Annotated in this window: 107 protein-coding genes (1 of these 107 only partly in view); 53 read left to right on the top strand and 54 right to left on the bottom strand. The window is 68.8% G+C overall.

From position 1 onward, the window contains the following. Together hemB and EJO66_RS26990 are read left to right on the top strand one after the other, a co-directional pair. Positions 1–504 carry the 3' portion of a porphobilinogen synthase gene (gene hemB, locus EJO66_RS26995; RefSeq protein WP_124961213.1) on the top strand. Its footprint begins 486 nt before the window's first position, so only the last 504 of its 990 coding nucleotides appear in the window; its start codon lies off the left edge, out of view; the stop codon is at positions 502–504. 3 nt (positions 505–507) lie between these two features. Continuing rightward, positions 508–1,668 (top strand): magnesium transporter CorA family protein, encoded by a 1,161-nt coding sequence (locus EJO66_RS26990; RefSeq protein ID WP_125966641.1) that lies wholly within the window; start codon positions 508–510, stop codon positions 1,666–1,668. 87 nt (positions 1,669–1,755) lie between these two features. Here the strand turns inward: EJO66_RS26990 and EJO66_RS26985 are convergent, their stop codons facing one another. Continuing rightward, entirely contained in the window at positions 1,756–2,124 is a 369-nt protein-coding gene (locus tag EJO66_RS26985) for a DUF4148 domain-containing protein (RefSeq protein ID WP_124961202.1), read from the bottom strand. Positions 2,125–2,383: 259 nt separating this feature from the next. On the opposite strand from EJO66_RS26985, the gene EJO66_RS26980 reads away from it, so the two are divergent. Next, positions 2,384–3,289, top strand: coding sequence for a LysR family transcriptional regulator (locus tag EJO66_RS26980; RefSeq protein ID WP_124961201.1), 906 nt, complete (start codon positions 2,384–2,386; stop codon positions 3,287–3,289). Between the two features lie 27 nt (positions 3,290–3,316). Here EJO66_RS26980 and EJO66_RS26975 read toward each other — a convergent pair whose 3' ends face one another. After that, positions 3,317–4,000: a dienelactone hydrolase family protein gene (locus EJO66_RS26975; RefSeq protein ID WP_125966640.1), complete on the bottom strand. Its 684-nt coding sequence runs from the start codon at positions 3,998–4,000 to the stop codon at positions 3,317–3,319. Positions 4,001–4,042: 42 nt separating this feature from the next. Continuing rightward, entirely contained in the window at positions 4,043–4,648 is a 606-nt protein-coding gene (locus EJO66_RS26970) for a 2-hydroxychromene-2-carboxylate isomerase (RefSeq protein ID WP_124961199.1), read from the bottom strand. A gap of 138 nt (positions 4,649–4,786) precedes the next feature. Here EJO66_RS26970 and EJO66_RS26965 point away from each other — a divergent pair, with 138 nt between their 5' ends. After that, positions 4,787–5,533, top strand: coding sequence for an SDR family oxidoreductase (locus EJO66_RS26965; RefSeq protein WP_125966639.1), 747 nt, complete (start codon positions 4,787–4,789; stop codon positions 5,531–5,533). A 2-nt stretch (positions 5,534–5,535) separates the two neighbouring features. Next, positions 5,536–6,189, top strand: coding sequence for a MarC family protein (locus tag EJO66_RS26960; protein ID WP_124961197.1), 654 nt, complete (start codon positions 5,536–5,538; stop codon positions 6,187–6,189). Between the two features lie 6 nt (positions 6,190–6,195). On the opposite strand, the gene EJO66_RS26955 is transcribed toward EJO66_RS26960, so the two are convergent. The 10 genes from EJO66_RS26955 to purT form a co-directional block, all read right to left on the bottom strand. Continuing rightward, positions 6,196–6,657, bottom strand: coding sequence for an EVE domain-containing protein (locus EJO66_RS26955; protein WP_124961196.1), 462 nt, complete (start codon positions 6,655–6,657; stop codon positions 6,196–6,198). Positions 6,658–6,722: 65 nt separating this feature from the next. Further along, a complete protein-coding gene (locus tag EJO66_RS26950; RefSeq protein ID WP_125966645.1) occupies positions 6,723–7,892 on the bottom strand; it encodes an ABC transporter substrate-binding protein in 1,170 nt (389 codons plus the stop codon). Between the two features lie 35 nt (positions 7,893–7,927). After that, entirely contained in the window at positions 7,928–9,808 is a 1,881-nt protein-coding gene (locus EJO66_RS26945; RefSeq protein ID WP_124961195.1) for an AMP-dependent synthetase/ligase, read from the bottom strand. A gap of 4 nt (positions 9,809–9,812) precedes the next feature. After that, on the bottom strand, positions 9,813–10,586 hold the full coding sequence (locus EJO66_RS26940; RefSeq protein WP_125966638.1) for an ABC transporter ATP-binding protein: 774 nt from the start codon (positions 10,584–10,586) through the stop codon (positions 9,813–9,815). Between the two features lie 262 nt (positions 10,587–10,848). After that, positions 10,849–11,670, bottom strand: coding sequence for an ABC transporter ATP-binding protein (locus EJO66_RS26935; protein ID WP_124961194.1), 822 nt, complete (start codon positions 11,668–11,670; stop codon positions 10,849–10,851). Beyond that, positions 11,667–12,743, bottom strand: coding sequence for a branched-chain amino acid ABC transporter permease (locus EJO66_RS26930; protein ID WP_124961193.1), 1,077 nt, complete (start codon positions 12,741–12,743; stop codon positions 11,667–11,669). Before EJO66_RS26930 ends, EJO66_RS26935 begins: the two co-directional genes overlap by 4 nt. 39 nt (positions 12,744–12,782) lie before the next feature. Continuing rightward, on the bottom strand, positions 12,783–13,658 hold the full coding sequence (locus tag EJO66_RS26925) for a branched-chain amino acid ABC transporter permease (protein WP_124961192.1): 876 nt from the start codon (positions 13,656–13,658) through the stop codon (positions 12,783–12,785). 16 nt (positions 13,659–13,674) lie between these two features. Next, complete coding sequence (locus EJO66_RS26920) at positions 13,675–14,505, bottom strand: helix-turn-helix domain-containing protein (RefSeq protein WP_125966637.1); 831 nt, start codon at positions 14,503–14,505, stop codon at positions 13,675–13,677. A gap of 120 nt (positions 14,506–14,625) precedes the next feature. Beyond that, on the bottom strand, positions 14,626–15,570 hold the full coding sequence (locus tag EJO66_RS26915; protein ID WP_125966636.1) for an alpha/beta hydrolase: 945 nt from the start codon (positions 15,568–15,570) through the stop codon (positions 14,626–14,628). Between the two features lie 63 nt (positions 15,571–15,633). Continuing rightward, the gene (gene purT, locus EJO66_RS26910; RefSeq protein ID WP_124961189.1) at positions 15,634–16,848 is read right to left on the bottom strand and encodes a formate-dependent phosphoribosylglycinamide formyltransferase; all 1,215 of its coding nucleotides are present in this window, start codon (positions 16,846–16,848) and stop codon (positions 15,634–15,636) included. Positions 16,849–17,028: 180 nt separating this feature from the next. Between purT and EJO66_RS26905 the strand changes: the two genes are divergently transcribed. From EJO66_RS26905 to EJO66_RS26895, 3 genes are read left to right on the top strand one after another with little or no spacing between them, the layout of a single operon-like run. Continuing rightward, a complete protein-coding gene (locus EJO66_RS26905; RefSeq protein WP_124961188.1) occupies positions 17,029–17,877 on the top strand; it encodes a 3-hydroxybutyryl-CoA dehydrogenase in 849 nt (282 codons plus the stop codon). A 46-nt stretch (positions 17,878–17,923) separates the two neighbouring features. Next, positions 17,924–18,739 carry a crotonase/enoyl-CoA hydratase family protein gene (locus tag EJO66_RS26900; protein ID WP_124961187.1) on the top strand — a complete coding sequence of 272 codons (816 nt, stop codon included), beginning with the start codon at positions 17,924–17,926 and terminating at the stop codon, positions 18,737–18,739. Between the two features lie 4 nt (positions 18,740–18,743). Then, on the top strand, positions 18,744–20,117 hold the full coding sequence (locus EJO66_RS26895; protein ID WP_125966635.1) for a serine hydrolase domain-containing protein: 1,374 nt from the start codon (positions 18,744–18,746) through the stop codon (positions 20,115–20,117). Here EJO66_RS26895 and EJO66_RS26890 read toward each other — a convergent pair. Next, on the bottom strand, positions 20,077–20,847 hold the full coding sequence (locus EJO66_RS26890) for a type III pantothenate kinase (protein ID WP_124961185.1): 771 nt from the start codon (positions 20,845–20,847) through the stop codon (positions 20,077–20,079). The two genes, EJO66_RS26895 and EJO66_RS26890, sit on opposite strands and share 41 nt — an antisense overlap. A gap of 134 nt (positions 20,848–20,981) precedes the next feature. Between EJO66_RS26890 and lysM the strand changes: the two genes are divergently transcribed. Beyond that, positions 20,982–21,443, top strand: coding sequence for a peptidoglycan-binding protein LysM (lysM, locus tag EJO66_RS26885; RefSeq protein ID WP_124961184.1), 462 nt, complete (start codon positions 20,982–20,984; stop codon positions 21,441–21,443). Positions 21,444–21,502: 59 nt separating this feature from the next. Here the strand turns inward: lysM and EJO66_RS26880 are convergent, their stop codons facing one another. Continuing rightward, complete coding sequence (locus EJO66_RS26880) at positions 21,503–21,916, bottom strand: rhodanese-like domain-containing protein (protein WP_124961183.1); 414 nt, start codon at positions 21,914–21,916, stop codon at positions 21,503–21,505. 219 nt (positions 21,917–22,135) lie between these two features. Here EJO66_RS26880 and EJO66_RS26875 point away from each other — a divergent pair, with 219 nt between their 5' ends. The 3 genes from EJO66_RS26875 (at position 22,136) to EJO66_RS26865 (ending at position 25,938) form a co-directional block, all read left to right on the top strand. Then, complete coding sequence (locus EJO66_RS26875; RefSeq protein ID WP_124961182.1) at positions 22,136–23,251, top strand: TRAP transporter substrate-binding protein; 1,116 nt, start codon at positions 22,136–22,138, stop codon at positions 23,249–23,251. Positions 23,252–23,341: 90 nt separating this feature from the next. Next, on the top strand, positions 23,342–23,962 hold the full coding sequence (locus EJO66_RS26870; RefSeq protein WP_124961181.1) for a TRAP transporter small permease subunit: 621 nt from the start codon (positions 23,342–23,344) through the stop codon (positions 23,960–23,962). Further along, positions 23,959–25,938, top strand: a complete 1,980-nt coding sequence (locus EJO66_RS26865) for a TRAP transporter large permease (RefSeq protein ID WP_124961180.1) — start codon at positions 23,959–23,961, stop codon at positions 25,936–25,938. The genes EJO66_RS26870 and EJO66_RS26865 overlap by 4 nt, the downstream gene beginning before the upstream one ends. Before the next feature lie 9 nt (positions 25,939–25,947). Here the strand turns inward: EJO66_RS26865 and EJO66_RS26860 are convergent, their stop codons facing one another. Continuing rightward, positions 25,948–28,011 carry a PEP/pyruvate-binding domain-containing protein gene (locus EJO66_RS26860; RefSeq protein ID WP_124961179.1) on the bottom strand — a complete coding sequence of 688 codons (2,064 nt, stop codon included), beginning with the start codon at positions 28,009–28,011 and terminating at the stop codon, positions 25,948–25,950. Between the two features lie 138 nt (positions 28,012–28,149). On the opposite strand from EJO66_RS26860, the gene EJO66_RS26855 reads away from it, so the two are divergent. Together EJO66_RS26855 and gorA are read left to right on the top strand one after the other, a co-directional pair. Continuing rightward, entirely contained in the window at positions 28,150–30,090 is a 1,941-nt protein-coding gene (locus EJO66_RS26855) for a DUF6600 domain-containing protein (protein WP_125966634.1), read from the top strand. A gap of 99 nt (positions 30,091–30,189) precedes the next feature. After that, positions 30,190–31,548, top strand: a complete 1,359-nt coding sequence (gene gorA / locus EJO66_RS26850; protein WP_124961177.1) for a glutathione-disulfide reductase — start codon at positions 30,190–30,192, stop codon at positions 31,546–31,548. Positions 31,549–31,655: 107 nt separating this feature from the next. On the opposite strand, the gene EJO66_RS26845 is transcribed toward gorA, so the two are convergent. Together EJO66_RS26845 and EJO66_RS26840 are read right to left on the bottom strand one after the other, a co-directional pair. Then, positions 31,656–32,558 carry a ketopantoate reductase family protein gene (locus EJO66_RS26845; protein ID WP_125966633.1) on the bottom strand — a complete coding sequence of 301 codons (903 nt, stop codon included), beginning with the start codon at positions 32,556–32,558 and terminating at the stop codon, positions 31,656–31,658. A 59-nt stretch (positions 32,559–32,617) separates the two neighbouring features. Further along, the gene (locus EJO66_RS26840) at positions 32,618–33,526 is read right to left on the bottom strand and encodes a LysR substrate-binding domain-containing protein (RefSeq protein WP_124961175.1); all 909 of its coding nucleotides are present in this window, start codon (positions 33,524–33,526) and stop codon (positions 32,618–32,620) included. A 187-nt stretch (positions 33,527–33,713) separates the two neighbouring features. Between EJO66_RS26840 and EJO66_RS26835 the strand changes: the two genes are divergently transcribed. The 7 genes from EJO66_RS26835 to EJO66_RS26805 all read left to right on the top strand — a co-directional run bounded on the left by EJO66_RS26835 (position 33,714) and on the right by EJO66_RS26805 (position 40,623). Then, a complete protein-coding gene (locus EJO66_RS26835; protein WP_124961174.1) occupies positions 33,714–34,481 on the top strand; it encodes an ABC transporter permease in 768 nt (255 codons plus the stop codon). After that, positions 34,478–35,506, top strand: coding sequence for an ABC transporter ATP-binding protein (locus tag EJO66_RS26830; RefSeq protein WP_124961173.1), 1,029 nt, complete (start codon positions 34,478–34,480; stop codon positions 35,504–35,506). Before EJO66_RS26835 ends, EJO66_RS26830 begins: the two co-directional genes overlap by 4 nt. A 24-nt stretch (positions 35,507–35,530) precedes the next feature. Beyond that, the gene (locus EJO66_RS26825) at positions 35,531–36,619 is read left to right on the top strand and encodes an extracellular solute-binding protein (protein WP_124961172.1); all 1,089 of its coding nucleotides are present in this window, start codon (positions 35,531–35,533) and stop codon (positions 36,617–36,619) included. A gap of 6 nt (positions 36,620–36,625) precedes the next feature. Continuing rightward, positions 36,626–37,447 carry an ABC transporter permease gene (locus EJO66_RS26820; protein ID WP_125966632.1) on the top strand — a complete coding sequence of 274 codons (822 nt, stop codon included), beginning with the start codon at positions 36,626–36,628 and terminating at the stop codon, positions 37,445–37,447. After that, a complete protein-coding gene (locus EJO66_RS26815) occupies positions 37,398–37,946 on the top strand; it encodes a TIGR00725 family protein (RefSeq protein ID WP_124961170.1) in 549 nt (182 codons plus the stop codon). The genes EJO66_RS26820 and EJO66_RS26815 overlap by 50 nt, the downstream gene beginning before the upstream one ends. Before the next feature lie 49 nt (positions 37,947–37,995). Next, positions 37,996–39,513, top strand: a complete 1,518-nt coding sequence (locus tag EJO66_RS26810; protein WP_015867707.1) for an AMP nucleosidase — start codon at positions 37,996–37,998, stop codon at positions 39,511–39,513. Positions 39,514–39,663: 150 nt separating this feature from the next. Continuing rightward, entirely contained in the window at positions 39,664–40,623 is a 960-nt protein-coding gene (locus EJO66_RS26805) for a Bug family tripartite tricarboxylate transporter substrate binding protein (RefSeq protein WP_124961211.1), read from the top strand. Positions 40,624–40,632: 9 nt separating this feature from the next. Here the strand turns inward: EJO66_RS26805 and EJO66_RS26800 are convergent, their stop codons facing one another. Beyond that, on the bottom strand, positions 40,633–41,343 hold the full coding sequence (locus EJO66_RS26800) for an ArsR/SmtB family transcription factor (RefSeq protein ID WP_124961169.1): 711 nt from the start codon (positions 41,341–41,343) through the stop codon (positions 40,633–40,635). Between the two features lie 83 nt (positions 41,344–41,426). Between EJO66_RS26800 and EJO66_RS26795 the strand changes: the two genes are divergently transcribed. Next, a complete protein-coding gene (locus EJO66_RS26795) occupies positions 41,427–42,605 on the top strand; it encodes a cytochrome P450 (protein ID WP_240648810.1) in 1,179 nt (392 codons plus the stop codon). 17 nt (positions 42,606–42,622) lie between these two features. On the opposite strand, the gene EJO66_RS26790 is transcribed toward EJO66_RS26795, so the two are convergent. Next, a complete protein-coding gene (locus EJO66_RS26790; RefSeq protein WP_125966631.1) occupies positions 42,623–43,579 on the bottom strand; it encodes a pyridoxamine 5'-phosphate oxidase family protein in 957 nt (318 codons plus the stop codon). Further along, the gene (locus EJO66_RS26785) at positions 43,576–44,226 is read right to left on the bottom strand and encodes a glutathione S-transferase family protein (protein WP_124961167.1); all 651 of its coding nucleotides are present in this window, start codon (positions 44,224–44,226) and stop codon (positions 43,576–43,578) included. Before EJO66_RS26785 ends, EJO66_RS26790 begins: the two co-directional genes overlap by 4 nt. Positions 44,227–44,349: 123 nt before the next feature. Between EJO66_RS26785 and EJO66_RS26780 the strand changes: the two genes are divergently transcribed. The 7 genes from EJO66_RS26780 to EJO66_RS26750 all read left to right on the top strand — a co-directional run bounded on the left by EJO66_RS26780 (position 44,350) and on the right by EJO66_RS26750 (position 50,621). After that, on the top strand, positions 44,350–45,240 hold the full coding sequence (locus tag EJO66_RS26780) for a LysR family transcriptional regulator (protein WP_124961166.1): 891 nt from the start codon (positions 44,350–44,352) through the stop codon (positions 45,238–45,240). Positions 45,241–45,296: 56 nt separating this feature from the next. Continuing rightward, positions 45,297–46,286 (top strand): ATP-binding cassette domain-containing protein, encoded by a 990-nt coding sequence (locus EJO66_RS26775; protein WP_124961165.1) that lies wholly within the window; start codon positions 45,297–45,299, stop codon positions 46,284–46,286. 12 nt (positions 46,287–46,298) lie between these two features. Beyond that, on the top strand, positions 46,299–47,141 hold the full coding sequence (locus EJO66_RS26770) for an ABC transporter permease (RefSeq protein ID WP_124961164.1): 843 nt from the start codon (positions 46,299–46,301) through the stop codon (positions 47,139–47,141). Positions 47,142–47,269: 128 nt separating this feature from the next. Next, positions 47,270–47,728 carry a MarR family winged helix-turn-helix transcriptional regulator gene (locus EJO66_RS26765; protein WP_124961163.1) on the top strand — a complete coding sequence of 153 codons (459 nt, stop codon included), beginning with the start codon at positions 47,270–47,272 and terminating at the stop codon, positions 47,726–47,728. Positions 47,729–47,810: 82 nt separating this feature from the next. Continuing rightward, on the top strand, positions 47,811–48,236 hold the full coding sequence (locus EJO66_RS26760; protein ID WP_124961162.1) for an organic hydroperoxide resistance protein: 426 nt from the start codon (positions 47,811–47,813) through the stop codon (positions 48,234–48,236). 198 nt (positions 48,237–48,434) lie between these two features. Further along, complete coding sequence (locus tag EJO66_RS26755) at positions 48,435–49,553, top strand: DUF2855 family protein (protein ID WP_164547919.1); 1,119 nt, start codon at positions 48,435–48,437, stop codon at positions 49,551–49,553. Between the two features lie 33 nt (positions 49,554–49,586). Next, a complete protein-coding gene (locus EJO66_RS26750) occupies positions 49,587–50,621 on the top strand; it encodes a serine/threonine protein kinase (protein WP_124961160.1) in 1,035 nt (344 codons plus the stop codon). On the opposite strand, the gene EJO66_RS26745 is transcribed toward EJO66_RS26750, so the two are convergent. Next, positions 50,612–51,514: a LysR family transcriptional regulator gene (locus EJO66_RS26745; protein ID WP_124961159.1), complete on the bottom strand. Its 903-nt coding sequence runs from the start codon at positions 51,512–51,514 to the stop codon at positions 50,612–50,614. The genes EJO66_RS26750 and EJO66_RS26745 overlap by 10 nt on opposite strands. A gap of 91 nt (positions 51,515–51,605) precedes the next feature. Between EJO66_RS26745 and EJO66_RS26740 the strand changes: the two genes are divergently transcribed. From EJO66_RS26740 to EJO66_RS26730, 3 genes are all read left to right on the top strand, one after another. After that, complete coding sequence (locus EJO66_RS26740) at positions 51,606–53,330, top strand: acyl-CoA dehydrogenase family protein (protein ID WP_124961158.1); 1,725 nt, start codon at positions 51,606–51,608, stop codon at positions 53,328–53,330. A 31-nt stretch (positions 53,331–53,361) separates the two neighbouring features. After that, complete coding sequence (locus tag EJO66_RS26735) at positions 53,362–54,348, top strand: Bug family tripartite tricarboxylate transporter substrate binding protein (protein WP_124961157.1); 987 nt, start codon at positions 53,362–53,364, stop codon at positions 54,346–54,348. Between the two features lie 135 nt (positions 54,349–54,483). Continuing rightward, the gene (locus EJO66_RS26730; RefSeq protein WP_124961156.1) at positions 54,484–55,629 is read left to right on the top strand and encodes a CaiB/BaiF CoA transferase family protein; all 1,146 of its coding nucleotides are present in this window, start codon (positions 54,484–54,486) and stop codon (positions 55,627–55,629) included. Here the strand turns inward: EJO66_RS26730 and EJO66_RS26725 are convergent. From EJO66_RS26725 to EJO66_RS26705, 5 genes are all read right to left on the bottom strand, one after another. Then, on the bottom strand, positions 55,624–56,529 hold the full coding sequence (locus EJO66_RS26725; RefSeq protein ID WP_124961155.1) for a LysR family transcriptional regulator: 906 nt from the start codon (positions 56,527–56,529) through the stop codon (positions 55,624–55,626). The genes EJO66_RS26730 and EJO66_RS26725 overlap by 6 nt on opposite strands. Before the next feature lie 37 nt (positions 56,530–56,566). Beyond that, complete coding sequence (locus EJO66_RS26720) at positions 56,567–57,154, bottom strand: hypothetical protein (protein ID WP_124961154.1); 588 nt, start codon at positions 57,152–57,154, stop codon at positions 56,567–56,569. Then, positions 57,151–59,196, bottom strand: coding sequence for a molecular chaperone HtpG (gene htpG, locus EJO66_RS26715; protein WP_125966630.1), 2,046 nt, complete (start codon positions 59,194–59,196; stop codon positions 57,151–57,153). The genes EJO66_RS26720 and htpG overlap by 4 nt, the downstream gene beginning before the upstream one ends. Positions 59,197–59,344: 148 nt before the next feature. Then, positions 59,345–60,388 carry an ABC transporter substrate-binding protein gene (locus tag EJO66_RS26710; protein WP_125966629.1) on the bottom strand — a complete coding sequence of 348 codons (1,044 nt, stop codon included), beginning with the start codon at positions 60,386–60,388 and terminating at the stop codon, positions 59,345–59,347. A 67-nt stretch (positions 60,389–60,455) separates the two neighbouring features. Next, positions 60,456–61,385 (bottom strand): LysR family transcriptional regulator, encoded by a 930-nt coding sequence (locus tag EJO66_RS26705; protein WP_125966628.1) that lies wholly within the window; start codon positions 61,383–61,385, stop codon positions 60,456–60,458. A gap of 100 nt (positions 61,386–61,485) precedes the next feature. On the opposite strand from EJO66_RS26705, the gene EJO66_RS26700 reads away from it, so the two are divergent. Continuing rightward, on the top strand, positions 61,486–62,496 hold the full coding sequence (locus EJO66_RS26700; RefSeq protein ID WP_125966627.1) for a zinc-dependent alcohol dehydrogenase family protein: 1,011 nt from the start codon (positions 61,486–61,488) through the stop codon (positions 62,494–62,496). 174 nt (positions 62,497–62,670) lie between these two features. Next, entirely contained in the window at positions 62,671–63,378 is a 708-nt protein-coding gene (gene aqpZ / locus EJO66_RS26695) for an aquaporin Z (RefSeq protein WP_124961149.1), read from the top strand. 4 nt (positions 63,379–63,382) lie between these two features. On the opposite strand, the gene EJO66_RS26690 is transcribed toward aqpZ, so the two are convergent. The 5 genes from EJO66_RS26690 to EJO66_RS26670 form a co-directional block, all read right to left on the bottom strand. Then, complete coding sequence (locus EJO66_RS26690; RefSeq protein ID WP_124961148.1) at positions 63,383–63,721, bottom strand: hypothetical protein; 339 nt, start codon at positions 63,719–63,721, stop codon at positions 63,383–63,385. 111 nt (positions 63,722–63,832) lie between these two features. Then, on the bottom strand, positions 63,833–65,254 hold the full coding sequence (locus tag EJO66_RS26685; protein ID WP_125966626.1) for a sensor histidine kinase: 1,422 nt from the start codon (positions 65,252–65,254) through the stop codon (positions 63,833–63,835). Beyond that, positions 65,251–65,907 (bottom strand): response regulator, encoded by a 657-nt coding sequence (locus EJO66_RS26680; RefSeq protein WP_124961146.1) that lies wholly within the window; start codon positions 65,905–65,907, stop codon positions 65,251–65,253. The genes EJO66_RS26685 and EJO66_RS26680 overlap by 4 nt, the downstream gene beginning before the upstream one ends. 121 nt (positions 65,908–66,028) lie before the next feature. Continuing rightward, the gene (locus EJO66_RS26675; protein WP_125966625.1) at positions 66,029–67,138 is read right to left on the bottom strand and encodes a winged helix DNA-binding domain-containing protein; all 1,110 of its coding nucleotides are present in this window, start codon (positions 67,136–67,138) and stop codon (positions 66,029–66,031) included. A gap of 10 nt (positions 67,139–67,148) precedes the next feature. Beyond that, positions 67,149–67,970, bottom strand: a complete 822-nt coding sequence (locus EJO66_RS26670; RefSeq protein ID WP_124961144.1) for a pseudouridine synthase — start codon at positions 67,968–67,970, stop codon at positions 67,149–67,151. A 143-nt stretch (positions 67,971–68,113) separates the two neighbouring features. Between EJO66_RS26670 and EJO66_RS26665 the strand changes: the two genes are divergently transcribed. The 4 genes from EJO66_RS26665 (at position 68,114) to EJO66_RS26650 (ending at position 71,546) form a co-directional block, all read left to right on the top strand. Continuing rightward, positions 68,114–69,253 carry an MGDG synthase family glycosyltransferase gene (locus tag EJO66_RS26665; RefSeq protein WP_124961143.1) on the top strand — a complete coding sequence of 380 codons (1,140 nt, stop codon included), beginning with the start codon at positions 68,114–68,116 and terminating at the stop codon, positions 69,251–69,253. Then, positions 69,250–69,741, top strand: coding sequence for a hypothetical protein (locus EJO66_RS26660; RefSeq protein ID WP_124961142.1), 492 nt, complete (start codon positions 69,250–69,252; stop codon positions 69,739–69,741). Before EJO66_RS26665 ends, EJO66_RS26660 begins: the two co-directional genes overlap by 4 nt. Continuing rightward, positions 69,738–70,316, top strand: a complete 579-nt coding sequence (locus EJO66_RS26655; RefSeq protein WP_125966623.1) for a dual specificity protein phosphatase family protein — start codon at positions 69,738–69,740, stop codon at positions 70,314–70,316. Before EJO66_RS26660 ends, EJO66_RS26655 begins: the two co-directional genes overlap by 4 nt. Positions 70,317–70,415: 99 nt before the next feature. Then, the gene (locus tag EJO66_RS26650; protein WP_124961140.1) at positions 70,416–71,546 is read left to right on the top strand and encodes a zinc-binding dehydrogenase; all 1,131 of its coding nucleotides are present in this window, start codon (positions 70,416–70,418) and stop codon (positions 71,544–71,546) included. Positions 71,547–71,575: 29 nt separating this feature from the next. On the opposite strand, the gene kdpE is transcribed toward EJO66_RS26650, so the two are convergent. The 8 genes from kdpE to EJO66_RS33245 are packed head-to-tail and all read right to left on the bottom strand — an operon-like array spanning position 71,576 to position 79,814. Beyond that, positions 71,576–72,268, bottom strand: a complete 693-nt coding sequence (gene kdpE, locus EJO66_RS26645; RefSeq protein WP_124961139.1) for a two-component system response regulator KdpE — start codon at positions 72,266–72,268, stop codon at positions 71,576–71,578. A 4-nt stretch (positions 72,269–72,272) separates the two neighbouring features. After that, positions 72,273–75,035 (bottom strand): DUF4118 domain-containing protein, encoded by a 2,763-nt coding sequence (locus tag EJO66_RS26640; RefSeq protein WP_125966622.1) that lies wholly within the window; start codon positions 75,033–75,035, stop codon positions 72,273–72,275. 17 nt (positions 75,036–75,052) lie between these two features. Beyond that, the gene (locus EJO66_RS33250) at positions 75,053–75,184 is read right to left on the bottom strand and encodes a hypothetical protein (RefSeq protein ID WP_262984533.1); all 132 of its coding nucleotides are present in this window, start codon (positions 75,182–75,184) and stop codon (positions 75,053–75,055) included. Beyond that, complete coding sequence (gene kdpC, locus EJO66_RS26635) at positions 75,174–75,743, bottom strand: potassium-transporting ATPase subunit KdpC (protein ID WP_124961137.1); 570 nt, start codon at positions 75,741–75,743, stop codon at positions 75,174–75,176. The genes EJO66_RS33250 and kdpC overlap by 11 nt, the downstream gene beginning before the upstream one ends. A 13-nt stretch (positions 75,744–75,756) precedes the next feature. Then, the gene (gene kdpB, locus EJO66_RS26630; RefSeq protein ID WP_124961136.1) at positions 75,757–77,853 is read right to left on the bottom strand and encodes a potassium-transporting ATPase subunit KdpB; all 2,097 of its coding nucleotides are present in this window, start codon (positions 77,851–77,853) and stop codon (positions 75,757–75,759) included. Positions 77,854–77,864: 11 nt separating this feature from the next. Further along, positions 77,865–79,592, bottom strand: a complete 1,728-nt coding sequence (kdpA, locus tag EJO66_RS26625; RefSeq protein WP_125966621.1) for a potassium-transporting ATPase subunit KdpA — start codon at positions 79,590–79,592, stop codon at positions 77,865–77,867. A 1-nt stretch (position 79,593) separates the two neighbouring features. Next, the gene (gene kdpF / locus EJO66_RS26620) at positions 79,594–79,692 is read right to left on the bottom strand and encodes a K(+)-transporting ATPase subunit F (RefSeq protein WP_018905139.1); all 99 of its coding nucleotides are present in this window, start codon (positions 79,690–79,692) and stop codon (positions 79,594–79,596) included. Continuing rightward, on the bottom strand, positions 79,689–79,814 hold the full coding sequence (locus tag EJO66_RS33245) for a hypothetical protein (protein WP_276311999.1): 126 nt from the start codon (positions 79,812–79,814) through the stop codon (positions 79,689–79,691). Before EJO66_RS33245 ends, kdpF begins: the two co-directional genes overlap by 4 nt. A gap of 177 nt (positions 79,815–79,991) precedes the next feature. Between EJO66_RS33245 and EJO66_RS26615 the strand changes: the two genes are divergently transcribed. Next, positions 79,992–80,660, top strand: a complete 669-nt coding sequence (locus EJO66_RS26615) for a helix-turn-helix transcriptional regulator (RefSeq protein ID WP_124961134.1) — start codon at positions 79,992–79,994, stop codon at positions 80,658–80,660. Positions 80,661–80,698: 38 nt separating this feature from the next. Next, the gene (locus tag EJO66_RS26610; RefSeq protein WP_125966620.1) at positions 80,699–81,280 is read left to right on the top strand and encodes a superoxide dismutase; all 582 of its coding nucleotides are present in this window, start codon (positions 80,699–80,701) and stop codon (positions 81,278–81,280) included. A gap of 28 nt (positions 81,281–81,308) precedes the next feature. On the opposite strand, the gene EJO66_RS26605 is transcribed toward EJO66_RS26610, so the two are convergent. Then, positions 81,309–81,686 (bottom strand): VOC family protein, encoded by a 378-nt coding sequence (locus tag EJO66_RS26605; protein ID WP_125966619.1) that lies wholly within the window; start codon positions 81,684–81,686, stop codon positions 81,309–81,311. Between the two features lie 257 nt (positions 81,687–81,943). Here EJO66_RS26605 and EJO66_RS26600 point away from each other — a divergent pair, with 257 nt between their 5' ends. Both EJO66_RS26600 and EJO66_RS26595 read left to right on the top strand, forming a co-directional pair. After that, a complete protein-coding gene (locus EJO66_RS26600) occupies positions 81,944–82,921 on the top strand; it encodes a Bug family tripartite tricarboxylate transporter substrate binding protein (protein WP_125966618.1) in 978 nt (325 codons plus the stop codon). A 60-nt stretch (positions 82,922–82,981) separates the two neighbouring features. After that, entirely contained in the window at positions 82,982–84,031 is a 1,050-nt protein-coding gene (locus EJO66_RS26595; protein WP_125966617.1) for an MBL fold metallo-hydrolase, read from the top strand. Positions 84,032–84,038: 7 nt separating this feature from the next. Here EJO66_RS26595 and EJO66_RS26590 read toward each other — a convergent pair whose 3' ends face one another. The 4 genes from EJO66_RS26590 to EJO66_RS26575 are packed head-to-tail and all read right to left on the bottom strand — an operon-like array spanning position 84,039 to position 86,385. Then, the gene (locus EJO66_RS26590; RefSeq protein ID WP_124958977.1) at positions 84,039–84,296 is read right to left on the bottom strand and encodes a hypothetical protein; all 258 of its coding nucleotides are present in this window, start codon (positions 84,294–84,296) and stop codon (positions 84,039–84,041) included. 22 nt (positions 84,297–84,318) lie between these two features. Continuing rightward, complete coding sequence (locus EJO66_RS26585; RefSeq protein ID WP_125966616.1) at positions 84,319–85,086, bottom strand: SDR family NAD(P)-dependent oxidoreductase; 768 nt, start codon at positions 85,084–85,086, stop codon at positions 84,319–84,321. A 58-nt stretch (positions 85,087–85,144) separates the two neighbouring features. After that, positions 85,145–85,615: a hypothetical protein gene (locus EJO66_RS26580; protein ID WP_124958979.1), complete on the bottom strand. Its 471-nt coding sequence runs from the start codon at positions 85,613–85,615 to the stop codon at positions 85,145–85,147. After that, positions 85,612–86,385 carry a Crp/Fnr family transcriptional regulator gene (locus EJO66_RS26575; protein ID WP_124958980.1) on the bottom strand — a complete coding sequence of 258 codons (774 nt, stop codon included), beginning with the start codon at positions 86,383–86,385 and terminating at the stop codon, positions 85,612–85,614. The genes EJO66_RS26580 and EJO66_RS26575 overlap by 4 nt, the downstream gene beginning before the upstream one ends. Positions 86,386–86,469: 84 nt before the next feature. Here EJO66_RS26575 and EJO66_RS26570 point away from each other — a divergent pair, with 84 nt between their 5' ends. From EJO66_RS26570 to EJO66_RS26540, 7 genes are all read left to right on the top strand, one after another. Beyond that, entirely contained in the window at positions 86,470–88,425 is a 1,956-nt protein-coding gene (locus EJO66_RS26570; RefSeq protein ID WP_124958981.1) for an AMP-dependent synthetase/ligase, read from the top strand. Beyond that, a complete protein-coding gene (locus tag EJO66_RS26565; RefSeq protein WP_125966615.1) occupies positions 88,422–89,210 on the top strand; it encodes an ABC transporter ATP-binding protein in 789 nt (262 codons plus the stop codon). Before EJO66_RS26570 ends, EJO66_RS26565 begins: the two co-directional genes overlap by 4 nt. Continuing rightward, positions 89,210–90,139 carry a branched-chain amino acid ABC transporter permease gene (locus EJO66_RS26560; protein ID WP_124958983.1) on the top strand — a complete coding sequence of 310 codons (930 nt, stop codon included), beginning with the start codon at positions 89,210–89,212 and terminating at the stop codon, positions 90,137–90,139. The genes EJO66_RS26565 and EJO66_RS26560 overlap by 1 nt, the downstream gene beginning before the upstream one ends. A gap of 2 nt (positions 90,140–90,141) precedes the next feature. Continuing rightward, positions 90,142–91,218 carry a branched-chain amino acid ABC transporter permease gene (locus EJO66_RS26555; protein ID WP_124958984.1) on the top strand — a complete coding sequence of 359 codons (1,077 nt, stop codon included), beginning with the start codon at positions 90,142–90,144 and terminating at the stop codon, positions 91,216–91,218. A 55-nt stretch (positions 91,219–91,273) separates the two neighbouring features. Then, positions 91,274–92,599, top strand: a complete 1,326-nt coding sequence (locus EJO66_RS26550) for an ABC transporter substrate-binding protein (protein ID WP_124958985.1) — start codon at positions 91,274–91,276, stop codon at positions 92,597–92,599. 35 nt (positions 92,600–92,634) lie between these two features. Then, the gene (locus EJO66_RS26545) at positions 92,635–93,447 is read left to right on the top strand and encodes an ABC transporter ATP-binding protein (protein WP_124958986.1); all 813 of its coding nucleotides are present in this window, start codon (positions 92,635–92,637) and stop codon (positions 93,445–93,447) included. A 147-nt stretch (positions 93,448–93,594) separates the two neighbouring features. Then, positions 93,595–94,845: a phenylacetate--CoA ligase family protein gene (locus EJO66_RS26540; RefSeq protein WP_124959244.1), complete on the top strand. Its 1,251-nt coding sequence runs from the start codon at positions 93,595–93,597 to the stop codon at positions 94,843–94,845. Here the strand turns inward: EJO66_RS26540 and EJO66_RS26535 are convergent. From EJO66_RS26535 to EJO66_RS33240, 3 genes are all read right to left on the bottom strand, one after another. Continuing rightward, positions 94,836–95,861: a hypothetical protein gene (locus tag EJO66_RS26535; RefSeq protein WP_125966614.1), complete on the bottom strand. Its 1,026-nt coding sequence runs from the start codon at positions 95,859–95,861 to the stop codon at positions 94,836–94,838. The two genes, EJO66_RS26540 and EJO66_RS26535, sit on opposite strands and share 10 nt — an antisense overlap. A 60-nt stretch (positions 95,862–95,921) precedes the next feature. Then, positions 95,922–96,491, bottom strand: coding sequence for a type 1 glutamine amidotransferase domain-containing protein (locus EJO66_RS26530; RefSeq protein ID WP_124958988.1), 570 nt, complete (start codon positions 96,489–96,491; stop codon positions 95,922–95,924). Between the two features lie 146 nt (positions 96,492–96,637). Next, positions 96,638–97,828 carry a M48 family metalloprotease gene (locus EJO66_RS33240; RefSeq protein WP_125966613.1) on the bottom strand — a complete coding sequence of 397 codons (1,191 nt, stop codon included), beginning with the start codon at positions 97,826–97,828 and terminating at the stop codon, positions 96,638–96,640. Between the two features lie 206 nt (positions 97,829–98,034). On the opposite strand from EJO66_RS33240, the gene EJO66_RS26520 reads away from it, so the two are divergent. Next, entirely contained in the window at positions 98,035–99,009 is a 975-nt protein-coding gene (locus tag EJO66_RS26520; protein ID WP_124958990.1) for a tripartite tricarboxylate transporter substrate-binding protein, read from the top strand. Positions 99,010–99,082: 73 nt separating this feature from the next. Here the strand turns inward: EJO66_RS26520 and EJO66_RS26515 are convergent, their stop codons facing one another. Next, positions 99,083–101,176, bottom strand: coding sequence for a PQQ-dependent dehydrogenase, methanol/ethanol family (locus EJO66_RS26515; RefSeq protein WP_124958991.1), 2,094 nt, complete (start codon positions 101,174–101,176; stop codon positions 99,083–99,085). 157 nt (positions 101,177–101,333) lie between these two features. On the opposite strand from EJO66_RS26515, the gene EJO66_RS26510 reads away from it, so the two are divergent. Then, positions 101,334–102,617 carry a helix-turn-helix domain-containing protein gene (locus EJO66_RS26510; RefSeq protein ID WP_124958992.1) on the top strand — a complete coding sequence of 428 codons (1,284 nt, stop codon included), beginning with the start codon at positions 101,334–101,336 and terminating at the stop codon, positions 102,615–102,617. A 4-nt stretch (positions 102,618–102,621) separates the two neighbouring features. Here the strand turns inward: EJO66_RS26510 and EJO66_RS26505 are convergent, their stop codons facing one another. From EJO66_RS26505 to xylF, 5 genes are all read right to left on the bottom strand, one after another. Beyond that, positions 102,622–105,057: a membrane-bound PQQ-dependent dehydrogenase, glucose/quinate/shikimate family gene (locus EJO66_RS26505; protein ID WP_125966612.1), complete on the bottom strand. Its 2,436-nt coding sequence runs from the start codon at positions 105,055–105,057 to the stop codon at positions 102,622–102,624. 115 nt (positions 105,058–105,172) lie between these two features. Continuing rightward, complete coding sequence (locus EJO66_RS26500) at positions 105,173–106,336, bottom strand: ROK family transcriptional regulator (protein ID WP_124958994.1); 1,164 nt, start codon at positions 106,334–106,336, stop codon at positions 105,173–105,175. 19 nt (positions 106,337–106,355) lie between these two features. Then, entirely contained in the window at positions 106,356–107,132 is a 777-nt protein-coding gene (locus EJO66_RS26495; RefSeq protein WP_124958995.1) for an ATP-binding cassette domain-containing protein, read from the bottom strand. 1 nt (position 107,133) lies between these two features. After that, positions 107,134–108,324, bottom strand: a complete 1,191-nt coding sequence (locus tag EJO66_RS26490; RefSeq protein ID WP_125966611.1) for a sugar ABC transporter permease — start codon at positions 108,322–108,324, stop codon at positions 107,134–107,136. A gap of 112 nt (positions 108,325–108,436) precedes the next feature. Beyond that, positions 108,437–109,459, bottom strand: coding sequence for a D-xylose ABC transporter substrate-binding protein (gene xylF, locus EJO66_RS26485; protein WP_124958997.1), 1,023 nt, complete (start codon positions 109,457–109,459; stop codon positions 108,437–108,439). Positions 109,460–109,711: 252 nt separating this feature from the next. On the opposite strand from xylF, the gene EJO66_RS26480 reads away from it, so the two are divergent. Both EJO66_RS26480 and EJO66_RS26475 read left to right on the top strand, forming a co-directional pair. After that, positions 109,712–110,143: a VOC family protein gene (locus tag EJO66_RS26480; RefSeq protein WP_124958998.1), complete on the top strand. Its 432-nt coding sequence runs from the start codon at positions 109,712–109,714 to the stop codon at positions 110,141–110,143. Between the two features lie 67 nt (positions 110,144–110,210). Then, positions 110,211–111,069, top strand: an 859-nt coding sequence (locus tag EJO66_RS26475; protein ID WP_125966610.1) for a LysR family transcriptional regulator, incomplete at its 3' end; no start/stop codon positions are given.

Raw genomic sequence — 111,069 nt, 5'->3', positions numbered from 1 at the left:
ATTGTGGCGCCGAGCGACATGATGGACGGGCGCATCGGCGCGATCCGCACCGCGCTGGAAGCCCGCGGCGACATCCATACCCGGATCATGGCGTACAGCGCCAAGTACGCGAGCGCCTTCTACGGGCCGTTTCGCGATGCCGTGGGCTCGGCCGCAACGCTCGGCAAGAGCAACAAGAAGGTCTACCAGATGGACCCCGGCAACAGCGACGAGGCGCTGCGCGAGGTCGGGCTCGACATTGCCGAGGGCGCCGACATGGTGATGGTCAAGCCCGGCATGCCGTACCTGGACATCGTGCGCCGCGTGAAGGACGAATTCCACGTGCCGACCTTCGCCTACCAGGTGAGCGGCGAATACGCGATGCTCAAGGCCGCCGCGCAGAACGGCTGGCTCGACCACGACGCGGTGGTGCTCGAAAGCCTGCTCGCCTTCAAGCGCGCCGGCGCCGACGGCGTGCTCACCTACTTTGCGCTTGACGCCGCGCGGTTGCTACAAAAACAATAGCGCATGCGCATCTTCGAAATCGACCGCTCGCGCGTGAGCGAGCATTTGGCGCTGGCTCCTCTCGCGCTGCCCGGGGCCTGCGCCGCGCAGGGCTATCTCTGGATTTCGCTCACGCGGGACGAATTCCGCGCCTCGCTGCCGGAGGTTCAGCGGATCCTGCAGTCGCTCTGCCTGACGCAGCTGGTCGACCTGCACGTGGCGGACCTGCTCAACGACCAGCTGCCGTCGCACTACGACTACACCTCTCAATACGACGTGCTGGTGTTCCGTCGCCTTTCGAGCGGCCCCGGCCAGGCGGCGCTGGGCAACGGCAAGGGCACCACGGGCGGCGAGCCGCCCCTTCCCGCACCCTTGCGCCGCGGCCCTCCGGTGCTGCGGCGGGTCGACACCCGCCCCGTGGGTTTCGCGCTGTTCGACCGCGTGCTGCTGTCGGTGCACCCCGAGGACGGCGCGGTGCGCGACGCCTTTGCCGCCCGGCTGCTCGCCGCCGGATCGCCGGGCGACCATGGCGCCCCCGCGCTCGACGTGCGCGCCACTTCGGCCCGCGTGCCGACCGGCACCGCCGACCTGATGCTGCGCGTCATCAACCAGATCGTCGACGGCTACCTGGACATGCGCCGCGAGCTCACGCGCCAGCTTGATCACTGGCAGACCGAGCTGATCGATCCGCGCAGCCGCTTCACCAACTGGGGCGCGCTGATGGAAGCCCGGCAGTCGCTGCACCATCTGGACGAGATCTGCGAAGACCAGCGCGCGGCCATCCAGGACTGGATCGATTCGCTCGAGACGCTGCCTCCGGCCAAGGGCGAGGCGGAGCAGCGCGAGCGGGAACTGGTCATGGTGCGAAGCCGCGACGTGCTCGAGCACATCGAACGCGTGGTGCACCACGTGCACCGGCTCGAGCAGAACGCGGAAACCGCGGTGCAGATGCATTTCAGCGTGCAGGGCCACCGCGCCAACGACATCATGCGGGTGCTCACCGTGCTGACCGCCATCTTCCTGCCGCTCAACCTCATTGCCGGCATCTTCGGCATGAACTTCGAGTTCATTCCGCTGGTGCACAAGGCGGACGGGTTCTGGATTGCCATGATGGCGATGCTGGTGATCGCGCTGCTGCTGGTGCTGGTGTTCTGGCGCAAGCGCTACCTGGCGCGCACGCGCTGAGGGCCCTGTCCTCGCTTCAAAGCAAAAAGGCCACGCAACTGCGTGGCCTTTTTGCTTGCCCGCGAGGGGCCAGCGGTTTCGCCGGTCTTACTTGGCGACGGCGCCCGAGCCTTGCTGGGCTTGAACGCGTGCGTCCATCGGGTGGACCATCGTCGAGATGACCTTGCTGTTGACGCGCGAGCCGCCGGTCACGTTCTGGTCCGGAGCGTAGGCGGTACGGACGGCTTCGGCTTCCACGAGCGCACGGTCCTTCGACACGGCGACCGTTTCCGGGCCGCGCGAGCCGCGGGTCACGTTCTGGTTCGGAGCCGACGCGGCGCGCACGGCTTCGGCGTTGACTTCGTCGCGGCTCTTGGTCGAGACGGCGGTGTTCACGCCTTCGTAGGTTTCGGCTTGAGCGCCGGTGGCGGCCAGCAGGGTCAGGGCAGCGGCGGCGAGGATGTGCGAGGTCTTCATTTTCAATTCCTTGTGTTCGTTGGATGGTTCGTCCACCAGGCTCGCTCGCTCATTCGTTCGTGCTCACCTGTGCGGCGAGTTTCCAACTGAACGGCCTGCATAAATCACGCGGAACAGAGACACGGTGTTTCCTCTATTGAAACAATGACGTGCCGGCGGCATGCACACGAGCCGAGCGCGCACCGGCACCTTCAAATGCCGGTCTTCCCGGAAAATCGCAGCAGGCTGGTCATCAAACGGAAACAATGGGCGCTTTGACATGGACAGTCTCGATCTGATCAGAACCTTCCGGGAAGTGGCCTCGCATGGCAGCTTCTCGCACGCAGCCAGGAAGCTCGACATGTCGAAGGCGACGGTCAGCAAGTACGTGGCGGAGCTCGAAACGCGCTTCGGCGTGCGCCTTCTCAACCGCTCCACGCGCTCCGTGAGCCTGACCGATGCCGGGCAGTTGCTGCTCGAGCGCAGCACCCCGGTGCTCGAAATGGTGGAGCTCACGCAGGCCGAGCTGCAGGAGCGCGCCAGGCAGCCCGGCGGCCGGCTGCGGATTTCGGCGCCGCACGGCATGGGCAACGGCGAGTTTCCGAGCCTGCTGGCCGACTTCATGCGCTACTACCCAGACGTGAGCATCAGCCTGCAGCTGACCAACCGCGCGGTCGATCTCGCGGAAGAAGGCATCGACGTCGACATCCGCAGTGGCCCGGTCGCGGACGCCAACCTGATCGTGCGCAAGCTGATGCTCATGGAGATGGTGGTCTGCGCATCGCCGGTGTACTGGAAGAAGCACGGCAAGCCCGGGCATCCGCGCGACCTCGCGGCGCACGAGGCGCTCACGCATTCGCTGCTGGGCGCCCAGCCGGTCTGGCGCTTCGACGATGGCGGCGAGCCGCTGGACGTGCCGGTGAAGAGCCGCATGGACTGCACCGAGGGCGCGCCGCTGATCCGGGTCGCGATGCACGGCTTCGGCGTGATCTACCTGCCCTCGATCCTCGTGCAGTCGCACATCGACCACGGCGAACTGGTGCCGGTGCTGCAGGGCTATGCGCGCAAGGACATGTGGCTCTCGGCCGCCTACCTGCAGCGGCGCCACAACAGCGCCGCGTTGCGCGCGCTGCTCGACTTTCTGCAGACCCGCATCGGCAAAGGGCCGGGCTCCCCCAAGAAATAGAAACGGTCCGCCCGGCCGGCAGGCCAATCAGCCGACGTGCTTGGCGAAGAACTCGAGCGTGCGCGAACGTGCCAGCTTGGCGGCCTCGGCGTTGTAGGAGCCGCGCTGGTCGCAATTGAAGCCGTGGCCCGATTCGTAGACGTGCACCTCCGCTTCGGGGTGCGCCTTCTTGAAGGCCTCGACGGTGTCCAGCGGGATCCAGTGGTCCTGGTTGCCGAAATGCGCGAGCACCGGCACCTTGGGCTGGCGCGCGGTTTCCTCCGGCGTGGTCATGCCGCCGCCGTAGTAGGGCGCTGCGGCGGCAATGCCGGGAACCAGGCTGGCGGCGCGCCAGACCAGGAGGCCGCCCCAGCAATAGCCCACGATGCCCACCTTGCCGGCCTTGGACGCATAGGCCACGGCGGCCTCGATGTCCTGCAGCACGCCGGGCGCGGGCAGCGCCTCGACCGCGGTCTTCAGCGCGAAGCCGGCCTTCATGTCCTCGTCGCTGTAGCCAAGCTCGACGCCGGGCTTCACGCGATGGAAGGTCGAGGGCGACACCGCCAGGTAGCCGTCCGCCGCGTAGCCGTCGGCCACCGAGCGGATGTGCGAATTGACGCCGAAGATCTCCGGCACCACGACGACCGCGCCGCGCGGCTTGCCGGCCGGTTCGGCCACGTAGGCGGGAAAGGTGAAGCCGTCCTTGGCTTTCAGATCGATGAATTGACCCATGATGTCTTGCTCCTTGATGGCAACTGAAAAAGGAAGGCCGGATTACGGGCGCAGCGCCCGCTCGACGAAGTCGAGGCGGTCCTGGCCCCAGAAAATTTCACCGTCGATCACGTAGCTCGGCGCGCCGAACACCTGGATGTCGATGGCCTCCTGCGTGTAGGCCTCGTAGCGCTCCTGCACCGCCTGGCTCTGCGACTGCTCCGCGCGCTTGGGCGACAGTCCGCATTCGACGACCAGCGAATCGAGCACCTTCGGATCGCCGATGTTGCGCTCCTGCACCCACACAGCCGCAAACACCGCCGCACACATGCGCATGGCAGCCTCGGTGCCGTCGTGCATGTCGACCGCGATGATGACCCGGGCGGCGTCGTCGCTGGCCACCGGAAAGAATTTCGGCTTGGTGTTCAGCGGCAGCCCGAGGTGGCGCGAACAGCGCGCGAGGTCGACCAGCCGGTACGCCTGGCGCTGCGGCGCGCGCTTGCCCAGCGGCAGCCCGCCCGACACCGGGAACACGCTGCCCAGGTCGATCGGCCGCACGCGCACCGCGGCGCCGGCGGCCGCGGCGATCGCGGCAAAGCGGGAATGCCCCAGATAGGTCCATGGGCTCTGTGGCGCAAAGTAATAGTCGATCGTCTTGCTGGTCTGCATTCGATAACCTCCGTGCTGCGCACTACGGTGCGAGCTTGCTTGGGGCGGCCCTGCGCGGCGCTCATACGCATGCCCCCGATGATGTAATCCAAGCCGACGGTTTTAACTGACACGCAGTTTCTCTGCAGGAGGTAGGTTTTGGACCAGGTGCTCTTGATCACGGGCGGCGGCCGCGGCATCGGCGCCGCCACCGCCCTGCTGGCGGCGCAGCGCGGCTACGCGGTGGCCGTCAACTACACGAACAACTCGCTCGCCGCCGACGAGGTGGTGCGCGCCATCCGCGCGGGCGGCGGCACCGCCATGGCCGTGCAGGCCGACGTGGGCGACGAGGCCCAGGTGCTGGCCATGTTCGAGAAGGTCGATGCCAGGCTCGGCCGGCTCACGGCGCTGGTCAACAACGCCGGCGTCGTCGACATGCAGGCCCGGGTCGACGAAATGAGCGTGGCGCGCCTGGAACGCATGTTCCGCATCAACGTGATCGGCAGCTTCATCTGCGCGCGCGAGGCGGTGCGGCGCATGAGCACCCGGCACGGCGGATCGGGCGGCGCCATTGTCAATGTCTCCAGCGGCGCCGCGCGGCTGGGCTCGCCCGGCCAGTACGTCGACTACGCGGCCAGCAAGGGCGCCATCGACACCTTCACCATCGGCCTGGCCAAGGAAGTGGCCGCCGAGGGCATCCGCGTCAACGCGGTGCGCCCGGGGCTGATCGACACCGAGATCCACGCCTCCGGCGGCATGCCCGGGCGCGCCTTCGAGCTCGCGCCCACCGTGCCGATGCAGCGCACCGGCAGCGCGGAAGAAATTGCCGGCGCCATCCTGTGGCTGCTGTCCGCCGAAGCCAGCTACACCACCATGGCGCTGCTCGACGTGACCGGGGGAAGATAACCATGAGCACTTCGATGGACCTGATCAAGCCGCTGGTCACGCTGGTGGCCATCGTCAACCCGCTGGCCATCGTGCCCTTCTTCATCCACTACACGCAGGGGTATTCCGATGCGCAGCGCCGGCACACGGTGCGCATGTCGGCCTTCAGCGCCTTCGTGGTGATTGCGGTCAGCGCGCTGCTCGGGCTGCAGCTGCTGGCGTTCTTCGGCATCTCGATTGCCAGCTTTCAGGTGGGCGGCGGCCTGCTGCTGCTCATGAGCTCGCTGTCGATGCTCAATGCGAAGCCGGCCGAGAGCAAGACCAACGTCGAGGAGCTGCGCGCCACCGAGGTCAAGGCCTCCATGGGCGCATCGATCGCGGTGGTGCCGCTCACCATTCCGCTGCTCACCGGGCCGGCCACGATCTCCACCGTGGTGATCTATGCCGACAAGACCCAGCACCTGTGGGAGCTCGGGCTGCTGGTGGGCTACGGCGTGGTGGTGGCGCTGGCCACCGCGCTGGCGTTTTCGCTCGCGCAGCCGATTGCGCGCGTGCTCGGCAAGACGGGCATCAACATCATGACGCGGCTCATGGGCCTGATCCTCGCGGCGCTCGCGGTCGAGGTCATGGCCGACGGCCTGGGCAAGCTGTTTCCGATCCTGCAGCGCGTGGGCTGACGCCCTTCAGCCCAGCATCTTCTCGATGACTCGCCAGTGCGCGGGCTCCACCGGCGTGATCGACAGCCGGTTGCCCTTGCGCAGCACGACCAGGTCGGCCAGCTCGGGGCTGGCGCGCAGTTCGGGCAGCGCGAGCAGCCGCGTCTTGCGCACGGCCTGCACGTCGACCAGCAGCCAGCGCGGGTCTTCCTTCTTCGAGGCCGGGTCGTAGTAAGGCGACTTCGGGTCGAACTGCGTCGGGTCGGGCTTGATGCCCGAGGCCACGCGCGCAATGCCCGCGATGCCGGGCTCGGGGCAGCTCGAGTGATAGAACAGCACGCCGTCGCCGACCTTCATGCCGTCGCGCATGAAGTTGCGTGCCTGATAGTTGCGCACGCCGGTCCACGCCACGGTGGCGCCGGGTGCGGCAAGCGCATCGTCGATCGAGACCTCGTCGGGCTCGGACTTCATCAACCAGTACTGGGGCATGGCAATCTCGCGAGGGAGTTTCGCGAGCGAATATAGCCGCCCTCCCCGGTACTGGCGAGCGCTGCTTACGGCGTCACGTAATCAGAGACCACGACCCACTTGCCGTCCTTGATCTGCGACAGCCGCGACTGGTCGTTGCCCAGGCGCTTGGTGGCGGTGTAGGTGCTCTTCGCGCTGCCGAACATGTCGGGCTCGAAGGTCATGCTGTCCATGGCCTTGATGAAGCTGTCGGTCGAGAGGTTCGGGCCGGCCTTCTGCGCCGCCTTGATGAACGAATCGATGATGACGTAGCCGTACACCGAGAACACCGTCGGGTCCTCGTTGAACTTGGTCTTGTACTTGTTGGCCCAGAAGCGCAGCGGCTGCGACTGCTCGTCGGTGTAGGGGTTCTGCACCGTCATGGTGGCGTAGATGCCGTCCATCGCCTTGCCGCCGAGCTTGTGGATCAGGTCGGTGTAGGCCGCGCTCGAGCCCAGGAAGGTCGGGTTGAAGCCGGTCTTGCGCGCCTCGCCCACGGTGCCGATGGTCTCGCGGATGATGGTGCCGAGCACCACGAGGTCGCAGTTGGCGGCCTTCATCCTGGCGACCTGCGAACTGAAGTCGGTGGCGCCGCGCTTGAACGACGTTTTCTCGGCCAACTCCAGGCCGGCGGTCTTCAGGCCGGCCTCGGCGCCGCGCTGCACCTCGAGCCCGAATTCATCGTCCTGGTAGATGGTGCAGACCTTCTTGGCGCCCTTCTCCTTGATCATCTTGGGCAGCGCCAGGCGGATCTGGTCGTAGTAGGTGGCCGCGAACGAATACTTGAGCCGGTGCAGCGGCTCGTACATTTCGCGCGCCGCGGTGATCGGCATGAAGTTGACGATGTTCTTCTCGAACTGCACCGGCATGGCCGCCATGTTCTGCGCCGTGCCGATGTGGCCGGCCATGATGAATATCTTTTCCTGGTTGACCAGCTTCTGCGCCGCGAGCACGGCCTTCTTCGGGTCGTAGCCCGAGTCCTCCACGAAGAGCTTGAGCTTGCGGCCGTGGATGTTGCCCTGCTCGTTGAGTTCGTCCACGCGCAGCTGCATGCCGTTGCGCGCCTGCTTGCCGAAGCCCGCGAGCGGGCCCGACAGGTCCTGGATGGTGCCGATGCGGATCTCGTCCTTGCTCACGCCCTGCTGCTGCTGCTGCGCGGACGCGAACGCTGCGGCCAGGCCCAGCACGGCCAGGGTCGTCACTGTCTTGAGCTTCATCATGGCGTTGTCTCCTCGGGTTGACGAAAAATGGATCAGCGGTACATGGCGTCGATGCGCTCGGCGTACTTGGCCTGGACCAGCTTGCGCTTGAGCTTCATCGTCGGCGTGAGCTCCTCGTCCTCGGCGGAGAGCTGCGTTTCGAGCAGGAAGAACTTCTTGATCTGCTCGACCCGCGCAAACTTCGCGTTGACGCGGTCGATCTCGCCCTGGATCAGATCGAGCACCTCCTGCGCGCGCGTCAGGCTCTCGTAGTTGCTGAACGGCACGTCGTGGTCCTGTGCAAACTTCTCGACGTTCTCCTGGTCGATCATGACGATCACCGTCAGGTAGGGTTTCTTGTCGCCGATCACCACTGCGTCGGTGATGTAGGGGCTGAACTTGAGCTCGTTCTCCAGCTCGCTCGGCGTGATGTTCTTCCCCCCTGCCGTGATGATGATGTCCTTCATGCGGTCGGTGATGCGGAAATACCCTTCCGCGTCGACGGTTCCCACGTCGCCGGTGTGCAGCCAGCCGTCGGCGTCGATGGTCTCGGCGGTCTTCTCCGGCAGGTTGAGGTACCCCATGAAGACATTGGGGCCGCGCACCAGGATCTCGCCGGTCTGCGGATCGAGGCGAACCTCGTTGTAGCTGGTGGCCGGCCCGATCGAGCCCGGCATGATGCGCGAGGGCGGCACGCCGGTGGAGGCGCCGCACGATTCCGTCATGCCCCAGACCTCGAGCATGGGCACGCCCAGCGCAAGGTACCAGCGCACGAGCTCGGGCGAGATCGGCGCCGCGCCGGTCACGAGGAAGCGCGCGCGGTGGATGCCGATGAGCTTGCGCACGTTGTCCAGCGCCAGCCAGCGCGCCAGGCGGAACTTCAAGCGCAGCCAGGCGCCCACCGGCCGGCCCTCGAGCACGCGCTCGGCGATCTGCCGGCCCACGCCGATGCTCCAGCCGTAGGCGGCCTGCTGCAGGCGGCTGGCTTCCTTGAGGGCGATCATCACGCCCGAATAGAACTTCTCCCACACGCGCGGCACGGCCGTGAACACCGTGGGCGAAATCTCGCGCACGTTTTCGGGCACCGTCTCCGGGTTCTCGACGAAGTTGAGGATCGAGCCGGTGTACATCGCGAAGTATTCGCCGCCCATGCGCTCGGCAATGTGGCACAGCGGCAGGAAGCACATGCGCTCGTCGCCCTCGCCCTGCGCCAGCAGCGTGTTGTAGCCGCGCATGGTGTAGACCAGCCCGCGGTGGCTGTGCATCGCGCCCTTGGGCTTGCCGGTGGTGCCGGAGGTGTAGACCAGGATCGCGAGGTCTTCGGGGCGGCAGGCGGCAATGCGCCGATCCAGCGTCTGCGGATGGGCCTGCAGGTAGTCGCGGCCGAGTGCGCGCAGTGCGTCCAGGCTGATGACGCCGGGGTCGTCCAGGTCGCGCAGGCCCTCCATGTCGAACACGACGACCTTGCGCAGCGTCGGCAGTTGCGCGCGCACCTCGAGCGCCTTGTCGAGCTGCTCGTCGTCCTCCACGAAGAGCACGGTGGTGCGCGAGTCCTCGCAGAGGTAGTGCACCTGGGAGGCCGCGTCGGTGGGATAGATGCCGTTGGACACGCCGCCGCAGCTGAGCACGGCCACGTCGCACAGCACCCATTCGATGACAGTGTTGGCAAGGATCGACGCGCACTCGCCCTGGCCAAAGCCCAGCGCCAGCAGGCCGCCCGCGATCTCGCGCACGGCCTCGGCGGTTTGCCGCCAGGTCCAGGCGCGCCAGATGCCGAATTCCTTCTGCCGCATCCAGACCTTGTCGGCGCGCAGTTCCGCAGCCTTCCAGAACACGGCCGGGATGGTGTCGCCCGGCACGGCGATGCCCGGACTCGGCTGCAGGTGTGCCAGGTCCCAAAGGCCCGCTGGAGCGCGCAAGGCAGTTGTGCTCATGCCGTCATCTCCAGGTCTTCTTCTTTTTCCAGCGCCGCTCGCCGCGCACGCCGTCGTCCTTGACGCCGAGGTAGAACTCCTTGATGTCCTCTTTTTCGCGCAGGCGTTCGCAGGTGTCTTCCATGACGATGCGCCCGTTCTCGAGCACGTAGCCATGGTCGGAGGCGTTGAGCGCCATGTTGGCGTTCTGCTCGACCAGCAGGATGGTGGTTCCGCGTTCGCGGTTGATGCGCACGACGATCTCGAAGATTTCCTTCGTCAGCTTGGGGCTCAAGCCGAGGCTGGGCTCGTCGAGCAGGATCAGGTGCGGCGCGGCCATGATGGCGCGCGAGATGGCGAGCATCTGCTGCTGGCCGCCCGAGAGCAGGCCCGCGTCCTGCATGGCGCGCTCGCGCAGGATCGGAAAGTAGGCATAGACGCTCTCCATGTCGCGCGCCACGCCGTCGCGGTCCTTGCGGGTGTAGGCGCCCATCAGCAGGTTGTCCTTCACCGAAAGCAGCGGGAACACCTCGCGGCCTTCAGGCACGTGGCTCAGGCCCTGCTGCACGATGTGGGCCGGGTCCTTGGCGGTGATGTCCTTGCCCTGGAATTCGATGCTGCCTTTTCTCGGGTCGATGATTCCCGAGATCGTTTTCAGGATGGTTGTTTTTCCTGCGCCATTCGAACCCAGGACAGTCACTATTTCGCCCTGCCTGACTTTCAGGCTCACGCCGCGGATGGCCTTGATCGGGCCGTAGGCGCTTTCGACGTTGAGCAGCTGGAGGACGACATCCGTCATGCGCGGGCTCCTTCGCCGGGGGAGCGGCGTTGGTTCCTCCACTCCCAAGCCCGGTGTGCGGTGCGGGGTGGGCGTCCCCTCTGTGCCGCTGAGGAGCGCAGCGTTTCGCGGATCAGGGCTCGCAGCTGTTTGAGCGAGGCGAGTTCTGCGAGACCCCGCGAAACGCGAGCACCGCAGGGGAGCCGCGAAGCGGCCGGCACAGTGGGGGCGACCGCGCCGCACCGCACACCGGGCGTCTCCAACGAAGCAGCGAACAGGACATTCACGCCGCCACCCTCCTCAAGCTGCTCACGTCATCCACAGTCCCAAGGTAGGCTTCGACAACCCGCGAATCCGCCTGCACCTCGCGCGGCGTACCGGTCGCCAGCACCTCGCCCATGTTCATGGCCAGCACCCGATCCGACACCTTCGACACCAGCGACATGTCGTGCTCCACCATCAGCACCGAGACGCCCAGCTCATGCTGGATATCCTGGATCCAGAACGCCATGTCCGCCGTCTCCTCGACGTTGAGCCCCGACGACGGCTCATCGAGCAGCAGCAGCTTCGGCTCGGTGCACAGCGCACGCGCGAGCTCCACCACCTTGCGCACGCCGTACGGCAGGCCGGCCACCATCGAATCGCGGTGGTGCTGCAGGTCCAGCAGGTCGATCACCTGCTCCGCCTTCTCGCGCGCCGCAATCTCCGCGCGCCGCGTCGCGGGCGTGAAGAACACCTCGCTCCAGAACCCCGTCTGCCGGTGCGTGTGGCGGCCGATCAGCAGGTTGTGCAGCACCGTCGCATGCTCGAACAGCTCGATGTTCTGGAAGGTGCGCGCAATGCCCAGCGCCGCAATCGCGTGCGGCGCCTGCTGCGTCAGCGCCAAAGGCCCCGCGGCCTCGCCATGCCACGTGATCTCGCCCATCGTCGGCGTGTAGATCCGGCTGATCAGGTTGAACACCGTGGTCTTGCCCGCGCCGTTCGGTCCGATCAGCGTGAACACCTCGCCGCGGCGCACGTCGAAGCTCACCTTGCTGACCGCGAGCACGCCGCCGAAGCGCACGCTCAGGTCCTTCGCGGAAAGAAGAACGTCGCTGCTGCTCATCTCAGGCGGTCCGACTTGGTGAACGACTTCTGCCGCTTGAACAATCCCTTGCGGTAGAACGGAAAGAGCTGCAGCCAGGTACGGATCTTGAGCCAGCGGCCATACAGCCCCAGCGGCTCGAACAGCACGAACGCAATCAGCACCACGCCGTACACCAGCCCCTGCAGCCCCGGCGCCTGGCCGATCACGGCCGGCAGCCAATCCTTGCCCATCGAGATCAGCTGCGGCATCGCAATCAGGAAGATCGCGCCCAGGAACGCGCCATGCACCGAGCCCAGGCCGCCGATCACCACCATCAGCAGCAGGTCGATCGACTGCAGGATGTTGAACTGGTCCGGCGAGATGAAGCTCAGCTTGTGCGCATACAGCGCGCCGCCCAGCCCGGCAAGCGCGGCCGAGATCGCGAACGACATCGTCTTGTAGCGCGCCAGATGGATGCCCATGCTCTGCGCCGATATTTCCGAATCGCGAATCGCGACGAAGGCACGGCCGGTCGGCGAACGCAGCAGGTTCAGGATGCCGAGCGTGCTGAGCACCGCCACCACCAGGCACAAGAAGTAGAAGCCGCTGCCCGACCCGAGCGACCAGCCGAAGAGCTGCGGCGACTTCACATGCAGCCCCGCGTTGCCACCCGTCACGCTCTCCCAGCGCGCGAACACTTCCTCCACGATGAAGCCGAACGACAGCGTCGCGATGCCCAGGTAGATGCCCTTCACGCGCAGGGCCGGCAGCGCCACCACCACGCCCACCGCCGCCGACAGCGCCGCGGCCGCGAGCAGCGCGATCGGGAACGGCACGCCCATGTTGGTCAGAACGCCTTGCGTGTAGGCACCCGCGCCGAGGAACGCCGCATGGCCGATGGAGAACTGCCCCGTGAAGCCGGCCAGCAGCATCAGGCCCAGGCCGACGATGCCGTAGATCAGCACGAAGGTCAGCTGCGCGAGCCAGTATTCGTCGATCGCCCATGGCGCGACGATGAGGAACGCGACGAGCAGGCCATACCAGAACACATGGCCGCCGTGCCGCGCGAGGCGGATGTCCTGGTCGTAGCTGGTCTTGAAGATGAAGCGCATGAATCAGGTCCGCCGAAGAGCGTGGGGGCGCATGTTTTCTCAGACCTTCTTGCGCAGCTTCTCGCCGAACAGGCCGTTGGGCTTGATCATCAGCATCAGCAGCACCACGATGTACGGCGCCGTGTCCTTGAAGCCGTCGGGCAGGTAGAAGCCCGCGAACGATTCGACGATGCCGATCACCAGCCCGCCGACGATCGCGCCCGGCAGGCTGCCGAAGCCGCCCACCACCGCGGCCGGAAAGGCCTTGAGCCCGATGAAGCCCATGTTCGCGTGCACGAAGGTGATGGGCGCGAGCAGCATGCCGGCAATGGCCGCGACCGCCGCCGCCAGCCCCCACACCAATCCGTTCAGGCGCTTCACCGGAATGCCCATGTAGTACGCCGCGAGCTGGTTCTGGGACGAGGCCTGCATCGCGATGCCGAGCTTGCTGTAGCGGAACATCGCGAACAGGAGGCCGCACAGGATGGCGGTGGCGATGATGATCGCGAGCTGTTCGAGGTTGACCACCAGCTCGCCCAGCTTCCAGATCTGGTCCTTGTAGGGCACGGGCAGCGTGTGGGTGTCGGTGCCGATGCCCGGCACCATGGTGATGAGCCCGCGCGCCACGTAGGCAATGCCGATGGTGAGCATCACGATCGAGAACTGCGGCTGGCCGAGGATCGGGCGGATCACCACCAGCTCGAGCAGCACGCCGAAGGCCGCCATCGCCACCACCGCGAGCAGGGCCGCGAGCCAGAACGGCAGACCGAACAGAGACATGCCGGCAAACGCACCGAAGGCGCCGAGCATCATCAAATCACCCTGCGCGAAGCTCACGGTTTCGGTGGCCTTGTAGATCAGCACGAAGCCCAGCGCGATCAGCCCGTAGATGCAGCCTTGCGCAATGCCCGACAGCAGGAGTTGGAGGATCTGCATGGGGCCTCTTTAACGCCTACTGCCTGAAGCCGCCGGCCGCGTCGTGCAGCGCGAGGCGGCGCGAGCCGGCCAGGATGTCGCTGGGCTTCAGGCCGTAGACCTGGCGGATCGAATGGCTGAAGTGCGTCGAATCGGGGTAGCCGGTGTCCAGCGCGATGTCGGTCAGCGTGCTGGCCTGGCGCACGTAGCGCAGCAGGCTGCGCGCGCGCTTCCAGGCGCGGAAGGCGCGAAACGCCATGCCGGTTTCCTGCTTGAACAGATGCAGGAAGCGCGAGAACGACAGGTGCACCGAGGCCGCGCAGTCTTCCGCCGAAGTGGGTGCGGCCGGGTCGGCGTTGATGGCGTCGATGACCTTGCGGATGCGCGCATCGAGCGCACGCGGTGCCAGCGGCTCGCCGAAGAACAGCGCATCGAAATCGAAGCCGTCGAAGTTGGTGCCGCGGCCCGACGCGGCGAGCAGGTGCGCATGGGCGTCGCGCATGCGCCGCACGAAGGCCGGCGCATCGACCGGACCGCAGTGCTGCATGAAAGCCGGCATGCGCGCGGGATCGACCGACTCCGATTCGATCAGCAGGTTGAAGATGAGCGGATGCGCGCTTTCCACGCGGTGCGGCACCTGCGGCGGCACCACCAGCAGTTCGCCGGTCTGCCAGGCGCCGCCGCCGATGCACAGGCGGTTCGGCGGCGCGCCCGCGGGCGACACGTACACGCCGTGTCCGCCCATCGTGCGCTCGGCTGCGGCCCCGAGCAGCCCGGCGTAGAACACGCGCTGGTGCGTGAGCCACATCAGGCGCTCCCCGCGCTGCGCGCCGCCGCTTCCGGGCGGCGCCGTCTTCGTTCGCTGCATGGTGTCTGTCTCCTGCATCGGGCCGCCGCCGGCCAGGGGCCGGCGTTGCGTTGGCTGGATCGTAGCGGCGGGGGCCGGCTGCGCGGCGTGCATTTGCGCGGGGACTTTCCCTAGGCCGATCTAGGCCGGCGCGAACGCGCGGCGCAGTGCAGCGCAGCACAGCGCGATGGCCGTATCGGCCTCGTCGAGCACCTTGCCCATGGTGATGAAGCCGTGGATCTGGCGCTCGAAGCAGACGTACGCGGCGCGGTTGCCGGCGGCGGTCAATGCCTCGGCGTAGGCCATGCCTTCATCGCGCAGCGGGTCGTAGCCGGCCGTGAGCACCAGCGCGGGCGGCAGGCCCGAGAGATCGGCGTGCAGCAGCGGCGACGCCCGCCAGTCGACGTCATGCCGGGCGTCGTCGATGTAGTGGTCGTGGAAGTAGGTCATCGTGTCGCGGGTCAGGAGGTAACCCTGGCCGTTGGCCTGGTGCGAGGGATGGCCGCGGCGCATGTCGGTGGCCGGATAGATCAGCAGCTGGAAGGCGATCGGCAGGTCGCCGGCATCGCGCGCCGCAATGGCCGCCACCGCCGCGAGGTTGCCGCCCGCGCTGTCGCCGCCCACCGCGAGGCGGCCGGCATCGAGACCGAGCGAGGCGGCTTCGCGGCGCACCCAGCGGGTGGCGGCCAGCACGTCGTCGACGGCCGCCGGGAAGCGATGCTCCGGGCCCATGCGGTAGTCGATCGAGGCGACCGCGCAGCCCGCGCCATTGGCGAGCGAGCGGCACAGCACGTCGTGCGTGTCGAGGTCGCCGATGACCCAGCCACCGCCGTGAAAGTACACGAGCACCGGCAGCGCGGCGCCGGGCGTGGACCCCAGCGGGCGATAAAGGCGCACCGGGATGGTGCCGTGCGGCCCGTCGGCGTTCAGCTCGCGGACTTCAGCGACCGGCGGGGCTTCGGGTTGCGTGGCGGCGCGCCGCTCGCGATAGAAGGCGCGCGCCTCGGCCGGCGAGAGCGTGTGGGTCGGCGGGATGCCGCGCGCCTCGATGAAGTCGAGCAAGGCGCGCGCCTGGGGATGCAGCATGGTGTCTCCGGTGGATCGGTCCGACCATGCCCGCGCCGCCCTGGCGCGGCTTGCGAAAACTGGCTATGCCTTGCGCGGCTTCACGCGCGAGGCGGCTTCCTTGGCGAGCCTGCGCGCGGTGCCGGTGTCGGCCGCATGCACCAGCGCCACGCCCATGCGGCGCTTGGCAAAGCTCTCGGGCTTGCCGAACAGGCGGATGTCGCTGCCGGGCACCTGCAGCGCCTCGGCCACGCCGTCGAAGGCAATGCCGGCGGCGTCGACGCCGCCGTAGATCACGGCGCTCGCGCCCGGACTCTTGAGCGAGGTGTCCACCGGCAGGCCGAGGATGGCGCGCGCATGCAGCTCGAACTCGTTCTGCCATTGCGTGGCCATGGTCACCATGCCGGTGTCGTGCGGACGCGGGCTCACTTCGCTGAACCAGACCTCGTCGCCCTTCACGAACAGCTCGACGCCGAACAGGCCCTGGCCCCCGAGGTCGGACGTGACAGCCTCCGCAATCTGCTGCGCCTTCTGCAGCGCGGCCGGCGCCATCGGGTGCGGCTGCCAGCTTTCGACGTAGTCGCCGCTCACCTGCACATGGCCGATGGGTTCACAGAACTGGGTCTGCACCGCGCCGGCCGCATCCCTGGCGCGCACGGTCAGCAGCGTGATCTCGTAGTCGAAGTCGATGAAGCCCTCGACGATCACGCGGCCGTGGCTCACGCGGCCGCCGGCCATGGCGTAGTCCCAGGCCTTCTGCACGTCGGCCGGGCCGTCGATCTTGCTCTGGCCCTTGCCTGAGCTGCTCATCACGGGCTTGACGATGCAGGGGTAGCCAATTCCTTTTCCATCCGCTGCATCGATGGCCGCCTGCAGCTCGGCCAGCGAGTCGCAGAACTTGTAGGGGCTGGTCGGCACGCCCAGCGTCTCGGCCGCCAGGCGGCGGATGCCTTCGCGGTCCATCGTGAGGCGGGCGGCACGGGCCGTGGGAATCACGCGCACCACGCCGGCGTCTTCGAGCTGCTGCAGCATCGGCGTGGCGATGGCCTCGATCTCGGGCACCACCAGCATGGGCTTCTCGCCCTCGACCAGCGCCTTGAGCTGCTCGGGGTCGCTCATGGTGATGGTGCGCGCGTGGTGGGCCACCTGCTGGCCGGGCGCGTTCTGGTAGCGGTCGACCGCGATGGTCTCCACGCCGAGGCGCTGCAGCGCGATCAGCACCTCCTTGCCGAGTTCGCCGGAGCCCAGCAGCATCACGCGGGTGGCCGAGGGGGAAAGAGGGGTGCCGAGGGTGGTCATGGTCGGAGTCGGAAAAGGGGGGAGGAAAAAGCAATCGCCGCACTGTAAGCCACCCGCGCACCACCCGTGTCACGCGCGGCAACGGCGCCCCGGCGGGGCTGCTTCACAATCGATCTCCTGCCGCGGTGGCGCGTCCACCCGCTCCCCCCTTTCCGCTTTTATTCTTCAAGGAGTTTTCTCATGACTATCCAGACCGTCGGCATCATCGGCGCCGGAACAATGGGCAACGGCATCGCGCAGGCCTGCGCGGTGTCCGGCGTCAATGTGGTGATGATCGATGTCGCCCAGGCGGCGGTCGACAAGGGCCTGGCCACGATCTCGGGCAGCCTCGACCGCCTGATCAAGAAGGAAAAGCTCACGGCCGACCAGAAGACCGCGGCACTCGCGCTGATCAAGGGCTCGACGAACTACGACGACCTGAAGGGCGCGCAGCTCGTGATCGAGGCCGCCACCGAGAACCACGCGCTCAAGCTCAAGATCCTGAAGCAGGTCGACGAGCTGCTGGCGCCCGAGGTGATCATCGCGTCGAACACCTCGTCGATCTCGATCACGCAGCTCGCGGCGGCCACCTCGCGCCCCGACCGCTTCATCGGCATGCACTTCTTCAACCCGGTGCCGATGATGGCGCTGGTGGAGCTGATCCGCGGCTACCTCACGAGCGACGCCACGCACGATGCCGTCAAGGCGCTGGCCGAGAAGCTGGGCAAGTCGCCCATCACGGTGAAGAACGCGCCGGGCTTCGTGGTCAACCGCATCCTGGTGCCGATGATCAACGAGGCCTTCTTCGTGCTGTCCGAAGGCATCGCCACGGCCGAGGACATCGACGCCGGCATGAAGCTGGGCTGCAACCAGCCGATCGGCCCGCTGGCGCTGGCCGACATGATCGGCCTGGATGTGTGCCTGGCCGTGATGGAGGTGTATCTCGAACAGTTCGGCGACTCCAAGTACCGCCCCTGCCCGCTGCTGAAGGAAATGGTGGCCGCCGGCCAGCTGGGCCGCAAGACCGGCCGTGGCGTCTACGCCTACTGAGCCGCGCAGCCACAACAACAACAACAACAACACGGAGACAAGACCGATGACTGCGACCCCCACCATCCCACCGGCAGAAGGCTGCATCGACACCCAGGTGCTCGGCCACGTGCTGCTGATCGGCATCAACCGCCCGGCCAAGCGCAACGGCTGGACGCCGCCGATGTTCAGGCAGCTGGCCGAGGCCTACACGCGGCTGGACGACGACCCCGCGCTGCGCGTGGGCGTGCTGCATGCCTTCGGCGACCACTTCACGGCCGGGCTCGACCTGCCGGCGGTCGCCGAGTACATGAAGCGCGGCGAGAAGGCCATTCCGGCCGGGCTGGTGGAGCCGCACGACTTCGGCCTGCCCGGCTACCGCCGCCGCACCAAGCCGATGGTGACGGCCGTCAAGGGCATCTGCTTCACGGTGGGCATCGAGCTGATGCTGGGCGCCGACATCGTGGTGGCCGCCGACAACTGCCGCTTCTCGCAGATGGAGGTGCAGCGCGGCATCATGGCCACGGGCGGCGCCACGCTGCGCATGGCCGAGCGCGCGGGCGTGGGCAACGCCATGCTGCACCTGCTGACGGCCGACGAGTTCGACAGCGCCGAAGCCTACCGCCTGAACTTCGTGCAGAAGGTGGTGCCGGCCGGGCAGGAGCTCGACGCGGCGCTGGCCATCGCGCAGCGCATCGCGGCGCAGGCGCCGCTGGCGGTGGTGGCCACGCGGCTGAACGTGATCAAGGCCGTCGAACAGGGGCCGCTCGCGGCCGTCTCGGAATTCATCGAGACGCAGAAGCGCCTGTCGAACAGCGAAGACGCGGCCGAAGGCGTGCGCTCCTTCGTCGAGCGCCGGCCCGCGCGCTTCAGCGGCCGCTGAGACGATGGCCACCCTCTTCCAACGCACGGCGCTCGCTGCCGTCTTCGCACTGCTCGCCGTGAACACCACCACCTCCCAGGCCCAGGCGCCCGCCTCCCCTCCCGATCCCGCGGCCACCTCGGTCGAGGCCATGGGCTGGATGAAGGGCTTTCCGCCCCCGCCCGACAGGCTGATCACCTTCGACGATCCGGCCGGCGGCGTGTTTCCGCGCACGCGCTGGAGCTTCTCGCACGTGCGCGAGACGGTGCCCACGGCCAACGTGTGGCGCGGCAGCGGCGCGCCGAGCCCCCTGCCGGCGGCGCCGCGCAGCGACCTCGAAGCCGTGGCCTTCAAGCCGCTGGGCAGCGAGGAGACGGTGAGCTTCGGCCAGATGATTCCGCGCACCTACACCGACGGCATCCTGGTGCTGCACCGCGGCCGCGTGGTCTACGAAAAGTACTTCGGCGCGCTCACGCCCGAGCGGCCGCACATCGCGATGTCGGTCACCAAGTCCTTCGTCGGCACGCTGGCGGCCATCCTCGCGGACGAGGGCAGGCTCGACCCGTCGGCGCCGGTCACCCGCTACCTGCCCGAGCTCAAGGACACGGCCTACGGCGACGCCACGGTGCGCCAGGTGATGGACATGACCATCGGCGTGCACTACTCGGAAAACTACGCCGACCCGAAGGCCGAGATCTGGGACTATGCGCGCGCCGGCGGCATGCTGGCGCAGGGGCCGAACTACGCGGGCCCCAAGTCTTTCTACGAATTCCTCGCGACGCTGAAAAAGGAAGGCGCACACGACGCCGCCTTCGCCTACAAGACGGTGAATGCCGAGGTGCTCGCCTGGATCCTGCGCCGCGCCAGCGGCCAGTCGCTCGCCGACCTGCTGAGCGAGAAGATCTGGCGCCGCATCGGTGCCGAACAGGACGCCTACTTCATGGTCGACCGCATCGGCACCGAGTCGGGCGGCGGCGGGCTGAACACCGTGCTGCGCGACCTGGCGCGCTTCGGCGAGACCATGCGCAACGGCGGGCGCGCGCCCAACGGGCAGCAGGCCATTCCGAAGGCGGTGGTCGATGACATCGCGCGCGGCGGCGACCCGGCCAGGTTCGCCAAGGCCGGCTATGCGCTGCTGCCTGGCTGGTCGTACCGCAACATGTGGTGGGTCACGCACAACCCGCATGGCGCCTACATGGCGCGCGGCATCCACGGCCAGAGCATCTATGTCGATCCGAAGGCGGAAATGGTGATCGTGCGCTATGCCGCGCACCCGGTGGCGGCCAGTGCGGGGAACGACCCGCTCACGCTGCCGGCCTTCCAGGCCGTGGCCGAGGCGCTGATGCGGCCCGGATGGGTCAGCCCCGTGCCTGGGCGATCACCAGCAGCCCGTCCATGATCAGGCTTTCGACCAGTTCGAAATCCCCGTTCATCACGGGCGCCATCTTCCAGCCCGCGCCGCCGGTCATGTAGCAGGCGGGCTCGGCGCCGCAGTGCGAGCGCACGTGCTGCACCATGCGCTCGACCGCGCCCGCGATGGCATAGGTACCCCCGCTGGTGAGCGCGTCGCTGGTGTTGGTGGGGAATTCGCGAACCTCGCCGGTCGGCACGTGCAGGCCCGCCGTGCCCGACTCCAGCGCGCGCAGCATGATGCCGTGGCCCGGCAGGATCAGCCCGCCCAGGAACTTGCCGCCGGCATCGATGGCCTCGACCGTCACCGCGGTGCCGATCATCACCACCACCATCGGCCGCGCCGGCCCCGCGTCCAGCATCCGGTGGCGCGCGCCGATCATCGCCACCCAGCGGTCGGCGCCCAGCCGCGTCGGATGGTCGTAGCCATTGACGATGCCGGCCTCGGCCGCACTCGACACCACCCAGCGCGGCGCGCAATCGAAGCGCTCGACGATCTGCTCCTCGGCGCGGCGGCGCACCGCGTCGCCGGCCACCACGCAGCCCAGCATGGCGCCGGGCGCGGGCAGGTCGGCCCAGGGGCCGTCGGCCAGCCGCTCGATGTGGTCGAGGAACTCCGCGCCATGCGCCTGCAGCGCGGCCCCCGGATGCGCCGCATCGTAGAGCGCCCATTTGAGGCGGGTATTGCCGATGTCGATCGCGAGGAAGGGGGATGCCATGGGCGGGATTATTGCGACTTTGTTGTTATCGATGCTGGCGCATCGTTGACACACGCGGCGCGGACCTACGCGCCCGCGCCCGGTTTCGCCGCTACATTCGCGATTCCCCTCAACCAAGGCGCAAGGAGAGAACCATGGGTTTGCTTAGTTTCATCAAGGAAGCCGGCGAGAAGCTGTTCGGCGGATCGTCGGCGCAGGCGGCCGAGCCGGACGCCAACACCAAGGCCGCGGCAGCCATCAAGACCTACATCGAGACGCAGAATCTCGGTCTCACGGGCCTGGAAGTGACCTACACCGCGAGCAGCGGCGTGGTGACCCTGGCCGGCCAGGCGCCTTCGCAGGAAGCCAGCGAAAAAGCCGCGCTTGCCGCGGGCAACGTGGCCAACGTGACGAGCGTCGACAACAACCTGGTCGCCCCGCCCGCCCCGCCGGCGCAGTACCACGACGTGGTGAAGGGCGACACGCTGTCGGCCATCTCCAAGAAGTACTACGGCGACGCCAACAAGTACAACGCGATCTTCGAGGCGAACAAGCCGATGCTGAGCCATCCGGACAAGATCTATCCGGGGCAGAAGCTGCGCATCCCGGTGCTGTGAGCTGATCCGCTCGCGGCTGCAACGAAAAGGCCCACTGGTTTCGGTGGGCTTTTTTTTGTTCAGTTCTGCTTCCAGGGCAGCCCGCGCTTGCGCCAGCCGCCGATCTGCCCGCGGTGGCCGCTCTCGTCGGCATCGCCCTCGAAGCCTTCGAGAATGTTGTAGGCCTTCAGCCCCAGTTCGGTGGCGCGCCGGGCGGCGGCGATGGAGCGCACGCCGCTGCGGCACAGCAGCACCACTTTCTTGTTGCCGTCCTCGCCCGCGGCGCGGATGCCGCCGTCGAAGGCCGGGTTGAGCGTCATGCCGGGCCATTGCTTCCAGGCCAGCGGCACGGCACCGGGCACGTAGCCGACCCATTCGCGCTCGGCGTCGGTGCGCACGTCGACCAGCACAGCCTCGCCGCTGGCCATCCACTGCGCGGCCTGCTCGGGCGTCACGTCGCCCGCATAGCCCTTTTCCCCAATGGGTTCAGTCATCTCTGTTCATTCCTTCCAATCGATAGGGTTACTTCACTGGCAATGGCCGTCTTTACGTTGTTCGGCGTCCTCGCCGGATGACGGAATTTTTCACCAGTTCGTGAAAACCCTGTTTGTCACATATTCCAGCGCGCCAAAGATGCGTGTGGGCCTGCCGAACATCACGCCAAGAAGGCGGGCAGGGTTTCTTCGGTCAGAAATTGTATGGAGAGAGACAAGATGACAGACAGCAAATCGCCCCGCCGCCGCAACCTCCTGAAGGGTGCCGCCGTGGCCGCTGGCGCCATGTCGGCGCCGATGGTCAGCATGGCCCAGACCACCTCGCTGCGCTTCCAGAGCACCTGGCCGGCCAAGGACATCTTCCACGAATATGCGCAGGACTTCGCGAAGAAGGTCAACGACATGGCGGGCAGCCGCCTGAAGATCGAGGTCTTGCCCGCGGGCTCGGTCGTGCCCGCGTTCCAGCTGCTCGACGCGGTTGCCAAGGGCACGCTCGATGGCGGCCATGGCGTGGTGGCCTACTGGTACGGCAAGAACTCGGCGCTTGCGCTCTGGGGCTCGGGGCCCGGCTTCGGCATGGACGCCAACATGGTGCTGGCCTGGCACAACTACGGCGGCGGCAAGGCGCTGATCGAGGAAATCTACAAGAGCCTGAACCTGGACGTGGTGTCCTACCTCTATGGCCCCATGCCCACGCAGCCGCTGGGCTGGTTCAAGAAGCCGGTGGCCCGCGTGGAAGACATGAAGGGCCTGAAGTTCCGCACCGTGGGCCTGGCGGTCGATGTGTTCACCGACATGGGTACGGCCGTGAACCCGCTGCCGGGCGGGGAGATCGTGCCGGCGCTGGACCGCGGGCTGATCGATGCGGCCGAGTTCAACAACGCCTCGAGCGACCGCGTGCTGGGCTTTCCCGACGTGGCCAAGAACTGCATGCTGCAGAGCTTCCACCAGTCGGGCGAACAGTTCGAGATTCTCTTCAACAAGGGCAAGCTTGCGGCGCTGCCGGCCGAGCTCAAGTCGATCATCGACTATGCGGTGCAGGCGGCCAGCGCCGACATGAGCTGGAAGGCCATCGAGCGCAATTCGCAGGACTACATCGAGCTCAAGAAGGCCGGCGTCAAGTTCTACAAGACGCCCGATCCCATCCTGCGCGCGCAGCTGGCATCGTGGGACAAGACCGTTGCCAAGAAGGCGGCCGAGAACCCGATGTTCAAGAAGGTGCTCGACTCCCAGCGGGCCTTCGCGGAACGCGCCGGCCAGTGGCACAACGACTACACGGTCGATTTCAAGATGGCCTACAACCACTATTTCGGTGCGAAGGCCAAGAAGTCCTGACGCCGACCCGGTGACCCGAGGGCACCCGGCCGGTGCCCTCTTTTCCTGCCAGTCTCGTGTTGCGCCGGCCGCAGCAAGGAGTTTCTCTCGATGCAATCTTTCCTGTTGGCCGTCGATCGTTTCTCGACCTGGATAGGCAAGACCTTTGCGTGGTGCGCGGTGTTGCTCACCCTGCTCATCAGCTGGGAGGTGTTCTCCCGGTATGTGCTGAACAGGCCCCATGCCTGGGTGCTCGATGCGCAGATCATGCTGTACGGCGCGATGTTCATGACGGCCGGCGCCTACACGCTCTCGAAGAACGGCCACGTGCGCGGCGACGTGCTCTACGGCTTCTTCCGGCCGCGCACGCAGGCCATCTTCGACCTCACGCTCTACATCGTCTTCTTCCTGCCCGGCATCGTTGCGCTGACCTGGGCCGGCTGGATCTACGCCGGCGAATCGCTCGCGATCCGCGAGCAGACCTTCTCGGCCGACCCGCTGCCGCTCTATCCATTCAAGTACGTGATTCCGCTCGCCGGCTTCACCCTGCTGGTGCAGGGCTTTGCCGAGATCGTGCGCTGCATCCAGTGCATCCAGACAGGCGCCTGGCCGCTGCGCGAGGAGGACGTCGAGGAAGTCGATGTCGGCAAGCTCAAGGAGATGGTCAACGTCAAGGACGCGGACATCGAGGCACTGGATGCCGTCGTGATCGCCAAGGAGGGCACGCGATGATCCGCCGCGAACTCTGGTTCGGCCTCTCCTTCATGGCGTTGGTCGTGATCACCGCCACGGTGCTGCTGCTGCGCGCCGACACCATCACCGACGGGCACCTGGGCCTGCTGATGCTGTCGCTGGTCGTGGTCGCGATCATGCTGGGCTTTCCCACTGCCTTCACGCTGATGGGCATGGGAATGATCTTCACCTGGTTCGCCTACAACCGCGACACCACGCGCACGCTCGACCTGATGGTCCAGTCGGCCTACAAGACCATGGCCAACGACGTGCTGATCGCGGTGCCGCTGTTCGTCTTCATGGGCTACCTGGTCGAGCGCGCCAACCTGATCGAGACGCTGTTCAAGAGCCTGCACCTCGCAATGGCGCGGCTGCCCGGTGCACTTGCGGTGGCCACGCTGGTCACCTGCACCATCTTCGCGACGGCCACGGGCATCGTCGGCGCGGTGGTGACGCTGATGGGCCTGCTGGCGCTGCCCGCGATGCTGCGCGCCGGCTACAGCGTCCCGATTGCTGCGGGCGCCATCACGGCCGGCGGCTGCCTCGGCATCCTGATCCCGCCCTCGGTGCTGCTGATCGTCTATGGCGCCACCGCGGGCGTCTCGGTGGTGCAGCTCTATGCGGGTGCGTTCTTTCCGGGCGTGATGCTGGCTTCCATGTACGTGCTCTACATCATCATCGTTGCGAAGCTCAAGCCGGCGTGGGCGCCACCGCTGTCCGCCGCCGACCGCGCGGTGACCCTGCCGCCGCTTACGCAGAAGCTGGCCACCGACTCGGCGTCCCACGCGCTGCCGAACCTGCTTGCCGCCCTGAAGGGCAAGCGCAATGCCGACGTGCCGACAGGCCACCTGCTGCGCCAGCTCGGCATCGTCGCCCTGCCCGGCCTGCTCTTCGTATTCCTGGCGCTGACGAGCTACCGCGCCGCGACCAACGTGGCGGCCGAGGAGGTCTACGACATCCAGGAGATCGGTGCGGCCACGCGCGCCGCACCCGGGGCCGGCGGCGGGCTCGCCGAGCCACCGTCCACCGGCGGCTTGCAGGAGCCGCCTGCCGAGCCATCGGGCCTGCAGGAACCGCCCACCGGCGACACGGCCTCCGAGCCGTCGTCGTCGGCAGGCGGCGGCGTCGCGGAGCCGCCCGGAGCCGAACCACCGCCGGCCCCTGCCGCAGAACCGTCCGCCGGCACGCCGGAAGCCGCCGCGACGGAAGGCGCCACCACGCGCGACGCGCCGACCTGGTGGTGGGTCTGCTTCGCGCTGTTCGGCGCGATCACCACGCTGTTCTACCTGTTCCTGAGCTTCGCGCGGCTCGAGATCTTCAAGATGCTGCTCGCATCCTTCTTTCCGCTGATGCTGCTGATCGTCTCGGTGCTCGGCTCCATCGTGCTCGGGCTTGCCACGCCCACCGAGGCCGCCGCGATGGGCGCGCTCGGCGGCTTCCTGCTGGCGGCCGCCTACCGGCGGCTGACCATGGACGTGCTGAAGGAGTCGGTGTTCCTCACCGCCAAGACCTCGGCCATGGTGTGCTGGCTGTTCGTGGGCTCGGCCATTTTCTCGGCTGCGTTCGCGCTGCTCGGCGGCCAGGCGCTGGTGGAGGAATGGGTGCTGAGCATGAACCTCAGCAAGGTCCAGTTCCTGGTGCTCAGCCAGGTCATCATCTTCATCCTGGGCTGGCCGCTGGAGTGGACCGAGATCATCGTGATCTTCATGCCGATCTTCATTCCGCTGCTCGACAACTTCGGCGTCGATCCGCTGTTCTTCGGCCTGCTGGTGGCAATGAATCTGCAGACCGCGTTCCTTTCGCCGCCGGTGGCCATGGCCGCGTTCTACCTGAAGGGCGTGAGCCCGCCGCACGTGACGCTGAACCAGATCTTCCTGGGCATGTTGCCCTTCATGGGCATCCAGGTGCTGGCCATCGTGCTGCTCTACATCTGGCCGCAGATCGGGCTGTGGCTGCCGCAGCTGCTCTACAAGTAGCCCGCGGATTCAGCGGCGCCGCTCCACATAGGGCCGCGCCTGCAGCAGCACGATGCGGTCGCCCACAGTGGCCCATTCGATGTCCTGGGCGACGCCGCCGAAAGCGCGCTTCACGGCAGCGCCAACGCCTGCAAGGCGCACCACCAGTTCGTCCGTCAGCACGTTGCGGCCGGCCTCCACCGGCACCTCCTTCACGCCGCCGTCCTTGTCCAGCTGCAGCGCCGTCTCTTCGGCCGAGCGGCTGAGCACCTGGATGGCCTTGGACCAGCTCGAATACATCACCTGCTCGGCCACGCGCCGCCCCTCCACCACGCGAATGCCGATGCCGCGCTTGGCCGAGATGTAGGTGACATGCGGGTGGCCGGCGTCGAAGGGGTCGCGCGTGATCATCACGCCGGCGTTGGTGGAATCGATGGCCGCCTGCACGAACACGCCCATCAGCACCGACTCGGCGCCGAAGCCCGCGGCACTGCGCGCCTCCCAGGCCTCGGGGTTGAACACCGAGGCCCAGACCTTCTTCACCGCGAGTTCGAGCGCGTCGCCGGTCTTGACGTTGGGCACCGTGGTGTAGAGGCCCGCGCCGCTGAAGCCCGGCAGGTCTTCGGAGTTGGACGAGCTGCGCACGAACACGCCGCCGCCGCCGAGCTGCGCCTGCCATGCGGCCCGCCACGCTGCCGCGCTGGCCGCATCGACGGGCCACTGCACGATCTCGCCCTGCAACTGCGCCAGCGCTTTCTGCCGGACCTGCGGATCGCCCGCGAAGCCGGGCTGCTGCCGCATGCTGGCGATGCGCTCGGCCAGGCCGTTCGCGCGCACGAAGCGGTCGTAGTGCGCGAAGGGAATGCAGAAGCCGTCGGGCACGGAGGTTCCCGGGATGCGCGCGGCCAGCACGGCGCCGAGGTTGGCGGCCTTGGCGCCGCATTGCGCGCTGTTCCGGGCACGCAATGACGCCAGCGGCAGCAGGCGCGTCTCGCGCAGGTCCGGCTTCGCGGCCTTGCCGCTGCCTGGCAGTGCGCCGGTGGCCGCCGCACGCACCGCGCGCGGCGGCAGCGCGGCGATCTCTTCCGCCGTGAGGCGGCGCACCTGGTAGCCCGACGCGGCCACCTTGAGCGCCACCCACTGCCCCGCGTACTCGCGCAGCACGGCCGCGGCATCGCGCACATAGGCGTTGGGAATGCCCCAGCCCTTGGCCAGCAGGTTGACGTGCGACAGCGCGGTGGACGGCCGCTCGGTCAGCACGCCGGCCACGGGCGGCAGGCTGATCGGCACCTGGCGCAGCACGGCGATGTCGCCGGGCAGCAGCGCGTTCAACGCATTCGCGCCGGCGGCCTCGTCCACGATGCGGACGCGGCCCGTGGCCGTGCCCAGATTCATCGGCATGTAGGGCTGCTCGCGGATCAACGCCTCCTGGCTGACGAAGTCGATGCCCGCCTCGGTCGCGCCGCGTTCGTGCAGCGTCGAGTTGGTCTTGAACTTCACGGGCGCGAAGAAACTGGCTTTCACCTGTGCATCGGCCTGGCGCAGCAGCGCGGGGGTGAGCCGGTCGCCTTCCCAGAACTCGTAGGTGAAGCTGCCGATGTTCTGCTGCCAGCTCAGCGTGCCGAACAGGAAGCGGCGATCGGGCACGAGGTAGTTGCGGTCGATCTCGCGCTTGCCAGCGCGCGGCGCGAGCCCGGTCTCGCGCACGAAGCGCACATGCAGCTGGTAGCGCGGCGTGTCGATGTAGTAGGTGCGCACGGGCCGGGCCCGGCGGTCGACGGCAAACAGCACATGGGCCAGCTGCATCGGCGTGCCGGCGTCGTAGACGCGGGCCAGGGCGTCGAAGTCGCCGCGGCTGCGCAGCATCGGCAGCGACGCGGGCGCCGCCGGACGCGCGGGAAGCTGCGCGCCTTCCGGGGCGGACGTGTTGCTGTTCTGCTGCTGGTAGTAGGAAGGCTTGCGCGCGAGCTGCGCGTCCGCGGGCGCGGCCGCCATGGCCATGGCGGCGCACACGAGCGCCGCGGCCCATCGCGCCGCGCTATGGTTCCGGTAGCGCAATTCGCCTGGTGCACAGGCGTTCTTGTTGTTTTTCATGCCGAGTCCTCGATTACAAGCGGTTGCCGAATGTGCGCGCGCTTCACCAAGCAGGGGACATGCGCTGACAGCGGCAACGGATTCTCGCGCGTTACATATCCACCGCTTCATGCGCCCCTGGGAACCGGAGACAAATCCATGAACCGCCCCGCCTTTCTCGATCTTCACCGGCCATTGCACCGATGGCTGTTCGGCCTCGTGCTGCTGTGCCTCGGTGCGGCGGCCAGCGCGCAGCAGGACCCGCCGGGACGCGTGGCGCGCCTGAACCTGCAGCAGGGCACGGTGAGCTTCGCGCCCGCCGGCGAAGACAGCTGGTACGACGCGCAGCCCAACCGCCCCATCACCTCCGGCGACCGGCTCTGGACCGACCGCAATGCGCGCGCCGAAGTCCACATCGGCTCGGCGGCGCTGCGCATGGACGGGCAGACGCATGTCGAATTCTCCGAACTCGACGACGACACCGTGCGCCTCACCGCGAACCAGGGCAACCTGCAGCTGCGCGTGCGCGACGACCTGGCGGGCCAGCGTGTCGAGGTGGACACCGGCAACCTCGCGGTCGTGATCGACGCGCCCGGCGAATACCGCGTGGCGGCCGACCCCGCCGCCGGCACCACCTGGATCGCGGTGGCTTCGGGCCGCGTCACGCTGCATGGCGAGAACGGCGAATCGCAATCGCTGGGCGCGCGGCAGCAGCTGACCGTATCGGGCCGCAACCTGGTCGCGGTGGGCGGCGCACCGGCGCAAAGCGGCAGCTTCGATGCCTGGGTGGCCGAGCGCAACCGCATCGAGGACCAGTCGATCTCCGCACGCTACGTGTCGCGCGAGGTCGTGGGCTACCAGCAGCTCGACGCCTACGGCGACTGGCAGAGCGACCCGACCTACGGCGATGTCTGGTTCCCGCGCAACGTGGACGCCGACTGGGCGCCCTACCGCGACGGCCAGTGGGTCAACATCGCGCCCTGGGGCCTGACCTGGGTCGATGCCGCGCCCTGGGGCTTTGCGCCCTTCCACTATGGCCGCTGGGCGCGCCTGGGGCCGCGCTGGGCCTGGGTGCCGGGACGGCCGGCCGCACGGCCCGTGTACTCGCCCGCGCTGGTCGGCTTCGTGGGCGGCAGCGGCGCCAATGCCGCCTTGCAGATCGGCGACGGCCGCAGCGGCGTGGGCTGGTTCCCGCTGGCCCCCGGCGAGGCATGGCGGCCCGGCTATCGCGCGAGCCAGCGCTACCTCGACCAGGTGAACCGCATGGCGGCCTACCGCAATCGCCAGGCCGAGCTGCGCAGCGGCTTCTATGCCAACCAGCAGATGGCGGGCGCCGTCACCGTGCTGCCGGCCGACCGCTTCGGCCGCGGCCCCTTCGGCCGGCGCGACCTGGTGCGGCTGCCGGACGACCGCTTCGCGCGCGTGCCGGTGGCGCCGGCGCCGGGCATCCCGATGCACGGCTTCGGCGGCGGCTTCGGCCGGCCGGCCGCGGCGGCGCCGCCGACGCAGCTGATGGCGCGCGAGCAGCAGGAACTGCGCTACGAGCAGGCGCGGCGGACCCGGCAGATGCAGCAGGCGCAGCAGGTCCAGGCGATGCAGCAACAACAGCAGCAGCAAATGGAATGGCAGCGCCAGCAGGGCTTGCGACAGCAGCAGCAGGAATGGCCGCAGCGCGGTGCGCAAGACCCGTGGCAACTGCAACGCCAGCAGCAGCAACAACAGCAATTGCAGGTCCAGCAACAACAGGCGCTGCGGCAACAGCAGGAGATGCAGCAGCGTGCAGCCCAGGCACAAGCCCTGCAGCAACAACAAATGCAGCAGCAACAGCGCGCGGCGCAGCAGCAGGCCTTGGCCCAGCAACAAATGCTGCGCCAGCAGCAGGAGATGCAGCAGCGCGCCGTGCAGGCGCAGCAGCAGGCCCAGGCGCAACAGCAGGCGCAGCAGAACGCGATGCGCCAGGCGCAGGAAGCGCAGGTGCGCGCCCTCCAGCAGCAGCGCGGCTTCGCGCCAGCGCCGCCACAGCAGCCGCCGCAGCTTCAGCCGGGCCAACGCGGCGGCGACGACCGGCGCAGGCTGATGACCTCTCCGGACCAGCGCTGAACCTCCGCGGGCTTGCGCGGTGCCATCGCACCGCGCAAGCCCCGCCGCAAGCGGCGCCTCCAGCCGGCGGCTAAAGTCGCCGCCAAGGAGAGTTTTTCCATGCCCACATTCGACTTCGATCTTTTCGTCATCGGCGGCGGCAGCGGCGGCGTGCGCGCGGCGCGCATGGCGGCCCAGCAGGGGGTGCGCGTGGGGCTGGCCGAGGCGGCCGAACTGGGCGGCACCTGCGTCAACGTGGGCTGCATTCCGAAGAAGCTCTACAGCTACGCGGCCGGCTATGCCGAATCCTTCGAGGAAGCCGCGGGCTACGGCTGGCAGCTTTCCCAGGCGCCGGGATTCGACTGGGCGCACCTCAAGGCGCAGCGTGCGAAGGAAATCAAGCGGCTCAACGGCGTGTATGCCTCGCTGCTGAAGAATTCCGGCGTGGTGCTGGTCACCGGCTGGGCGCAGCTGCTCGACGGCCACACGGTCGAGGTCGACGGCAAGCGCCACACCGCGCGCCATCTGCTGGTGGCCACCGGCGGTACGCCCTACGTACCCGACATTCCGGGCCGCGAGCACATCGCCATCTCCGACGAGATGTTCGACCTCGACCCGTTCCCCAAGCGCCTGCTGGTGGTGGGCGGCGGCTACATCGCCTGCGAGTTCGCATCGATCTTCAACGGCCTGGGCGCCCAGGTGACGCAGCTGCACCGCCGCGCGCACCTGCTCACGGGCTTCGACGACGACGTGCGGCAGTTCCTTGCCAACGAGATGGGCAAGGCGGGCGTCGACGTGCGGCTGAACTGCGAGGCCACCTCGATCACGCGCGGGGCGCAGGGGCTCACGGTCACGCTCGCGCGCGGCCAGCAGCTCGAAGCCGACACGGTGCTCTTTGCGACCGGCCGCGTGCCCAACACCCAGGGGCTCGGCCTCGAAGCGGCGGGCGTGAAGCTCGACGAGCGCGGCGCCATCGCGGTCGATGCGCACTACCGCAGCTCGGTGCCGTCGATCCACGCGGTGGGCGATGTGTCCACGCGCGTGCAGCTCACGCCGGTGGCGCTGGCCGAGGCGATGGTGGTGGTCGACCAGCTGTTCGGCAAGGGCCGGCGCCGGCTCGACTACGAGTTCATTCCGACGGCCGTGTTCACGCACCCCAACATCGGCACCTGCGGCTACACCGAGCTCGACGCGCGCGCGAAGTTCGGCGACGTGGCGGTGTTCTCGAGCGAATTCAAGTCGCTGCGCCACACGCTGTCGGGCCGCACCGAGCGCACCTTCATGAAGCTGGTGGTCGACAAGGCCAGCGACCGCGTGGTCGGCCTGCACATGGTGGGCGCCGATGCGGGCGAGGTGGTGCAGGGCTTTGCCGTGGCGATGCGCGCGGGCGCGACCAAGGCGCTGTTCGACAGCACCATCGGCATCCACCCGACCGCGGCCGAAGAGTTCGTGACGATGCGCGAACCGATGCCCGGATAAAAGCTCGCCCCCAGTCTTCGCGCACTTCGTGTCGCTTCGCCACCCCTACCGGGGGCAACACCAGCGGCCCGGCAAAGCCGGTTCCGCGGTGTTTCGCGAATGGCCACTCAACGAGGCTGCTGCTTGTTTTCGAGCAGTCGTACCATCACGAACAGCACGCGGTTGGCGGGCGTGGGCACGCCGAGCGCCTCGCCGCGGCGCACGACGAAGCCGTTGAGATGGTCGATCTCGCTGGGCTTGCCGCGTGCGAGGTCCTGCGCGGTCGATGAATACTGCGAGGGCATCGACTGCGCAATGCCGCGGATGGCTGCATCGATATCGCCCGGAATCTCGACGCCCTCGGCCTTTGCCACGGCCAGGCATTCGGCGACCACGTCGCGGATCACCTCGGCCACGCCCGCGCCCTTCACGAGTTCGCCGTAGGGCAGCTGCGACACGGCCGACAGCGCGTTGTAGGCGCAGTTCAGCACCAGCTTGGCCCAGAGCGAGCCGCGCACGTTGCCGGAAATCTGCGTGGGCACGTCGGCGGCCAGCAACTGCTGCGCCACCTGCTCGCTGCGGCGCGAAGGCGCGATCACCAGCTCGCCGCGGCCATGGTGCTTCACATGGCCGGGACCGGCCATCTCGGTGGCCACGTAGACCACGGCGGCCGCCACTTCGCTGGACGGCAGCACCGAGCGCACGCGCTCGTCGTTGTCGACGCCGTTCTGCAGCGTGAGCACCAGCGCATCGGGCGAGAGATGCGGCCGGATCTGCGCCGCGGCCGCTTCGGTGTCGGTGGACTTCACGCAGAACAGCACAAGGTCCGCGCCCTGTACCGCGCCCGGCTCGGTGCTTGCGCCGAGCGGCACCTGCTCGTCGAAGGTCCGGGTCTCCAGCCGCAGCCCGCGGGCGCGCACGGCCTCCACGTGCGAAGGCCGGCCGATCAGCACCACCTCGTGGCCCGCGCGCGCCAGCATGGCGCCGTAGTAGCAGCCGACTGCGCCGGCGCCCATGACTGCGACTTTCATCGATTCGATTCCTTGGTTGTCTGCCTGTTCGACCGTAGAGGGTAGCGGAGCCTGCCGCCTCATGCTTGCGTGCCGCGCGACTTCGCGCCCTCTTCCATCAGCCATTCGCGAAACGCCGCGAAGGCCGGCAGGTCGAGCCGGTCCGGCCGGTAGCAGAGGTAGTGGCCCTGGTCCACGCGCACCGGCGTGCCGCAGGGGCTCAGCAGCGAGCCCTCGGCCAGCTCCTCCTGCACCAGCAGCTTCGGCACCAGCCCGATTCCCAGCCCGTTGAGCGCCGCCTGAATCAGCGCCGAATACTGTGCGAAGCGCGGCCCGGCCACGGTCTGCACCTCGGGCACGCCGTGCTGCGCAGCCCACTCGCGCCAGGCGGTGGGCGCGCCCTCGTGATGCAGCAGCGTGTGGGCGACGACGTCGGCCGGCTGCGCGATGCGGTGGCGCTTTTCGACCAGCGCGCGCGCCGCGATCAGCACGAACTCGCGCCCCGCGATGTATTCGGACACCACGCCCGGCCAGCCGTCGGGGCCGTAGCGGATGGCGGCATCGACGCCGGCCGGGATGCCGTCGCTCGGCTCCAGGTGGCGGCTGAAGCTCAGCATCACATGGCGGCTCTTCTGGCTGAAGGCCGGCAGGCGCGGGATGAGCCACTTGGTGAGGAAGGTGGGCACGCTCGCGAGCGTGAGCAGGCCGGCGCCGGCATCGCCCGAGCGCGCCTCGAAGGTCGCGGTCTCGATGGCGCGCAGGCCGCCCGAGATCTTCTGCCAATACACGCGCCCCTGCGGCGTGAGCTGCACGCCGCGGCCGTTCTTCTGCAGCAGCTCGCGGCCCAGGAAGGCCTCGAGCCCGGCGATCTGCTTGCTGACCGCGCTCACGGTGATGCACAAGGCGCCGGCCGCGAGCGTGATGCTCTGGTGGCGCGCCACGGCGTCGAAGGCCAGCAGTTCCTGGATGGTGGGGCAGTCGCGCTTCATGCATGGCTCCGGTCGATGAAAACTCCGTGAAAAACACTTTCCGATTGCTCAAGCGTCGTCATCCAGCTTTCACCCATAAGTACGCATGTGCTTCCTAGAATTCGCTGGAGCACGGCAGCTGGCCGTGCGCAAAAGGTAGCGCACTCGGAAAGTATGCCGGCTGCGCAAGACATCGGGAGACATCATCTTGGTTCGCGGCATCTCGCTCATCTACGGCCTGTACCTGCTGCTGCCGATCGCCCTGCTGCTGGTCGGCAGCTTCGGCGGCAACTGGACCAACACGCTGCTGCCCACGGGCATCACCGGGCAGTGGTACCTCGACCTCTGGCTCGACCCCTCGTTCCGCAAGGCCTTCGCGAGCAGCCTGGTGGTGGCGCTGTCGGCCTGCGCGATCAACACCGTGCTGGCGCTGCCGCTGGCCTATGCGCTGTACCACGGCGCCGGGCGCGGCAGCAGCCTGGCGGCGCGCATCGTGAGCGCCATGCCGATCGCGGTGCCGACCATCACGCTGGCCTTCGGCTACATGATCGTGTTCAACACCGACCTCGCGCCATGGCTGGGCTCGATGCCGCTGCTGATCGCGGCGCACGCGATCCTCACGCTGCCCTATCTCACCAACACGCTGCTGAGCGACCTGCGCCACCTGGACCTCGGCCGGCTCGAACAGGCGGCCGCGACGCTCGGCGCCTCGGGCTGGCAGCAGTTCACCGGCATCGTGCTGCCCAGCCTGCGGCAGAGCCTGATCAGCGGGCTGGTGATGGTGGCCGCCATTTCGGTGGGCGAGTTCGGGCTGTCGAACCTGCTTACGAGCTTCCAGAACCGCACGTACCCGGTGGTGCTGCTGCAGGCCTTCTACGGCGCAACGGGCTTTGCCTGCGCGGCCACGGTGATCCTTCTGGTGCTGGCGAGCGCGTCGGCCCTTCTTTCGTCCTCCCTTGTGAAGCAACGCGCATGAGCCTCCTTCTGGATCAGGTCAGCTACAACTACCCGGGCAGCACGCACGGCCTGCACGATGTGTCGCTCGACGTGCGCACAGGCGAGCTGGTGGCGGTGATCGGGCCGAGCGGCTCGGGCAAGTCGACGCTGCTCAAGCTGGTGTCGGGCCTGGAGACGGGCCACAGCGGACGCATCGCGCTCGACGGCGAAGACATGTCGCGCACGCCGGTGCACCAGCGCCACATCGGCATGGTGTTCCAGAGCTATGCGCTGTTTCCGCACCTGAGCGTGCTCGATAACGTGGCCTACGGGCTCAAGCTGCGCAAGGTGGCCACGGCCGAACGGCGCCGCCGTGCGCAGGAGCTGCTCGACGTGGTGGCGCTCGGCGAGTATGCGCAGCGCGCCGTCGCGCAGCTCTCGGGCGGCCAGCAGCAGCGCGTGGCGCTGGCGCGCGCGCTCGCCATCGATCCGCGCGCGCTGCTGCTCGACGAGCCGCTCTCGGCCCTCGACGCCAGCGTGCGCGGCCACCTGCGCGACCAGATCCGCTCGATCCAGCAGCGCTTCAACGCGACCACGCTGCTGGTCACGCACGACCAGGAAGAGGCGCTCGTGATGGCCGACCGCGTGGCGATGCTCAAGGATGGCCGGCTGCTGCAGATCGCCACGCCGCGCGACATCTACGAGAACCCCGCGAGCCGGGCGGTGGCGGAGTTCGTCGGGCTCTCGACGATCCTGCCCGCGAAGGTCGGCGCGCGAGACCGGCTGGACCTCGGCTTTGCGGAGCTTGCCGCACCCACGGGCAGCCGCACCGCCGGCAGCGCGGTGCATGTGCTGGTGCGGCCCGAGCACATCCGGGCCGATCCGCCCGCCGGCAGCATCAACCGGCTTGCGGGCCGCACCGGCGCGCAGCGCTACCTGGGCGCGCTCACGCGCTACGACTTCGAGGTGGCGGGCGCCCCCCGGCCCTTCCTCGCCGAATCGGCCACACCTGCGGCCGAGGCGATTGCCATCGCGCCCGAACACCTCCGTTTGCTCGACCACTGATTTTTTCCTCCAAGGAGCCACTCCATGCAACGCAGACATCTGATCCAGGCCGCCGGCGCACTGCCCGCACTGTCATTGGCCACCCTCGCGGCCCGCACCGCCTTCGCCTTCGACGGCCCCGAGCTCTACGCGGGCGAAAAGGCGCTCTATGCCGAGGCGCAGAAGGAAGGCCTGTGCGTCTCCTTCGACACCGGCCCCGAATGGGCCAACTGGAAGTCGCTGTTCCGCGACTTCAAGAAGCGCTACCCCGAGATCGAACTGACCTACAACGACATCGGCTCGGCCGCCACCGTGGTCGCGCTGGAGAAGACCAGGCGCCGCCCGCAGGCCGACACCGCCTACTACTTCGCCGCCTCGGCCGTCGACGCCGCCAAGAAGGACGTGGTCGCGCCCTTCAGGCCCGTCAACTTCGACAAGCTGCCGCCCGTGTTCCGCGAGGCCGAGGGCCGCTGGTTCACCATCCATACGCTCAACATCGCCTTCCTGGTCAACAGGAAGCTGGTGAAGAACGTGCCCACCGGCTGGGCCGACCTGCTCAAGCCGGAGTTCAAGAGCACGGTGGTCTACCTCGACCCGCGCTCCACCGGGATCGGCCAGGTGCTGACCTTTGCGGCGGCCTACGCCAACGGCGGCAGCGTCGACAACGTGCAGCCCGGCACCGACTACCTGGGCAAGCTGCACTCGGCCGGCAACGTGCTGCGCGTGGAAGGCACCACGCCGTATGCCAAGTTCCTCAAGGGCGAGATCCCGGTCTGGATCAGCTACGAGAACGACGGCCTCAAGGCCAAGCACGTCGACGGCATGGGCGATGCGGTGGAAGTCGTGATCCCGAAGGAAGCGAGCGTGGCCGCGCCCTACGCGATCAGCCTGGTGAAGAACGGCCCCAACCCCAATGCCGGCAAGCTGTGGCTCAACTTCATCATGAGCGAGGCCGGCCAGTCGCTGTTCGCGCAGGGCTTCGTGCGCCCTGCCGTGCCGGGCACGCCGCTGAGTGCCGACGTAGCGGCGAAGATGCCGGCCGCGCCGCAGATCCGCCCGCTCGACGTGGTGAAGGCCTCGGAGCGCAAGGCCGAGATCGACAAGCTCTGGGCGCAGGCTGCGCTGGGCAAGTAAGCCGCCATGCGACGCTTTGGCGCCTGGCCCGCCTGGGCCTTCATGGCGCTGTTCTTCGCGGTGCCGCTGGCGGCGCTGCTGCCCGAAGCCTTCGGCGACGGCGGCAGCGCCTTCGGGCGGCTGTTCGGCAACCCGCTGTTCCTGGGCGCGCTGCGCAACACGCTGGGCCTCGGCCTCGCGGCGGGCGCGATCTCGGCGCTGGTGGGCACCTGCATCGCGATCGAGCTCGCGCGCCAGCCCGAGGGCCGGCGCCAATGGATGATGACCCTGCTGGGCCTGCCGCTGGCCTTCTCGGGCCTGGTGATCGCCTACGGCTTCATCCTGGCCTTCGGCCGCGCGGGCTTCGTGACGCAGCTGCTCGCGGGGCTGGGCGGCGACCCGGCGGCCATCGGCAGCTGGATCTACAGCGTCTCGGGCCTGGGCTTCGCCTATGCCTACTACCTGATCCCGCGCGTGGCGCTGTCGCTGTACCCGGTGTTCGCCAACCTCGACCTGCGCCCGGCGCAGGCGGCGCGCACGCTGGGCGCTTCGCGGGCCCGGGCCTTCCGGGACACGGTGCTGCCCGAGGTGATGCCCTCGGTGCTGTCGAACGCCTGCACGGTGGCCGCGATTGCGATGGGCACCTACGGCACGGCGCTGGCGCTGGTGGGCACGCAGCTCAACATCCTGCCGCTGATGCTGCTCGCGCAGGTGGGCGACGGCGGTTCGGATTTCGCGGTGGCAGCGGCCTTGTCGCTGGTGCTGATGGTGGTGTGTGTGATCGTGATGGGAGTGGGCGATGTCCTTACGCGAAGGCGCGAGCGCGGTGCTGCCGGCGCCGGTCATTGAGGCGCTGGCGCGCCTGGCGCAGAAGCAGCGGGGGCCGGCGCGCCACCGCCAGCCGGTGGCCATCCTCGGCCCCGGCGACGGCGGCCCGGCCGAATGCGAGGCGGCCTACGCCGTGGCGCACGCGCTGGCCGGCGCCGGCATGGCCGTGGTCTGCGGCGGACGCGGCGGCGTGATGGCCGCGGCCTCGCGCGGCGCCGCCGAGGCCGGCGGCATTGCCGTGGGCATCCTGCCCGAGGACGACGACCGCAACGCCAACGAATGGCTCAGCGTGGCCATTCCCACCGGCATGGGCGAGCTGCGCAACGGCATCATCGCGCGCAGCGGCGTGTGCCTGATCGCCATCGGCGGCAACATGGGCACGCTGTCGGAAATGGCGATGGGGCTCAAGTGGGGCAAGCCGGTGTTCGTGATGCATGGCGACGTCGAGCTGCCGGGCGCGGTGCAGGCCACGGGCGTCGACGACATGCTGACGAAAGTGCTCGCCTGCCTGCTGGCCTGACGCCGCCCCGGGAGCGGCGGACGGCGCGGCCGCATTGCACAATGCCGTCATGCCCTACATGCCCACTTTCGTCGCTCCCGCCCGCTTCAACGACGCCGCCGCCGCACTCGAACAGGTCAAGTCCATCTACCAGGGCGGCCTGGCGCATCTGCGCGAATCGATGCTGCGCTTCGTGGCCGGGGAGGCGCTGCCGGGCCGGGTGCGGGCCTGCTACCCGTTCGTGCGGGTGCACACGCACACCGTCTCGCGCCACACGCCGCCGGCCAACGCGGGCCTGAGCTACGGCTTCGTCGCCGGGCCGGGCCGCTACGAGACCACGCTGACGCGGCCCGACCTGTTCTCGCGCTACTACCTCGACCAGTTCCGCCTGCTGCTGGAGAACCACCAGGTCGAGATCGAGGTGGGCACCAGCACGCAGCCGATCCCCATCCACTTCTCCTTTGCCGAGAACGACCACATCGAAGGCACGATGAGCGAGGAGCGCCGCGCGCTGATGCGCGACGTGTTCGACCTGCCCGACCTGGGCGTGATGGACGACGGCATTGCCAACGGCACCTACGAGGCGCTGGCGGGCGAGGCGCAGCCGCTGTCGCTCTTCACGGCCGCGCGCGTGGACTACTCGCTGCACCGGCTGCGGCACTACACCGGCACCGCGCCCGAGTGGTTCCAGAACTTCGTGCTGTTCACCAACTACCAGTTCTACATCGACGAGTTCGTGCGCCTGGGCCACGAGGCCATGGCCGACGAGAAGAGCGAGTACGTCGCCTTCATCGAGCCCGGCAACGTGGTCACGCGCCGGCGCGGGCTGGCCGCGGGCGCCAGCACCAACTACGGCGGCCTGCTCGACGGCAGCCAGGGCACGGCGCCGCCGCGCCTGCCGCAGATGCCGGCCTACCACCTGGTGCGCGAGGACTGCAGCGGCATCAGCATGGTGAACATCGGCGTCGGCCCGGCCAATGCCAAGACCATCACCGACCACATCGCCGTGCTTCGCCCGCACGCCTGGATGATGCTGGGCCACTGCGCGGGCCTGCGCAACGCGCAGCAGCTCGGCGACTACGTGCTGGCGCATGCCTATGTGCGCGAGGACCACGTGCTCGACGAGGAACTGCCGCTGTGGGTGCCGATTCCGGCGCTCTCGGAGATCCAGCTCGCGCTGGAAAAGGCGGTGGCCGACGTCACGCGCTACACCGGCCCCGACCTCAAGAAGATCATGCGCACCGGCACGGTGGCGAGCACCGACAACCGCAACTGGGAACTGCTGCCGGGCAACCAGCCGCAGCGCCGCTTCAGCCAGAGCCGGGCCGTGGCGCTCGACATGGAAAGCGCCACCATCGCGGCCAACGGCTTCCGCTTTCGCGTGCCCTACGGCACTTTGTTGTGCGTGAGCGACAAACCGCTGCACGGCGAGATCAAGCTGCCGGGCATGGCCAACCACTTCTACCGCGAGCGCGTGGAGCAGCACCTGCGCATCGGCATGCGGGCCATCGACATTCTTCGCGAGCAGGGTTCGACCCGGCTGCACAGCCGCAAGCTGCGCAGCTTCGCGGAGGTCGCCTTCCAGTAACAGTTGGGCTTACCTAGGGTTTTCACCTACTCTTGAAGGTAGGTGGGCGACGCATTTCGCGAACATCATCCGGAAACCTTTCTCACAACTGGAAACAAAATGCCTCGTCCGTCGCCCGGGAAGCTTTCTCGCCGCAACTTCAATGCATGGATGGCGGGCGCGGCCGCCGCTGGCGGGGCCGGGCCTGCACTGCTGTGGCCCCGCCTGGCCGGCGCGGCCGAGCCGCAACTCGTGTCGAAGCTGCGCATCGTGATTCCGGCCAACGAAGGCGGCGGCTGGGACCAGACCGGCCGCGCGCTCGGCGCGGCGCTGCTGGCCTCGGGTGCGGCGGGCGAGGTGGTCTACGAGAACATCGGCGGCAAGGGCGGCACCATCGGCCTCGCAAAGTACGTCGAGAAATACGATGCCGACCCCGACACCCTGCTGATGAGCGGCATGGTCATGGTCGGCGCGGTGGCGCTGCAGAAGCCGGCCGTCACCATGGCCCAGGTGGCGCCGGTCGCGCGCCTCACCAGCGACTACGAGGTGGTGGCCGTGAAGGCCGATTCGCCCATCAAGACGCCCAAGGACCTGATCGCGCAGCTGCGCGCCGATGCGGCCAGGACCGTCATCGCCGGCGGCTCGGCCGGCGGCGTGGACCACATGTACGCCGGCATGCTGGCCCGCGTGGCCGGCAACACCGCGGGCCTGGTCTACCAGCCGTACCCGGGCGGCGCGCAGGTGGTGGAAGCGCTTGCCACCGGCAAGGCCGTGGCGGGGATCTCGGGTTTCAGCGAATTCAGCGCGGGCCTTTCCAACGGCACGCTGCGCGCCATCGGCGTGTCGTCGAAGCGGCCGTTCCTGGGCATTCCGTCGGTGCGCGAGCAGGGCGTGGACGCCGACCTGGCCAACTGGCGCGGCGTGCTCACCGGCAAGAAGGTGACGGCGGAGCGCCGGGCCGTGCTGCTCGAGGCCGTGCACCGCGCCACCATGGCCGACGTGTGGCAGAAGACCATCAAGCGCAACAACTGGGATGCGTACTGGATGGCGGGCAAGGATTTCGAGAGCTTCCTCGAGCTCGACCTGGCGATGGCCGGGCCGATGATCTACCTGCTCAAGCTAAAGGCCTGAGCGCGCGCTTCAGGCAAAGAGCTCGGGCATCTCGCGCTGCGCCTTCGGCGTGAGCGCCAGCGCGCGGCCGTCGAGCTCCTGGCGCACCCAGCCGCGGCGCAGCGACAGCTGGAGCCAGGCCGCGCCGAGCGCGCCGCCCAGGTGCGGGCGGCGCTCGCTCCAGTCGAGGCAGGCGCAGGCAAAGCGCCGGCGCGAGCGGCGCACCGCGTCCACCTCCACGCCCAGGCTCTCCAGCGCGATGGCGCCTTCGGGCGTGAGTTCGTACGAACCGCTCTGCAGGCCGCTGAGCCAGCCCTGCGCATGCAGCCGGTCGTGCAGCGCGACGCCGGCCGTGCCGGCCATGTGGTCGTAGCAGGTGCGCGCGGCGCGCAGGCGGCTCGGCGTGCTGGGCTTGAACTGCGCGGCGCGCGGCGCGCCGGCCACCACCATCAGGCTTTCGAGCGCGGCCGCCACGTTGTCCCCCGCCAGCCGGAAGTAGCGGTGCTTGCCCTGCACGAGCAGCTCGACCAGCCGCTCTTGCCTGAGGCGCGCGAGGTGCGCGCTTGCGGTGGAGGCGGCCACCTCGGCCACGGTGGCCAGCTCGGTCGCGGTGCGCGCGTGGCCGTCCATCAGGCAGCTCAGCATGCGCGCGCGCGCGGGCTCGGCGATGGCGCCGGCCAGGCGGGCCAGCTGCACGTCGACGTTGGAGGAAGAAGCCGGGGAAGAAGAACGCGTGTCCATGCGCCGATCCTAAGACGCCGCCGCATCCCACACTTCGTTCGCGGCCGAAGTGTGGCGGCGGCGGCAATTGCACACTGCGCGGCATGAACACAAGCCCGACGCCTTCCTCCTTCGATGGCATGCCGCTCGACCCCGTCGCGGCCGTCACGCATGCCGATCCGTATCCCTTCTATGCCGAACTGCGCGCGGGGCCGCCGCTCGCGTGGAACGAGGCGCTGCACCTGTGGGTCGCAAGCCGTGCGGAGGTCATCGAATCGCTGCTGCTCGCGCACGGCGCGCTGCGCGTGCGGCCGGCGGCCGAACCGGTGCCGCGCGCCATTGCGGGCAGCGCGGCGGGCGAGGTGTTCGGCCATCTCGTGCGCATGAACGACGGCGCGGCGCACCAGGCCCATCGGCCCGCGCTGCAGCGTGCGCTGGCCGGACTGGACCTGGGCGCGGTACGCACGGCGGCCTTGCGGGTGGCGCATGGCGTGCCGGCGCAGCCTGTGTCGGATGCGCTGTTCTCCATGCCGGTGCGAGCCGTCGCGCACCTGCTGGGCTTTGACGATGAGGCGCTGCCGCAGGTGGACCGATGGATGCGCGACTTCGTCGCCTGCCTGTCGCCGCTGTCCACGGCGCAGCAGCTGCAAGGCGCCAGCGCCGCCGCGGGCGAACTCATGACGCGCTTCGAGGCGCTGGCCGCGGGCGCAGCGCCACGCGACGGAACACTGCTCGCGGCCGTGCTCGCCGAGAGCGCCGCGAGCCCGCCGCTCGCGCGCGCGCTGCTCGCGAACCTCGTCGGCCTGCTCTCGCAGACCTGCGATGCGACGGCCGGCCTGCTGGGCAACAGCCTGATCGCGGTGATGCGCGAGCCGTCGCTGCAGCAGGCCGCGCAGACCCAGGGCGGGCTGCAGGCGATCGTGGAAGAGACGGCACGGCACGACCCCTCGGTGCACAACACGCGGCGCTTCGTGGCCGAGTCCGTCACCATGGCGGGCACGCCGCTGGCGGCAGGCGACGCAGTGCTGCTGGTGCTGGCCGCGGCCAACCGCGATCCGGCGCTCAACCCGGAGCCCGAGCGCTTCAACCTCGTACGCCCGCGGCGCCGCATGCTGGGGTTCGGCCACGGCATGCATGCCTGCCCGGGCCAGGCGCTGGCCTGCACGCTGGCCGCCGCGGGGCTGGAGGCCGTGCTGTATCGCACACCCGATCTGGCGGCGATGCAAGAACGCGGCTGGCACTACCGGCCTTCGGTCGCCGCGCGCATTCCCGTCTTTCATTGACGGAGCGCGAAGGCCGCTCAGGCGCGCGCCGCAGCCCAGCGCCCGGTGCCTTCGAGGTGCGGCGACAGCGCCGCGTCGCCCCAGCGCAGCGGCAGGGCGGCGGGCCGGCGCAGTGCGTGCTCCACATGCAGCCGCAGCAGCCGCTCGGCGCCTTCGAACTCGGCGATCTCGGGGCCGTCCAGCACCAGTTCCGCGGTGGCCGCCACGTGCAGGAGATCGCCGTTGTCGTAATCGATGAACAGCAGGCCCGCACGCGGATGGGCCACCAGGTTGCCCAGCGTGTTGAAGAAACGGTTGCCGTTGAAGTCGGGCACCGTGAGCACGCCGCCCGCATCAACGCGAACGAAGCCGGGCCGGCCGCCGCGGTGCGACACGTCGACACCGTGCGAGCGCGCATCGGCCGCATCGCCCGGGTACGCGGTGGCGATGAACAGCGTGTCGGCGCTGCCGATGAGGCGCTGTGCGTCGAGGTCGAGCGTGTCGAGCCGCTGCGCGGGCGCGCTGCCGTCGCGTGCGGCCACCAGTTCCGGCTCGCGCGCCTGGATGTAGCGCGGGCAGTTGCCGAAGCTCTGCTGCACCGCGACCATGAAGCCGCCCGCATCGAGCGACTCGACCGTGCCGTTCATGCGGTTGCGCCGCCGCGTGTGCGGCTCGATGCCCAGCAGGCCGAGCGTGGCGCCCTGCGCGAGCTGCCCGGCCAGCGGATCGCCACCGGCTGGCAGCGCATCGACGCGCAGGTGCGTGGCATCGGGCGAATGCGCGAAGCCCGCGGGCGCCGCGAGCACGCTGGCCCAGGGCTGCAGGTCGGCATCGAGGCTGCCGACCACGAGGAACGGCAGCTGCGCGAAGAATTCGCGGTGCTGGTCAGGCATGTAGTCGCGGATCACGCGCGGGCCCATGGCCTCCATGCGGTCGCGCCAGCCCGTCTGTACCTGCAGCGCGCGCTCGCCGGCGTGGAACGGTTCGGCAATCATGATGCCAGTCCGACCGGCGTGCGCACCATCGGCACGAAGCCGGGCAGGGCCTCCACGCGCGCGAGCCAGGCGCGCACCTGCGGGTAGGCGTCGAGCGACACGCGGCCTTCGGGCGCATGCGCCACGTAGGCGTAGTTCGCGATGTCGGCCAGCGTGGCCGCGGGCCCGGCCAGGAAGGGCTGCTGCCCGAGGTGGATCTCCATCACCGCAAGCAGCGCATGCGAGCGCGTCACCGTCTCGGTGGGATCGGCGGCCAGGCCGAACAGCGCCATGACGCGCGCGGCGGCCGGCCCGTAGGCGAGCGGCCCGGCGGCCACCGAGAACCAGCGCTGCACGCGCGCCGCGCCCACCGGGTCGCGCGGCATCCAGCGCGCCGGATCGGCCGAATAGCGCTCGTTGAGGTAGACCAGGATCGCGTTGGAATCGGCCAGCGTGGTTTCGCCATCCTCGATCACCGGCACCTGGCCGAAGGGGTTGCGCGCCAGGAACTCGGGCGTGCGGTGGGCGCGCTGCTTCAGGTCGAGCTCGATCACTTCGAAAGGCAGGCCGAGCATCGAGAGGAACAGCCGCACCCGGTGCACGTGGCCCGAGATGGCGCTGCCGTAGAGCTTGATGGGTTGGGCGGGAGGGGAAGCGATGGCGTTCACGGGAGGTCCTCTGGAATGTGGAGTGGGCGTGATCCGGATTCTTCTCTCTTGCGCTGAATGAAGGAATAGCCATTCTTGCATTTGACTGCTGCGTTATTCGGTTTAATCCGGTTTAATCAGGCCATGGATCGCTTCAAGGCCATGCAGACCTTCGTGCAGATTGCCGACCAGGGCAGCCTGACCCGCGCCGCCGAGGCGCTCGGCAACTCGCTGCCCGCGGTGGTGCGCGCGCTCGCCGCGCTCGAGGCGCACCTGGGCGTGCGCCTGTTCCACCGCACCACGCGCCGGCTCTCGCTCACCGAGGAAGGCCGCCACTACCTGCCGAGCGCGCGCGAGGTGCTGCTGGCGGCCGATGCCGCCGACCTCGCGCTCAAGGCCGAGGCGCGCGAGCCCGCGGGCCAGCTCACCATCACCGCGCCGGTGCTGTTCGGCCACATGTACGTGGCGCCCGCCATCACGCGCTTCATGCAGCGCCACGACAAGGTGCGCTGCACCGTGCTGCTGCACGACCGCACGGTGAACCTGCTGGAGGAAGGCATCGACGTGGGCATCCGCATCAGCCCGCTCGCGGATTCGTCGCTCGTGGCGCAGACGCTCGGCACCATCCGGCGCGTGGTGGCGGTGAGCCCCGGGTACCTCGCGCGCCACGGCACGCCGCGCCATCCGCGCGACCTCCAAGGCGCCCCCTGCGTGCGCGGCCGTGTCGACGCGCCGCCGCAGTGGGTGTTCCACGAACGCGGCAAGACCATCAGCGTGACGCCCAGCTGCCGGCTCGAATTCAACCACCTCGCCCCGGCCATCGAGGCCTGCGCCGCGGGCATGGGCTTCGGCACCTTCTTCTCCTACCAGGTGCTGCCGCATGTGGCGCAGGGCCGGTTGAAGCTGGTGCTCGAAGACTTCGAGCCGCCGCCGCGCCCGGTGAGCGTGATCTACCCGAACGCACGGCTGCTGCCGGCCCGCACGCGCGCCTTCATCGACTGGATGAAGACGGAGTTCAGCGGCCTGCGCATGTAGGCCGGCCGCGGCAGCAGTGGCTCCGAACTCGTGCGGCTTGTCCATCGGTTGAAGCGATGGCGGCAGGCTTCGTGGCCCTGCGTCAGAATGGCCGCGTGCCTTCCTCTTCTTCTTCCTCCTCCTGCGCCCCGCTCTTCCACGCCAGCCGCCTTTGCAAGCGCTACGGCGGCACCACGGTCGTGGACGACCTGTCGTTCGAGATCGCGCCCGGCGAATGCCTGGGCGTGATCGGCCCGAACGGCGCCGGCAAGACCACCACCATCCGCATGTGCCTGGGCCTCACCACGCCCGACGGCGGCGACATCTGCGCGCTGGGCCTGCAGATGCCGCGCGATGCGCTGGCCATCAAGGCGCAGCTCGGCGTGGTGTCGCAGTTCGACACGCTCGACCCCGACTTCAGCTGCGCCGAGAACCTCGTGGTGTACGGCCGCTACTTCGGCTTCAGCAAGGCGCAGGTGCGCGAGCGCGTGCCGCAGCTGCTGGAGTTTGCGGCGCTCTCGCACAAGGCCGATGCAAAGCCGGGCGAACTCTCGGGCGGCATGCGCCGGCGCCTTTCGCTGGCGCGCGCGCTGGTGAACGACCCCAAGCTTCTGCTGCTCGACGAGCCCACCACCGGGCTCGACCCGCAGGCGCGCCACCTGATGTGGGAGCGCCTGCAGGTGCTGCTGCAGCAGGGCAAGTCGATCCTGCTGACCACGCACTTCATGGACGAGGCCGAGCGCCTGTGCTCGCGCCTCCTGGTGCTCGACCACGGCCGCAAGATTGCCGAGGGCCGCCCGCGCGACCTGATCGCCGAGCACCTGGAGCCCGACGTGGTCGAGGTGTACGGCAACGGCGCGCTCTCGCTGGCCGAGTCGCCGGAACTGAAAGCGATGGCGGCGCGCGTGGAGGTGAGCGGGGAGACCGTGTTCTTCTACACGCAGGACGCACGGCGGCTGCTCGATGCGCTCACGCGGCACGGCCGCCTGCGCACCTTCCACCGGCCCGCGAACCTCGAAGACCTTTTTCTCAAGCTCACGGGCCGGCAGATCCGCGAAGACGGCTAGGCCACGACAATCATGAACACGACGACTGCAAGCTCTTCTTCTGCCGCGGCATCGCCGCCGGCCCGTTCCGTGTGGCGCGCGCCCGAGCTCTCGCTGCGCTGGTGGCCCGTGTTCCTGCGCAACCTGCTGGTGTGGCGCAAGCTCGCGATACCGAGCCTGATCGGCAACATCGCCGAGCCGCTGATCTGGCTCGTGGCCTTCGGCTACGGCATGGGTGCGCTGGTGGGACAGGTGGCGGTGGACGGCGTGAAGGTGCCCTACATCCTGTTCCTCGCGAGCGGCTCGATCTGCATGAGCGCGATGAACGCTGCGAGCTTCGAGGCGCTGTATTCGGCGTTCTCCCGCATGCAGGTGCAGAAGACCTGGGACGGCATCATGAACGCACCCGTGGGCCTGGACGACATCGTGCTGGCCGAGATGCTGTGGGCGGCGTTCAAGTCGATCTTCACCGTGACCGCGATTTTGTTCGTGATGCTCGGGCTGGGCATCAGCCACAGCCCCAAGCTGATCGTCGCGTGGATGGTGCTGATCGGCGCGGGGATCACCTTCTCGTCGATTGCGCTGATCTTCAATGCGCTTGCCAAGAGCTACGACTTCTTCACCTACTACTTCACGCTGTTCATGACGCCGATGATGTTCCTGAGCGGCGTGTTCTTTCCGCTGGAACAGCTGCCTTCCGCCGTGAGGGCCGTGGCGGCCTGGCTGCCGTTGACCAATGCGGTGGCGCTGGTGCGGCCGCTGTTCATGGATCAGTGGCCGACCGGCTGGTGGGTGCATGCGGGGGTGTTGGTGGTTTATGGGGTTGCGGCTTTCTGGGTGGCGTTGGCTTTGACTCGGAAGAGGTTTCGGGGGTGATGTTTTTTTGAGGACGGGGGCCGGGTCTCGCCCGCCGGGGCGAGACCCGGCTCCGGAACACAAACCAAAAACAAGAACCCAAAATAATTACATTGCACGCAATTCAATTGCGCGCTAAAATTCGAGCCATGCGCAGCAGTACCACCCAAGCCTCAGACGAAATGCTCAAGCTGGACAACCAGCTCTGCTTCGCCGTCTATTCCGCCTCGTTGGCCATGACCCGCCTCTACAAGCCGGTGCTGGAAAAGCTGCAGCTCACCTACCCCCAATACCTCGTCATGCTCGCCCTCTGGGAGCAAGACGGCCCCACGGTCTCCGAGCTCGGCGAACGCCTCTCGCTCGACTCCGGCACGCTCACGCCGCTGCTCAAGCGGCTCGAAGCCGTCGGCTATGTCACGCGGCTGCGCGACGTGGCCGACGAGCGCCGCGTCCACATCACGCTCACCAGCGCCGGCCGCAAGCTCAAGGCGCGCGCCGCCGGCGTGCCCGGCTGCCTCATGGCCGCGGCGCAATGCTCGGTGCCTGAACTCATCTCGCTTACCCAGCAGATCCAGACGCTGCGCGACCGCATCAGGAAAGCCGCCTGACACGCAAGCAATCCCGGTTTTCTCCCGCTTCTATCCAAGAAGCTCTTTTTCACCACCCTCACCAACCGAAGGAATCACCACCATGACCACCAAGCTCGACAAGGTTCTCTACACCGCTGAAGCCCACACCGTCGGCGGCCGCGACGGCGCAGGCAAGTCCAGCGACGGCGCCATCGACGTCAAGCTCAGCTCGCCCGGTTCGGGCAAGCCCGGCACCAATCCCGAGCAGCTGTTCGCAGTCGGCTACGCCGCCTGCTTCATCGGCGCGATGAAGGCCGTCGGCCCGAAGATCGGCGTGAAGGTGCCCGAGGACGTGGCCATCGACTCCAGCGTTTCCCTTGGCCCGACGAACGGCGGCGCTGCCTATGGCATCGCCGTGAAGCTGGCGATCACGCTGCCGGGCCTGGACGCCGAACAGAAGCAGAAGCTGGTCGACACGGCCCACCAGGTCTGCCCGTACTCGAACGCCACGCGCGGCAACATCGACGTCGAACTCTCGATCGCCTGATTCCGCCCCCTGCGCAGGGGCAAAGAAGAAGAGCGTCCCGGCCACAAGCCGGGGCGCCTTTTTTTTTATGGCCGGCGTTGTGTCCCGCGGGCGACGCGGAAAAGGGAAACGCGATAGCGCCTTTCATCAAGCCTGGCTAATGTGGCTGCAGCACGCGCCATCCCCGCAACCCACACCACCACCATGGAGATCGACACCATGAGCACCACCACCAGCCTCCTGATCCGCAAGGGCGAACTCGCCACCACGCGCCTGCACACCGCCGCCGACCAGCCGCTGGCCGACGGCCAGGTGCGCGTGCGCATCGACAGCTTTGCGCTCACCTCCAACAACATCACCTACGCCGCCTTCGGCGATGCGATGAGCTACTGGCAGTTCTTCCCGTCCACGGAAGAAGGCTGGGGCAGCATTCCGGTGTGGGGCTTCGCCAGCGTGGTGCAGTCGCTGCACCCGGGCGTGGCGGCGGGCGAGCGGCTCTACGGCTACTGGCCGATGTCGTCGGGCGCCGTGCTGATCCCCGACCGCCTCTCGCCCGGGCGCTTCACCGACGCCGCCGCGCACCGTGCCGAGCTGCCCACGGTCTACAACCAGTACTTCCGCTGCAACGCCGATCCGCTCTACACCGCGGACACCGAAGACGTGCAGGCGCTGCTGCGTCCGCTGTTCATCACCTCGTGGCTGATCGACGACTTCATGGCCGACAACGATTTCTTCGGCGCGAACACCATGCTGCTGTCGAGCGCGTCGAGCAAGACGGCCTACGGCACTGCCTTCCAGCTGCACCAGCGCGAAGGCATCGAGGTGATCGGCCTGACCTCGCCCGCCAACGTGGCCTTCTGCGAAAGCCTGGGCTGCTACCACCGCGTGCTGACCTACGACGCGCTCGACGGCATCGCGGCCGGCACGCCCTGCGTCTATGTGGACTTCGCGGGCAACGCCGGCCTGCGCAACGCGATCCACACGCGCTTCACCAACCTCAAGTACAGCTGCTCGATCGGCGGCACGCACGTGGAGCAGCTCGCGGCCAAGGGCGCGGGCAAGGACCTGGCCGGCCCGCGCGCCACGCTCTTCTTCGCGCCGGCGCAGATCAAGAAGCGCACCGCCGAATGGGGCGCCGACGAATTCGGCCGGCGCATGGTGGCCGCCTGGCACCACTTCCTGGCCACCGTGACCGACGCCGGGAACCCCTGGCTGCGCGCCGAGCACCACCACGGCGGCGAAGCGGTGCAGGCCGCCTATGCGCAGGTGCTGGCCGGCAAGGGCGACGCGCGCGTCGGCCATGTCCTTTCGCTTTACAAACAACCCGGCGGCCTCTGACATTCCGGGGGCCAGGGTAGCGACAATCGCCGCATGACCCTTTCCCCCGCAGCGCCCGCGAATACCCATCCCTACGAGAACCTCACGCCCGACGTGGTGCTGGACGCCCTGGCAACGCTCGGCCTGCACGGCGACGGCCGGCTCACGGGCCTCAACTCGTACGAGAACCGGGTCTACCAGGTGTTCCTGGAAGACCGCAGTGCAGTGGTGGTCAAGTTCTACCGCCCCGAGCGCTGGAGCGAAGCCGAGATCCTCGAGGAGCACGGCTTCTCGCTCGAACTGGCGGCCGCCGAAGTGCCCGCCGTGGCGCCGCTGGCCTTCGACGGCAGCACGCTGCACCGCCACGGCGGCTTCGCCTTCAGCGTGAGCCCCTACCGCGGCGGCCGGGCGCCGGAGCTGGACGATTTCGAAGTGCTCGAATGGGTCGGCCGCTTTCTCGCGCGCATCCACACCGTGGGCAGCGCCAGGCCTTTCGAGGCCCGGCCCGCGCTCGACCTGCAGACCTTCGGCATCGCCTCGCGCGACTGGCTGCTGGCCAACGATAAGGTGCCGCTCGACGTGCAGCGCGACTGGGAAAAGGCCTGCAACGAAGCACTGGACATGATTGCCGCCACGGCGCTGGCGGTGAACGCCCCGGCGTCCGATTTCAAGCCGCGCAAGCTGCGCCTGCACGGCGACGTGCATCCCGGCAACATCCTGTGGACACCCACCGACCGGCCCGGCGGCGGCCCGCACTTCGTCGACCTGGACGATGCGCGCACCGGCTTCGCGGTGCAGGACCTCTGGATGCTGCTGTCGGGCGAGCGCGCACAGCGCACCTCGCAGCTCTCGGGGCTGCTCGACGGCTACGAGCAGTTCCGCGAATTCGACCGCCGCGAACTCGCGCTGATCGAGCCGCTGCGCACCCTGCGGCTCATCCACTACAGCGCCTGGCTCGCGCGGCGCTGGGAAGATCCGATCTTCCCGATCAACTTTCCGTGGTTCGGCTCCAGCGACTACTGGAAGGGCCAGATCCTCGTGCTGCAGGAGCAGTGCGAGCAGATGGCGGAAGAGCCGCTCTACGCCTGAGAACGGGCCTCGGTAGCGAGGCTTTCCTCCACGCCCTGCAGCAGCCGTTCGGCCAGCACGTTCGGCGGCCCGCTGCGCCACACACCGTAGGCCTCCGACTGCGCCACGTCGCGGTCGAGCGGGCGGAACACCGCCCCGCGCAGGGCCGAATGCCGCATGGCCTGCGGCACCAGCGCCACGCCCATGCCCTGCGACACCAGCGAGACCACCGCGAGCCAGTGGCGCACCTCGTGCCGCACCTCGGGCAGGAAGCCGGCGTCCGCGCAGATCGACAGGATGCGCTCGTGGTAGTCGGGCGAGGCCTCGCGCGAGAACAGCACGAAGGGTTGGTTGCGCAGGTCGGCCGGCGCCAGCACGCGCTTGCGCGCGAGCGCGTGGCCCGAGGGCAGGCAGCACACGAAAGGCTCCGACAGCAGCAGCCGGTGCTGCAGCTCGGGCGGCATGCGGCTGGTATGCACGAAGCCCAGGTCGAGCCGGTCGTGCAGCAGCTCGGCGATCTGCACGCCTGAATTGAGTTCGGCGAGCGTGATGCGCACCGCCGGGTGCCTGGCCTGGAACGCACGCAGCGCCTGCGGCAGGCCGCGGTAGAGCATCGCGCCGACGAAGCCGATGCGCAGGCGCCCGGCCGAGCCGCTGGCCACGTCGCGCGCCTCCAGCGCTGCCTCTTCCGCCTGCAGGAGCAGCCGCCGCGCCGAGATGCGCAGCGCCTCGCCCGCATGCGTGAGGCGCACCTCCTTGCTGTTGCGCTCGAACAGCCGCGCGCCCACCGACTCCTCGAGCTGGCGGATGGCCACCGACAGCGGCGGCTGCGAGATCGACAGGCGCCGCGCGGCGCGCCCGAAGTGCAGCTCCTCGGCCAGCACGGAAAAGTAGCGCAGGTGTCGCAGTTCCATGAATAGGCAAATCGAATCGAACAAGACCAATTCGATATTAGACACGGATCGTCTGGAAACCAACAATGCGGCGAACCCAGGAGACAAACGCATGTCCGACAACGCCGCACACGCCGCGCCAGAAGCCGCGCACGCCCACCCCATTCCCGACCGCCACGGCCAGAACCTGTTCAGCACCGACACCGAGCTGCACACGCTGCTCGCGCTCTACCTGCCCGCCGACCTGCTGGCCCACATGCAGCCGCACTTCGAGCGCCTGGGCGGCCTCGCGGGCGGCCCGCTCGACGACCTGGCCGGCACCGCCGACCGCAACCCGCCCACGCTGAAGCAGCGCACCCGCACCGGCCTGGACGAGCAGAAGATCGTCAAGCACCCGGCCTACGTGGAGATGGAACGCCTCGCGCTCAGTGAATTCGGCCTGGCCGCGATGTCCCACCGCGACGAGACGCTGGGCTGGAAGGGCAGGATGCCGCCGCTGGTCAAGTACGTGCTGACCTATCTCTTCGTGCAGGCCGAGTTCGGCCTGTGCTGCCCGGTCTCGATGACCGACTCGCTCACGCGCACGCTCAAGAAGTTCGCGAGCCCCGAGCTGGTGGCGCGCTTCCTGCCGCGCCTGACTTCGCTCGACTTCGACGAGCTTGCGCAGGGTGCGATGTTCATGACCGAGCAGGCCGCGGGCTCCGACATCGCGGCCACCGCGACGATGGCGCGGCAGGAGACGGATGGCAGCTGGCGCCTCAGTGGCGACAAGTGGTTCTGCTCCAACCCCGATGCCGACTTCGCGATGGTGCTCGCGCGCGCCGAGAACGGCCTGCCTGGCATGAAGGGCGTGTCGCTGTTCCTGCTGCCGCGCCGGCTCGAGGACGGCAGCCTCAACCACTACCGCATCATTCGCCTGAAGGACAAGCTGGGTACGCGCTCCATGGCCAGCGGCGAGATCCGGCTCGAAGGCGCCGTCGCGTACCTGGTGGGCGAAGAAGGCCGCGGCTTCGTGCAGATGGCCGACATGGTCAACAACTCGCGCCTGTCGAACGGCGTGCGCGCCGCCGGCCTGATGCGCCGCGCGGTGGCCGAGGCCGAGTACATCGCCGCCGAGCGCCGCGCCTTCGGCCGCACGCTCGAGCAGATGCCGCTGATGCAGCGCCAGCTCGACAAGCTGCGCCTGCCGGCCGAACAGGCGCGCACCATGGTGTGCCAGACGGCGCTGGCGCTCGCGCGCTCCGACGCCGGCGAGCCCGATGCCTACGCACTGCTGCGCATCCTCACGCCGCTCATCAAGTTCCGCGCCTGCCGCGACGCGCGCAAGGTCACGGGCGATGCGATGGAAGTGCGCGGCGGCTGCGGCTACATCGAGGAATGGAGCGATCCGCGGCTCGTTCGCGATGCGCATCTGGGCTCGATCTGGGAGGGCACGAGCAACATCGTGGCGCTGGACGTGATCCGCGCGGTGAAGCGCGAAGGCTCGCTGCCGGTGCTGCGCACGCACTGCGAGCAGCTGCTGGCCGATGCGGAACTGCCACCGGCCTTTGCAAAGGCGCTGCGCGATGCACTGGCGCGCGCCGCCGCGCTGGCCGAGACCGCCGCGCGCGAAGGCGGCGACGTGCTGGCGCGCCAGGCTGCCTCGGCGCTCTACCACTGCACGAGCAGCATCGCGATGGCCTGGGAGGCCGCGCGCAGCGGTTCGGCCCCGCGCCTGCGCTGGGCCCGGCTGGTGCTGCTGCACCGCGTGCTGCCGCGCGACCCGCTCGCGCCCGACGCGATGCCCGCGGATTGGAACGGTCCGGCCACCACGCGCACCGCCAGGGCCACGGCCTGATTCACGACAACAGAAAAACGGAGACATCACCTTGCGACACCTCACCCCCTTCTTCGCGGCCCTCGCCGCCTGCGCCGCGCTGCTGGGCGCCGCTCCCGCCGCACAGGCCCAGGGACCCTTCCCTTCCAAGCCCCTGGTGCTGGTCGTGCCCTTCCCGCCCGGCGGCCCGACCGATGCCATGGCCCGCACGCTGGCCGCCGAGATGAAGGACCGCCTCGGCCAGCCCATGATCGTGGAGAACCGCGCGGGCGCGGGCGGCAACATCGGCGCCGACTACGTGGCGCGCGCCGAGGCCGACGGCCACACGCTGCTGTTCGGCACCTCGGGCCCGCTCGCCATCAACGCGAGCCTCTACCGCAAGATCAGCTACGACCCGGTCAAGAGCTTCGCGCCGGTGATCCAGGTCGGCTACCTGCCGAACATCCTGGTGGTGAACCCCGCGCTGCCGGTGAAGGACGTGAAGGAACTGGTCGCCTACGCCAAGGCCAACCCCGGCAAGCTCAGCTATGCGTCGTCGGGCAATGGCGCCTCGTCGCACCTGGCGGGCGTGCTGTTCAACTCGGTGGCCGGCACCGACCTGCAGCACATCCCCTACAAGGGCACCGGCCCCGCGCTCAACGACCTGCTCGGCAACCAGGTCAGCATGACCTTCACCGACATCCTCACCGCGCTGCCCTACGTGAAGGCCGGCAAGCTGCGCGCGCTGGGCGTGGCGACGCTCGCGCGCTCGCAGGCGCTGCCCGAGGTGCCGACGATTGCCGAGCAAGGCTACAAGGGCTACGACGTGAGCGTGTTCTTCGGCATCGTCGCGCCGGCCGGCACACCCGCGGACCGCGTGGCCAGGCTCAATCAAGCCTTCGGCGAAGTGCTGAACTCGCCCAAGGTGAAGCAGATGTTCGCGGCGCAGGGCCTCGAGGCCTCGGCGGACACCTCGCCGCAGAAGCTCGGGCAGTTCATCATGAGCGAGTCGGCCAAGTGGAAGGACGTCGTGAAGAAGTCGGGGGCGCAGCTGGATTGATTTCGCCTTGTTGTCCGGGGCGCGATCCCGCCGACGGGGGACATTCGCGGAGGGGAGTATCCGGTGGCCTGTGCACGCGCCCCGAACAACAGCGCCAAGAACATACCCCAACAGACAAAAGCACGGAACACCGAAATGACATCACCCCAAGGGGCCCTCGCCGGCATCCGCGTCCTCGATATCTCGCGCATCCTCGGTGGCCCCTATTGCGGCCAGATCCTCGGCGACCACGGCGCCGACGTGCTCAAGGTCGAGCCGCCGCAGGGCGACGACACGCGCACCTGGGGCCCACCCTTCAAGGACGGCGTGGCCTCGTACTACCACGGCCTGAACCGCAACAAGCGCGTGCAGCACCTGGACTTCTCCACGGAAGAAGGCCGTGAAGCACTGCTCGCGCTCGTGGCCGAGGCCGACGTGCTGATCGAGAACTTCAAGACCGGCACCATGGAGCGCTGGGGCATCGGCTACGAGGCGCTCTCGGCGCGCTTTCCGCGCCTCGTGTGGTGCCGCGTCTCGGGCTTCGGCGCCGATGGCCCGCTGGGCGCGCTGCCCGGCTACGACGCCGCGGTGCAGGCCATGACCGGCATCATGAGCATCAACGGCGAGGCCGACGGCGGCCCGCTGCGCGTGGGCCTGCCGGTGGTCGACATGGTGACCGGGCTCAATGCGGTGATCGGCGTGCTGCTCGCGCTGCAGGAGCGCAACCGCAGCGGGCGCGGCCAGTTCGTGGAAGCCGCGCTGTACGACAGCGGGCTCTCGCTGCTGCATCCGCATGCGGCCAACTGGTTCATGGATGGCACCGAGCCGCGCCGCACCGGCAACGCGCATCCCAACATCTATCCCTACGACGCGCTGGCCACCGGCACCGACCCGGTGTTCGTGGCGGTGGGCAACGACCGCCAGTTCGCGAGCCTGTGCCGCTGCATCGGCCTGCCCGCGCTGGCCGACGATCCGCTCTACCGCACGGCCGGCGCGCGTTCGGTGCACCGTGCGGGGCTCAAGCAGCAGCTGGAGGCGGCGATGGCGACGTTCGACGGCCGTGCGCTGGTCGAGCAGCTGATGGCCGCGGGCGTGCCCGCCGCGCCGGTGCTGCCGGTGGATGCGGCGCTCGAGCATCCGCACACCGCGCATCGCGAAATGGTGGTGGAAATGGAAGGCGGCTACCGCGGCATCGGCGCGCCGGTGAAGCTCAGCCGCACGCCGGCGAGCTACCGGCACGCGCCGCTCACGCCGGGCGAGCGCTTCCTGCCGGAGTCCGCGGCCGACGCCGGCGGCTCATGATCCGGGCCGCACGTCGGCGCCCGCCTTGGGCGCATGGAAAGCCTGCATGAACGCGCCCTGCAGCTCCGCCGGCAGGTCGGGCCGGTGGCACATCGCATAGCCGAGACTCGGCGGATCGTCAGACAGCGCAACGAAGCGGATGTCGGGCCGCGCGATGCAGGCGAGCGATTCCACCACCAGCCCGATGCCCGCACCGGCCGCCACCAGCCCCACGAGCGAGATCGAGGAGCTCGCGCACTGGTTGACCTGCGTGGTGATGCCGGCGCGCGCAAGGTAGGCGGCGATGCGGTCGAACACCACCGGCCCGATGTCGCGCCGCACCCCGACCAGCGTCTGCTGGCGCAGGTCCGCCGCCGCGATGCGCCCGGCGCCCGCGAGCGGATGGCCGGCCGGCATCACGGCCATGAAGCGGTCGCGGGCCACCTCGCGCACCACGAGGTCGTCGCGCGAGGACGGCGGATGCACCACCGCCAGGTCGAGCCTGCGGTGCGCCACGGCTTCCTCGAGTTCGTCCGACAGGCCTTCGGTGAGCGCCAGCACCACGCCCGGGTGCGCGGCCGAAAAGGCACGCATCGCGTCGGGAAAGAACGACAGCGCCGCAATGGGCGTGACGCCGATCTCCAGCCGGTCGAAGGCGCCGCGCCCGATGGCGCGCGCGGCCTCGTCGGTCTCGGCGGCGCGCGACAGCAGCCGCCGCGCGTGCGGCAGCAGGCGCGCGCCCTGCTCCGTCAGCCGGACGCCGCGCGCCTGCCGGTCGAACAGCGCAAAGCCCAGCGCTTCCTCGAGCCGCTGCACCCGCACGCTGAGCGCGGGCTGCGAGATGGCGAGCAGCGAGGCGGCGCGGCGGATGTTGCCGATCTCGGCGAGCGTGACGAAGCATCGCCATTGCTTGAGTTCCAAGGAGCGGTCTCCAGCGCAGCGCCGCGGGCAGCGGCGATCAGGGCGCGACGGGATTGCCCGGCGTGCCGAGGCTGCCGGCCGCAGCGGCGGCTGCATTGGCGGACGGGCGGTAGGACACGCGCGTCGTTGAAGGTTGCGGCGCGGGAGCGGCGACCGGCCTGGTCACACCGCCCTTGGTAACCGTGACCGGCGCAGCGGGCGGTGCACCCGGCGGGATCGGCGCCACGGGAGCGACAGGCACTCCTCCCGCAGCGGCCGCCGCGGTGACCGGCGCGGCACCTCCGGCAGGCGCATAGCCGGTTTTTCCCGCATTGGGATCGTGCAGCACCACGCTCTTGCCCACGCCCACGCCGGTGCCGATGGGCCCGATGCCGACGCCCACTCCCACGCCGGCCGTGCCGGCCACCACGCCGGTGTCGTTGACCACCACGCCCGCGCCGAGCGGGCCCCAGCCGGTGTTCAGGCCGACGGAGAAATTGCCGTCCCTGGTGGCGCCGAGCCCGAGCGAGAGCCCGGGCACCAGCGGAATGCCGATGTGATAGTGCGAACAGCCGCTCACCATTGCCAGCAGCAGCGCCGCCGCAAGGGCCGCGGCTGCACGGGCGGTGCGCGGCCGGGCGTTCACACCAGGAGCGCGTTGACGCGCCTCACGTAGGCCGCGGGATCGGCCGGCAGGCCGCCTTCGGCCAGCAGCGCCTGGTCGAAAAGAATGTTCGCAAGATCGTCGAAATGCTCGGAGCCGTCGAGCTTCTTCACGAGCGCGTGCTCGGCGTTCACTTCGAGCACGGGCTTGAGGTCGGGCGCGGGCTGGCCGGCCTGCTTGAGCATGCGCGCGAGCTGCGTGCTCATGCCGCCGTCCTGCACCACCAGGCAGGCTGGCGAATCGACCAGGCGCGTGGTCACGCGCACGTCGCCGGCCTTGTCCTTGAGCGCTTCCTTGAGCTTCTCGAGCAGCGGCTTGAAGGATTCGGCGGCTTCCTCGGCGGCCTTCTTCTCGGCCTCGTCCTGCAGCTTGCCCAGGTCGACCGCGCCCTTGGCCACGCTCTGCAGCGGCGTGCCGTCGAACTCGGTGAGGTAGTTGAGCGCCCACTCGTCGACGCGGTCGGTCATGAGCAGCACCTCGATGCCCTTCTTCTTGAAGACCTCGAGCTGCGGGCTGTTCTTGGCGGCGGCGAGCGTATCGGCCGTGATGTAGTAGATCGCGTCCTGGCCTTCCTTCATGCGCGCCTTGTAGTCGGCAAAGCTCACGCTCACCGCATCGCTCGTGGTGGAAGCGAAGCGCAGCAGCTTGGCGATGCGGTCGCGGTTGCCGAAGTCTTCGCCCAGGCCCTCCTTGAGCACGGCGCCGAACTCTGCATAGAACTTGGCGTACTTGCCGGACTCGTCGGCGTACTCGGCCGCTGCCTCGGCAGCCGGCGTGGCTTTCTTGTCGACCACGTCGGTGACGTCGGCCGCGCTTTCGGTGGGATCGGGTGCGGGCACCGATTCGCCGGAGCCCACGTCGATCTTGCCTTCGGCGCTTTCGGGCGCGGTCTTCTGCTTTTTCGCCAGGTCTTCGAGCATGCCGAGCACGCGCTTGGTGCTGCCTTCGCGGATGGCCTTCACGTCGCGGCTTTCCTGCAGCAGCTCGCGGCTCACGTTGAGCGGCAGGTCGGACGAGTCGATCACGCCCTTCACGAAGCGCAGGTAGCTGGGCAGCAGCGCCTCGGCATCGTCCATGATGAAGACGCGCTTCACGTAGAGCTTGACGCCCGCGCTCTTCTCGCGGTTCCACAGGTCGAACGGCGCCTTCGACGGGATGTAGAGCAGCTGCGTGTACTCGGTGCTGCCCTCCACGCGGTTGTGGCTCCAGGCGAGCGGGGCCTCGTAGTCGTGGCTGATGGTCTTGTAGAACTCTTCGTACTGCTCGGTCGTGATGTCCTTCTTGGGGCGGCTCCAGAGCGCGTTGGCCTTGTTGACCGTTTCCCATTCGCCGGTCTTGACCATGTCGCCGGGCTGGTCGTTCTCGCCTTCCTTCCACTCCTCCTTTTCCATGAGGATGGGCAGCGAGATGTGGTCGGAGTACTTGCCGACGATCTGCTTGAGCTTCCAGGCGTTGAGGTATTCGTCGGCGTCGTCGCGCAGGTGCAGCGTGATGCGGGTGCCGCGCTCGGGGCGCGTGATGTCGGCCACCTCGAAGTCGCCCGCGCCGCCGCTCGTCCAGCGCACGCCCTGCTCGGGCGGCAGGCCCGCGCGGCGCGATTCGACCGTGATCTTGTCGGCCACGATGAAGCCCGAATAGAAGCCCACGCCGAACTGGCCGATGAGCTGGGCGTCGGCCTTCTGGTCGCCGCTGAGCTTGCTCACGAAGTCTTTGGTACCACTTTTGGCGATGGTGCCGAGATTCTCGATGGCCTCCTGGCGCGACAGGCCGATGCCCTTGTCGGTGATGGTGATGGTGCGCGCGGCCTTGTCGAAGGAAAGCCGCACGTCCAGTTCGGTCTGGTCCTCGTACAGCTCGGGATGGTCGAGCGCCTCGAAGCGCAGCTTGTCGCAGGCGTCCGATGCGTTCGAGATCAGCTCTCGCAGGAAGATTTCCTTGTTCGAGTAGAGCGCATGCGTGACGAGGTGCAGCAGTTGCGCGACTTCGGCCTGGAACGGGAGTTTCGTATTGGAAGAATCAGCCATGGAAAGAGAAGAAATATCGAAGCCAAAAAATTCTAAGCCGGACAGCCGCCACCGGGCGCCCGGCTTACCAACTCCGCGAGTTGGGGCTTGCGCCCCGGAAAAACAATAGTCCCCGTTTCTTGCGGCGGCGTGAAGCCCCGGGCGGACCTTATCTGGCCTGGGACTCGACCTCGCGGGTCCAGCGGTCGATCAGCCGCTTGCGCTCGGCGGCCCTGCCGTATTTCTCGAAGTCGTACTTGATGAGCTTCACGTCGCTCATCGAGGGAATGCGCGCATCGGGCTTGAAGGTCTTGTTGGCGGGCGACTGGAGGCTGCCGACCTGCCCGCCGATCGCCTGGCCGACCGGGCTCATGAGCCAGTCGTAGTAGCGCTTCGCATTCTCCTTGTTGCGCGCGCCCTTGACCAGCGCGATGCCGCCCACCTCGTAGCCCGTGCCCTCGCAGGGCGCGGCCGTCTTGACCGGGAATTTGTCGTAGCGCCAGCGCTCGAAGCCGAAAATGAAGCTCACGCCCACCGCCACTTCGCCCTTGGCGACGTTGGGCGCCTGCGCCTGGCCGCTGCGCGTGTAGCTGGTGACGTTGCGGTGCAGCTTCTTCAAATAGTCGAAGGCGGCGTCCTCGCCCATCTGCTGCACCAGGCCCGCGATGATGGTGTAGGCCGTGCCGCTCGATGCCGGATGCGAGATCTCGATCTCGCCCCGGTATTCGGGCTTGACCAGGTCGGCCCAGCATTTGGGCTCGTGCAGCTTCTTGCGCTCGAGCAGATCGGTGTTGAAGCCGAAGCCGATGGCGCTGGTGTAGAAGCCGCCCACCATGTTCTGCGACATCGCGTACTGGCGCACCGACCAGTCGTGCAGGTCGTCGATGTAGGCCGGCCGGTAGGCTTCGAGCAAACCTTGCTCGGCGGCCTGCAGGAACGGGTCGCCGGTGCCGCCCCACCAGATGTCGGTCTTGGGGTTGGCGGCCTCGGCCCGCAGCTGGGCGCCGATCTCGCCGGTGCCCTTGTGCGCCTGCTGCACCCGGATGCCGGTCTCGCGCGTGAAGGCCGTGGCCGCGGCTTCGCACCAGCCCGCGTCGGTGCTGCACAGCGCATTCACCGTGCCTTGCGCCGCAGCGCCCGAGGAAAAAAGCAAGGCCATGGCGCCCGCGCATGCGGCAAGGGCCGCGATATTCCTCTGGGCAAAGTGGCGCATGCGTTCTCCGGTGAATGAGTGATGGCTGAATGATGAAAGGCGACGAGAGGATAGCGGGCAAAGCCGCTCAGCGGGCCGCGAGCAGCGGCGGCAGGTGCTCGGCCAGCCAGTCGACCACCACCCGTGTCTTGTGGGGCAGGTAGCGGCTGCGCGAGCGGATCACGTTGAGTTCGAAGCCGAAAGGCCGAGGCTCCTCGAACACGCGCACCAGCGTGCCGGCTGCCAGCGCATCGGCCGCAAGCCAGGCCGGCAGGCGCGCCAGCCCCATGCCGCCGATGGCGGCTTCGAGCAGCACCTCGGCGCTGTCGCAGCGCAACCGCGAGGGCAGCACCACTTCGACTGGCCGGCCTTCGGCGTCGTGGAAGCGCCAGGGCGAGATCTGCCCGTCGCGCGCATAGAGCACGGCCTCGTGCGAGGACGAGGTCGAGGACGATGCGCCCAGCTCGGCCACGCTGCCGGGGCGCCCGCGTTCGGCCAGGTAGGCCGGCGCGGCGCACAGCGCCATCCATTGCACGCCGACCGGCCGCGCGACCAGCTCGGCGCTGTCGGCCAGCTCGCCGCTGCGGATCGCCAGGTCCAGACCGTCCTCGACCAGGTCCACGCGCCGGTCGTTGAAGGAAAGCTCCAGCGACAGCCCCGGATGCCTGCGCGCCAGCGCCAGCAGCAGCGGCCCGACCTTCAGCCGCCCCAGCATGGCCGGCATGCTCAGGCGCACCAGTCCGGCCGCGGTGCTGCGCGCGGCATCGGCCATGGCTTCGGCGGCATCGAGCTCGGCCAGCACGCGCCGGCAGCGCTCGTAGTAGCCGTGGCCTTCCTCGGTGAGGCTCTGGCTGCGCGTGGTGCGCAGGAAGAGCCGCGTGCCCAGCCGCGCCTCGAGCCGCGCAATGCTCTTGGCCACCGCGGAACGCGTGACGTGCAGCCGCTCTGCCGCACGCGCAAAGCTGCCGGCCTCCACCGCGGCCACGAACTCTTCGATGCCCTGCAGGCGTGGACTCATTGGATACTTTCAGGCGCCATGAAGTTGAAAATTATCCGCCACTGGATAGATCAACTCGCCAATAGCATGAAGGCCTCTTTTTTTCGTGGAGGCTTTTTTCATGCAGGCAAGCAGAACGCTCAGGCGCTGGCAACTTTCTTCCTTCGGCCGCGAGCAGCTCGAACAGGTGGAGCTGCCGCTGCCCACGCCCGGTCCGGGCCAGATCCTCGTCGAGGTGGGCGCGGTGTCGCTCAACTACCGCGACCTGCTGATGATCCGCGACGGCATGGGCATGAAGTTCGACCTGCCCTTCACGCCCGGCTCCGACATGGCCGGCACGGTGGTGGCCGCGGGCCCTGGCGTGCAGCGCCTTGCCGTGGGCGACCGCGTGGTCAACACCTTCTGGGGCGGCTGGATCGACAGCCACTGGCCGGCCGAGGCCGTGCCGATGGGCGGCCCCGGCCCGGGCATGCTGGCCACGCACGTGCTGATCGACGCAGCCTGGGCCGTGGCCGCGCCGGCCACGCTCGATTTCGCGCAGGCCAGCACGCTGCCGTGCGCCGGCCTCACGGCCTGGTTCGCGCTGGCCGAGACCGGCGCGCTGCGGCCCGGCCAGACCGTGCTGGTCCATGGCACCGGCGGCGTGGCGCTGTTCGGCGTGCAGCTTGCGCGGCTGCATGGCACGCGCGCCATCGTGGTCTCGGGCAGCGAAGAGAAGCGCGCGCAGACGCTGGCGCTGGGCGCCGCCGAGGTGCTGATGCGAGGCGGCGACTGGCCGGCCGAAGTGCGCCGGCTCACGCAGGGGCGCGGCGCCGACCATGTGCTCGAACTCGCGAGCGGGCCGAACCTCGACCGCTCGCTGCAGGCGGTGGCGCAGGGCGGGCGCGTATCGATCATCGGCATGCTCGGCGGCGAGACGCTCAGCGCTTCGTACTACGCGATGGTGCTCGGCCGCGTCACGGTGCAGGGCATTGGCGTGGGCCATCGGCGCGCGCTCGAAGACCTGGTGCGCGCCGTCGACGCCAATGCGCTCGAGCCCGTGATCGCGGCGCGCTACGCCTTCGATGAGTTGCCCGATGCGCTCGACCACCTCGCGCGCGGCGCCTTCGGCAAGATCGTCGTCGTGCCCTGACAAAGCGCTTTAGCGGTTTGCGCAACGCGTGTCAGAAACAAAAGACTGCCGAACTGTGAACAGGTTCCGCCAGATGCAACAACATGCGTGACGCATGCTGTTTACGTTCCTAGAATCCGCCCGCGCATGGCCTGGGGGCCACGCAACTTTTCAACTTCTGAATGGATGGAGCAGATGGAACATAGCACCTACAAAAAGTGGTCGGCCGAGTTCATTGGTACTTTCTGGCTCACGCTGGGCGGCTGCGGAAGCGCGGTCCTGGCGGCGGCCTTTCCCAACAACCTGGGCATCGGCTTCCTGGGCGTCTCGCTGGCGTTCGGCCTGACGGTGGTGACCGGTGCCTATGCACTCGGCCCCATCTCCGGCGGCCACTTCAATCCTGCGGTGTCGATCGGCCTCGCGGCCGCGGGGCGCTTCAAGGCCTCGCAGCTCGCGGGCTACATCGTTTCGCAGGTGCTGGGTGCGATTGCCGCGGCCGGCGTGCTCTACCTGATTGCCACCGGCAAGCCCGGCGCCGACATCGGCGGCTTCGCCACCAACGGCTTCGGCGAGCACTCGCCCGGCAAGTACGGCATGACCGCCGCGCTGGTGTGCGAGGTGGTGATGACCGCGGTGTTCCTGATCGTGATCCTCGGCGCCACTGCCAAGCGCGCGGCCGGCGGCTTCGCGGGCCTGGCCATCGGCCTGTGCCTCACGCTGATCCACCTGATCTCCATTCCGGTCACCAACACCTCGGTGAACCCCGCGCGCAGCACGGGCCCGGCGCTGTTCGGCCCGTCGTACGCGGTGTCGGAGCTGTGGCTGTTCTGGGTCGCGCCCATCGCGGGCGCGATCATCGGCGCGGTGATCTACCGCGCGCTGCTCGCCAACAGCGACGACTGATTGATCAGCTGCCGCTGGCCGACTGCACGAGCGGCAGCGAGGTCGACTGCCCGATCGACTCGGTGCCCGTCGCATGCGAGGCCGCATAGGCACCGGCCTGCACGTCGGACACCGGCGTCGTCGAGTTCATGGCCGGCGCGCTGGTCGACTGGCCGATGGACTCGGTGCCGCTGGGCCGCGCGGCGGCCATCGCGCCCGCCTGCACGTCGGGGTTCTCGGGCGAATTCATCTGCAGCGGGTGGTAGTCGGAGCCGTCGGTCATCTCGGCCGCCGCATTCACGGCACCGAGCGCCGCGAACGCGGCGAAGGAGCCAAGGGCAAGAAGCTTGAAGGAAGTGCGCATGGTGTGTGCTCCTGGTGGTTTGTCTCCGGCCGCGTGCCGGCGCGCGAACTGCGCGCGGCAGGGCCTGCATGCACTCTAGGCAGCCCGTCTGAGCCGGGCGTGAGCAGGAAATTAGCCCGGCGTGAGCGGCGCCGGTGCCGCAAGCGCCGCCGGCGGCAGGTGCACCCGCGCCAGCAGGCCCGGCCCGCCGCCCTCTTCTGCTTCGTCGCGGTTGCGCAGCTCGATGCGCAGGCCATGCCGCTCGGCGGCGGTGCGTGCAATGGCCAGCCCGAGCCCGCTGCCGCCGGCCGGAGCGCCCGGCACGCGAAAGAAGCGGTCGAACACGCGGCCGATGGACGAGCCCGGAATGCCCGGGCCGTTGTCGAGCACGTCGACCACCGCGTGGCCATCGACCTCATGCAGCCGCACGTCGACCACGCCGCCTTCGGGCGCATAGCGCAGCGCGTTGTCGATCAGGTTGTCGAACACGCTGCGCAGCTCGGCGGCCGGCGCCTGCACCACGGGGGCGATCGAACCCTCGAAACCGATGTCCACGCGGCGCGCGTCGGCCAGCACCATCAGCTGGCTCACGCTCTCGCGCAGCAGGGTCTCGATGTCGACCGCCTCGCGCGAGGGCGCGAGCGGGCGACCTGGCGCATCCTGCCGCGAGAGGCTCAAGAGCTGCTCGATCAGGTGCTGCGCGCGCGTGACGCCGGCCTCCAGCTGGTTGAAGCGCTCGGTGGCTTCGCCCGCGGGCACGTGCGCGCGCAGGTTCTCGATCTGCAGGCCGATCGCGGCCATCGGCGTGCGCAGCTCGTGGGCCGCGTCCTGCACGAAGCGGCGCTGCGTGGCGAAGGCGCTGCGCACGCGCGACAGCAGTTGGTTGAAGGCCTGCACCAGCGGCGCGATCTCGTCCGGCACGCGCGCCAGCGACAGCTCGGTAGGGCGGCGCTCGTCCTGCGAGGCCACGTCGCGCGCCACCGCGCGCAGCGAGCGCGAAGCCGCCGACACGATGAGCCACAGGATCAGCAAGGCCAGCGGCAGCAGCAGCGCGATGGGCAGGCCTTCGAGCAACGCGCGGCGCAACGCCCGGCGCCGGCGGTAGTCCTCGTTCTGCAGCACCTGCACGCGCGGCTGGTCGGCGCGCGGCCCGGCCTCGGCCGTGAACACCCGCCAGCGCGAAGGCGCGGGCGCATCGGTGCGTGCATCGCCGAAGCCCGGCTGCGGCTGCAGTGGCACCACGGCCAGCGGCGGCCAGGAACTCGCGCGCAGCGTGCGGCCGTCGGCGCTCCAGATCTGCACCACGAAGGCGCCGCGGACAAGGGCGGCGTTGCCGTCGAGCGGACGCGGGCTGCGCGGCGGGTCGCCGCCCGCATAGGAATCGGCCACCAGCCGCATCTGCTCGTCCAGCGCGTTGTGCACCAGGTCGCCATAGGCCACGAAGGTGAACCACGCCGTGAGCGCCGCCGCCGCCAGGTGCAGCGTGACGAGCCAGAACAGGAGCTGCGTGCGCAGCGAGCGCGGGCGCCACCAGCGGCCCGGCGCCACGCTCATGCCACGACGCGCCAGCCGAGCCCGCGCACGTTGCGGATCGATTCGGCGCCGAGCTTGCGGCGCATGCCGTGGATCAGCACGTCGATGGCGTTGCTGGTCACTTCCTCGCCCCAGCCGTAGATGCGGTTCTCGAGTTGCTCGCGCGAGAGGATGGCACCGGGCCGCTCGAGCAGGGCGTGCAGCAGTGCGAACTCGCGCGCGGTGAGCGCCTCGCGCACGCCGCCAGTCACCACCTCGCGCGTGGTGAGGTCCAGCTGCATCGTGCTGCCGCCGATCAGCGAATGCGCGGCGCCGTCGCGCCGGCGCACCACGGCCCGCATGCGCGCGAGCAGTTCGCGGAATTCGAAGGGCTTGCGCAGATAGTCGTCGGCACCCAGGTCGAGGCTGTGGATGCGGTCGTCCAGGCCGTCGCGCGCGGTGAGCACCAGCACCGGCGTGGCGTCGCCGCGCTCGCGCGCGCGGCGCAGCACCTCGGTGCCGTCCTGCCGCGGCAGCCCCAGGTCGAGCAGCACGCAGGTGTAGCCGCCGTCGCCGAGCGCGCTTTGCGCCAGCTCGCCGTCGCGCACCCAGTCGGCCGACCAGCCCGCGCCCTCGAGCGCCTGCTTCAGGCTGCGCCCGATCATCTCGTCGTCTTCCACCAGCAGCACACGCATTGCGGCGACTCCTTGGGCGGCAAGGTAGCACGCGATCGGGATGACCGGTAGTGCCCTGCGCCGTGGCGCAGCGTAGGGGCGAAGTCTTAGGCGGGGCTTAGGCGCCGTGCAGGCGCAAGGGTCACAGCACGCGGACCTCGTGCCGCTCGTCCTCGCCATCCGCCGCAAAGGCCAGCAGGCGCAGGGCCTCTTCCTCCACGCCGAGCCGGCCGGCCTTCGGCCAGCGCGTGAAGGGCTCCAGCACCACCGCGGCCGCGTTGTTCTTCGCGCGCTCGATCTTCCAGACGCCCGCGACCAAACCGTCGAGCAGCACCGTGCCGCGCACGATGCCGTTGACGGTGAACACGCGCGCGCGGTGCGCCTCGCTCATCACGCGGCTGCGGTCGGCATGCGAGAGCAGCAGGTTGTCCCATTCGGCGACGAGGCGCGGCGGCGCGGGCGTGTCGGGGTCGGGTCGCGGTGCGCGCGGCAGGTCGAACAGCTCCTGTCCCTGCTCGCCGATGAAGGTGCGCAGCTGCGGCCGCAGGCGATCGGCCACGGCCTTCCAGCCGGTGAGGCCCGACCACGCGCCCGCATCGGCGAGCGTGGCGGGGCCGAAAGCCGCGAGGTAGCGCAGGAGCAGATCGTCCTGCGTGGCCGGTGGAACATCGGCGGCGGATTCGCCGAGCCATTGGGCGATGGGCTGCAGCCGTGCGCCCTGGTGCGAGTTCCAGCTGCCCGCGGGCGGCAGGTGCACCAGCGGCACGCTGTTGCGGATGAGGGCGGCGAGCGAAGCGGGCTCGCGGTCTTTCCAGCGCGCCGCAAGGGCCTGGCCGAGCTCGGAACCGGTGAGCGGGCCTGCGCGCAGCAGCGCGAGGCCCGCCTCCACCACGGCCGCGCGGTCGATGCCTTCGAGCGCCCGCGCGTGGCTGCTGCCCTTCAATCCTCGCAGATGCACGGGCTCGAGCAGCGGCCGCCAGGCCAGCGCATCGGATGCGGCCATCAGGTGCAGGGTCGCGCGCATCGTCGACATGCGCACGACGCGGCGCTGCTTCAGGCTTTCAGTCAGCTGCCCGCGGCGAAAGCCTTCGAGCCGGCTCCACAGGCCGATATAGGGCGGGTTCGGCGCCTGCGCCTGCAGCCCCGCGAGCTTTTCGATGGCCTGCGCGGGAGTCGCCTTGCGCCGCTCCAGCAGCATCTGCCGCGCCAGCGTGGCCCGGTTCAGTGCGCGCTGGCTCAGCACCACGGCCATCGGCAACGGCTCAGAACTTCTCGTGCGGACCGAGGTAGCGCCACTGCCCGACGGGCAGGTTGCCGAGCATCACCTTGCCGATGCGCACGCGCTTCAGGCCCACCACCTTCAGGCCGACCAGCTCGCACATGCGGCGGATCTGGCGCTTCTTGCCCTCGGTGAGCACAAAGCGCAGCTGCTCGGGGTTCTGCCATTCGACCCGCGCCGGCTTGAGCGGCTGGCCGTCGAGGCTCAGGCCGTGGCGCAGCCTGGCGAGCATCGCGGGCGGAAAGACCGCCTGCACATTGGTCGTGACCGGATCGTCGTCGTCCATGCGCACCAGCTGTCCGGTGGGTGCGGGCTGGCCCAGGCCGTGGTAGGCCACGCGCACCAGGTACTCCTTCTCCATCACCGAGTCTTCGCCGATCAGCTGGCGCGCGATGCGTCCGTCCTGCGTCATCACCAGCAGGCCGATGGAATCGATGTCGAGGCGGCCGCAGGGCGCCAGGCCGCGCAGCTGCTGCGGGCTGAAGAAGAAGCGCGCGTTGTCCTCGGCCCAGCGGTTCTGCGGCGTGAAGAGCGTCACCGCGGGCTCGTGGCCGTCCTCGGCCTGGCCGCTCACGTAGCCGATGGGCTTGTTGATCAGGATGGTGACCTGCGTCGCCTGCTGGCCCTTGGCGGCCTTGTCGACCTCGATGCGGTCGGAGGGCGTGACCTTCACGCCCATTTCGGCCGGCCTGCCGTTCACCTTCACCCAGCCGTGGGCGATCCATTCGTCGGCCTCGCGGCGCGAGCAGAGGCCGAGCTCGGCCATGCGTTTGTTGAGGCGGATCGGGGCGGGGGCGTCGGTCATGCAGGGGGCGCGGTCGGTTGGGGCGGGTCACGCCCGGTGAAGCGGTGCGCAGCCGCATTTTCGCCGATGGCGGTCGCCTGCGGGATGTGTCGCAATGCATGGGGATAATGCGCGCCAATGGCCCGCCGACGGCCCCCACCCGCATGACCAAAATCCTGATCCTCAGCGTGAGCGCCGGCAACGGCCACGTGCGCGCAGCGCAAGCCCTCGAAGCCGCGGTGCAATCGACCCCGCCGCACACGGCGGTCCACATCGATGCCATGGCCCACGTGGCCGGCGGTTTCCGCAAGGTCTACACCGACTGGTACATCCAGCTCGTGAACCGCGCGCCCGAGCTGTGGTCGTACCTGCACCAGCGCACCGATGCCACGCCGCACCATTCGACTTCGCAGCGCCTGCGCCGCGGCATCGAGCGGCTGAGCACGGGCGCCCTGGTGCGCGAGATCCGCCGCGAAAAGCCCGACGCCGTGATCTGCACCCACTTCCTGCCCGCCGAGCTGCTGATGCGCGAGCGCAACCGCGGCCGCATCGACTACCCGGTGTGGCTGCAGATCACCGACTACGACCTGCACAACATGTGGCTGGTGCCGGGCATGGCCGGCTACCTGGCCGCCACGGAAGAAGTGGCCTTCAGGCTGCGCGCGCGCGGCATTCCCGCCGAGCGCATCCACGTGACGGGCATTCCGGTGATGCCGGCCTTCTCGGAACCCGACGCGCCGGCGCTCGCGCGCAATGCCTGCGCCGCCGCGCTCGGCCTCGACCCCGCGCGGCCGGTGCTGCTGATGGCCTCGGGCGGCGCGGGCGTCGGCGACCTGGCGAGCATGGTCGAGCGCGTGCTCTCGCTCGGCGGCGACAGCGGCTTGCAGGTGATTGCCGTGGCCGGCCGCAACGCCGAGGCCCACGGCAAGCTGCAAACCCTGGCTGCCCGACATCCGGGGCGCGTGGTCGCCATCGGCTTCACCAACGAGATGCACAAGCTCATGGCCGCGGCCGACCTGGTCGTGACCAAGCCCGGCGGGCTCACGGTGTCGGAGTGCCTGGCGCTCGGCAAGCCGATGCTGCTGATCTCGCCGATTCCGGGCCAGGAAGAGCACAACGCCGGCTTCCTGATGGAAGAGGGCGCGGGCTGGCTCGCCTACGACGCCATCGGCCTCGACTACAAGGTGGCGCGCCTGATGGCCGACCCCGCCAAGCTCGCGGCCATGGCCGAACGCAGCCGCGCGCTCGGCAAGCCGCGCGCGGCGGCCGCGGTGCTGCGCCACGTGCTGGGCGAAGCCGCATGACGGGCGCCGTGGAAAAGACGGGTGTGGCCCGCACGCTCGGCTACCTCGCATGGGTGGTGGTGATGGCCTTCTTCTTTGCCAACGCCGAGATCCAGATCGAAGGCGGCGCCGGCTGGGCCACCTCGCTGCCCACCTGGCGCATCGAGAACAGCATCTGGCTCGACATCTTCTGGGGCGGGCGCGCGATGACGGGCTACCACGCCTGGGTCTTCACCTTCATGGTGCTGGTCTTCTTTGCGCCGCTGGCCTTCAACGGGCGCTGGACCTGGCGCGACGCGGGGCTGGCCGTGGCGGGCCTGATCGTGTTCTGGGTCTGCGAGGACTTTCTCTGGTTCATGATCAACCCGGCCTTCGGCTGGGCCCGCTTCAATGCGGTGGATGCCTTCTGGCACAAGCACTGGATCTGGGGCGCCCCGGTCGACTACTGGGGCGGCCTGGCGGTGGCCCTGCTGATCCTGGTGACGCGGCACTGGCGGCGCGCGAAATGAGCGCAAGGAAGCACAAGCGCAGGAACGGCAGCGGCGCCGCCGCGGCGCACGCCGCGCCGCGCCCCGGGCACTGGGCCGATCCGCTCGACACGCTCGGGGTCGAGAACCTGCACCGCATCACGCCCACGCTGTACCGCAGCGCGCAGCCGCGCATCGCCAACGTGGCGGCGCTGAAGGCGCTGGGCATCCGCACCATCGTGAGCCTGCGCTCCTTCAACGACGACAGGAAGGTGTTCGCGGGCAGCGGCGTCCGCCTGGTGCGCGTGCCGATCAACACCTGGTCGATCGACGACGCCAAGGTGCTGCGCGCGCTGGTGGCCATTCGCGAGGCCGAGAAGCAGGGGCCGGTGCTGATCCACTGCATGCACGGCGCCGACCGCACCGGCGTGGTCGCGGCGGCCTACCGCATGGCGGTGCAGGGCTGGGACAAGGAGAGCGCGCGCCAGGAGATGTTCCGCGGCGGCTACGGCTACCACACGCTGTGGCGCAACATTCCGCGCTACATCGAGCGCTTCGATGCAGGGAAGATGGGCCATGCGCTGGCCCATGCACCGGCGATTCCTGCGGTGTCCTGAAGGCGCCTGCAGCTTTCGCGCACCGCTCCTATACTGGCCGCCCCGTGGCCCCGGCCACCTTCGAACCTGCCTCTTTCACGAGGCACAAGGGGCTCATCCATGGCACTGCAACTGCGCTCCCTCATCCGCGCGAACGGCGAACTCGAACTCTCGCTGCACGACGAACCGATTCCCGAACCGCAGGCGCACGAAGTCGTGATCCGCGTCGAGGCGTCGCCGATGAACCCGTCGGACCTGGGCCTGCTGTTTGGCGCGGCCGACATGGGCACCGCCAAGGTTTCCGGCACGCCCGAGCGGCCCGTCGTGACGGCCACCGTGCCCGAGCGCGCCATGCCGGCCATGGCCGGGCGGCTGGACCAGTCGATGCCGGTCGGCAACGAAGGCGCCGGCGTGGTGGTCAAGGCCGGCTCGTCGCCCGCGGCGCAGGCGCTGCTGGGCAAGACGGTGGCCGCGATCGGCGGCGCGATGTATTCGCAGTACCGCGCGGTGGCGGCGGCCCAGTGCCTGGAACTGCCTGCGGGCACGGCGCCGGCCGAAGGCGCTTCGTGCTTCGTGAACCCGCTCACGTCGCTGGGCATGGTCGAGACGATGCGGCGCGAAGGCCACAAGGCGCTGGTGCACACGGCCGCCGCATCCAACCTGGGCCAGATGCTCAACAAGATCTGCCAGAAGGACGGCATCGCGCTGGTCAACATCGTGCGCAAGCCTGAGCAGGAGGCGCTGCTGCGCGGCATCGGCGCAAAGTACGTGTGCAACGCGAGCTCGCCCACCTTCCTCGAAGACCTGACGCAGGCCCTGGTCGAGACCGGCGCCACGCTGGCTTTCGACGCCACGGGCGGCGGCAAGCTCGCGGGACAGATCCTCGGCTGCATGGAGGCGGCGCTGAACCGCACCGCCAAGGAATACAGCCGCTACGGCTCGACCACGCACAAGCAGGTCTACATCTACGGCGGCCTCGACCGCTCGCCGACGGAGTTCGTGCGCAACTTCGGCATGGCGTGGGGCATGGGCGGGTGGCTGCTGTTTCCGTTTTTGCAGAAGCTCGGGGATGAAGGCGTGCAGCGGCTGAAGGCGCGCGTGGTGGCGGAGTTGAAGACCACGTTTGCGAGCCATTACACGCGGGAGGTTTCGTTGTTCGAGGCGCTGCAGCTCGATGCGATCGGGGTGTACGGGAAACAGGCGACGGGGGAGAAATTTCTGCTCAATCCCAACAAGGGCGTGGCGGCGTAAGTGCCCCGGCAAGGCGCGGCGTCCGCCAGCTAAACCACCAGCCGATACCCCACCGCAGTCTCCGTCAACAAATGCCGCGGCTGCGCCGGATCGGCTTCCAGCTTCTGCCGCAGGTGCCCCATGTAGATGCGCAGGTAGTGGCTCTGGTCCGTGTGCGACGGGCCCCATACCTCGCGCAGCAACTGGCGCTGCGTGAGCACGCGGCCGGCGTTGGCGACGAGCACTGACAGCAACCGGTACTCGGTCGGCGTGAGATGCACTTCGGCGCCGGCGCGGCGCACGATGCGCGCGGCGCGGTCCAGTTCGACCTCGCCGAAGCGGAACACCGCTTCTGCCGGATCGTCGCCGCCGGCCGCGCGCGGCCGGCGCAGGTTGGCGCGTACGCGCGCGAGCAGTTCGCCGGTGCCGAAGGGCTTGGTCAGGTAGTCGTCGGCGCCGGCATCGAGCGCGGCGATCTTGTCGGCCTCGTCGCTGCGCGCCGACAGCACGATGATCGGCACGGCCGACCAGCCGCGCACATCGCGGATCAGCGACACGCCATCACCGTCGGGCAGGCCGAGGTCGAGCACCAGCAGGTCGGGCTGGCGCGTGCCGGCCGCCGCCAGGCCATCGCGCAGCGTGCCGGCCTCGTGCACCAGCCAGCCTTCGGCCTCGAGCGCGCCGCGCACGAAGCGCCGGATCTGCGGCTCGTCCTCGATCACGATGGCGGTGGGCGATGGCATGGGTTCAGAGCTGGGCTTCTTCGGCCGGTTCCGGTGGTTCCCGGCGCGGCAGGGTGACCGTGAATTCTGCACCGCCGCCCTGCGCATTGGCCGCGGCAATCTCGCCGCCGTGCGCACTCACCACCGCGCGGCAGATCGCGAGGCCCAGGCCCACGCCCGGCGTGGCCGACTCGGTTTCGCCGCGGGTGAACTTGTCGAACAGCTTCTGCTCGCGGCCCAGCAGTGCGGCGGGCAGGCCCGGGCCGTGGTCGCGCACCGTGAGCATCAGCGTGCCGGGCTCGGCCCGCGCGCCGACCACGATGGGCGGCGCGCCGTACTTGGTGGCGTTCTCGATCAGGTTGACCAGCACGCGCTCGATCAGCACGGCATCGAACTCGACCAGCGCAAGCCCGGGCTCGAGCGCGGTCTGCACCACGGTATGGCCGAGCGCGGGGCGCGCCGCGCGGATGGCCGAGCCGACCACCTCTTCCACCGACTGCCAGTCGCGCCGCAGGTTCACCGCGCCGCCCGCAAGGCCGCTTTCGAGCCGCGCCATGTCGAGCAGGTTGTTGACCAGCGCGTGCAGTTCATGCGCCTGCGCGACGATGGCGCGCGCCGCCTCGGCGTGCGCCTCGGGCGGCAGCGTCTGCAGCGATTCGGCCAGCGCGATCAATGCGGTGAGCGGCGTGCGCACGTCGTGCGAGATGGCGCCGAGCAGCGCGTTGCGCAGGCGCTCCGATTCCATCTCGACCACCGCCTGCTGCGCCACTTCCACATAGTGCACGCGCTCCAGTGCAATCGCGATCTGCCGGGCCAGCGTGTCGAGCTGCTGCGCCTGCTCCGGAATCAGCAGCCAGCGCGGCTGCGCCGGCGAGAGCGCGAGCACGCCGCGCACGCGCATCGGCGCCTGCAGCGGCACGTAATGCCAGGGCTGCGCCGCCAGCGTGGCGGTGGCCAGGCCGGCGGGCTGGCCGTGGCGGAAGGCCCAGTCAGCCACCTGCGCATCGAAGCCCTCCGGCGGGCTTTTCGGCAGCACGAGCTGGTCGGCCGCATCGGTGACCAGCACCAGCGCATGGCCGCCGAAGTGGCCCCGCACCGCGGCGGCGCCCAGTGCCACCACCTGTGTGCTCTCCAGCGCGGCCGAGAGTTCGCGGGTGAGTTCGAACAGCGAGCGCGCGCGCCGCTCGCGGCTGGTCGACACGCCGGCCGCAAAGCGCAGCCCCGCCATCAGCTGGCCCACGAGCAGGCCCACGCCGAGCATGATCGCGAAGGTCAGCACATACTGCACGTCGCTCACCGCGAACGACAGCCGCGGCGGCACGAAGAAATAGTCGAACGCCGCCACGTTGAGCAGGGCCGCGAGCGCCGAAGGCCCGCGGCCGAAGCGCATGGCCACGCCGACCACGCCCAGCATGAACAGCATCACGATGTTGGACAGTTCCAGCACGGTGGCCAGCGGCGTGCAGACCAGCGTGAGCGCGACGCTCGCGGCCGTGGCCCAGGCATAGCCCGGCCAATGGACGGGCGCCTTCTCGTGGTCGTCGTCGTCGGCGCGGGTGCCGGCGATGGGCGCACGCGACAAGCGGCGCGAACTGTCGGCGCGGCCGACCTCCATGATGTCGAGCGCGGGCGCGCGCCGGGCCAGCGCGCGCGGCAGCGGCAGCGGCGTGGCGGGCCACCAGCGGCGCCAGCCGGTGGGCGGCTCCGGTCGCCCCAGCACCAGCGTGGCGCAGTTGAGCCGCCGCGCCTGCTCGGCCAGCTGCTCGGCCACGTCGGAACCGGTGAGCACCGCGGTGGCCGCGCCCAGTTCCTCGGCCAGCTTGAGCACCGCGAGGATGCGGTCGCGCTCCTCGGCGGCGAGCCGCTGCAGCCGCGGCGTCTCGACATAGGCCGCGTGCCAGCGCACATTGAGCTGGCCCGCAAGCCGCGCCGCGGTGCGCACCGTCTGCGCGGCGCCTTCGTGCGGCCCGACGCATGCGAGGATCGCGCCCGAGGTGTTCCAGGCCTGCAGTTCGCCGCCCTGCCCATTGCTTCCGTTGCGGCCGGCCGCGCCCGACTGCTCGACGCGCCAGCCGCGCACGTCGTCTTCCACATGCTCGGCGGTGCGGCGCAGCGCAATCTCGCGCAGTGCGATCAGGTTGCCCTTGCGGAAGAAGTTCTGCGCGGCACGCTCGGCCTGCTGGGGCAGGTAGACCTTGCCGGCAGCAAGCCGCGCCGCGAGCTCGTCGGGCGTGACGTCGACCAGCACCACCTCGTCGGCTTCGTCGAGCACGGTGTCGGGCACGGTCTCGTGCACCCGCACGCCGGTGATGGCGCCGACGGTGCCGTTGAGGCTTTCCAGATGCTGCACGTTGAGCGCCGACCACACCTCGATGCCCGCGGCCAGGAGCTCCTGCACGTCCTGCCAGCGCTTGGCATGGCGCGAGCCGGGCGCATTGGTGTGGGCCAGTTCGTCGACCAGCAGCACGGCGGGCCTGCGCGCGAGGGCGGCATCGAGATCGAACTCGGCCAGCGTGCGGCCGCGGTAGTCCACCTCGCGCGGCGGCAATAGCTCGAGCCCCGCGAGCAGCGCCGCGGTTTCGCTGCGGCCATGGGTCTCGGCCACGCCGACCAGCACGTCGCGCCCCGCGGCGTGCTCGCGCTGCGCGGCGCTGAGCATGGCCCAGGTCTTGCCGACGCCGGCGCTGGCGCCGAAATAGATGCGCAGCTTGCCGCGCAGCGCACGCGCCTCGTCGCTGCGCAATTGCGCAAGCAGGGCATCGGGATCGGGGCGGGCGTCAGGTGACATGGCGGTGGCTGCGCAGGTTAGCGCATCGGGCCGCCCTTGCGGCGCTTGGCATGCCGCCGCGCGGTGCGCGAAAGCGCCCACCAGGCAAAGACCAGCGGCGCGAAGAGCGCTGCGAACGCCAGCAGCAAGTGGAAGAGGTCAGTGGCCATCGAGCGCGAGATTCAATGCCAGCACATTGACGCGCGCTTCGCCCAGCAAACCCCAGAGCGGCGCCTGCGTGTGGCTGGCGACCAGCGCATTCACCTGCTCGGGCGGCAGGCCGCGCACGCGTGCCACGCGCGCCGCCTGGTAGTGCGCGGCGGCGGGGCTGATGTCGGGGTCGAGCCCGCTGGCCGAGGCCGTGACCAGGTCGACCGGCACGGCCGCGGTGTTGCCCGGGTCGGCGGCGCGCAGCGCCTCGATGCGCGCCTTGACCGCATCGGCCAGCGCCGGGTTGAGCGGCCCGAGGTTCGAGCCGCCCGAAGCGCTCGCGTTGTAGGGCTGCGGCGCGGTGGCCGAAGGCCGGCCCCAGAAGTGCTTCGGATCGCTGAAGTTCTGTCCGATGAGGCTGGAGCCCACGGCGGTGCCGCCCTGCACGACCAGGCTGCCGGCGGCCTGCGACGGAAACAGTGCCTTGGCGGCGCCGGTGACGGCCAGCGGATAGACCAGGCCGGTGAGCGCGCCCAGGAGTGCGAACAGCACGAGCGCGGGACGAATGACGTTGTTCATGGTGAAGAACTCCTCAGACCAGATGGACTGCGACCAGCAGCCAGTCGATCAGCTTGATGCCGACGAAGGGAACGAGCAGGCCGCCAAGGCCGTAGATGGCCAGGTTGCGGCGCAGCAGCGCGGCCGCGCCCACCGGCCGGTAGCGCACGCCCTTGAGCGCGAGCGGAATCAGGAACACGATGACCAGCGCATTGAAGACCACCGCCGACAGAATGGCCGACGACGGGCTCGCGAGCCGCATCACGTTGAGCGCGCCGAGCTGCGGATAGGTCGAGACGAAGATCGCCGGAATGATCGCGAAGTATTTCGCCACGTCGTTCGCGATCGAGAAAGTGGTGAGCGAGCCGCGCGTCATCAGGAGCGCCTTGCCGGTTTCCACCACCTCGAGCAGCTTGGTCGGATTCGAATCCAGGTCGACCATGTTGCCGGCCTCCTTCGCGGCCTGCGTGCCGCTGCCCATGGCCACCGCCACATCGGCCTGCGCGAGGGCCGGCGCGTCGTTGGTGCCGTCGCCGGTCATCGCGACCAGGCGGCCTTCGGACTGGTACTTGCGGATCAGCGCGAGCTTGTCCTCGGGCGTGGCTTCGGCCAGGAAGTCGTCGACGCCGGCCTCGGCCGCGATGGCCGCGGCGGTGAGCTTGTTGTCGCCGGTGATCATCACGGTCTTGATGCCCATGCGGCGCAGCTCGGCAAAGCGCTCCTTGATGCCGGTCTTGACGATGTCCTTGAGCTCGACCACGCCGAGCACGCGGTTGCCCTCGGCCACGGCCAGCGGCGTGCTGCCGCGGCGCGCCGTTTCCTCGGACGCGCGCAGCACCTCGGCCGGCACGCTGCCGCCCAGCGATTCGACATGCCGGCGGATCGCATCGACGGCGCCCTTGCGAAGCAGCACCGCGTCGGTGTCGAGGCTGTTGGATGCGGCCGGCAAGTCGACGCCGCTCATGCGGGTCTGCGCGGTGAAGGGCACGAAGCGCGCGCCTTCGACCGATGCGGCCTCCAGGCCGTCGCGGCGCGCAAGGTCGACGATGCTGCGCCCTTCGGGCGTTTCGTCAGCCAGCGACGCGAGCATCGCGGCGCGGGCGAGGCGGCCCTTCGGCACACCGGGCGCGGGCAGGAAGGCGCTGGCCTGGCGGTTGCCGTGCGTGATGGTGCCGGTCTTGTCGAGCAGCAGCACGTCGACGTCGCCGGCCGCCTCCACCGCGCGGCCCGAGGTGGCGATCACGTTGGCCTGCATCATGCGGCTCATGCCGGCCACGCCCACCGCCGAGAGCAGGCCGCCGATGGTGGTCGGGATCAGGCACACCAGCAGCGCCACCAGCGCGGTGAGCGACACCACGGTGCCCGCACCCGCGGCCTCGACGCTGAACGCCGAGAACGGCAGCAGCGTGACGGTGACCATCAGGAACACCAGCGTGAGCGCCACCAGGAGGATGGTGAGCGCGATCTCGTTGGGCGTCTTGTGGCGCTTGGCCGCCTCGACCATGCCGATCATGCGGTCGAGGAACGACTCGCCCGGGTTCACCGAGATGCGCACCACCAGCCAGTCGGACAGCACGCGCGTGCCGCCGGTCACGGCCGAGAAGTCGCCGCCCGACTCCCGCACCACGGGCGCCGATTCGCCGGTGATGGCGCTCTCGTCGACCGAGGCCACGCCTTCGATCACTTCGCCGTCGAGCGGAATGACGTCGCCGGTCTCGACCAGCACCACGTCGCCCTTGCGCAAGTTGGGCGCCTGCTCCGGCAGGAACGCCGCGCCGTGGTGCGGCTCCTTGAGCTTCTTGGCCCAGGTGTCCTTGCGCAGGCCGCGCAGCGAAGCGGCCTGCGCCTTGCTGCGGCCCTCGGCCAGGGCTTCGGCAAAGTTCGCGAACAGCACGGTGAACCACAGCCAGACGGTGATGGCCAGCACGAAGGCCGGCTTCATGCCGGTGTCGCCGGGGAAGCTCAGCGAATGCACCCAGAGCAGCGTCGTGAGGATGCTGCCGATGTAGACGATGAACATCACCGGATTGCGCCACTGCGTGCGCGGATTCAGCTTGGCGAAGGCGCCCCACAGCGCGGGCTTCACCAGCGCCGCGTCGAGCAGCGAGAGGGAGGTCTTTGAGTTGGTCATGGTGCGCTCCTTCATTTCCAGAGCACGAGGTGTTCGACCACCGGCCCCAGGGCCAGCGCCGGCACGTAGTTGAGCAAGCCGACCAGCAGCACGGTGCCGATCAGCAACGAGACGAACAGCGGCCCGTGCGTGGGCAGCGTGCCGCCGGTGACGGGCAGGCGCTGCTTGGCCGCGAGCGAACCGGCAATGGCCAGCACCGGCACGATCACCGCGAAGCGGCCGAGCCACATCGCAAGCCCGAGCAGGCCGTTGTAGAACGGCGTGTTGGCGGACAGGCCCGCAAAGGCGCTGCCGTTGTTGTTGGCAGCCGAACTCAGCGCGTAAAGAATTTCGGAGAAGCCATGCGCACCGGGGTTCGCGATGCCGGCCTTGCCCGCGCCGGCCATCACCGCCACCGCCGTGCCGGCCAGCACCAGCACGGGCGTGACCAGGATGGCGATGGAGATCAGCTTCATCTCGCGCACCTCGATCTTCTTGCCAAGGTACTCGGGCGTGCGGCCGATCATCAGCCCCGCGATGAACACCGCGAGCATCGCGAAGATCAGCATGCCGTACAGGCCGCTGCCCACGCCGCCGAACACCACCTCGCCGAGCTGCATCAGCACCATGGGCACCATGCCGCCGAGCGGCGTGAAGGAATCGTGCATCGAAATCACCGCGCCGCACGAGGCGGCCGTGGTGACGGCGGCAAACAGCGCCGAGGCATCGATGCCGAAGCGCACTTCCTTGCCTTCCATGTTGCCGCCGCCTTGCAGCGCGCCATGCAGCTGGTCGACGCCCAGCGCGCCAAGGAGCGGATTGCCGGCCTGCTCGGCGGGGGTGATGACCATCACCGCGGCCACGAACATCACCGTCATCGCCGCGAGCACCGCCCAGCCCTGGCGCAGGTCGCCCGCCACGCGCCCGAACGCGAAGCACAGGCCTGCCGGAATCAGGAAGATCGCGATCATCTGCAGCAGGTTGCTGAGCGCGGTCGGGTTCTCGTACGGATGCGCCGAGTTGGCGTTGAAGAAGCCGCCGCCGTTGGTGCCGAGCATCTTGATGGCTTCCTGCGAAGCCACCGGGCCCATGGCGAGCGTCTGCCCGCCCGCCGTCGTGGCCTCGACGGTCTGCACGGTCTTGTAGGCATCGAAGTTCTGGATCGTGCCCTGGCTCACGAAGAACACCGCGAGCACGAACGACAGCGGCACCAGCACCCAGAGCGTGATGCGCGTGAGGTCGGCCCAGAAGTTGCCGACCAGGCCCTTGGCCTTGCCGTCCCCGCGCCGCGCAAAGCCGCGTATCAGCGCGAAGGCCACCGCAATGCCCGTGGCGGCCGAGAAGAAGTTCTGCACCGCGAGCCCGAGCATCTGGGTGAGATAGCTCATGGTCGATTCGCCGCCATAGCCCTGCCAGTTGGTGTTGGAGACGAAGCTCACCGCGGTGTTGAAGGCCGAGTCGGGCGATACAGCGCCCATGCCCGCGGGGTTCAGCGGCAGCCAGCCCTGCAGGCGCTGCAGCGCATAGACGAAGACCGCGCCCACGGCGTTGAAGGCCAGCAGCGCGAGCGCATAGCGCAGCCAGTGCATCGACTGCTCCGGCTTGGTGCCGGCGATCTTGTAGAGCGGTGCCTCGACGCGCTGCATCCAGCGCGGCACGCGCTCGCTGCACAGCACGGCAAGGAACTTGCCGACAGGCCAGGCCAGCACCAGCAGTGCGGCAAGGAAAAGGGCCAGCAGGCCCCAGGCGGAGGCAGTCATTTCAGAATTCCTCTGCGCAGATCAGCGCGAACACGAGGTACGCGAACAGGACCACGGCCACCAGCGCGCCGAAGCCATAGAGCGCTTCGAGGCCGATCACGATGCGTCCCCTTGCGCCGATGCCGCCGCGTTCTTTGGCACGCCGAGCCGGTCCAGCCCCACGGCCATGGCCGCCACCACGGCCCACAGCGCCAGCAGGGCGCCCATCCAGACGAAGTCCATTCATCACTCCTCAAGCGAAAACAAGGACTCGAGTCTCGGCAGGCGCCCGTAAAAACAGGGAACAGAGTGGGCCGGGGCGCATAAAGAAACCGTAAAGGCGTCCCCTCCTTTTCAAAGTGCTCGACAACACCTCGGCCGCCGCTTGATAATCAAAGCAGCTTCTTTGAATAAAAAAGAATGACCACGCGCCCCCTCGACGCCAAGCCCGGCTGGATGCCGCACCAGCCGGCGGACCGCATCCTGTCCACGCTCAAGACCCGCGGCGCGCTCGGCATTCCCGACATCGCCAAGGTGCTCGACGTCACGGTGGAGGCCGTGCGCCAGCAGATGGCCAAGCTGCAGGCCGAGGGCCTGGTCGATGCCGAGAGCCGCCCCGCGGGCCGCGGCAGGCCCACGCAGATATGGCGCCTCACCGGCGCCGGCCACGCACGCTTTCCCGACACGCATGCCGAAATGACGGTGCAGATGATCAGCGCCGTCATCAGCGTGTTCGGCGAGAAGGGCATGGACCGGCTCATCGGCGCGCGCGAGGAGGCGATGCGTACCAGCTACCGCGAGGCCATGCGCGGCGCGCGCAGCCTCCGGAACAAGCTCGAGCGGCTGGCCGAGATCCGCAGCCGCGAGGGCTACATGGCCGAGCTGCGGCCCGAGGGCGAGGGCTTCCTCTTCATCGAGAACCATTGCCCCATCTGCACCGCGGCGCGCGCCTGCACGGGCTTTTGCCGCAGCGAGCTGCAGCTCTTCGACGAAGTGCTGGGCCCTGGCGTGAGCGTGAGCCGCGTCGAGCACGTGCTCGCGGGCGCGCGGCGCTGCGCCTACCAGGTGAGCCCGAAGAGCGCGCCTTGATTCGATTCGATTTCTAAACCCGAAAGGAAAAACCCACCATGGAACACACCCTGCCACCCCTGCCCTACGCCCTCGACGCGCTGGCACCCGAGTACTCGAAGGAAACCCTCGAGTACCACTACGGCAAGCACCACAACGCCTACGTGGTGAACCTCAACAACCTGCAAAAGGGCACCGAGTTCGAATCGATGCCCCTGGAGGACATCGTCAAGAAATCCAGCGGCGGCATCTACAACAACGCCGCCCAGATCTGGAACCACACCTTCTTCTGGAGCTGCATGAAGCCCCAGGGCGGCGGTGCTCCGAGCGGTGCGCTGGCCAAGGCCATCGATGCCAAGTGGGGCAGCTACGACGCCTTCAAGGAAGCGTTCGTGAAGTCGGCCGTGGGCAACTTCGGCTCGGGCTGGACCTGGCTGGTGAAGAAGGCCGATGGCTCGCTGGACATCGTGAACATGGGCGCCGCGGGCACGCCGCTGACCACCGGCGACACCCCGGTGCTGACGGTGGACGTCTGGGAGCACGCCTACTACATCGACTACCGCAACCTGCGCCCGAAGTTCGTCGAGACCTTCCTGGCCAAGCTGGTGAACTGGGACTTCGCGGCAAAGAACTTCGGCTGAGCCGGGTTCGGCCCGGGGGGCATCCTCATCACTCGTTGATGAGGTTGAGGATGTTGCCGTCCGGGTCCTTGAACCACGCGACCTTCATGTCGCCCATGACATGGATGTCGTCTTCAAGCTTGGCGCCGGGCATGTCGTAGTGCTCGAAGCGCACGCCCTTGGCCTTGAGCGCGGCCACGAGGCGCTCGATGTCGCCACCGACCGACCAGGTCACGGCCGTGGCCTGGTTGGTACCCGCGAAGGCCGAGCGGTATACGTTGATGCGGGAGTTGCCGCTGCGATAGACGACCACCTCGTCGCCCTCGGCATCGACCTGCGCCAGGCCCAGCGTGTCTTCATAGAAACGGCGCGCCACGGCGAGGTCCTTCACCGCGAGATTGGCCACCGCGTTGATATTTCCGAGCATGAGAGTCTCCTGTGAAGCCCATCGCGCAGTGGAAGCGCGGCGGGCGAGCCAAAAATACTCAACCATTTGGTGGAGTATTTGGCGTTGGCGGGCCGCTGTCAATCCATCGGAAAATACCCCGCCAGCCGATATGGGACCCATCGCGAATGAAGAATCCGCACGGTCCCGCTTCCGGCACACTGCACCCCTGGTGCAGTGTGCCGCCATCCACGGCTGCTGCAACCCCGAATCGCTCAGACAAAGAGACAAGCAAACCCATGATCCGCAGACACTTCGGCACGCTGGCCCTCGCGCTGGCACTTCCCCTGGCCTTCACCGTCCCCGCGCAGGCACAGCCCTACCCCGCCAAGCCCATTCGCATGGTCGTGCCCTTCCCGCCCGGCGGCGGCACCGACATCCTGGCGCGCCTGGTCGCGCAGAAGCTCACCGAGGCCAACCACTGGACCGTGGTGCCCGACAACCGCGGCGGCGCCGGTGGCACCATCGGCATTGCCGAGGCCGCGCGCGCCGCGCCCACGGGCTACGACATCGTGATGGGCCAGAAGGACAACATGGTTGTCGCACCCTGGCTCTACAAGAACCTGAGCTACAACCCGGTGAGAGACCTCACGGCCGTGGCCCACGTGGCCTACACGCCGGTGGTGATCGTCACGCAGGCCAGCTCGAAGTTCAAGACGCTCGACGACGTGGTGAAAGCCGCGCGCGCCGCGCCCGACACCGTCACCTACGGCTCGCCGGGCAACGGCACCACCATCCACCTGGCCGGCGAGATCTTCAACGGCGCCGCCCAGATCAAGATGCGCCACGTGCCCTACAAGGGTTCCAACGCGGCCATGATGGACGTGCTCGCGGGCAACGTCGACCTGATGGTGTCGTCGGTGCCTTCGGCGCTGGCGCAGATCAAGGCGGGCAAGCTGCGCCCGCTGGCCGTGACCTCGGCCAAGCGCAGCACCTCGCTGCCCGAGACACCCACCGTGGCCGAGCTCGGCTACAAGGGCTTCGACGTGTCGACCTGGTACGGCCTCTTCGTGCCGGCCAAGACGCCGAAGGACGTGATCGCCACGCTGAATACCGAGGTCAACAAGCTGCTGGCCACGCCCGAGATGAAGGCCGCCATCGTCGCGCAGGGCGCCGAGCCGCAGAGCATGACGCCCGAACAGTTCGAGACGCTGCTGAAGACGGACTACGAGAAGTGGAAGGGCATCGTGCAAGCCTCGGGCGCGACCATCGAATAAGCGCCGCGGCCGCAGAATGGCGTCTCCACCACAGGCCGCAGCGACGGCATGGAGACACCGATGGCAGCACAGCGCAAGAATCCGAAGAACGCCCTTCTGTTGAAGGCCGCCGCCCTGGCAGCGGTTGCCGCCCTGGTGCAGGGCTGCGCGCAGACGCCGGCCGGCACCACCGCAGGGCTGCCGGCCGCCCCGTCGGAGGCCAGCGTGGCGGCCCATGTGGCCACCGCCACGCGCGCGGCGGGCACCGACCTCCAGGCCCTGCTGACCCTGTGCAAGCCCGCCCCCGCCGCCCGGCCGCCGCAGGACGCGCTCGACAAGAGCCTCACCGGCTTCATCAACCGGCCCGCGCCGCCGCCGGGCCAGGCCTTCGACAACCTGTACTTCGTGGGTGCCGACTGGGTCAGCGCCTGGGCGATCAGGACCTCGCAGGGCATCATCCTGATCGATGCGCTCAACACGCAGGCCGAGGCCGCGTCGCTCATCGAAGGCGGCATGCGCAGGCTGGGACTCGACCCGGCGCAGATCAAGTACGTGATCGTGACGCATGGCCACGGCGACCACTACGGCGGCGCCGGCTACCTCGCGCAGAAGTACCGCGCGCGCGTGGTGATGAGCGAGGCCGACTGGACCATGACCGAGACCAGGCTCGAGTTCGCGACGCCGATCTGGGGTGCGCCGCCCAAGCGCGACATCTCGGCGAAGGACGGCGACCGCATCACGCTCGGCGACACCAGTGTCACGCTGTACCTCACGCCGGGCCACACCATGGGCACGATCTCGCCCGTGTTCGAGGTGAGCACGGGCGGTCGCAGGCACCGCGCGATGCTCTGGGGCGGCACCGGCTTCAATTTCGGCAAGGACGTGCCGCGGCTGGACGCCTACATCGGCGCCACGCAGCGCATGGGCGCGATCGCGCAGAGCCAGCGCATCGACGTGCTGCTGTCGAACCATTCGAACATCGACGGCTCGCAGGCCAAGCTCGCCGCGCTGCGGCAGCAGCCTGCGCCGGCCGCGAACCCCTTCGTTCTGGGCACACCGACGGTGGAGCGCGCGCTGGCCGTGATGGGCGGATGCGCGCAGGCGCAGCGCGACCGGTTCGCGATGCAGTAGCGCCGGATCAGTCCGGCGTGAACTTCTTGTTGAAGATGTCGACGTCCGACGCCAGCTCGAAGGTCGCCAGCTGGCCCATCTTGCCGTCGCTCAAGCGGCAGGCGGAGAACAGGCTGTAGCGGCCCTTGAAGTAGAACTCGTCCATCACGATCAGCGCGTACGGGTACGGCACGAAGACCTGGTGCTCGAAGATGACGCGGTGCACGTTCCTCGGCGACGGAAAGAGCTTGTAGTCGCCGGTGTCGATCGACTTTGCGGTGGCCATGGTGTGCTCGCTTTGCCGGCGCTCAGGCCGGGTCGCGCACGTCGGCCACGGGGTTGCGGCCGAAGTCCTCGCGCGCCAGGTACTTGAGCACCTTGGCCGCGGCGGTGGCCGGGCTGTCGAGCCGGCCTTCCTCCTTCATGCTCACGAAGCGCGTGCGGTCCGGAAACTTCTCGGCCGATGCGCCGCGCAGCTGCACCTGCATGTCGGTGTCGATGATGCCGGGCGCGAGCGAGACGATGCGCGCGCCGTTCGGTGCAGCGGCTTCCTCGAGCGCCACGGCGCGCGAGAAGTGGTCCATGCCGGCCTTGGCCGCGCAGTACGGCGCCTGGCTGCCCATGGCATTGCGCCCCAGGCCCGAGGAGATGTTCAGCACCTTGCGCGCGCCGCGCCATTCGCGGGTGGCGCCCAGGAAGGCGGCCGTCAGCAGCATCGGCGCCTCCAGGCCGATGCGCAGCGCCTGCGACAGTTCGGCGCCGACCGCGCTCGCGAGCGGTGCTGGGTTGCCGACGGTGCCGGCGTTGTTGATCAGGGTCACGCTGTCGAAGCGCTGGCCGTCGAGCGTCTTGAGCCAGGCCGAGAGTCGCGCCGATGCGGCGACTGGATCGGACAGGTCCTGCTCCCACTGGATGAGTTCGGCGCCGGCCTGTTGCGCCAGCTCCGCGAGTTGCGGCTCCTGCCTGCGCGAGATGCCGAGCACCATGTGGCCGGCTTGCAGCAGCTGTTCGGCCATGGCGCGGCCCAGGCCGCGCGAGGCGCCGGTGATCAGGGTGAGATGGGAAGAAGCGGTCATCGGGAAAGTCTTTCTGGAACGAAGGCGCGAGGTTAAGCGGTATCGGGAGGCCCCGGGCTCAGCCGGTGCGGAACTGGTTGCGCAGGAAGGCCCGATGCCGCGCGATGTGCTGCAGCTGCGCCGGCGCAATGGTGCCGCCGAGGTCGACCTCGTCGGCGCCGTTGAGCACCGCGTTGGCATGGGTCATCGCACGCGCCACGACTTCTTCCTCGCTCACGCCGAGCTGCGCCGCAAGGTCGAGCGCCACGCGGCGCATGGCACGCTGCGAGAGCATCCACATCGCGCCGAAGCGGTCCCAGGCCAGCGCGGCCTCGTCGGCCTTCTCGCGCTCGGCAAGGATCTCGGCGAGCGGCTTGGCGAGCACCGCGTCGAGGGCGTCGATCTTCTCGGCGAGCGCCTCGTTGCGCGCGAGGGCTTCCTCGAGCGTCGGGCCGGTGTCTTCGGCCTTGGCCCTGGGCGCCTCGGGCGGCGGAACGAAGGCGGCCTGCGCATCCGCGGGCACGATCTGTAGCTGGTCTTTGAGGGTCATGGATTTTCCGTTTCGGGTGAGCGGCTGTTTTTCTTGTTCGACATCGCGCTCGCGCGCAGGCCCGGCAGGTCGAGCACGCGCAGCCCACCGTACTCCACGCGGATCAACCCCTCTGCCGACAGGCCGTTGAGCGCCTCGTTCACACGCTGGCGCGACAGGCCGACCAGGTAGGCCAGCTCCTGCTGCGTGATGCGCAGGACCTCGCCCACGCCGGGGTAGAGCACCGGGTTGAACAGCGACACGAGGTTGCGCGCCACGCGTGCGTCGGGGTTGTTGAGCCGGTCGATCTCCAGCGCCGCGATGAACTGGCCGAGCCGCTCGTTGAGCTGGTTCATCACGAAGCGGTTGAAGCCGATGGAATGGTCCAGCAGCCAGTGGAAGCTCTCGATCGGCAGCCCCGCCACCACGCTGCGCCGCAGCGCCTGGATGTTGTAGCGGTAGGGCTCGCGCTTCATCACCGTGCCTTCGCCGAACCAGCCGCCGGGCGGCACGCCGGTGTAGGTGACGGAGCCGCCGTCGGCGTTGTCGTTGCTCATCTTGAGCAGGCCTTCGACCACGCCGAACCAGTAGGTGGGCGAGCGGCCGACGCGGCAGACCAGGTCGCCGACTTCGGCCTCGCCCACCACCAGCGCGGCTTCGGCGCGGCGGCGCTCGGCCGGCGTGAGCGTGGGCAGCCACGGAATGCCGTCAAGTTCGGCAGCGTTGGCGGGACGCGCGCGGTCCTTGATCGAACCGCCGGGCACGCCGTGTGGGGATTGGCCGCGAGGCATCGGGAAACTCCGGGGAGTAGTGTCCCTAGGATTGTCGTTGGAACGACAACCTGACGTCAAAGTGGGGCCTACGATCCGCCCACTGTGCAAACCACCGCCCCCACCTTTCCCCGTCTGCTGCTTGCGCATGCGCAAGCCCAGCCCCAGGCGCCCGCCATCCGCGAGAAGGATCTCGGCATCTGGCAAACATGGAGCTGGAGCGCCGTGGCGCAGGAAGTGCGCGAGATGGCCTGCGGCCTCGCGAGCCTGGGCTTCAAGCCCTTCGACAACCTGTCCATCGTGGGCGCCAACCGCCCGCACCTGTACATGGCGGTGCTCGCCGCGCAAAGCCTGCGCGGCGTGCCGGTGCCGCTCTACCAGGACGCGGTGGCCAGCGAGATGGTCTTCATGTTGCAGGACGCGGCCATCGACTTCGTGATCGTCGAGGACCAGGAGCAGGTCGACAAGCTGCTCGAGTGCCGCGAACTGCAGAAGGACCAGCAGCACGGCATCCGCCACATCATCTACGACGACCCCAAGGGCCTGCGCCACTACGACCAGCCCGGGCTCATGAGCTACGAGCAGCTGCGCGAACTGGGCCGCGAATTCGACAAGACCCACGTCGGCTACTACGACCGCGCGGTGGCCAGCGGCGAGGCCACCGACGTCGGCGTGATCCTCTACACCTCGGGCACCACCGGCCGGCCCAAGGGCGTGTGCCAGACGCACGCGAGCTTCATCGCGGCGGGCCGCGGCGGCGTGGAGACCGACAGGCTCGGCCCCGGCGACAACATCATGAGCTACCTGCCGATGGCCTGGGTCGGCGACCACCTGTTCTCTGTGGCGCAGTGGCTGGTGGGCGGCTTCACGCTCAACTGCCCCGAGTCGTCCGAGACGGTGATGAACGACATGCGCGAGATCGGACCGAGCTACTACTTCGGCCCGCCGCGCACCTTCGAGGGACTGCTCACGGCCGTGTCGATCCGCATGGAAGACGCGGCGGCTCCGAAGCGCTGGCTGTATGCGAAATTCATGGCGCTCGCGCAGCGCGTGGGCGCGGACATCCTCAACGGCGCGCCAGTGAGCATGGGCGACCGGCTGATGTATGGCCTTGGCAACCTGCTGATCTACGGACCGCTGCGCAACGTGCTGGGCATGAGCCGCATCCGCGTGGCCTACACGGCCGGCGCGGCCATCGGGCCCGACCTGTTCCGCTTCTACCGCTCGATCGGCGTCAACCTCAAGCAGTTCTACGGCCAGACCGAGACCTGCGCCTACGTCTGCCTGCAGCAGGACGGCAAGGTCAAGCTGCAGACCGTGGGCACGGCCGCGCCGGGCATCGAACTGAAGATCGCCGAAGACGGCGAAGTGCTGGTGCGCGGCGTGTCGGTGCTCAAGGAGTACTACAAGCGCCCCGACGCCACTGCCGAGGTGCTGGATGCCGAAGGCTACTTCCACACCGGCGATGCCGGCGTGCTCGACAGCGAGGGCCACCTGCGCATCATCGACCGCGCCAAGGACGTGGGCAAGCTCGCGAGCGGCGCGATCTTTGCGCCCAACTACATCGAGAACAAGCTCAAGTTCTTCCCGCAGATCAAGGAAGCCGTGTGCTTCGGCAACGGGCGGGACGAGGTCTGCGCGGCCATCAACATCGACTTCGAGGCGGTGGGCAACTGGGCCGAGCGCCGCGGGCTGGCCTACGGCGGCTACGTCGACCTGGCCGGCAAGCCCGAGGTGCTGGCGCTGGTGGGCGAATGCATTGCCAAGGTGAATGCCGACCTGGCGAGCGAGGATGGCATGGGCGAGACGCAGATCGCGCGCTTCCTGGTGCTGCACAAGGAGCTCGATCCCGACGACGACGAGCTCACCCGCACGCGCAAGGTGCGCCGCGGCTTCATCGCAGAGAAATACGCAGTGCTGGTCAGCGCGCTCTACGGCGGCAAGACCGAGCAGTACATCGAGACCCAGGTCAAGTTCGAGGACGGACGCACGGGCGTGGTGAATGCCACGCTGAAGATCGTCGAGGCCAGGACCTTCCCCATCGTGAAGGCGGCCGCATGAGCAGCAACAGAAAAGTCGGCGAGGTCATTCTCGACGTGCAGAACATCAGCTTGAGCTTCGGCGGCGTGAAGGCGCTCACGGACATCAGCTTCGACGTGCGCGAGCACGAGGTGCGGGCCATCATCGGGCCGAACGGCGCGGGCAAGAGCTCGATGCTCAACTGCATCAACGGGGTCTACTGGCCGCAGCAGGGCTCCATCACCTTCCGCGGCAAGACCTTCAAGCACATGAACTCGCGCCAGGTGGCCGAGATGGGCGTGGCGCGCACCTTCCAGAACCTCGCGCTCTTCAAGGGCATGAGCGTGCTCGACAACATCATGACGGGGCGCAACCTGCGCATGAAGTCCAACCTCTTCCAGCAGGCGATCCGCTGGGGCGCGGCCGAGCGCGAGGAAACGAAGCACCGCGAGTTCGTCGAGCAGATCATCGATTTCCTGGAGATCCAGGCGCACCGCAAGACGCCGGTCGGCCAGCTTCCCTACGGCCTGCAGAAGCGCGTCGACCTGGGCCGCGCGCTCGCCATGGAGCCGCAGGTGCTGCTGCTCGACGAGCCGATGGCCGGCATGAACGTGGAGGAGAAGCAGGACATGAGCCGCTTCATCCTCGACGTGAACGACGAATTCGGCAGCACCATCGTGCTGATCGAGCACGACATGGGGGTGGTGATGGACATCTCGGACCGCGTGGTGGTGCTCGACTACGGCAAGAAGATCGGCGACGGCACGCCGGACGAAGTGCGCAGCAACGAGAACGTGATCCGCGCCTACCTGGGGGTCGAACACTGATGGCCTTCTTTCTCGAAACCCTCTTCGGCGGCCTCATGGTGGGCATGCTGTATTCGCTGGTGGCGCTCGGCTTCGTGCTGATCTTCAAGGCCTCGGGCGTGTTCAATTTCGCGCAGGGCGCGATGGTGCTGTTCGCCGCGCTCGCGATGGCGCGCTTTGCCGAATGGATCCCGATGTGGACCGGCATCGAGAGCCGCTGGTTCGCCAACGGCGCGGCCTTCGTCGTGGCGGGCCTGGTGATGTTCGCGGTGGCGTGGCTGATCGAGCGGCTGGTGCTGCGCCACCTGGTCAACCAGGAAGGCGCGACGCTGCTGATGGCCACGCTCGGCATCGCCTACTTCCTGGACGGCGCGGGCCAGACGCTGTTCGGCAGCAACATCTACAAGATCGACATCGGCATGCCGAAGGACCCGATCTTCCTGCTCGACAAGGTGTTCGAGGGCGGCATCCTGATCAACAAGGAAGACCTGTACGCGGCCGCGATCGCGGCCGCGCTGGTGGCGCTGCTCTCGCTGTTCTTCCAGAAGACCGGCACCGGCCGCGCGCTGCGCGCGGTGGCCGACGACCACCAGGCCGCGCAGTCGATCGGCATTCCGCTCACGCGCATCTGGGTCATCGTGTGGTGCGTGGCCGGCGTGGTGGCGCTGGTGGCCGGAATGATCTGGGGCAGCAAGCTCGGCGTGCAGTTCTCGCTCACCACGGTGGCGCTGCGCGCGCTGCCGGTGGTGATCCTCGGGGGCCTCACCTCGGTGCCGGGCGCCATCATCGGCGGGCTGATCATCGGCGTGGGCGAGAAGCTCTCGGAGGTGTACCTGGGCCCGTACGTGGGCGGCGGCATCGAGATCTGGTTCGCCTATGTGCTGGCGCTGGTGTTCCTGCTGTTCCGGCCGCAGGGGTTGTTTGGCGAGAAGATCATCGATCGGGTCTGAACATGTTCTACAGAGAAAACGGCCAGTTCAAGACCAGCTACCGCGCCGACCAGCAGGTCTTCCCGATCCTGCAGGACCGCGTGGCGATCGGCCTGCTGCTGATCTTCGCGTTCGCGGTCGTGCCCTTCCTGGCCAGCGACTACCTGATGCGCGCGATCCTGATCCCGTTCGTGATCATCTCGCTGGCGGCGCTGGGCGTGAACGTGCTGGTGGGCTACTGCGGCCAGATCTCGCTGGGCTCGGGCGCCTTCATGGCGGTGGGCGCCTACGGGGCCTACAACTTCTTCGTGCGCTTCCCGGGGCTGCCGCTGATTCCCGCGCTGATCCTGGGCGGCCTGTGCGCCACGCTGTTCGGCATCCTGTTCGGGCTGCCCAGCCTGCGCGTGAAGGGCCTCTACCTCGCGGTGGCCACGCTGGCCGCGCAGTTCTTCAGCGACTGGATGTTCCTGCGCATCAAGTGGTTCACGCTCGACACGCCCTCGGGCTCGGTGTCGGTGTCGAACCTGCAGGTCTTCGGCTGGCCGATCGAGAGCGCCGCGAGCAAGTACCTGTTCTGCCTCGCGATGCTGGTGGTGATCGCCGTGCTGACCAAGAACCTGGTGCGCGGCGCCATCGGCCGCGAGTGGATGGCGATCCGCGACATGGACGTGGCGGCCGCGGTGATCGGCATCCGTCCGATGTACGCCAAGCTCAGCGCCTTCGCGGTCAGCTCGTTCATCATCGGCGTGGCCGGCGCGCTCTGGGCCTTCGTCTACCTGGGCGCCTGGGAGCCGGCGGCGTTCTCGGTCGACCAGTCGTTCCGGCTGCTCTTCATGGTGATCATCGGCGGGCTCGGCTCGATCACCGGGGCCTTCTTCGGCGCGGCCTTCATCACCGTGCTGCCGATCGTGCTGAACCAGGTGCTGCCGGTCATTGCCGGCTGGTTCGGCGCGCAGATCTCGACCGTCGGCATCGCGCATGCGGAGCTGATGATCTTCGGCGGGCTCATCGTGTGGTTCCTGATCGTCGAGCCGCACGGGCTGGCCAAGCTGTGGTCCACGGGCAAGCAGAAGCTGCGCCTGTGGCCCTTCCCTCATTGAAGACAGCAATGCTTTTTTCGAGCGTGACTTTCCCATACAAAACCAGGAGACAACCATGAAGCTGAAATCACTCGCACTCGCCGTGGCCGCCGCATCCGCGCTGGCAGGCGCGGCCCCTGCGTTCGCGCAGGCCAATGAGCAGTTCATTCCCGTGCTGTCGTACCGCACCGGCGCCTATGCGCCGAACGGAACGCCCTGGGCCAATGGCTATGTCGACTACCTCAAGCTGGTGAACGCGCGCGGCGGCATCAACGGGGTGAAGATCTCCTTCGAGGAATGCGAGACCGGCTACGACACGGCGCGCAGCGTGGAGTGCTACGAGCGCCTGAAGGGCAAGAACGGCGGCGCCTCGCTGGTGCAGCCGCTGTCCACCGGCGCCACCTTCGCCATCACCGAGAAGGCGCCGGTCGACAAGATCCCCGTGGTGACCGTGGGCTACGGTCGCAGCGAAAGCGCCGACGGCACGGTGTTCAAGTGGAACTTCCCGATCGCCGGCACCTACTGGGTGGCGGCCGACGCGATCATCCAGGCCGTTGCCAAGAAGGAAGGCGGGCTCGACAAGCTCAAGGGCAAGAAGATCGCGCTGATCTATCACGACAGCCCCTACGGCAAGGAGCCGATCCCGCTGCTGCAGGAGCGCGCGAAGATGCACGGCTTCGACCTGCAGCTGCTGCCGGTGACGGCGCCGGGCGTCGAGCAGAAGGCCACCTGGCTGCAGGTTCGCCAGGCACGGCCCGACTACGTGCTGCTGTGGGGCTGGGGCGTGATGAATTCCACCGCGCTCAAGGAAGCGCAGGCCACCGGCTTCGCGCGCGAGAAGATGTACGGCGTGTGGTGGGCCGGCGCCGAACCCGACGTGAAGGACGTGGGCGACGGCGCCAAGGGCTACAACGCCGTGACCATGCAGCACGGCGCCGAGCCGCAGTCCAAGCTCGTGAAGGACGTGGTCTCGATGCTGCACGACAAGAACCAGGGCACCGGTCCGAAGGAAGAAGTGGGGCAGGTGCTCTACATGCGCGGTGCCATGAGCGCGATGCTCGGCGTGGAAGGCATCCGCTCCGCGCAGGAGCGCTTCGGCAAGGGCAAGGTCATGACGGGCGAGCAGGTGCGCTGGGGCCTGGAGAACCTCAACCTCACGCAGGCCAAGCTCGACGGCCTGGGCTTCGCCGGCGTGATGCGCCCGATCAGCACCTCGTGCACCGACCACATGGGCGCGGCCTGGGCGCGCATCCATACCTGGGACGGCAAGGCATGGAAGTTCACGTCCGACTGGCTGCAGGCCGACGAGCAGATCATCAAGCCGCTCGTGAAGTCGACCGCTGCCAAGTACGCGGCCGAGAAGAAGCTCACGGCGCGTACGCCCGCCGACTGCCAGAGCTAAGCCCGCCCCAGCCTTCGCCAGTCCCTGGAAGCACCATGAGTTCACCCAGCATCGTCCTCAACGTCAACGGCATCGAGGTCATCTACAACCACGTGATCCTCGTGCTCAAGGGCGTCTCGCTCGTGGTGCCCGAGGGCGGCATCGTGGCGCTGCTGGGTGGCAACGGTGCCGGCAAGACGACCACCCTGCGCGCGGTGTCCAACCTGCTGGCCGGCGAGCGCGGCGCGGTGACCAAGGGCAGCATCGAGCTGCGCGGCGAGCGCATCGAGGCGCTGTCGCCCTCCGAGCTGGTCAAGCGCGGCCTGATCCAGGTGATGGAGGGCCGTCACTGCTTCGCCCACCTGACCATCGAGGACAACCTGATGACCGGCGCCTACACGCGCACCGACGGCAAGGCGGCAATTGCCGAGACGCTGGAGAAGGTGTATGCGTACTTCCCGCGCCTGAAGACGCGGCGCACTTCGCAGGCCGCCTACACCTCGGGCGGCGAGCAGCAGATGTGCGCGATCGGCCGCGCGCTGATGGCCAACCCGACCATGGTGCTGCTCGACGAGCCCTCGATGGGCCTCGCGCCGCAGATCGTGGAGGAGGTGTTCGAGATCGTGAAGGACCTCAACACCAAGGAGCGCGTGACCTTCCTGCTCGCCGAGCAGAACACCAACATGGCACTGCGCTACGCCGACTACGGCTACATCCTGGAGAACGGCCGCATCGTGATGGACGGCGAGGCCAGGAGCCTGCGCGAGAACGAGGACGTGAAGGAGTTCTACCTTGGCGTCGGCGGCGCGGACCGCAAGAGCTTCCGCGATGTCAAGAGCTACAAGCGCCGGAAAAGGTGGCTCGCATGACCCACCCCCGTTCCTCGCTCACTTCGTGTAGCTCGATTCCCCCCTCGAGGGGGCGCACCCGGCGGCCCGGCAAAGCCGGTTCCGCGGGTGCTCGCGAGCGGGCAGCGCTGCGCTCGTCGCCATCCCATGAAGAAGGGCATTGAATCCATGACCGACCACTACGACGCCCTCGAAATCCGCGACCCCGCCGAACGCGAGCGCGACCTGCTGGCTGCGCTGCCGAAGCACATCGCACAGGCCCAGACCGCCGCGCCCGCGTTTGCCAGGATCCTGGGCGGCGTGAAGCCCGCCGACGTCACCACGCGCGAAGCACTCGCCAAGCTGCCCGTCACGCGCAAGACCGAACTGCTCGAGCTGCAGAAGCAGCGCCGCGCCGACGACCCTTTCGGCGGCTTTTCCACCATCGGCCGCGGCACCCGCATGCCGCGCGTGTTCGCAAGCCCCGGCACCATCTACGAACCCGAAGGTGAAGCGCGCGACTACTGGCGCACGGCGCGCGCACTGCATGCCGCCGGATTTCGCCCCGGCGAGCTCATTCACAACAGCTTCAGCTATCACATGACGCCCGCCGGCTCCATCATGGAGAGCGGCGCGCGCGCCATGGGTTGCACCGTGTTCGCGGGCGGCACCGGCCAGACCGAGCAGCAGCTCGAAGCCATGGCCGACCTGAAGCCCGAGGGCTATGCGGGCACGCCGAGCTTCCTCAAGATCCTCTTGGAAAAAGCCGAGGAAAAAGGCCTGAAGCTGCCCTCGCTCACCAAGGCGCTGGTGTCGGGCGAAGCCTTTCCCCCGAGCCTGCACGACTGGATCGCCGCGCACGGCGTGCAGGGCACGCAGTGCTATGCCACCGCCGACCTGGGCCTGATCGCCTACGAGACCAGCGCGCGCGAAGGCCTGGTGCTCGATGAAGGCGTGCTGGTCGAAATCGTGCGCCCCGGCACCGGCGACCCGGTGCCCGACGGCGAGGTGGGCGAGATCGTCGTGACCACCTTCAACCCCGACTATCCGCTGGTGCGCTTTGGCACCGGCGACCTTTCCGCCGTGCTCGCGGGCACCTGCCCCACCGGCCGCACCAACAAGCGCATCAAGGGCTGGCTCGGCCGCGCCGACCAGACCACCAAGGTGCGCGGCATGTTCGTGCACCCCTCGCAGGTGGCGGAGATCGCGCGCCGCTTTCCGGAAGTGCAGCGCGCGCGCCTCGTGGTCTCGGGCGAGATGGGCGACGACCAGATGACCTTCAGGCTCGAATGCGCGGCAGGTGCACCGGCCGGGCTCGAGGCGCGCATTGCCGATGCGGTGCGCGAAGTGACCAAGCTGCGCGGCACCATCGAGCTGGTGGCGCCGGGCACGCTGCCGAACGACGGCAAGGTGATCGAGGACGCGCGCAGCTACAAGTAGCGGCGGTAGAGCCGGCGCGTGACCGTGCGCATCCCCAGCACCAGCAGCACGAGGTAGATCGCCGCCATCAGGGCGGCGAGCGCCGCGAGGCGGCCGCCGCTGCTCACGCCCGAGAAGCTCGCGCCCGCGATCCACAGCAGCCCGCCGAGCGCCAGCGCGGCGCAAACTGCCTGCAGCAGCACGAAGGCCGACACCGCGGCCGCCACGGCCCGGAACGGACGCGTGTGCACAGGCCCTGGCGCGGCGCCGAGCCAGCCGCCCCAGAACGCCAGCGCCCAGATCAGCAGCGGCACTGCGAACCAGCCGAGCAGAAGCGGCACCGCGTCCGAGTCCCTCGAGGTGTCGACCCAGCCGCTCGCCACATGGCCGGTCCACACCTGCAGCGAGACAAAAGTCGCGGCGGCCACGAGGCCCACCGCGCGGCGCGGCGGTGCCGCGCCCGCGCCGCCATCCGCCGCGCCCGGCGATGAACCCGCGGGCCCGCTGCCGCGCCCCCGCAGCGCGAAGCGGGCGGCCAGCCACACGCTCGCGACGAGCACGAGCATCTGGATGGCCGACTGGACGAGCATCGACACGGCCATGACCGGCCGCAGGCCGTACGTGCCGACGCGTTCATGCAGCGGCCCACCCGGCATGAAGAGCAGCTGCGCCTGGTAGAACAGCGGCGTCAGTGCAAGCATGTTGACGACCATCGCCGCAAGGAACACGGCGCCGAAGCGGCTGCCAGGGCCGCGAAGCTGCGCGATGCGGGCCGCGCCGCGCTCATCGAGCGCCTTGCGCGCATGGCACCACGCCAGCGTGGCCGCCAGCAGCCACACCGTCACGGCACGCGACAGCAGCGGCACCCATACGCCGGGTTGCGCATACACGCCGCGCATCTGCTCGCCGTGCGGCGAGAAAGGCAGCAGTTGCGCCGCCATGCCCAGCACGAACAGGGCCGCATCGACCGCCACCGCGATCCATGCGAAATTTCCGGGCAGGCGCTGCGCGCGCTCGAACGAAGAAGATGCCGCCATGGGATGGGAGCGTACCGGAACCCGCGGCCCCATCCGCGTGCGCGCTGCGCCGCCGCAGGCTCAGTGGATCGCCGCCTCGTGCGCGAGCTCGAACATCGTCGTCATCTCACGGATGAACGCGGGCAGGTCGCCGGGCTTGCGGCTCGTCACCAGGCCGCTGTCGACCACCACCTCCTTGTCGATCCACGTCGCGCCGGCGTTGTGCAGGTCGGCGCGCAGCGAAGGCCATGAGGTCATCCTGCGGCCCTTCACGCCGCCGGCATCGATGAGCGTCCATGGGCCATGGCAGATGGCCGCGATGGGCTTGCCCGACTCGACGAAGGCGCGCACGAAGGCCACGGCCTTCTGGTTGATGCGCAGCGCGTCGGGGTTGGCGACGCCGCCGGGCAGCAGCAGCGCGTCGAACTCGTCGGCATTGGCGTTCTTGAGCGGCACGTCGACCTCGAAGGTGTCGGCGGGCTCGAGCTGCTTCCAGGCGCGCACGCTGCCGTCGAGCGGCGAAACGATCTGGGTCTGCGCGCCGGCATGGTCGAGCGCCTTGCGCGGCTCGGTCATCTCGGCCTGCTCGAAGCCGTCCGCCACGAGGATGGCAACCTTCATTCCGTCCAGTGAAGAAGAGATGGTGGGCATGGGTGAGTCACTCCTTGAAGGTGGTTCTTTTGATGGCAATGACATTTCACCCTAGGGCCCACGCCCGCGGCGCGCATCGGCGCCCGCCGGGTCCGCCTGTCGGACGGTTCGACGGGCGGCAACCTTCTCTTACGACATGCCTGCCGCTATTTGCGGCAGCTGGCCGGCAGCGCCTTTTCGGACAGGTCGTCGCCGGCCACGCAGTTCCAGGCAATGCCGTCCTCGGTGGCCGAGGGCTCCATGCGCAGCGTGCCCTTGGCCTTTGGAAGCACCGCTTCGACCACCATGGTGTCGGGGTCGAGCGTCAGCTCCGAGCCGCCGGGCAGGGTTTCGGGTGCGCCGGCCGTGGCCAGGGAATCGGGAATCTCTTCCTTCTGCTTGTAGTAGTTGCCGAGCGCTTCGCGCACCGGTGCGGCTTCGGACCAGGCCTGCGAGACGGCCGCGCGCGACTCGTATTGCTGGTAGGCCGGCAGCGCCACCGCAGCCAGCACGCCGATGATGGCCGCCACCACCAGCAGCGCCAGCGCGCCGCCGCCGGCACGGCCGGTGTACGGCACGAAGACCGCGAGCAGGTAGGCCACCGGATTGCGGCTCGGCAGCTTCGCGCCCGGATCGATGGCGCGCGCGACGCGCTTGGTGAGCCAGGGATAGCCGGCGATCAGTTCATGGAACGAGGCCCAGAAGCCGCTGTTGCCCACCGACTGGTCGGCGTAGCGCTGCAGGTCGACGTGGCGCCATTGCTGCGCGCCGGCGGCCAGCGCCACCAGCGCGCGGGGCGCGGAGTCTGTCTGCTTGCAGCAGGCGGCGCCGTGCAGGTCGCAGGTGTATTCCTGGGCCCGCGAATAGGCGGCGCCGAGCAGCGGCAGCCACAGCACCGGGGCGCGCCAGATGTGGCCCGTGAGGTGGCCGCGCCGGATGTGGCCCAGCTCGTGGCCGATGTAGAAGTTGATGCCGTCGGGCTGGGCTTCCATGGCGTCGACCACGTCGGACAGCAGCACCACGAAGTTGCGGCCGAAAAAGCGCGTGGCAAAGGCATTGAAGATGCCGTCGCCGTGCAGCAGGTAGGCCTCGGGCGGGTTCTGGATGCCCAGATGGCCGCAGCAGGCCAGGAACCGTGCATGCAGCTCGGGCAGCTGGGTGGGCGAGAGCTTCACGGCCGTGCCCTTGATCCAGGCGATGACGGCCGACTGTGCGAACACGTAGGCGATGAAGCCGAGCAGCACATAGACGAGCGCGATGCCCAGGGTGCCCAGGACCAGCAGCACCCAGACCAGCAGCCCGAGCCAGAGCGTGATGTTGCCGAGCCAGCGCTCGCGCGGATAGACCCATGGATCCATTGGAATTTCCTCCTCGATGCGGCCCGAAGGCCTGCGGTGTTGTGGTTTTTCTTCGCGCCTCCCCAGGCGCGACTTGCGAGCGCGCATCATGCCCCAGGAAGGGGCGGATTTCGGCCCATGCCTAAGGGCTATTCGCTATTCGTCAGGTCATGGTCAGCCCTTATGATCGCGGCCGTTTTTGAATTTCACCAACCCGAGAGACACTCATGAAGAAACTGCTTGCATTCACGGCGTTCGCCGCTGCTGCCGCCGGCGCCTATGCCCAGGATTTCCCCGCAGGCAAGACCGTCACGCTGGTGGTGCCTTTCTCCGCCGGCGGCCCGACCGACCGGGTGGCCCGCGATCTGGCCGAAGCCCTGCAAAAGACCCTTGGCACGACGATCGTGGTGGACAACACCGCGGGCGCCGGCAGCTCCATCGGCACCGCCAAGGTGGCCCGCGCCGCGCCGGACGGCTACACGCTGCTGCTCAACCACATCGGCATGTCGACGATGCCGGCGCTCTACCGCAAGCTGCCGTTCAACGTCGAGAACGACTTCGAATACCTCGGCATGGTCAATGAAGTGCCGATGACGCTCATCGGCAAGCCCGGCCTGCCGGCCAACAACTACAAGGAACTGACGGCCTGGATCGCGGCCAACAAGGGCAAGATCAACCTCGGCAATGCCGGCCTGGGCGCCGCCTCGCACCTGTGCGGCCTGCTGTTCCAGAGCGCGCTCAAGGTCGAGATGACGCCGGTTCCCTACAAGGGCACCGCGCCGGCCATCGCCGACCTGCTGGGCGGCCAGATCGACCTCTTGTGCGACCAGACCACCAACACCACCTCGCAGATCGAGGCCAAGAAGGTCAAGGCCTATGCCGTGACCACGACCAAGCGCCTGACCACGCCCGCTCTCAAGGACCTGCCGACGCTCGCCGAATCGGGCCTGAAGGACTTCGAGGTCACGATCTGGCACGGCGTGTACGCGCCCAAGGGCACGCCGGCACCGGTGCTGAAGAAGCTCAACGAAGCCATCAAGGCCGCCATGAAGGACCCGGGCTTCATCAAGCGCCAGGAAGGCCTCGGCGCCGTGATCACCACCGACAAGCGCACCGAGCCGGCCGAGCACAAGAAGTTCGTCTCGGCCGAGATCGCCAAGTGGGGCCCGATCATCAAGGCCGCCGGCGTGTACGCCGACTGATTGCTGCCTTCCCGTTCAAAAGCCGCCGCACCCTTTCGGGCCGGCGGCTTTTTTCTTGGGGGAGCGCGCCTGCCTACTTCGGCCGGATCGCGTCGGCCGTGCCCTGGATGAAGGCCTTGATGCTCTCGATGTCGTCGCCCGAGAGCTTGCCCGTGAAGTCGGGCATGCCGCGCGCCATGGCCGGGCCCTTGAGGATGAACTTGTCGAGGTTCTCGATGTAGGCCGCATCCATGTAGCCGAGGTTCGGGATGTTGCCGCCGCGGTCCACGCCCGGCACGCCGTGGCAGAACACGCAGTTGCTCACATAGAGCATCGTGCCGGCCTGGACCTTGGCGGGGTCGTACTTCACGCCCTGCACCAGCTTGTCCATGCGGTACTGCACGAAGTCGGGCATCTTCGCGGTGCCGCCCACCGCAAAGGTGTAGACCGTGCCCGGACCCTGCCGCTCGGTGGCGCGCTGCGCGAGGCCGTACACGCCGCCCCAGCCCACCGCGACCGACACATACTGCTTGCCATCGACCATGTAGGTGGCGGGCGCGGCCACCACGCCGGTGCCGGTGGCCGTTTCCCAGAGCTTCTCGCCGGTCTTCGCGTTGTAGGCCACCAGGCGGCCGTCGGCCGTGCCCTGGAACACGAGGTTGCCGGCGGTGGTGAGCGTGCCGCCGTTCCAGGGCGAGACGTAGTCCACGCCCCAGGCCTCCTTCTGCGCCACCGGGTCCCAGGCGACGAGGCGGCCGAAGGGCTTGCTCTTGGGCGGCTCGGCGTTGATCGCCATCGCGGTGTTCCAGCCCAGCGCGGCGTGCGGGCGGCCGGGCGCGTTCTGGTCGAACTTCCAGTCCTTGTCGTCCATCAGGTTGACCGGAATGTTCTGCGCCGGCAGGTAGGCCAGGCCGGTCTGCGGGTTGAACGACATCGGGTGCCAGTTGTGCGCACCGAAGGGGCCGGGGATGCTGTCTCCGGGCTTGTCGTTCTGGCGCGCGGCGGCGATCTCGACGGGACGGCCGTTCTTGTCGTAGCCGGTGGCCCAGTTCACGTCGACGAAATTCTTCGCCGAGATGAACTTGCCGTTGGTGCGGTCGATGACGAAGAAGAAGCCGTTCTTCGGCGCATGCAGCAGCACCTTGCGCGCCTTGCCGCCGAGCGTGACGTTGGCCAGGATCATCGACTGGGTGGAGGTGTAGTCCCAGTTGTCGCCCGGCGTCTCCTGGTAGTGCCACACGTACTTGCCGGTGTCGGGGTTCAGGGCCACCACCGAGCCGAGGTAGAGGTTGTCGCCGCCCTTGGGGCTGCGCTTCCTGTGCGCCCAGGGCGAGCCGTTGCCGGTGCCCACGTACATCAGGTTGAGCTCGGGGTCGAAGGCGAAGCTGTCCCATGCTGTGCCGCCGCCGCCGGCTTCCCAGTATTTGCCGCTCGGGTCCCAGGTCTTGGCGGCGCGCGCCATCGATTCGTCCTCGAAGGGCTTGGCCGGGTCGCCCGGCACCACGAACCAGCGCCACTTCTGCTCGCCGGTCTTCGCGTCGTAGGCCGTGACGTAGCCGCGCACGCCGTACTCGGCACCGCCGTTGCCGATGATGACCTTGCCCTTGAAGACGCGCGGCGCACCGGTGATGGTGTAGGAGCCCTTCTGCCCCTCGATGGTGTTCTTCTCCCAGACCTTCTGCCCCGTGGCGGCGTCGAGTGCGATCAGGCGGCCGTCATAGGCGCCGACGTAGACCTTGCCCTCGTGCAGCGCCACGCCGCGGTTCACCACGTCGCAGCAGCCCCTGAAGCCCTTGGATTTATCCACCTGCGGATCGAAGCTCCAGAGCTTCTGCCCGGTGCGCGTATCGATGGCATGCACCACGCTCCACGACGCGGTGACGTACATGATGCCGTCCACCACCAGCGGCGTGGCCTCGACGCCGCGCGTGGACTCGAGGTTGTAGGACCAGGCCAGGCCCAGCTGCTTCACGTTGCCGGCGTTCACCTGGTCGAGCTTGCTGAAGCGCGACTCGGCGTAGTCCAGGCCGTAGCTCGGCCAGTCGGGGGTCTTCTTCTCAGCCGCATTGGCGCGGATGAAGTCGCCGTTCACCTGCCTGGCGGCCGAGGCCTGGGCCGCGGCGGGCGAGCTGCCCAGGCACAGCAATGCACCGGCGAGCACAAGCAAACCGGAGTGGATCTTTTTCATCGTGGGTCTCCTTTGTGCCGCAAGGATCGTTTTTGCCGCACTCGCGTTCACCTTCGGGATTTCCCCAGTCCGGCGCTGTTCCATTGCGGAACACATTCGACAGGGGCAGCGATCTCCCTTTCCTGATTCCCCCGATTTGCGAGGAGCGGCGAACAGCATGGCTTTCGAACGGCTGGGCACGGCAACCGCGCCGCGCCAACTTTTTTCCAGCACGCCGGCACAGCGCGTGGCGCTCGCGCGGCAGCAGTTCTTCGAGGAAGGCGTGCGGCCTTCGGGCCTGGTCGGCGAGGCGGTGATCCAGTCGTGGCTGCGCTGCACCCGCAACCACAGCGACCGGCAGCGCATCGTGCCTTTCGATGCGGTCACGCCGAGCCGCCTGCACGCCACGCTGGCGCGCAACCGCGAGCTGCTCGAGGTGGCGCGGCAGGAACTCGCGAGCATGGAAAGCGCGCTCGCAGGCACCGACTGCCGCGTGATCCTGACGGACGGCGAAGGCGTGGTGGTGCACGTCACGCACCAGCCGGCCGCCGCGCACCAGCCGGTGCTGCGCAAGACCGCGCGCGTGGGCGTGAACATCTCCGAGCGCATCGTCGGCACCACGGCGCCGGGCATCGTGGCAACCACCGGGCAGGCCTGCACGGTCGACGGCGCGGAGCACTATTTCGACGTGCTGTCGCAGATGCAGTGCGCCGCGGCGCCGATCCGCGACGTGGCGGGCCGGCTCGCGGGCGTGCTCGACATCACGATGGAGGCGCGGCGCTTCGGCTTCGATGCAGCCTCGATGGTGGGGCTCTACGCCACGACCATCGAGAACCGCCTGCTGCAGGCGCAGTCGCGCGACCACCTGATCCTGCGCTTCCAGGCCAGCCCCACCCTGCTGGGCACGCCCATGGAAGCGCTGGCCGGCGTGGCGCCCGACGGCACCATCGCCTGGCTCAACAGTGCCGGCGCGCGGCTGATCGGGCGCCTGCCCGAAGAGGCCTGCGAGCGCGATGTCGAATCGATGCTGGGCCACGACCTCGCGAGCCTGCTGCGGCTCGAAAGGCGCGAAGCCGCGCAGCCGCTGCGCCTGGCGAGCGGCCTGGGCGTGTGGGTGCAGGCGCGCCTGAAGGCCGCCGACGGCGTGGACTTCAGGCATGCGGTGGCGGTGCCCGGCGAAGCCGGCACGGCGCTGTCCGCCGAGCCTGCGGCGGCGGCCGAGCCGTTGGCGGCGCACGAGCGCACGCCAGCGATCGCCCCGCACCACGCACAGGCGGAAGCGCTGCCGGGCGAAACCCTGCGCGAGCACAGCCGCAAGCTGATCGAGGAAACGCTGGCGGCGCAGGACGGCAACGTGTCGCAGGCGGCGCGGCAGCTGGGCGTGTCGCGCGGCACGCTGTACCGGCGGCTGCGCGGCTGGCGCGAACAGGACAAGGGCACGCCGCCGCGCGCGCCGGGCTGAACGCTCAGCGCCTGGGCAGCGCGTAGGCGATCACGTGGTCGCCGGTGCGCGTGCCCAGCGAGCCGTGGCCGCCCGCGGCCACCACCACGTACTGGCGCCCGTCGCTGCCGCGGTAGCTCATCGGCGTGGCCTGCCCGCCCGCGGGCAGGCGGCTGCGCCAGAGCTCCTTGCCGTTGGCCACGTCGTAGGCGCGCAGGTAGTAGTCGAGCGTGCCCGAGAGAAAGGCCACGCCGCCGGCCGTCATCATCGGCCCGCCGAGGCTGGGCACGCCCATCGCAAAGGGCAGCGGCAGCGGCGAGCTGTCGCGCACGGTGCCGTTCTTGTGCTTCCACACCACCCGGCCGGTGCGCAGGTCGGCCCCCGCCACATGGCCCCAGGGCGGCGCCTGGCACGGCAGGCCGAACACCGAGGTGAAGGCGCGCAGCTGCACCGCGAACGGCGCGCCGAAGTTCTCGTTCAGCGCGGGCAGGCTGTCGTTGGGCCGGTCCTTGCCCTGCACGTGGAGCGAGGTGTCGTCGGTGCGCGGAATGAGCCTGGACACGAAGGCCAGCGAGGCCGGCGTGGTGAACGCCATCTGCCGCACCGGGTCGACCGCCACGCCGCCCCAGTTGAAGACGCCGAAGTTGCCGGGGTAGATCAGCGAGCCCTCGGTCGACGGCGGCGTGTAGCGGCCTTCGTAGCGCAGCCGGTGAAAGGCGATGCGGCAGGCCAGCTGGTCGAACACGGTGCCGCCCCACATGTCGGCCGGCGTGAGCGCGGGCGGATCGAAGGACAGCTCCGACACCGGCTGCGTGAGCGAGGTGTGGTCGCCCGCGGCGGGCCCCTGCGGCGCGGGCCGTTCATGGACCTTGGCCACGGGCTTGCCGTCGCGGCGGTCGAGCACGAACAGCTCTCCCTGCTTGGTCGGCTGCACGAGCGCGGGCACCGTCTCGCTGCCGATGCGCAGGTCGACGAGGCTGGGCTGCGAGGGCACGTCGTAGTCCCAGAGGTCGTGGTGCACGGTCTGGAAGCTCCAGCGCACGCGGCCGGTGGCCAGGTCGAGCGCCACCACCGAGGACGAATAGCGCTCGGCCCCTTCGGTGCGCTTTCCGCCCCACTGGTCGGGCGGCTGGTTGCCGGTGGGCACGTAGACCAGACCGAGCGCCTCGTCCACGCTGGAGATCGACCAGCTGTTCGGCGAGTTGGCCGTGTACGTTCGGTCGGCCGCAATGGGTGCGGTGTCGTCCGGGTTGCCCGAGTCCCAGTTCCACACCAGCGCGCCGGTGTCGATGTCGAAGGCCCGGATCACGCCGGAGGTCTCCTTGGTCGAGACGTTGTCCAGCACCGTGCCGCCCACGATGACGAGCGAACGCGTCACCACCACGGGCGAGGTCGAATAGTAGGCGCCGGGCTTCACGTTGGGCATGTTCTTCCAGAGGTCGATCTGGCCCGTGCCGCCGCCAAAGCGCATGCAGGGCCTGCCGCTTTCGGGGTCGAGCGCGATGACGCGGCCGTCGGCCGTGGGCATGAAGAGCTTGGCGTCGCAGTCGCCGCCCGCGGTGGGTGGCGATGAAGCAGCCGCGGCCGGCGCGGGCCGCACCGCGCTGCCCGGGTCGTAGGACAGGCCGCGGCAGGTCAGGTGCTGCAGGGCCAGCGGGCGCCGGATCTCGGGCGTGTAGCGCCAGAGCTGCTCGCCGGTGGTCGCGTTCAGTGCCACCACCGACTGGTGCGGCGTGCAAAGAAAAAGCCGCTCGCCGATCTTCAGCGGCGTGACCTCGAAGGTCGTCTCCTCGGGGTCGCCGCTCTGGCCGCGCACGTCGCCGGTGCGGAAGTGCCATGCCTCCTGCAGCTCGCCCACATTGGCCGGCGTGATCTGGTCGAGCGCCGAATAGCGCTGGCCCATGCCGTTGCCGCCGTAGGCCGTCCAGTCGTCCTTCGGCGGGGCGGGTGCGGCATTCGCCGATGCCGCGGCGGCTGCCGTCGGCGCCGGCATGGTGCCCTCCACGCGCGTCGCATCGCGCGTCCACGAGAACACCGCGGCGGCCAGGAAAGCCAGCAGCACCACGCCGAGGAAACCGCGCGCGGGCGCCACGCCCGCGGCGCTGCGGCGCCCGAGTGCACGCGCCACCCAGGGCGTGAGCAGGAACACGCCGAGCACGAAGAACACGTCGCCGCGCGCCGCCAGCGGCCACCAGTCGAATCCCACTTCCCACAAGGCCCAGACCAGCGTGAACGCCACCACGGCCGCATAGACCCAGAGTCCCGCGCCGCTGCCGCGCGGAAGCAGCACCGCAGCGACGATCAGCCCGAGCCCCGCCACGAGGTAGTACCACGAGCCGCCGAGCACGACGAGCCAGGCGCCTGCCGCCCCCAGCCCCAGGCCCGCAAGGCCGATGACAACAGCGGTGATGGTCAGCAGCGCGGAAGAAGGCGCACGAACGCGCGCGGCGGCATCGGGCATGGCTTGGGCTCCAGGTTTTTTCTCGAACCTAGGCCAGGGCCGCGGCGATGCGCGTAGGCGGTTTGCGCATGTCGCCGTGCATCACCGGAATCGCGGCCGCCAGCCGCCGATCTTTTTAGACAGAAGGTATTCGGTATTCGTTGCGCGCGGCGCGGGCCCGGCGCGTGCGCGCATCGGGCTGCAGCGGCCGGAGGTATTCGTGCAGCGCCAGCGCGGCGGCGCCCACGGCGGGTGCAAGCGCGCGATAGCGCGCGATGCGCAGATCGGGTGCGGGCATGCCGGCCGCATCGGCATGGCGCCCGACGCTCTCGAAGGCCGCCTGCGCAAGCCCGAGATGGCCGGTGCAGGACTTGCCGCCGAGCACGATGGCGCGCGGATCGAAGGTGACCCACAGGTTCTGCAGCAGCACGCCGAAGAAGGCCGCCGCATGCGCCATGCCGGGCGCTTCGCGCTCGAGCGCGCGCGAGCCGAAGAAGGCCTCGGCGCAGCCGCGGCGCCCGCACGAGCACAGCGGCCCATCGAGCTGCAGGATGGTGTGGCCGATCTCGCCCGCCATGCCTTGCGCGCCCGTGAAGAGACGGTCGTTCAGCACCACGCCGGCGCCCACGCCCACGTCGCAGCTCACGAAGATCAGCGGGTCCGCGCTCTCGCCGCCGGAGAACTCGTACTCGCCGAGCGCGGCGGCATCGGCGTCGTTCTGCAGCTGCACCGTGACGCCCGGGAGCCCCGCCGCGGCAAAGGCTTCTTCCAGCGCGGGCAGCAGGCTCACGTTGCGCCAGCCGAGGTTGGGCGCGAAGCGGACCATGCCGGTGCAGTCGTCCACCGCGCCGGGCACGCAGACGCCGATGCTCGACAGGCGCAGCCCCAGTGCGTTGAGCTGCCCGTGCGCTGCCGCGGCCATGCGCGCAACCTGCGCGCAGGCGCCGGCCGGTGCGCTGTCGGCCAGCGCCTGCGTGTCGGCATGCAGCACCTCGCCCTGCAGCGAGACGCAGACCAGGCGCACCGTCTCGACCGCGATCTCGACACCCATCAATGCGCGCACGCCGACGTTGATCTGCAGCGGCGTGGACGGCCGCCCCAGCCCATCGGCGACGGTGGTGCCCGCTTCGCTGAGCCAGCCCTCGTCAAGCAGTTCGCGCACCAGCAGGCTCACGGTCGACTTGGTGAGGCCGCTCTCGCTCGCAAGCCGTGCGCGCGACAGGCCCGGGCGCGCACGCAGGAGGCGCAGCAGCACGCTGCGGTTCATGCGCTTGAGCAGCTGCTGGTCGCCGATGGTCACGGGGCCACCCTGCCTTCGTTCACCTGTGAGCCTGCTCTTTTCCCTCGGGGCGCTTGCCGGCGATGATCATGCCGAGCACTTCGTCTTCGGTCACGTCCGCGGTGCGGTAGGTGCCCACGAGCTTGCCGTTCTTCATGACCGCGACGCGGTCGCTCAGCGAGAACACGTCGGGCATGTCGTGCGTGATCAGGAAGATGCCGACGCCGTCGGCCTTGAGCTGCTTCACGAGCCCGCCGACCATCGCGGTTTCTTCGGGGCCGAGCGCGGCGCAGGGCTCGTCCATGATCAGGATGCGCGCATTGAAGTACAGCGCGCGCGAGATCGCCACCACCTGCCGCTGCCCGCCCGAGAGCCTGCGCACCGGAATGCGGATGTTGGTGAAGTTCCTGTTCAGGCGCTGGAACACCTTGCGCGCCTGCACTTCCATGAAGTGGTCGTCGAGCGTGTTCCAGCGCGTCATCTTCTCGCGCCCGAGAAAGAGGTTGGACACGGAGTCGAGGTTGTCGGCCAGCGCGAGGGTCTGGTAGATGGTCTCGATGCCGAGCGCCTGCGCCTCGGCGGGCGTGCGGATGTGGACCTTCTCGCCTGCGATCAGCGTGTCGCCCGAATCGACCGGGTAGGCGCCCGCGAGCATCTTCATGAGCGTGGACTTGCCCGCGCCGTTGTGGCCGAGCACGGCCACCACTTCGCCGGGATGGAGGTTGATGCTCACGCCGTCCACGGCCTTCACGCCGCCGAAGGCCTTGCGGATGTCGCGCAGTTCGACGAGGGTTTTGGATGTGTCGATGGTGCTCATCTCAGTTCTCTCCAAAGCGCTTGCGATAGAGAACATCGAACACCACCGCCACGATCAGCACCTGCCCGATGATCACCATGCGCTTGCCGATCGGTACGTCGAGCAGCAGCATGCCGCTGTCGAGCGACTGCATGATCAGCGCGCCCAGCACCGAGCCGAAGATCGAACCGGTGCCGCCCGCGAGCGCCGTGCCGCCGATCACGGCCGCCGCGATCACGTACAGCTCCATGCCCGTGCCGAGAGAGTTGGTGCCCGCATTGAGCCGCGCGATCGACACGATGGCCGCCACCGTCACCAGCACCGCGAGCAGCGCGAACAGCATCAGCGTGACGCGCTTGACCGGAATGCCCACCAGCGCCGCCGCATCGGGGTTGCCGCCCATCGCGAACACGTAGCGGCCGAAGCGCGTGCGGTGCACGATGAACGACAGCACGATCGCCACCACGGCCCAGATCAGCACCGGGATCGGCAGGCCCTGCGGCGCGTCCTTCGAGGCGATCTGATAGTTGTTCATGACCGCCGCGAAGACGAAGACCACGGCCGCGGGCACCGCCGTGAGCAGCAGCTCCAGCCACAGCGGCTCGTTGGGCATTTCGTGGTGCGCGCGCGCGCGGCGCTTCTGCAGCATGCGCGCGAACAGCACCAGCGCCACGAAGCCCGCGAGGATCCACGTCGCGGTGGTGCCGATGCCGCCGTCGTAGCCGCCGCCCAGGCGCTGGAAGAACTCGTCGTTCACGGGCTGCGTCTTGCCGTCGGCCACCAGGAAGGCCGCGCCTCGGAACGACATCAGCCCGCCGAGCGTGACCACGAACGAGGGCACGCCCAGCATCGCCGTGAGCCAGCCCTGGTAGATCGACACCAGCAGCGCCACCGCAAGGCCCGCGAGGCAGGCCGCGGGCCACGACCAGCCCGAGGTGTACTGCAGGTAGGCGATCAGCACGCCCACGAAGCCCATGACCGAGCCGACCGACAGGTCGATGTGGCGCGCCACGATCACCAGCACCATCACCGTCGACACGATGCCCACCACCGCCGTCTGCTGCGCCACGTTGTAGAGGTTCTCGGGCGACAGGAACACGCCGCCCGACATCACGTTGAAGACCACCCCCATGGCGATCAGCAGCACGCTCATCAGCAGGAGCCGCAGGTCGACGCCCGTGCGCCGCCACCAGCCTGGCGTTGGATTGCTCATTTTTCAGATCCTCTCGAAGGAACAACAGGTGTGCGGCAGCGCTCCGGGCGGGCTCATGGGCCGGCCGGACGCGGCAGTGCGGCGCGGATTGGCGGCGCTGCTCGCGGCTGTGCTACTTGCAGGCCGCGGGTGCGCTGGCCGCCGGGACGCCCTTGCAGAGCTCGTCCTTCTTGATCCAGCCGGCCTTCACGACCACGTCGAGGTTGTCGCGCGTGATCGGCACCGGCGTGAGCAGGCGCGACGACAGCGAGATCTTCTTCGGCCCGGAATTCCAGGGCGCGGCCTTCTCGACCGGCTTGCCCTGCGACAGCGCGATGGCGGCGCTGGCGGCTTCGCGGCCGAGTTCGCGCGAGTCCTTGAAGATGGTGGCGGTCTGCGTGCCCAGCGCAATGCGGTTGAGCGCCGCGAAGTCGGCGTCCTGCCCCGACACCGGAATGCCGCGCAGGCCCTTGGCCGTGAGCGCGGCCACCGCGCCGCCGGCCGTGCCGTCGTTAGCAGCCACCACCGCGTCGACCTTGTTGGCGTTCTTGGTGAGGATCTGCTCCATGTTCTTCTGCGCCACCTCGGGCTTCCAGCCTTCGGTGTATTCGTCGCCGACGATCTTGATGTCGCCCTTCTTGATGGCCGCGTCCAGCACCTCCTGCTGGCCCGCGCGCAGGAAGTCGGCGTTCGGGTCGCTCGGCGAGCCCTTGATGATCACGTAGTTGCCCTTGGGCTTGACCTTGAAGACCTCGCGCGCCTCCATGCGGCCGACCTCGACGTTGTCGAAGGTGATGTAGAAGACACCGGGCGCCTCGATCAGCCGGTCGTAGGCCACCACGGGCACCTTCTGGCGCGTGGCCTTGGTGACGGCGGGCAGGATCGCGTCCTTGTCCATGGCCAGCACGATGAGCGCCTTGGCGCCCTTCGACATCAGCCCCTCGATGTCGCCCAGCTGCTTCTCGGGCGAGCCGCCCGCGTCGGCGCTGATGTACTTGGCGCCGAGCTTCTCGAGCTGCGCCTTGATCGCGGCCTCGTCGGTCTTCCAGCGCTCTTCCTGGAAGTTGGACCAGCTCACGCCGACCACGGTCTGGGCCACTGCGCCCACGGCAGAAAGGCCGAAGGCCATGGCGGCCAGGGTGTGCTTGAGTTGCATGGATGTCTCTCCTTGGAAGGGTGTGCCCGGCGAAGAACGCCGTGTAAGAAATTAGTTAGTTTGAAGGGCGAACTAACTATCCCATCGCGGCCACGCGCTGGACACCCGGGAATTCCCGGGGGAACGCGCCCGCTCGCCGGACGGATCGAGCATCAAAAAAATCGATGCTCAGCAAGAAAATATATCGTTTTCGATTATGAGATTCGCTGCTTAAAGTCCCGCCCATCCTGAACTCACAGACCGATGGCCGCCATGAATGCATCCCCCACGAGAATTCCGTTCCACCTGGCTTTCCCCGTTCGCGACATTGCCGAAGCCCGCGCCTTCTACGGCGACCTGCTCGGATGCCCCGAGGGCCGCAGCGCGCCCGAGTGGGTCGACTTCGACTTTTACGGCCACCAGATCGTGGCGCACCTGGCGCCGGGTGAATGCGGCCACAAGGCCAGCAGCGCGGTCGACGGACACGAGGTGCCGGTGCGCCACTTCGGCGCCATCCTCCCGATGGACCAATGGCAGGCGCTGGCCGACAAATTGGTGGCGCGCCAGACCCGGTTCGTGATCGAGCCCTACATCCGCTTCAAGGGCGAGCCGGGCGAACAGGCGACGATGTTCTTCCTCGATCCGTCGGGCAATGCCATCGAGATGAAGTCGTTCGCGAATCTCGATTCGCTGTTCGCCGTCTGAAGGCGCCAACGACAGTCCATCGTGATGAATCATTGAACCATGCATCGATTCTTGAGATGCTCGGTTCATGATCAACGAACTCAGAACCTTCATCGCCGTCTGCCGCCACGGCACCTTCGCCGCCGCGGGGGAGCGGATCGGCCTGACGCAGTCGGCAGTCAGCAGCCAGGTCAAGCGGCTCGAGGAAGCCCTGGGGTTCGAGCTGTTCGAGCGGACCGGCCGCTCCGCCACCTTGAATGCGGCCGGCCAGACGACGCTGGCGCGCGCGGAGGAGATCTGCGCGCTCTACGCCAAGCTCGGCGAGCTTCCCGATGACGCCGCGAGCGGCGGGCTGCTGCGCATCGGCGCCATTGCCTCGGCGCAGTCGACGCTCGTGGCGCGGGCGCTTGCACGGCTGCGCAAGCAGCAGCCGCAGCTGCGCGTCCATGTGTCGCCCGGCGTCTCGATGCGGCTGATGGACGAGCTCGACGCCGGCACGATCGATGCGGCGGTGATCATCCGGCCGCCGTTCGGCATTCTTCCGGAGCTGGCGTGGCAGCCGCTGGTACAGGAACCATACGTGCTCATCGCGCCAAAAAAACTGCCGGGCAAGGACTGGCGCGCCCTCCTCCAGGAGCAGCCCTTCCTGCGCTACGACCGCGCGTCCTTCGGCGGCCGCATGGTGGAGAGATTCCTCCGGCGCGAAGGCATTGCGGTCAACGATTCGATCGAACTGGACGAGATCGCTGGGCTCATCCACATGACGTCCAAGGGGCTGGGCGTTGCGCTCGTTCCGCTGGTCGAGGCGCACCTTCCGCTGCCCGCGGGTGTTCGCATGCTCTCGCTCGGCGAGCTCACGTTCCACCGCGAGGTGGGTCTCCTGCAACGCAAGCCACGCGCCAGCCCGCCTGCCGCCGCGCAGTTTGCGCAGTGCCTGCGGGAAGCCG

It is taken from the genome of Variovorax beijingensis (assembly GCF_003951285.1).
GTDB classification, from domain to species: Bacteria; Pseudomonadota; Gammaproteobacteria; order Burkholderiales; family Burkholderiaceae_C; genus Variovorax; species Variovorax beijingensis.
Note: the sequence above shows the minus strand (reverse complement) of the source record. Positions and strands in the feature narration are given on the sequence as shown.

Excerpts from the sequence above, each read along its gene's own strand:
- EJO66_RS26990 (WP_125966641.1), top strand. The coding sequence starts at position 508 with ATGCGCATCTTCGAAATCGACCGCTCGCGCGTGAGCGAGCATTTGGCG.
- EJO66_RS26985 (WP_124961202.1), bottom strand. The coding sequence starts at position 2,124 with ATGAAGACCTCGCACATCCTCGCCGCCGCTGCCCTGACCCTGCTGGCC.
- EJO66_RS26980 (WP_124961201.1), top strand. The coding sequence starts at position 2,384 with ATGGACAGTCTCGATCTGATCAGAACCTTCCGGGAAGTGGCCTCGCAT.
- EJO66_RS26975 (WP_125966640.1), bottom strand. The coding sequence starts at position 4,000 with ATGGGTCAATTCATCGATCTGAAAGCCAAGGACGGCTTCACCTTTCCC.
- EJO66_RS26970 (WP_124961199.1), bottom strand. The coding sequence starts at position 4,648 with ATGCAGACCAGCAAGACGATCGACTATTACTTTGCGCCACAGAGCCCA.
- EJO66_RS26960 (WP_124961197.1), top strand. The coding sequence starts at position 5,536 with ATGAGCACTTCGATGGACCTGATCAAGCCGCTGGTCACGCTGGTGGCC.
- EJO66_RS26955 (WP_124961196.1), bottom strand. The coding sequence starts at position 6,657 with ATGCCCCAGTACTGGTTGATGAAGTCCGAGCCCGACGAGGTCTCGATC.
- EJO66_RS26950 (WP_125966645.1), bottom strand. The coding sequence starts at position 7,892 with ATGAAGCTCAAGACAGTGACGACCCTGGCCGTGCTGGGCCTGGCCGCA.
- EJO66_RS26945 (WP_124961195.1), bottom strand. The coding sequence starts at position 9,808 with ATGAGCACAACTGCCTTGCGCGCTCCAGCGGGCCTTTGGGACCTGGCA.
- EJO66_RS26940 (WP_125966638.1), bottom strand. The coding sequence starts at position 10,586 with ATGACGGATGTCGTCCTCCAGCTGCTCAACGTCGAAAGCGCCTACGGC.
- EJO66_RS26935 (WP_124961194.1), bottom strand. The coding sequence starts at position 11,670 with ATGAGCAGCAGCGACGTTCTTCTTTCCGCGAAGGACCTGAGCGTGCGC.
- EJO66_RS26930 (WP_124961193.1), bottom strand. The coding sequence starts at position 12,743 with ATGCGCTTCATCTTCAAGACCAGCTACGACCAGGACATCCGCCTCGCG.
- EJO66_RS26925 (WP_124961192.1), bottom strand. The coding sequence starts at position 13,658 with ATGCAGATCCTCCAACTCCTGCTGTCGGGCATTGCGCAAGGCTGCATC.
- EJO66_RS26920 (WP_125966637.1), bottom strand. The coding sequence starts at position 14,505 with ATGCAGCGAACGAAGACGGCGCCGCCCGGAAGCGGCGGCGCGCAGCGC.
- EJO66_RS26915 (WP_125966636.1), bottom strand. The coding sequence starts at position 15,570 with ATGCTGCATCCCCAGGCGCGCGCCTTGCTCGACTTCATCGAGGCGCGC.
- purT (WP_124961189.1), bottom strand. The coding sequence starts at position 16,848 with ATGACCACCCTCGGCACCCCTCTTTCCCCCTCGGCCACCCGCGTGATG.
- EJO66_RS26905 (WP_124961188.1), top strand. The coding sequence starts at position 17,029 with ATGACTATCCAGACCGTCGGCATCATCGGCGCCGGAACAATGGGCAAC.
- EJO66_RS26900 (WP_124961187.1), top strand. The coding sequence starts at position 17,924 with ATGACTGCGACCCCCACCATCCCACCGGCAGAAGGCTGCATCGACACC.
- EJO66_RS26895 (WP_125966635.1), top strand. The coding sequence starts at position 18,744 with ATGGCCACCCTCTTCCAACGCACGGCGCTCGCTGCCGTCTTCGCACTG.
- EJO66_RS26890 (WP_124961185.1), bottom strand. The coding sequence starts at position 20,847 with ATGGCATCCCCCTTCCTCGCGATCGACATCGGCAATACCCGCCTCAAA.
- lysM (WP_124961184.1), top strand. The coding sequence starts at position 20,982 with ATGGGTTTGCTTAGTTTCATCAAGGAAGCCGGCGAGAAGCTGTTCGGC.
- EJO66_RS26880 (WP_124961183.1), bottom strand. The coding sequence starts at position 21,916 with ATGACTGAACCCATTGGGGAAAAGGGCTATGCGGGCGACGTGACGCCC.
- EJO66_RS26875 (WP_124961182.1), top strand. The coding sequence starts at position 22,136 with ATGACAGACAGCAAATCGCCCCGCCGCCGCAACCTCCTGAAGGGTGCC.
- EJO66_RS26870 (WP_124961181.1), top strand. The coding sequence starts at position 23,342 with ATGCAATCTTTCCTGTTGGCCGTCGATCGTTTCTCGACCTGGATAGGC.
- EJO66_RS26865 (WP_124961180.1), top strand. The coding sequence starts at position 23,959 with ATGATCCGCCGCGAACTCTGGTTCGGCCTCTCCTTCATGGCGTTGGTC.
- EJO66_RS26860 (WP_124961179.1), bottom strand. The coding sequence starts at position 28,011 with ATGAAAAACAACAAGAACGCCTGTGCACCAGGCGAATTGCGCTACCGG.
- EJO66_RS26855 (WP_125966634.1), top strand. The coding sequence starts at position 28,150 with ATGAACCGCCCCGCCTTTCTCGATCTTCACCGGCCATTGCACCGATGG.
- gorA (WP_124961177.1), top strand. The coding sequence starts at position 30,190 with ATGCCCACATTCGACTTCGATCTTTTCGTCATCGGCGGCGGCAGCGGC.
- EJO66_RS26845 (WP_125966633.1), bottom strand. The coding sequence starts at position 32,558 with ATGAAAGTCGCAGTCATGGGCGCCGGCGCAGTCGGCTGCTACTACGGC.
- EJO66_RS26840 (WP_124961175.1), bottom strand. The coding sequence starts at position 33,526 with ATGAAGCGCGACTGCCCCACCATCCAGGAACTGCTGGCCTTCGACGCC.
- EJO66_RS26830 (WP_124961173.1), top strand. The coding sequence starts at position 34,478 with ATGAGCCTCCTTCTGGATCAGGTCAGCTACAACTACCCGGGCAGCACG.
- EJO66_RS26825 (WP_124961172.1), top strand. The coding sequence starts at position 35,531 with ATGCAACGCAGACATCTGATCCAGGCCGCCGGCGCACTGCCCGCACTG.
- EJO66_RS26820 (WP_125966632.1), top strand. The coding sequence starts at position 36,626 with ATGCGACGCTTTGGCGCCTGGCCCGCCTGGGCCTTCATGGCGCTGTTC.
- EJO66_RS26815 (WP_124961170.1), top strand. The coding sequence starts at position 37,398 with ATGTCCTTACGCGAAGGCGCGAGCGCGGTGCTGCCGGCGCCGGTCATT.
- EJO66_RS26810 (WP_015867707.1), top strand. The coding sequence starts at position 37,996 with ATGCCCTACATGCCCACTTTCGTCGCTCCCGCCCGCTTCAACGACGCC.
- EJO66_RS26805 (WP_124961211.1), top strand. The coding sequence starts at position 39,664 with ATGGCGGGCGCGGCCGCCGCTGGCGGGGCCGGGCCTGCACTGCTGTGG.
- EJO66_RS26800 (WP_124961169.1), bottom strand. The coding sequence starts at position 41,343 with ATGGACACGCGTTCTTCTTCCCCGGCTTCTTCCTCCAACGTCGACGTG.
- EJO66_RS26795 (WP_240648810.1), top strand. The coding sequence starts at position 41,427 with ATGAACACAAGCCCGACGCCTTCCTCCTTCGATGGCATGCCGCTCGAC.
- EJO66_RS26790 (WP_125966631.1), bottom strand. The coding sequence starts at position 43,579 with ATGATTGCCGAACCGTTCCACGCCGGCGAGCGCGCGCTGCAGGTACAG.
- EJO66_RS26780 (WP_124961166.1), top strand. The coding sequence starts at position 44,350 with ATGGATCGCTTCAAGGCCATGCAGACCTTCGTGCAGATTGCCGACCAG.
- EJO66_RS26775 (WP_124961165.1), top strand. The coding sequence starts at position 45,297 with ATGGCGGCAGGCTTCGTGGCCCTGCGTCAGAATGGCCGCGTGCCTTCC.
- EJO66_RS26770 (WP_124961164.1), top strand. The coding sequence starts at position 46,299 with ATGAACACGACGACTGCAAGCTCTTCTTCTGCCGCGGCATCGCCGCCG.
- EJO66_RS26765 (WP_124961163.1), top strand. The coding sequence starts at position 47,270 with ATGCGCAGCAGTACCACCCAAGCCTCAGACGAAATGCTCAAGCTGGAC.
- EJO66_RS26760 (WP_124961162.1), top strand. The coding sequence starts at position 47,811 with ATGACCACCAAGCTCGACAAGGTTCTCTACACCGCTGAAGCCCACACC.
- EJO66_RS26755 (WP_164547919.1), top strand. The coding sequence starts at position 48,435 with ATGAGCACCACCACCAGCCTCCTGATCCGCAAGGGCGAACTCGCCACC.
- EJO66_RS26750 (WP_124961160.1), top strand. The coding sequence starts at position 49,587 with ATGACCCTTTCCCCCGCAGCGCCCGCGAATACCCATCCCTACGAGAAC.
- EJO66_RS26745 (WP_124961159.1), bottom strand. The coding sequence starts at position 51,514 with ATGGAACTGCGACACCTGCGCTACTTTTCCGTGCTGGCCGAGGAGCTG.
- EJO66_RS26740 (WP_124961158.1), top strand. The coding sequence starts at position 51,606 with ATGTCCGACAACGCCGCACACGCCGCGCCAGAAGCCGCGCACGCCCAC.
- EJO66_RS26730 (WP_124961156.1), top strand. The coding sequence starts at position 54,484 with ATGACATCACCCCAAGGGGCCCTCGCCGGCATCCGCGTCCTCGATATC.
- htpG (WP_125966630.1), bottom strand. The coding sequence starts at position 59,196 with ATGGCTGATTCTTCCAATACGAAACTCCCGTTCCAGGCCGAAGTCGCG.
- EJO66_RS26710 (WP_125966629.1), bottom strand. The coding sequence starts at position 60,388 with ATGCGCCACTTTGCCCAGAGGAATATCGCGGCCCTTGCCGCATGCGCG.
- EJO66_RS26705 (WP_125966628.1), bottom strand. The coding sequence starts at position 61,385 with ATGAGTCCACGCCTGCAGGGCATCGAAGAGTTCGTGGCCGCGGTGGAG.
- EJO66_RS26700 (WP_125966627.1), top strand. The coding sequence starts at position 61,486 with ATGCAGGCAAGCAGAACGCTCAGGCGCTGGCAACTTTCTTCCTTCGGC.
- aqpZ (WP_124961149.1), top strand. The coding sequence starts at position 62,671 with ATGGAACATAGCACCTACAAAAAGTGGTCGGCCGAGTTCATTGGTACT.
- EJO66_RS26690 (WP_124961148.1), bottom strand. The coding sequence starts at position 63,721 with ATGCGCACTTCCTTCAAGCTTCTTGCCCTTGGCTCCTTCGCCGCGTTC.
- EJO66_RS26685 (WP_125966626.1), bottom strand. The coding sequence starts at position 65,254 with ATGAGCGTGGCGCCGGGCCGCTGGTGGCGCCCGCGCTCGCTGCGCACG.
- EJO66_RS26680 (WP_124961146.1), bottom strand. The coding sequence starts at position 65,907 with ATGCGTGTGCTGCTGGTGGAAGACGACGAGATGATCGGGCGCAGCCTG.
- EJO66_RS26675 (WP_125966625.1), bottom strand. The coding sequence starts at position 67,138 with ATGGCCGTGGTGCTGAGCCAGCGCGCACTGAACCGGGCCACGCTGGCG.
- EJO66_RS26670 (WP_124961144.1), bottom strand. The coding sequence starts at position 67,970 with ATGACCGACGCCCCCGCCCCGATCCGCCTCAACAAACGCATGGCCGAG.
- EJO66_RS26665 (WP_124961143.1), top strand. The coding sequence starts at position 68,114 with ATGACCAAAATCCTGATCCTCAGCGTGAGCGCCGGCAACGGCCACGTG.
- EJO66_RS26660 (WP_124961142.1), top strand. The coding sequence starts at position 69,250 with ATGACGGGCGCCGTGGAAAAGACGGGTGTGGCCCGCACGCTCGGCTAC.
- EJO66_RS26655 (WP_125966623.1), top strand. The coding sequence starts at position 69,738 with ATGAGCGCAAGGAAGCACAAGCGCAGGAACGGCAGCGGCGCCGCCGCG.
- EJO66_RS26650 (WP_124961140.1), top strand. The coding sequence starts at position 70,416 with ATGGCACTGCAACTGCGCTCCCTCATCCGCGCGAACGGCGAACTCGAA.
- kdpE (WP_124961139.1), bottom strand. The coding sequence starts at position 72,268 with ATGCCATCGCCCACCGCCATCGTGATCGAGGACGAGCCGCAGATCCGG.
- EJO66_RS26640 (WP_125966622.1), bottom strand. The coding sequence starts at position 75,035 with ATGTCACCTGACGCCCGCCCCGATCCCGATGCCCTGCTTGCGCAATTG.
- EJO66_RS33250 (WP_262984533.1), bottom strand. The coding sequence starts at position 75,184 with ATGGCCACTGACCTCTTCCACTTGCTGCTGGCGTTCGCAGCGCTCTTC.
- kdpC (WP_124961137.1), bottom strand. The coding sequence starts at position 75,743 with ATGAACAACGTCATTCGTCCCGCGCTCGTGCTGTTCGCACTCCTGGGC.
- kdpB (WP_124961136.1), bottom strand. The coding sequence starts at position 77,853 with ATGACCAACTCAAAGACCTCCCTCTCGCTGCTCGACGCGGCGCTGGTG.
- kdpA (WP_125966621.1), bottom strand. The coding sequence starts at position 79,592 with ATGACTGCCTCCGCCTGGGGCCTGCTGGCCCTTTTCCTTGCCGCACTG.
- EJO66_RS33245 (WP_276311999.1), bottom strand. The coding sequence starts at position 79,814 with ATGGACTTCGTCTGGATGGGCGCCCTGCTGGCGCTGTGGGCCGTGGTG.
- EJO66_RS26615 (WP_124961134.1), top strand. The coding sequence starts at position 79,992 with ATGACCACGCGCCCCCTCGACGCCAAGCCCGGCTGGATGCCGCACCAG.
- EJO66_RS26610 (WP_125966620.1), top strand. The coding sequence starts at position 80,699 with ATGGAACACACCCTGCCACCCCTGCCCTACGCCCTCGACGCGCTGGCA.
- EJO66_RS26605 (WP_125966619.1), bottom strand. The coding sequence starts at position 81,686 with ATGCTCGGAAATATCAACGCGGTGGCCAATCTCGCGGTGAAGGACCTC.
- EJO66_RS26600 (WP_125966618.1), top strand. The coding sequence starts at position 81,944 with ATGATCCGCAGACACTTCGGCACGCTGGCCCTCGCGCTGGCACTTCCC.
- EJO66_RS26595 (WP_125966617.1), top strand. The coding sequence starts at position 82,982 with ATGGCAGCACAGCGCAAGAATCCGAAGAACGCCCTTCTGTTGAAGGCC.
- EJO66_RS26590 (WP_124958977.1), bottom strand. The coding sequence starts at position 84,296 with ATGGCCACCGCAAAGTCGATCGACACCGGCGACTACAAGCTCTTTCCG.
- EJO66_RS26585 (WP_125966616.1), bottom strand. The coding sequence starts at position 85,086 with ATGACCGCTTCTTCCCATCTCACCCTGATCACCGGCGCCTCGCGCGGC.
- EJO66_RS26580 (WP_124958979.1), bottom strand. The coding sequence starts at position 85,615 with ATGACCCTCAAAGACCAGCTACAGATCGTGCCCGCGGATGCGCAGGCC.
- EJO66_RS26575 (WP_124958980.1), bottom strand. The coding sequence starts at position 86,385 with ATGCCTCGCGGCCAATCCCCACACGGCGTGCCCGGCGGTTCGATCAAG.
- EJO66_RS26565 (WP_125966615.1), top strand. The coding sequence starts at position 88,422 with ATGAGCAGCAACAGAAAAGTCGGCGAGGTCATTCTCGACGTGCAGAAC.
- EJO66_RS26560 (WP_124958983.1), top strand. The coding sequence starts at position 89,210 with ATGGCCTTCTTTCTCGAAACCCTCTTCGGCGGCCTCATGGTGGGCATG.
- EJO66_RS26555 (WP_124958984.1), top strand. The coding sequence starts at position 90,142 with ATGTTCTACAGAGAAAACGGCCAGTTCAAGACCAGCTACCGCGCCGAC.
- EJO66_RS26550 (WP_124958985.1), top strand. The coding sequence starts at position 91,274 with ATGAAGCTGAAATCACTCGCACTCGCCGTGGCCGCCGCATCCGCGCTG.
- EJO66_RS26545 (WP_124958986.1), top strand. The coding sequence starts at position 92,635 with ATGAGTTCACCCAGCATCGTCCTCAACGTCAACGGCATCGAGGTCATC.
- EJO66_RS26540 (WP_124959244.1), top strand. The coding sequence starts at position 93,595 with ATGACCGACCACTACGACGCCCTCGAAATCCGCGACCCCGCCGAACGC.
- EJO66_RS26535 (WP_125966614.1), bottom strand. The coding sequence starts at position 95,861 with ATGGCGGCATCTTCTTCGTTCGAGCGCGCGCAGCGCCTGCCCGGAAAT.
- EJO66_RS26530 (WP_124958988.1), bottom strand. The coding sequence starts at position 96,491 with ATGCCCACCATCTCTTCTTCACTGGACGGAATGAAGGTTGCCATCCTC.
- EJO66_RS33240 (WP_125966613.1), bottom strand. The coding sequence starts at position 97,828 with ATGGATCCATGGGTCTATCCGCGCGAGCGCTGGCTCGGCAACATCACG.
- EJO66_RS26520 (WP_124958990.1), top strand. The coding sequence starts at position 98,035 with ATGAAGAAACTGCTTGCATTCACGGCGTTCGCCGCTGCTGCCGCCGGC.
- EJO66_RS26515 (WP_124958991.1), bottom strand. The coding sequence starts at position 101,176 with ATGAAAAAGATCCACTCCGGTTTGCTTGTGCTCGCCGGTGCATTGCTG.
- EJO66_RS26510 (WP_124958992.1), top strand. The coding sequence starts at position 101,334 with ATGGCTTTCGAACGGCTGGGCACGGCAACCGCGCCGCGCCAACTTTTT.
- EJO66_RS26505 (WP_125966612.1), bottom strand. The coding sequence starts at position 105,057 with ATGCCCGATGCCGCCGCGCGCGTTCGTGCGCCTTCTTCCGCGCTGCTG.
- EJO66_RS26495 (WP_124958995.1), bottom strand. The coding sequence starts at position 107,132 with ATGAGCACCATCGACACATCCAAAACCCTCGTCGAACTGCGCGACATC.
- EJO66_RS26490 (WP_125966611.1), bottom strand. The coding sequence starts at position 108,324 with ATGAGCAATCCAACGCCAGGCTGGTGGCGGCGCACGGGCGTCGACCTG.
- xylF (WP_124958997.1), bottom strand. The coding sequence starts at position 109,459 with ATGCAACTCAAGCACACCCTGGCCGCCATGGCCTTCGGCCTTTCTGCC.
- EJO66_RS26480 (WP_124958998.1), top strand. The coding sequence starts at position 109,712 with ATGAATGCATCCCCCACGAGAATTCCGTTCCACCTGGCTTTCCCCGTT.